This window comes from Microbacterium sp. ABR10 (assembly GCF_057812175.1).
Map to the genome: position 1 here is coordinate 3,519,959 of NZ_CM173821.1, position 86,773 is coordinate 3,606,731.

Genomic DNA, 86,773 nt, shown 5'->3' on the forward strand with positions numbered 1-86,773 from the left:
GGATGGTCCAGACTTGTCAACAACCGACCCGCTCGATCGGCGTCGTGCCTCGAAGGAGAGAACATGAGCTTCCGCGCCGTCGCGACTCGCAACACCGCCGCCCTGAGCACCACGGAGCAGAAGGTCATGACGGTGCTGCTGAGCGCCGCGACGTCATCGACGACGGCGGCCGACGTGGCCGCACAGGCCGGCACGCACGAGTCGACCGTGGTGCGTCTCGCGCAGAAGCTGGGCTATCGCGGATACCCCGACCTGCGCCGCGACCTCCGCGCCGACGAGGTGAACCCCGCACTCTCCGGGGCGCCGATGCGGCAGGAGTCCGGGGCCGACCTGGCATCCTTCGTCGCCGACGAGCGAGCCGGTCTCGAGCGGCTGTCGGAGTTCGTCCCCCAGTCCGCGATCGACGCGGCTGCCCGCGACATCGCCGGCGCCGGGGTTGTCTACATCTTCGCGAACGGCGACGCCCGCTCGCTGCAAGAGCTGCTCGCCCGCCGCTTCCGCCGGTTGGGGATGGTCGTGGTCACCCTCTCGCCCCAGGCGAAAGACCTCGCTGAGCGCTTCGTGCCGTTCGACTCCACCAGCATCCTGATCGGCTTCGCGTTGCGCGAGACCCCGCGGATGCTTCCCGCCCTCATCGCCGAGGCGCAGCGCCGACGCGGACGGAGCCTGCTCATCACCGACGTGCCCGGTGCCCAGTTCCGGCCCGCTCCCGACCACCTGATCGCGGCCCTCCGCAGCGCCGACAGCGAGTACCGCACCCTCTTCGTGCCGATGGCGATCTGCTACGCGCTCCAGCTCGCGGTCTACCACCTCGACTCCGAGCGGTACCACGCCGTCCGCGAAGACATCGACGGCCTCACTCGCATGCTCGGCGGCACCGACGAGATCCCCCTCCGGCCGTGACCGGCCCCGCCTGGCGGGCTGCGCTCAGCACGCAGGCGGCGCTGTCGCAGGCCTCGTGGGTCGGCGTCCGGTTGATGGTCGGCTACCGGGCGCTCGAGCTGGGCGGGGATCCGCTGCTGCTCGCCGCGCTCGCGGCATCCTTCGCCGTTCCGACGATCGTCGCGGCGCTTCCCGCGGGCCGGATCTGCGACCGCGTCGGCGGCAGCACCGTCGCCTTCGCCGGCCTGCTCATCGCGTCGGCCGGCGCGATCGTCGTGCTCGCCCTGCCGGCGACCGTCCTGCTGCTGTTCGCCGCGACGCTGACGATCGGGCTGGGACACCTCTGCGTGATGATCGGCCAGCAGACCTTCGTGGCGCACGCGAGTCGCGGGGGCTCGATGGACAGCGGGTTCGGCACCCTCAGCGCCGCGGCATCCATCGGTCAGCTGATCGGTCCCCCGGCCGTCACCATCGCCGCGACCCTCGCCGCGCGCGAGGAGCCCGACACGACCGCGGGGTTCGCCGTCTGCCTCGCCTTCACGGTGCTGGCCCTACCGCTGATCCTCTTCCTCCGCCGCGGCGACACGCACCGCCGCACCACCGCCGCGAAGGCCCCGCGCACTCCGCTCTCGGCAGTGATGAGGGCCCCCGAGTTGTGGCGGGCCCTCGCCGTCAGCGGAGCCGTGCTCGTGACGGTCGACCTGCTCTACACCTTCGTGCCGCTGTGGGCGGTCGAGAAGGGCATCCCCCCGGTCACCGTCGGCCTGCTGCTCGCTCTCCGCGCCATCGTCTCGGTCGTGAGCCGCCTCGGCCTCGCCCGCATCGTCGCGCGATTCGGCCGCCGCACACTGCTTGTCGTGGCGATGCTCCTGGGCGTCGCGAGTCTCGTCGCCCTGCCCTTCGCGAACCAGTGGGGCGCGATCCCCGTGATGATCGCGCTCGGCATCGCCCTCGGCCTCCCCCAGCCCCTGACCATGGCCTGGACGACCGCGATCACCCCGCCCGCGGTGCACGGCGCCGCCCTCGGCCTGCGCCTGACCGCCAACCGCGTGCTGCAGGTGCTGATCCCGGTGAGCGTGGGCCTCGTCGCCGGCCCCTTCGGACTCGTGACGATCTTCTGGTCGAACGCGGCCGTGCTCGCCGTGGGGGTGGCGATCGTCGCAACCTCGCGTACTAGTGATCGCGACGGGGAGGGTTCGGAGTAGCGACGGCCGCTACGAGACGGCTCGGTGTCGCTGCACGATGGCGCTGAGCAGAACCCCGGCGCGCGACGAGCTCGAGCCGCACCTGATCCCGGATGCCATCGAGCGGGCGTGACGTGACCATCTCGTAGGTGGCGCCGTCATGAAGTTCAGAGTCGGATCGGCGGAGGTCGGCCGACCGCTTTGTCATCGAGGTCGCCGAGGCCGTCTCGGCCGTAAACGACGGCATCGCCGACCCGTTTATTGTCGGGCGTCCGGCGATCGCCCACCCCGACCTCGTCACCCGCTGGGATAAGGGCGCGGACGAGAACGAAGCGGAGCAGGCCACCGTCTCCGGCGGCGGTGAGCGCGGGTACGAATTACCCGTTCTCACGGTCGTAACCTGTCCACATCTGGGGGGCCTAGTGCGCTTCTCTCACTAAGCCTCGCATCATTTCAGTCATCTACTCTGCATCGCACGCGGCACCGGCCCGGCCCGTCCGCTACCGCGGGTCTCTCGATCTGTGGCACCGGTTCTGATTCACGGTGCGGCACTTTGGTCGTGCACGGGGGGCTCAGCGTAGTTGAGGGAAGTTACGGGCTTTCCCCCGGTGCGCGGATCCTCGCCTGCGCTTAAACCCTTGAAGAGGGTCGTGTGGACGACCTGATGATATGTGTTGGCCAAAAGATCCTCATAACGCAATGTCACAACGACCTGGTAAGCGTTTTGACGAGGATCCTCAAAACGAGGGTTATCTCGAGGAGCTACAAAGTACGCGCGGATGACTCGCACAGACCCGTTCTTGATCAGGAAATTCATGAAACCATTCTTCTCCTCCGAGAGCATTTCACCCTTGGCATCCCGAACTACGTACTCGACCGCCCTTAGCATGGCGTGACCCAGCCCCACGTTGCCGACAATGAGCGCGTGACCGAAATGAAGGACCCCCGGATCGCTCCACCTAGCGCGGTCGAGCGAGAAAACTGGAGTCCCGGGCTCTTCCGCGAGCTGACCAACAGAATTATCGAAATGTTTCGGGTCGTAGCTGACCCTGAACTCAAATAACGGCAGCATAGATAAACGATTACGAAGGTCCTCCGCCGACTGACGGGATCGCTCCGCCGCCTGAGCGTTTCGGAGTGTCAGCAGCACACCGCCGAACGTAACAAGACCTCCGACGACACCACCGACAATCGCGCCAATAAATGCTAGCCAGTCGTAGTGGGAGGAGAGCCGGACATACTGCCGAATATCGAGCAAATCCAAGGCAACGAGGCCCGCAATCAATACAGTAAGACTCCCGAGGATACCAAGTACCCATACTCGAGTAACTCCGGTCGGTTCGGTCGCGGAGCGACTACTGGCTTGAGAGCCACTCTTCGCCGCGCTTTTGTGGAGCAGATCAAAACCTATCCGGCGGATGGCTCCAATTAGAGCCAATCGGATCGGCGGAGCTTGCGGCGGTTCGGAGCCGGGTTCTTTCAAGTATGTAATCCATCCTGCAGCTTGATCGCCCCGGAGGACAACGGGCGGCGCGGCGCGGCGCCGTCGGTCGAGCGTCCAAAGAACGACAAGACCGCCTGAACGGACGGAGGCGTCGCCCGCCCACTCCACAAAGAACGCGCCGCCCCTGTCTTCGGCGAGGACAATGTAGCGCGCAGCGTCGGATTCCAGTCGATTCGGGCCCTCAATCTGCTCCGACGATAAGAGTATTGACATTGACTCGATAGTCGCCGAGCGCGAAGAGAACAGAGAGTCGCCAGCCTTAACAATGTTCTTCTGGTCCAGCCACACAACCCCGTGCTCGGTCACACGTCTTCGACCGCCATCGCGCTCGCTCATGTGGGCGCGAAAATCGCGACCTTGTCGCTTAATTTCGACTAGCACCCCGAACTGCGCTTCGCGCTTCTCGTGGACCTCGACAATTAGCACCAGAGCGGCAAATATGCAGCATGCAGCGGCAACTGCCCCGAGCGCGACCAGGTCTTGCGGGTTCACGACCTGAGTCTGACAGAACACGTGAGTGGCATTCGCCCATTGCGATGTGACGCCTCGCCCCCTACGTATCGCGCACGGAAGACGTCGCACGCTAGGGCCAAAGGCGGTTGAACGCTCCCTGCATCAGCTTCGCTGCTCCATTGATGTCGCTCACGGACCGCTCGCGGTGTTACTCCGATAACCCCCTTGCCTGGGCCACTCGATGGCTCGCGACCTCGCGCACAAGCGATCGCGACGGCCCCGAGGGCGAAACGTCGGGTTAGCCGGATCCCCACCCGGAATACGATCCGCTCCCCGACGGTTCCCGCCCCTATGACGACCGAGCCCGCACTCGAACGCGCTCTGGCTTCGCTGGACGTGAGGCCCGGCGACACGTGCCGTCTCTCCCTGGGCGCGGGTGACGCGCTTCCCCTCGAACCGGGCAAGGCCACGCTCGTCTTCGTGCGCGCCGGAGAGATCACCGGGCGCACGTCACCGGGCTCGGCGTGTGAGGTGGATGCCGCCTCGGGCGCCGCCGAAGCCTCCCGGGGAACGCGCACGCTGCTCGCCGGCGACGCGTTCCTCACCCTCGGATGCGGCGCTCCTCAGCTGCTGTCGCAGTCGAGCGCCGAGGTGACCGTCATCCCGTTGACGATCACGCCGACCGTCGACACGCGCGCTCTGCCGCCGTTCGTGTTCATCAGCGGCTTCGCTGCCGCCGAGCCCGCCGCGGCGCACCTCGCCGCGCACCTCGGCTCACATTCTCCGGATGCCGACCAGCCCCGATCCGGAGACCAGACGATCTGCCGGCTCATGGTGACGACGGTTCTCCTGTCGGCGCTGCGTGCGTGGGCGACCGGCGACCGTTCGACGGCCTGGCCGCCGCGCGCCGACGATCCGTTCCTCGCTCGGGTCGTCGCCGCCATGGTCGACGACCCCGGGCACGAGTGGACGCTCGGCAGCCTGGCATCCCTCGGTGCCATGTCGCGCTCGGTGTTCTCGGCGCGATTCCGCGAGGCGTTCGGCAGCTCTCCCGCGTCGTTCGTGACCGAGGTGCGCATGCGGAGGGCGAAAGAGCTTCTGGATGCCGGAACTCCCGTCTCCGAAACGTCACGGGCCCTCGGATACACGTCGGACGAGGGCTTCAGTCGCGCCTTCCGTCGGCACACCGGGGTCGCGCCCTCGGCGTGGCGCTCCGACGCCCGGTCGCGGGCCACGGTCTAGAGCCGGGGGCGCCTCGGAGCGTTCAGGGCGCGGTCGTGCTCGCGGTGTCGCCGGCGGCATCCCGGCATCCACGCCAGAGTCGCGACTCGCGGTCCAGCCGGCGGCGCGTGGGAGCGTCCGAGCGGTCACGCTCACGGCTCGGCCTGCGGCATCCGGGCCTCCGCGCCCCGATAGCGCCCGCGGCCTAGCCCTCAGCCCGACCGACCGCCGCCTGCGTGCGCCGCGCGTTCAACGACAGGCCGAACAACGCGGCTCCGATCACGAGCAGCACGATGCCGATGAGGTCCACGGGCACGACGCCGATCGTGTCGACGAAGATGCCGCCCACGCCGGCCGCGATCATGATCGCGAGCTGGAACCCGGTGACGGTGAGACTGCCGCCTGCTTCGAGGCGGTCGGGCATCCGGTGTCCGACCCAGGTGTTGACGATGATGAGCCACGACGAGAAGAAGAAGCCCCACACGGCCGCGGCCCCGGCCACCGCGACGGTCGCGGGAAACAGCACGACCACCCCGATGGCGAACGCGATCACCAGCGGGCCGACGACCGCAAGCCGCCCGAACGCCCGGTCGACGATGACCCCGACGACGACGTTGCCGATCAGCCCGCCCACCCCGAACAGCGCGAGCAGCAGCACGATCGTGCCGGCGTCGACGTCGGGGATGCGTTCCAGCGAGAGGCGCACGTACGTGTAGGCGACGAAGTGCCCCAGCACGATGAGCACGTGCCCGGCCATGCCGCCGCCCACGCCGGGTCGCCGGAGAGTGTCGACGAGGAGTCGCAGGCTCGACGCCGCAGCGGGCGGGACCGGAGGCAGCGCGAGGCGGACGGCGACGCCCACGAGAGCCGTGGCGACACCGATGAGCAGGAACGCGACGCGCCAATCGAGCGCTTCGCTCAACGCCACCCCGATCGGCACCCCCGCCACGGTGGCCAGCGAGACTCCGGCCGATCCGAACATGACCGCTCGACCGATTCGGTCCGGGCTCGCCAGCCGCGCGGCGACGGTGATCGACATGGCCCAGAAAGCGCTGATGGCGGCGCCCAGCAGGAATCGCGCGATGAGGATCGCGACCAGGCTGGGAACCAGCGCGACGACGAGGTTCGACACGGTGGCGGCCGCGGCGGCCCCCATCAGCAGCGATCGGCGGTCGAGGCGAGGCAGCAGGAGCCCGACGGTCGGCGCCACCAGAAGCCCGGCGAGGGCGGTGACGGTAACTGTTTGCCCCGCCTGGCCGGGAGTGATCCCGAGCGAGAGCGCCATCTCGGTGAGCACCCCGTTCGGCAGGAACTCCGCCGTCACGAGCAGAAAGCTCAGCAGCATCACGACGATGAGCCCGCCGTATCTCATCGAGGCCGTCGGAGCGAGCGGAACGGGTGCGGTCGTGGTCATGTTCCGATCCTCGCGTCGCCGTCGCGGTCGCGCCCGACCGTTCATCCCCGGCATCCGACTCTTCGTCCGGGGACGCGCGGTCCACCGGCGCGGAGCTATAGAACGGGCCGGTACCGCGGCACCGTGGCGCGATCGAGCGCAACACTCCTCTCGCCGACGGCACCGACCCGGCCTACCCCTTGCCCCACGCCCTCGAGACCGAGGAGCTCGCGACCGGCCGCATCGAGATCGTCAAGGCTGCCCGACGAGCAGTGGATGCCGGCATCGAGCTGCACTCGGCGACGGCTACCTGCTGCACGACTTCCTCTCCCCGCCTCTAACCAGCGCACCACGCCTACGAGGGATCCCCCGAGACCCGCGCCTACTTCGGGAACTGGCTGGGGGACGTAGTGATGCATACATTCTGAGCCGTTCGCTCCCGCAACCGAACGACGAAGGGAGAGTCGCCGCGACGACGAAGCCGCAACGTCCACGTTTAGCGTCGCAGACTCATCCCGCAGTCGCGGTTGCGCCCTAGATGATCTCGGATCCCAGCAAGTCAATTTCGGTGGGGTCCTCATCGATCTGCTCAACACCTTCAGTCTGATCTGCAACGATGACCGGCTTTCCGATTACGGAAGCAATCAAGTCAACCAACGCCTGCTGACGGGCTGCCATGAAGGCATGGAAGTCGTCGGCTCTCAGAAGCTCGGGATCGACGAGGTGGGATCGCAGCCGATTGTCAAACGCAAGAGGCACCAGCTCGGGATTCTCTTTCTCAATGCGGCTCATGTAGTCGGAGGGTGCGACGCCGCCGATAATCCGATTCGTCTTCGCCGCGAGCGGTGTCTTGTTGATGATGGAGTCGTATACCCCCTTGGCAATTCCTTCCTTCTTGCACCAGTCCTGCGGGAAGATATGGTGGATGTCGACATTCTCGTCGAAGAAGATAGTCTGCGAGAACTTCTGGCCCGACCGAAAGTCCTCTGCGCCTTCATGCATCAGGAGTGCATTGACGCCTTTGTAAGCCGCAGAAAGCCGCATCCTCATCGTCTGCAAACGATCCGCACGGACAGTCGCCTCATGGACGGTCGACGGAAGCTCCCCTCCGCGCACCCACGCAACGACCTCGAGGAAGTCGCGAGCGATGCGCGTCTCGGTCGACGAGCCATACAGCTCGCCGAAGACACCGTTCCAGTACCACCGTCGGATTTTCTCCATCGCCGCAGGGGATTCGGCTTCATCACTTAACTCCGCGAGGATTGCGGCGAGCGGGACTACCTGGCTCTGATACGGCAAATCCTTCACCCGGTAGATCCCCAAACGCACGAGGAACTTCGCAGCCTCGAAGAAACCGGCTTCAACTCGGGACTGGTAGCGAAGGTATGCGGCGAGAGGGAGGTCGAGCAGCGACTGACGTGTTGCCGAGACTTTCGGCAACTCCTTCCCGCTTCTCCCTGCGTCCTGCGCACGCGACCGCTCGTCTCTCGTGTAGAAGAGCGAGATGGCTTGCAGAAAGTCCGTGTTTCCTACTCCGGCAAGCACGCCCTCGGTCGACGACGGCAGTTTGAGCGCGGAGCGGAAGCGCTCGTGCGTCCCTTCCAAACCGTCCCCGCCGTACCAGTCCTTGCGCAACTCATACCCGTCGGCGGCGTACATCGCCGTTATGAGTTCAAATGCGTCAAGGGGTTTGCCCCCTGTGTTGACCTTTTCGAATACAACGCACACTGCCTCCTTGCTCGTTGTTGCGGCAAGTTCGATGACGGGCACAAGGTACTCAGTGAAGTTCTTCACGACTCTTTCGTAAAATTCGCTGATGCGGCGAAACCGATCCTGGAAGTCCTCGAGCCTCATCGCCCAGCTGACGAAGGCCTGATTCCAGTCTGACCACCCGACCACCGCGCTGAGCGGGAACATTCCACTCTCGAACTCCCGCTCACGGGTAGAGAGGTCAATTTCTACCATGCGGCCGAAATCCGACGTAAGACGACGGTCCTCCGGGATACTCACGACTGCCTCGTCTCGATCTACCGTCTCGTCGAGACACTTCTCGATGTCGAGATAGAACCACCGCTTGACCCGCTGGCGACGCGGCGTGATGGTGTGCACCACCTCGTCGCGCATCAGGACTTGATACATGGAAGTGAGCCGCTGTTGTCCATCGAGAAGCAGCGACTCCGCCTTATGCTGCCCCGCATTCCGCGGTGCCCCCTCAAGGACGCGCGGCTTGAACTCCACGGCACCACCCGTCTTGAGTGTCATGACCGCACCAACCGGGAAGCCGCGCGATACCGAAGCAATGAGGCTGCGAATTCTCTCCTCGTCCCACACCCAGCTCCGTTGGAAGTCGGGCAACTGCAAGCGTCCGTCGTGAGCCGCCTTGAGAAGGGTTACGAGGCTGATTGAGCTAGCCGTGAAGCTCGTTGTGGATTCACTCAATTGCGTGGCCTTTCCTCGCTAGGAGTCGATGACGGGCGGGAGAGCTGCCGCCGGGAGATGTCTCGAACATGCGCGTCAACGCCGGTCATCCGCGTACCGCGACGCCATCGACTCCATCTGGTCCATCACCAGCTTGATCGCCTCCGGCTGCTTGTCCGGCGGGTACTTGTACTTCACCAGCAGCCGCTTAATCGACGAGCGCAGCTTGGCCCGGACGTCGTCGCGCACCGTCCAGTCCGTCCGTACGTCTCGACGCATCACCGCGACGAGCTCGCGAGCAATCTGGGCGAGCACATCCTCGCCCTGGACATCGACCGCGGATTCGTTGGTAGACACGGCGTCGTAGAACGCGAGCTCGTCGCTCGTCAGCGGCGGCGTGAAGGTCTCTCCACGAGCGGCCTCAGCCGCGACGTCCTTTGCCATCGCAATGAGTTCGGCGATGACCTCGGCGGCGGTGAGCTGCTGGTTCGTGTACCGGTTCATGATTTCGGCTATGCGCTCGGAGAAGGCGCGCTGGCGCACGAGGTTCCCGCGCGTCGCGGTCGCTCCGGCATCCACCAGCGAGGCGCGAAGCGCCTCTATGGCGAGATGCGGATTCGGAGCCGCCTGCGCCCGAGCGAGGAACTCTGGCCCGAGGTTGTCAAGCGACAGCCGGGGCAACCCCGCGGCGTCGTAAATGTCGAGCACTTCGCCAGGAGCTATTGCCTCCGAGACCAACCCGCTGAGCAGTCGTGAGATCTCCTCGGGAATGGGCTCGTCGCGTGCTTGCCGGTCCCTCGCGTCGAACTTCGCCATCCAGACGCGCACTTCTTCATAGAAGGCGATCTCCTGATGGAGTTCGGCGAGTCCTTCGTGACCGGATGCCAGAGCCCACGCTCGTGCCAGCTTGCCCGTCGCGCTGCGGTACTGAACCGAGAGCCGCTCGTTCTCGAGGTCGGGGGCGTTCAAGGGGTTAGCGGAGTCGCGCAGGTAGTTCGTCGTCGTCGTGGCGGCGGTTCGCCATGCGCGGGGGCCGCCGCGCGCCACAATCGCACGCCAGTCGCAGCCAGCGAGCATCTCCTGAATCTGTGCCACCAGTTCGGTCGCGATCGTCACGGCCTCTTCAATGTCGCGACCGATGGGCCGGTTCTCCTGGTCGGAGCTGGTGTACTCCGCGAGGGCGTTGGCGAGGTTCTCGGCGAGCGGCGCGTACGCCACGAGGAGCCCGTCCTCCTTGCCACGGAACGTTCGGTTTACGCGCGCCAGGGTCTGCATCAGCAGGGCGCCCTTGAGCGGGCGGTCGAGATAAAGGGTGTGCAGCGGGGGAGCGTCGAAACCCGTGAGCATCATGTCCTTGACGATCACGAGCTCGAGTTCGTCGTCGGCATCCTTCAGGCGGGCCTTGATGGCCTTGTTCTCGGACTCGCGCCGGACGTGGTCGCTCACCGGGGGCTGGTCGGTCGCCGAACCCGAGTACACGACCTTGATGCGCCCGGAGTCGAGGGCGGGCGAGTGCCACTCCGGGCGGAGCGCGACGATGGCCGAGTAGAGCCGGGCGCAGATCTCGCGCGTGCCGCCGACGATCATCGCCTTCCCCGGCGACTCGATGAACGGCTTCATCCGTTCACGGCGCTCATCCCAGTGCTGCACGATGTCGGCCGCGAGGGTGTCGATCCTTTCGGGCGCGCCGTACACGGCGTTGACGACCGCGACCGATGCCTCGAGCCGGGCGCGCTCGGTGTCATCCAGGCCGATCGTGTATTCGTCCGCGGCACGGTCGATGTCGTCCTGGCTGGCACCTTCGGCGAAAGCGACCTTCACCAGTCGGGGCTCGAAATAGACGGGAACGGTCGCGCCGTCATCGACGGCGCGGGACAGGTCGTAGATGTCGATGTAGTCACCAAACACCGCGCGTGTATCGCGCTCCGAGAACGAGATGGGCGTTCCCGTGAACGCGATGAGCGTCGCGTGCGGGAGCGCGTCACGCAGGTGGCGGGCGTAACCGTCGAGGTCGTCATAGTGACTACGGTGGGCCTCGTCGACGACCACAATCACGTTGCGGCGATCCGTCAGGAGCGGGTGCGCAGCACCCGACACCTTTTCGGCCTCGGTGAGCCCGAACTTCTGCAGCGTCGTGAAGTAGATGCCGCCTGTGTTCCGGTTGCGCAGTTCGTCGCGAAGCTGAGCACGCTCGCGCACCTGGACGGGCTTTTCGGCGAGCAGCAGGCTCTGATCGAAGGTCTGGAAGAGCTGGCCGTCGAGCTCGGTCCGGTCGGTGACGACGATGACGGTGGGATTGCGAAGCTTCCAGTGCCGTGACACCAGGTTGGCGTAGAGCTCCATCTCCATCGACTTACCCGAGCCCTGCGTGTGCCAGACGACACCTGCCTTGCCGTTCGTCTCGACCGCCTGCACCGTCCGGCCAACAGCCTTGGTCACGGCGAAGTACTGATGCGGCTTGGCGATGCGTTTGGCCAGACCGTTGGCGTTCTCATCGAACGCCGTGAAGTTCCGGACCAGCTGAAGGAACCGCTCCTGATTGAACAGTCCGTCGAGTGCGTCGTCGATCGGCTCGACCGAGACGCCGTTCTCCACCCGCGGTTGGGACAGCGGGGTGCCGTCGTCATCGACGTTCCACGGGGCGAAGTGGTTCAGCGGGGTGAAGGGGGTACCGTACTTGGCATCGAGTCCGTCGCTGGCGAGCGTGAGCACGCAGAAGCGGAAGGCCATCGGGAACTCGCGCAGGTACGTGCGCAGCTGGTCGTGCGCGTCGGCGACGCCTGCAGACTCGGCACCCGCTCGCTTCAGCTCGATGATGCTGAGCGGCATCCCGTTGACGTAAAGCACGATGTCGAAGCGGCGATGCGCGTCGCCCTGCCGCACGGTGACCTGGTTGACCGCGAGCCAGTCGTTGTCCGACGGGTCGGAGCCCAGCAGGCGGAGGCGCGGGTTCTGCTCGCGACCGTCCGTGTCGATGTAGCTGAGCGGGTACCCGCCCACCAGATACTGGTGGGTGCGGTAATTCTCCGTCAGCGCGTCCTGCGACTTCGGGGACGCGATCTCAGCAACCGCCTGACGGAGGTACTCGGCCGGGATGCCAGGGTTCAGGCGCCGCAGCGCCTCCAGAAGGCGCGGGCGAACGAGGGGATCGTCCCACGTCTCACGCTCGCCGCTTCCGGGCGCGATGTCTTCCCCGCGCACCGGCCGCCAGCCGAGCGGCTCGGAGAGCCTCTCGATGGCGTCCTGTTCCCAAGTAGATTCATCGAGGAAGCTCATGTCGTGGGCTCCCCCTGGCCGGGAGAAATTGCACTTTCGATCGACTCGGCAGTCCTGTCGCCTCGCTTCGAACGTTTGAACAGCCCGACCATCGCGTTCGCAGTTCCGGCCGCTGCTCCGCCGACAGCCTTCGCCGCCGTACCGGTGGCGTCTCCGACGGCGCGCGCCGCAGTTCCCGTGGCATCACCCACCGCTCGTGCTGCATTCTTCGTCGCGGTTACGGCGCGAGCCTCATCCGGGATGCCATCGCCGTCGATGTCTACGCTGCGGAAAACCTCGGTCGCGTCCACAACCTTGCCCCACACGTTCTCCCCGAAGTCCTTTGCGGACTCCGATGCCGCGCGCATCGCCAGCACCGCCTTGGACGGGTCGGGAACTCCGTCGCCGTCGGCGTCCGTGAGCTCAAGCCACTCGGGCCACGATTCCAACGGTTCCGAGAACCCGGTTCGACAAGACTTCACGACACTGCTGCCAAAGTAAAAGCTGGTCGCGGCGCCAGCGGCCGCGCCGATCACGGGGATCGCCTTCGAACTGATCTTGACCGTCCCCATCACGGCTCCCTTGGCGACAGCTTCTCGTGCCAGCACCATCGTGACCGGGACGAGCGCGGACTCCGGGATCTGTTCGGCGATGAGATCGCCCCACTTCGACGAAGCGCCGCTCGCGACCGCTGTCGCTGCTGTTCGGCCCGCGGCGATCGTCGCTCCGGCGGGAAGAGCGGTGAGAACGAGGCTCGTCACCTTGTTGCGCTTCTTCTCGCCGAGAAGCGAGCCGAGGACGATAGCCTTCGCTCGATCGGGGTCGTCGACCGGGATGCCGCGCAGCTCCGCCATGCAGAGGGCAAAGAGCGCGGTCGTCTCGTAGAAGAAGATGAGGTCGCCGACGCCCAGACCGATCGCGACGGGAATCCCAACACCGGGAATGGACGCCGATGCTCCGATGGCCGCGCTCGCTGCGGTCGTTGTGGCCACGTACTGGGACTCGATGGTTTTCATGACCTCAGCCGGCCTCGCTTCGGGCTTCTTCCGTCGGATTTCCTTGATGTACGCGGTCGCTGCAGGCCGCTGCACCGCGATCGCTCGAAAGACGCGATCCTGAAAATCGCTCGGGAGAGCGCTGCCCGCTGTCGGTTGAAGCACTCCGCTCGGCGCGTTCAAACTGACGCCCGTGCCGACACCGGTCGATTTTTCGCTCATTTCCTCGAGCCCTCCTGCTGACGCTTCGCGGTGGTCATGACGTGAACTCGAACTGCAGCTGAGTCGCCGGATCGATGGCGTTCACGATGCGGGTGTAGAACGTCTTTGCCCGCTCCTGGAGAACGGGACCGAACCCTTCGATGTGCTCGTTCACGACCTGGTCCGTGAGGATCTGCTCGAAGACCGCGGTCGTGTCGATCTCAGGGGTCGCCCAGCTCAAGGCGCCGTTCTTCTCGCCTGCCACGCTCAGATCGGGACTTGCGCACCCGAAGTAGATGAACTTTGGGATTGTGACGCGGTACGAGTCGTCCCCGGTCGACCGGATACCGACGTCTCTGCCGTCGATTCCGAACTTGGTGTCGTATTCGTACCGCACCAGCAGGGAGCGTTCCGTGCCCGGAAGCGTGAAGAGCCGAAGGTCACCAATGGCGAGCTTCGGGCCGTCGGCCTTCTCTTCCTCAACGTCGGTCATTCCGGCGGTGAGGAAGATCCTCGCCCATGGGGGCGTTCGGCGTGCGGGCCGTGACGGCCCGACGGCCTCCGAAGTCGCGTTGGTCGAAGCGGTCATTCGTCGAATCCCCCCAGATTCGTGCGGCGGTCCAATGGTGCGAACATATCGGTTCTCCGTCCCTCAGGCGCCGGCGTCCGCCGCGATAGCCTCCGCATCGCGTACGCGGAGCTTCCCTGACATGAGCTGAGGGAGGAGTGCATCTCGAATCGCCGCAAGGGTGCGGTTCTCAACAATCAATCGTTCAGAGTGGGCAAGGAGGGCTGCCGCCTTAGCTGCGTACTCCTGCTGATCGATGCTGCTAACAATTGAAACGACGTACTCTTCAATCGCCCCAGAAGCGAGATGCAGAACTGTCGTGCCAGTCGTGTGAGCGCGAGCGTGCGTTCGAAACCGCTCCTGTCGAAGTAGACCGAGGAGGTAAAGAGCGTCGATGTTTTCGCGGGGGCGAACAACAGCCAGGTCAAGACTTGCGACCAGTTTGTGTTTCTGGCTGCTCGGCACGCGTACCGCGCGCCCGACCACATCAGCGGCCTGCGTCAGGTCGGTCTGTGCGACGACGATATCTCCGCCGGAGATCACCTGTTGCGGTTTGTAGGGTCCGGTGAATTCTCTGAGGCCGGTGTAGGCGTAGCGGCCATCGCGCGTGATCGACTTCAGCGTGACCAGTGCCGTCGGGCTCGGCCCCAGATCGGCACTCCTGTAGGAGTTCCCCTTAGTCACCGTGACATAGTCCCCCAGGCGTGCTGACGCAGCGTCCTGCGTCACGGGAAACATGTAATCTGCGATGTTCAATTGGGTCTCAGCGAGCGCGATGTTCGCTGAGATCTTGTCGTCGAGAGCGCCCAGCACCTCGGCGATCGCTTGCTGCTCGCGGCGTGGGGGGAGCGGAATGACAAACTTGATCAGTTGGGACTTGGTTAGGGCGTTCCGCGTAGCGCCACCCGTGGCCATGACTAGCAGGCGAGATTTCACCTCGGGGGACACGAGAATTTTCTGCAGGAATAGTGAGTTGACCTCATGCGCAGGTCGAATGATTGCGACGTGCTGGTTGACCCGCGCCGGGAGTACCGAGGGATCAACGAGAGCAACTCGAGCTACGGAGTCACCCGTAATGTTCATCAGTACGTCCCCAGCCTCCACTGTTACCCCGGAGAGGGCGTCAGCAGCGTCTTGCGAAATACGCGCAATGTCATGCGTGCGCATCCCGTTGTCGAGGACATTCTGAGAACGGATCAGGGCGACACCTTCGTCGCGGTACACAGATTCGCCGCCTCGGGGGGTAGCTCCCGACCCAATCTTCGAGGTCACGGACCCGAGAGCAACCGCACTCCACTCAGACATCAATACGACCCAACTGCTCGCGCACCACGTCCGCCAGCCGCGCCGACTCCACGAACTGCGCCTCGAGCTCCGTACGCAGCCGGGCGAGCTTTTCTTCGATCGGCTCGCCGTCGTCCTCGAGTTCCGCTGCGCCGACGTAACGGCCCGGGGTCAGGGCGTAGTCGGCGGCCTTGATCTCGGCGAGCGTCGCCGAGTAGCAGAAGCCCGGAACGTTCTCGTAGTGGTCGAGAGCGGCATCCGATTCGATTCCTCGCCAGGAGTGGAAGGTGCCGGCGATTCTCGAGATGTCATCGTCGCTCAGGGCGCGCTCGGCGCGGTCGACCATGTGACCGAGGTTGCGCGCATCAATGAATAGCACCTCGCCGGCGCGCGCGCCCTTGTCCTTCGAGAAGAACCAGACGCATACCGGGATGCCGGTCGAGCGGAAGAGCTGTGTCGGCAGGGCGACCATGCACGACACCAGGTCGGCCTCGACGATCTCGGCGCGGATGCGTCCCTCGCCGCCGGAGTTCGACGACATCGAGCCGTTCGCCATCACAACGCCGGCCTGCCCTGTAGGTCGAAGTTTCGAGAGGATGTGCTGGATCCACGCGTAGTTCGCGTTGCCCGCGGGCGGCACGCCGTAGCGCCAGCGCGGGTCGTCTTCGCTCCGTGACCAGTCCTTGATGTTGAACGGCGGGTTGGCCATGACGAAGTCGGCCTCAAGGTCCGGGTGCAGATCGCGCGCGAACGTGTCACCCCAGCGGGGCCCCAGCTGACCCGTGAGTCCGTGGATCGCGAGGTTCATCTTCGCCATACGCCACGTGCGCTCGTTCAGCTCCTGCCCGTAGACCGAGATGTCGCTGCCCTCGCCATGGTGCACGTCGAGGAACTTCTCGGCCTGCACGAACATGCCACCCGAACCGCAACACGGGTCGTATACGCGACCGTGCGTCGGCTGCAGCAGCTCGACGAGCACCCGCACGACGCCGGCGGGCGTGTAAAACTCGCCGCCGCGCTTGCCCTCAGCTGCGGCGAACTTCTCGAGGAAGTACTCGTACACCTCACCTAGCAGGTCGCGTGCGCGGCGGCCATCCGACCCACCCTGGCCCTGGGCGGCGAAACGCGCCGAGTTGAAGAGGTCGACGAGTTCGCCGAGGCGTCGCTGGTCAACGCTGTCGCGGTTGAAGATGCGCGGCAGGGTGCCCTTGAGCTGCGGGTTTGCCTGCATCACGGCATCCATCGCCTCGTCGATCAACGCGCCGACAGACTTCTCAGGAGCGTTCATCAACGGCCCCGAGCCCTTGGCGCGCTCGGCGAGGAAGCCCCATCGAGCATTGGTGGGTACCCAGAACACGCCACGGCCCGTGTACTCGTCCGTGTCGTCGATCAGCCCGGCGATCTGCTCCTCGTCGTATGACTCGGCAAGGAGCTCGGCGCGGATGGCCGCCCGGCGCTCGTCGAAGGCATCCGACACGTACTTCAAGAAGACCAGGCCGAGGATGACGTCCTTGTACTGGGACGCATCCATCGATCCGCGCAATTTGTCGGCGGCTTTCCAGAGCGTGTCCTTCAGCTCCTTCATCGTCGACGGCACCTGGGGCGCGGCTTTCGGGGTGCGGGGCATGCGAGTCCAATCTTCTTCGTTCAGGCGTTCTTGTCATCCGGCGCGTCGACCAGGGCAACCGCCCCTGACGTTGCGGCGGTGACGAGGAGGGTGGCGTACTCATTGAGGCGCGCAGAGCGAGCCTCGAGATCGGCGCGGGCTTCGGTGATGGCCGCGAGAGCCCGGGCAAGGGGAGCTGCACTCCGATGGTCGATGCGACGCAAGATCCATCGCTTCCATGCCCCAGGGCCCGTCGTCTCGTCGAAGATGTCCGCGGCAACCACCTCGGATACGAGCCCTCCGGGGTCATTCTTGTTGATGCGAAAGACCCGAGCGGGATATGCGACGACCTTTGAGCCATCCCTATCGACCCACGCAGCTGCGGTCGGGCTCGTGCGAAACACGATGTCACCCGGTTGAGTGAGCGAGACCCGGGGATGCTCAGAGGCGAATGTGAGCTGATCGATTCGTGCCCCGCCAATAGCAGACGGATCATCGAGGTCAGAAACGCGCACGACCACCAGGCCATCTGGCCCGATGAGCTCGCTCTTCACACGTGTTCCCGAGACAACCCGCAGATGCCGATCGCGGATGAGGTCGGAGACCGGCGCGGGCCGCGGAACATTATGGGATGACGGGTCGATCTCGATCGGATTGAAATCAGCATGGATGGAGTTGCCGATGATATCTAAGCGCGCGGCGACCTCGGCCCCAGGCGAGGGGTTTCTCTTCACTCTCCGGGCGGAAGATGACACGAGAGACTCGCTTTGTGCCTGCAGAGACGTGGTCGGCACCAGTCCAGCAAACCGGAACTGGCGCGCTTGCACATCGCGCGCGGCACCCATCGCTGCCGCGATATCAGAGACCATATCGAAACGGGCCGCGGGAGTGAGTGACACCGCGGACAGATCCGCCGTTGCCGTGAACCTGTCGGCAATCGCGGGAGCGCCCACAGGGTTGCCCAGGACCCACAGGGAGAGCGACTCGCGTGAGGCGCTGGGCACCAGCCCCTCGCCCAGCCGCACGATGCCTCGGACCCACCCCGATCGCAGAATGTCCGCGCGTTCGCGCTCCACGGACCGCGGAAGTTTGTCGACGAGCACGCGGGAGGGCCCGATCACCACCGCTGAGTCCACAGACCGCAGCGACAGGGCGACTTCCTCCGCGGTGTGAAGCATCGAGGAGACGTCGGCACCTCGAGCCGCTGGTACACGCGCGACGATCACCGCTGGGTCTGCCGTGTCGGCGCTGAGCAGAAGTCCGTCTACACGAAGCCGACGTTTTAGCCGGCGGGCAGGTGCGTCGGGCGGGAGGGAAAGGCTTACGCCGTCGCCGAGCTTCTGGGCAAGCATCGACGAGAGGGCCGCATCATCGGGGTCCAGCCTCACAACGCTGTCTGGATGCGCAAGCAGCCGAACCATCTCAACGACCAGGGCCTTCACTTCCGGCGCGAGTGCTCCCGCCGATGCGGTCGCGCGGCCCGCTGATGCCGAGCGATCGGCGATCAACTGAATCGCCGCTGACGGCGAATAGACGGAATCGGTGAGGTTCAGGGCGTAGTCAACCCAGGGTGAACCTCGGCGCGCGTGATCTTCGATCTCGCGGCGCAGAAAATCGTCTGAAGGGTCGACTTCGCGAGCAAACCGTGTGATGTCCGCGCTCGTGCCTTCATCAAGATCGTCCGCGAGGTGGGACAGCGCAACGAGCGCTTCCAACTCAGCCACGGCCTGCGCGTCTGAGAACGAGAGACCTCGAGGTGCGGCCACGCTCGCAAGGTCAGCGGCAGCGTGCGAGTTCTTGCCGTGGTCAGTGCGCGCCAGCCACTCAGCGACGTCGAGCGCTGAGAACTGCGGACGCCCTTCCTCTTCGAAGACAGGTGTCGGAAACGCGTCGGGCCCGTCGTTGAACCGCGTTCGCCACACCGATGCCACGGGTCGCCGCACGCCTGCCAGGCGCGAGACGCCTGCCAGATCGATGAGCAGCGACGAACTTTGGGTCACGTCATCAGGCTATCGCTCGCGGCCTGCACGCTTGCTTGGGTACTGATAAGAGGTCTTATCGCACTAAATAGCGAATGGACAAGCGGGCTCCTGCACTATCGGATCGGCAGCGGGAGCCGCGGCCAAGACGACGTGGCGGTAGCACGCCACCCGACCCCAGGGAGACCCAAATGACCACCACGGCAAGCACGCCCTCGACTACGGAAATCAAGTGCCCGCACTGCGGCACCCTGTTCGCCATCGACGGCGCACAGTACGCCAGCATCATCGGACAGGTGCGCAACGCTGAGTTCGAGTCCGAACTGCATGCGCGCCTCGCTGAAGCCGAAAAGGTCAAGGCGGCCGAGATCGCCCGCGCTGTCTCGGACACAGCCCTGAAGGCGCAGCAGCAAACCACTGCGAAGGATGCGGAGATCGAGAAGCTCCGCGCCGAAGCAAAGTCGGCTGAAACGGTTCGAGACCTGGCCGTCGCCACGGCGATCTCGGAGGCTCAGCAGAACCTCGACGCCGCGAACGCCAAGCTCGCCCTTCAGAGCGCCGAACAGAAGGCGAAGGACGCGGCCCTTCGCGAATCGCACACCAAAGAGCTCGCGCTCAAGGATGAACTCATCGAGCGATACAGGGACATGAAGGCCCGACTGTCGGTGAAGCTGCTCGGCGAAACCCTTGAACAGCACTGCGAGATCGAGTTCAACCGCATCCGGTCGCTTGCCTTCCCCGACGCGCAGTTCGGCAAGGACACCGACACAGCCAGCGGAACGAAGGGCGACTACGTCTTCCGCGACTTCAGCGACGGGGTGGAGTACGTGTCCGTCATGTTCGAGATGAAGAACGAATCCGACGTCTCGGCAACCAAGAAGAAGAACGCTGACTTCCTGTCGAAGCTCGATAAGGACCGCCGCGAGAAGGGATGCGAGTACGCCGTCCTCGTCTCGATGCTCGAAGAGGACTCAGACCTCTACACGGGCATCACGGACGTCTCCCACCTGTACCCGAAGATGTTCGTCGTCCGCCCGCAGTTCTTCCTGGCGATTATTGCGCTCCTGCGCAATGCCGCGCAGGACACCATCACGGTCAAAGCTGAGCTGGAGCAGGTCAAGAAGCAGAACATCGACATCACCAACTTCGAGTCTGACCTCGAAGAGTTCAAGTCGGCGTTCGGCCGCAACTACGACCTCGCCAAGCGCAAGTTCGACGGAGCGATCAAGGAGATCGACGTTGCGATCGACCGACTCCAGAAGGTGAAAGAGGGTCTGCTCGGGTCCGAGAACAACCTTCGCCTCGCGAACGATAAAGCGACGGCGCTCTCCGTCAAGAAGCTGACCAAAGGCAACCCCACCATGGCCATCAAGTTCGACGAGGCTCGGAGTCAGGCCGACGACGAGGCTGCCTGAAAAGAGCCCGCAAGCCATCCGAAGGGAGCGATATATGGACACGGCTATCGACTCAGCAGGAAATCTGGTGTCGATCGATCAAGTGAAGGGTCTCACGACGCTACCCGACCTGTGGTGCCGGGCAGAGCTCCCCGATGGCTCCGCATGCGGCGCCACAGTGTGGACGACCGCAATGCACAGCACGAAGCGTGCTGCGGCCTTCGCAGCCCACCACCGCGACGGCTGCGACGAGGGTTCGGAGCGCTCGACCGATGCGCCTGGAGATGTGGGGCATGAGTACACCACCGGCGCCCGACCCCTGCGATGGCGGATGCGCCTCGGCGCGGCAGAGCGATCCATCGGTCCGGATGGTCGGCGGCGACTCGACGCCGGGACACCCGGGTCTTCCGCTCGACGTCATGTCACGGACAGAACGCTGCCCGACATCGATGCGGCAGCCCGGCGATCGTTCTCCACCCTGTTGGTAAATCTCTTGTCGGGCAACGTGCCCGAGGGCGTCGAGCTCGTCCTTGGCACCTGCAGTCCCGTCCTCGCAAGCCACCTGGTGGTGCACGCCACTCACGCCTCCTCTGACAAGTGGATGGGCAAAGAACTCATCATCTGGGGCAAGGTGGCCGGACTCGTCCGCACACAATGGGACGGTCTCATGCTGCGCCTGGAGGGCGCCGCAGACGACGTCGCGGTTCTGGTGGACAAGCAGAGCCTCGTCCGGCTGGAGATCGACGATGTCGACTCACTCGTCGGACGACATGTCATCGCATACGGCACCTACACGCGTGGCAGTGCGACACAACGCCCTTACATTCGCGCCCTGCACGCGTCGGTCGCGTTCAACCCACGCGTGGCTCATCGGCGCCGGTGAGCACCTCGCCCTACGACGAGGCGATTACCGTCCTGGAGGGCCGGAAGGCAGCGGTCGCTCGTTACGGCGGTAGAGCTGGTTGGTGAGGGCAGCGCACAGCGGTGCTGGGTCGTGGCGCCGCACCTTGGGGGGTCGCCGCCCTATACGCAGAGATCCCTCGGCCCCGCTACTTGCCAGAGACCAGTCCCATCAGCCTCTCGAGGCCATCCTCCGTGATGATCGGAACTCCCCAGGCACGCGCCTGCCGCGCCTTCCCCGACATCGAGTCGGGGTCGGCGGCCACGAGCACCTTCGCCTTCTTCACCATGCTGTCCTTCGGGATCAGACCGCGCTGGGTGAGGATGTCGAACCACGCCGCTCGATCTCGGCGCGTTTCACCGGTGATGACGACGGTGTCGCCCGGTGACAGGCGGAAGCCGGTGGTCAGAGTCGGTGCCGCGGCATCCGGGTTCGAAGCGGCGCCGGCGATCGTCTTCGCGTCGATCTCGAGCAGGCCACCGATCTTCTGGATATCAGCCCACTCGTCAGCGGTGAGCTGGTCATCCGCCCAGGCCGCCGAAACCAACCCGTCGAAGTAGGCGCGGTGGATGCGTCGAACTGCAGTGCTCGGAAGATCGAGCTCCGCGGCGAACCGGATGAGGTCATCGGTCTCTGTCGCGGACATGTACCGATCGAGGAGGACGCGATCGAGCAGAGCGAGGTAATCGAGATTCAATGCGCCGTCGTCGATGGCGGCATCGGTCGCTACGTTCACGTGCAACCGCTCGAGAACCGAACGCGGCGCCGTGTCGGAGTCCGTGCGCGTCAGCCAGGCTGTCGTGTCGCACGGCTCGTCCGGCCACTCCCCCGGGGTCGCGAGCCAACCATCCCACCAGGCGGGATCGTGACCCGCGCCGATGTAGGCGCGAAGGAGCGCCGCCGCGGCGAGGGCATCCGCTGAGGCGCGATGAGCGTTCTGCATCGCATATCCGATCGCAGCGCTGCAGTCGGCGAGACTCCGATTACCCGGCAGGAATGTGCCCGCGAGCTGCATCGTGCACATCCAGTACTCGTAATCGGGACACACCAGACCCGCTTGCTCCATGGAGTGGGCCAAGAATCGCGCGTCGAAACTGGCGTTGTGCGCGACGGGCACCCGCCCGCGCAAGAGCGACGCGATGGACGGGGCGAGCGCACCGAACTCCGGAGCTCGCGCGGCCGCAGCGGCGCTGATGCCGTGGATACGCTGCGCACCCATATCGCGCATCGGATTGACGAGCGTCTCCCAGGCTCCCTCGACGACGCCTGTCGGTGACACATGCACAATCGCCACTTCGACGATCCGGTCGCGTTTCTGCGGAAACAGACCTGTCGTTTCCAGATCGATGACTGCGAATCCTCGCCCCATATGGCGCCCCCCAAACGTGATCGAGGTCACTTTATCCGTCGTTTGAACTCGATCGTCGGAACTCAGAAACGCGCGAGATAGGCTCCCGACGACGCAAGCTCGATCCGTCGGGTAGCCACCGCCACCGTCAGAGCTTCGGCGAGTCGCTCGGAGATCTGGGTCGTCATTCGCTTCCCCCCGAACAGCCGCAAGGCTTCGCGTTTGATCTCGTCCTCGCGCACCCCACCGCCGAGCTGAGCGACAACGGCCATCGCGTTCGCGATCTCCTCTAGAGCGACGGACTCGAGCGGTCGGCTCTCCCCCGGAGTACTCGTGCGAACATCCCGCCAGGTGGCGACATCCACGTCGACCGGCCAGACGAACTGCTCATCGCCCGGGCGAGTGGAAGCAGCCGGGATCAAGCGGAGGATCGCCGTCGCCCGGGCGCCTGACACGCGAGACAATCCGAACGCTTCCGCCACCACTCTCGCCAAACGCGCTCGCGAGATCGGCCCCTCCGCGGCGATTGCCTCCACCACAACAGAACGAACCCGCTCAGCAGCGGATGGGCTCGGAAGCGCATCGAGCACAGCGACTCCCCCGGACGACGTGATCGGCCAGGGCACGAAGTGGCGGACGTGCGGATGCGTCACACCGACAGCTCCCTCGTCGTCCTGCCCTGCTGGCATCCCCCCACGCAGAAGCTCTGACGGCTCCTCTGCCGCGAGCGGATCGAGACCCTCGACTCGTTGCGCACCACTCTCGACCGTCGCGGCTGCCACAGACCAACCCCCGGCAACAGCGGTTTCCACTGCCGCGACGAGTCGGTCGGCCGTGGCATCCGGATCATCGAGCCATTCCGGCAGCCACACCCTTTCGATCCCTGGCCAGCGCATCAACCCGCCGAGCACATCGACCGGCAGACCATCGCGATCGGCCACCGTTCGGCGCGCGCGCCATCCTTCTCCGTCGAGCAGGACGGCGATGAGCGGCTGGGCGGGGTCGGACGGGGATGCGAGCGTGAGATCGATACGGAAGTCCGAGAGCCCGACGTCCGTCTTCGCGACAAGCCCGCGCTCGGTCAGGACTGCGGCGATCTCATCACGGTGGCGATCGATCACGGGCACGCGGGGCGTGGAGTCATCGGTCGGCGCGACGCCGCGCGCCGCGAGTTCGAGATAGGACTTCAGGTCTTTGAGTCCACGGGCCGAGGTCTGCTCGGCACGCAGCTCAGCGGGATCGAAGCTCGCGTACAGCACGACCTGTCGTCGCGCACGAGTCACCGCGACGTTCAGCCGGCGTTCTCCGCCCGCGCGGGACAGCGGTCCGAAATTCAGCGGGAGCATTCCGCGGTCGTTCTTGCTGAAGGCGACCGAGAACAGGATCGTGTCGCGCTCGTCGCCCTGCACGCTCTCGAGGTTCTTCACGAACAATCCATCGCGCTCGTCGAGCGCACGACCGATGCGTTCATCCGAAGCGTCGCGCAGCATGTTGTCGATGAGGTCGCGCTGCTGAATATTGAACGTGATGATGCCGATCGACGGTGCGGTGTCGCCCGCGGCGGCGAACCGACGAATCACCTCATCGACGATCGTCTGCGCTTCGACTCGGTTCGTCCGGAGGACTCCGCGCCCACCCGAACGCTCGAACCGACCGTCGACGCGCACGAGCGAAAGTCCGTAGTCGGGCTTCTTCGCGGCGAGCGTGTTGGATGCAGATGCGGAGAAGTCACGCAGGGGCGCCGGAAACGACGACAGGCGGCTCTCGTAGTACTGGTGGTTGCTGAACGCGATGAGCGCCTCATCCTGGCTGCGGTAGTGCCACGACAGCCACTTGCTCGGGACTCGCGCCTGGGTGCATTCCGTGAGGATGGACTCCTCATCGGCGACGAGGCCCGCCTCTGCCTCAGCCTCGTCGACGTCGGCCGTCACCTCGGCGAAGGTCGACGGAGGCATCTGCTTGGAGTCTCCGACGACCACGACAGAACGCGCTCGCCCCATCGCTCCCACGGCATCCGCGACGCGAATCTGCGAAGCCTCGTCGAACACCACGACGTCGAACATCCCGGCGCGGGCGGGGAAGAACCGAGCGACTGATTCGGGGCTCATGAGCATGCATGGCGTGATCTGGGTGATCAGATCGCCGTACTTGTCCATGAGCGTCCGCACGCTGTCCCCACCGCGCTGCCTCGAAAGCTGACGTTTGAGCGCGCCCATGTCGCCGCCGTCGAACTTCGGGTCGAATCGCCGATGAGACAGGATGTCAGCGGGCAATGCCCGCGGAAGTTCACCGCGGATGGCTGCCGAACTCGCGGCGAACCTCCCGATCGTGCGGTTGTGCGCAGCGGGATCGAAGTTGCTCAGCGCGGTGGCGTCTTCGCGTTCACCGAGGGACGCCGATGCGACGCCCTTGTCGAAGGCGAGCGCCGCGTCGTCGGCGCGGACGCGCCCGGCCAGAATCGCCTCCCGCGCTTTGTTCATCCCATGACGCCGCAGGGGTTCCACGTGCCGCAGCAGGTCGATCCAGCGGCCGAGCGTGACCGGGTCGGTCGTCGCCAGGTTGCGCGCTGTACGGGTGCGTTCCCAGGTCGAGGCGATTCCTTCATCCCCGGCCCAAACGGCGAGGTGGTCAGGTGACGTGCCACTTCCCGCCGCAGCTGCCATTGCCCGCCACGCTGCGGCGAGCGCCGCATATCGCTCGGCCGACGCCATATCCGGGGCCGTGGTCTCGTAGACACGGCGCAAGTCCGAGCGGAGATCTCCCGCAGCCGAGACATCGGACGCTAGCGTCCTCGAGAGCCAACTCACCCACGTGAGCGCGGCTCCTACCTGCTCCGCCGCGTCAGGCATGTATGGGTTGACGTCGGGGGCCGCGACCACGACGGGCTGTCGCTGCAGCTCACCACGCAACTCGTCGACCTGTGCGGCCGTCTCGGCCATGGCACCGGTCAATGTCGACAGACCGCGCAGGTCGATCGCTGTCTGCTCGACGCGCAGGTCGGCCGCGAATTGGGCCAGCACCGCACGGCGACGCTTCTTGCGACCGAAGAACGAGGACGTGTCCGCGGCCAGGGCGGCTGCGTGGATCTCGCGAACGTTCCGCGAGAGCACCCGCGGGTCGACCTGGGTGAGCCATGCGGGCGGCTGCGCGGCCACCGCTGCAAGCCGTCGAGCGAGGTCATCGATCGACTGGGGCCGGACACGGTCGAGGGCGTCGAGAGCGTGGCGCGGCGCACGAGCGACACCCGCCCACGCCTCCAGCTGCTGAGGCTCGCGCACGCGCGACACCAGCTCACTCGAACCGACAGCTGCGCGCGCCTCGTCGAAAGCGCGGGCCGCGCTATGCAGAGTGGCCGCGTCGATATCGGGATCGTCGACGAAACCCCACGGATGCGTCACTGCCGGGCGGGCGAGATCACTGACCGCGGGCAGCTCCCGCAAAATCGCGCGCAGCTGGTCGATGTGATCGCCCGACGCGACCAGGGAAGCGGGCACATCCAATGGCGGGATGTCCGCCGCCGATGCCAGCAACTGCGATCGAGCCGAGTACAGGGACAGACCTGCCGCGTTCGGTTCGTGTACCCGCTGCGCGTAGCGCGACAGCGCGCCACGACTGGACTCCGCCGCCTCGCGCTGCGCTGACAGCGCCGCTCGATCGGGCCGGGCGGTGGCGTCGAGCGCCGCTCGGAGCTGCTCGCGAACGGCATTCGGCCGCGCGCCCTTGTCATGCAGGTCGAGTGAGAAGGAACCGAGTCCGACGGCATCCAATCGCTCTTTGACGACCTCCAGCGCCGCGCGCTTCTCTGCCACGAAGAGCACTCGCTTCCCGGAGGCCAACGACCGAGCCAGCAGGTTCGTGATGGTCTGCGATTTACCGGTGCCCGGGGGGCCTTCGAGCACGAACGTGCGGCCCTCGACGGCCTCGACGACGGCCTCGAGTTGCGAAGAGTCCGCTGAGACGGGAACCTGCGCCGAGAGCGCATCGAGATCGACGTCGACCGGCGCCGGTACAGCGTCGATATACGCCTCATTCGGCGAACTGATGAGGTGGGTGACGAGCGAGTTCGTCGCAAGCTCTTCCCAGTTGTCGTCGAGGTCCTTCCACAGCCGGAACTTCGCGAACTGCAGGATGCCGAGGTGGACGGTGTCCTCCACGACGAAGGGACGCTTGGCGTCGACCATTGCCTGGCGCACCGCGTCGAACGCAGCGCCGAGGTCGATACCCGCGGCATCCGTCGCCGGATTCGCGAGCCCGGGCACCTCGATACCGAAGCTCACCTTCAGCTTCTCGAGGAGGCAGTAGTTCGGCGTGGAAGCACCTGCCTCGTCCAGGACGAGCCGGAAGGACTGGCCACGCGACACGCTTTCCAATGTCACCGGGACGAGAACGAGCGGCGATTGCAGCGGCCTGTCGTTGAACTCCCACCGCAGGGTGCCGAACGCGAGGTACAGGTTGTTCGCCCCGGTCTCTTCGGTGACGGTCTTCGCTTTCGCGGCCAGAGCGCGCAGCCTCGTCGTGTAGGCCGCCTGCGTGACGTCGGTCAGGTGCGCCTGCCTCTTGTCGGCCAGGAGCGCTTCTCGATCGGCCACGTCACGGTCGCGACCGAAGCGGATGCCACGCTCTCGCGCGATCTCGGGAACGTCATCGGACGCGAGCAGAGTGACGCCCGCTCCTCCGTTGATCATGTCCTCGAGCCGATCGAGTGCCGCGCCCGGCACGGCGAGTTGGTACCCGGCGCGACTCGTGAAGTTGATGAGGCGGTTGCGGAGACTCAGGTCGAGCAACGCATTCTTCCACTGCGCCACCCGCGGCGGAGCCAGTGCGCGGCCCTGCGCATCGCGCTGGCCGGCGACGAACGGTGCCAGCACGCGGTCCAGCGGTCGATACTCGACGACGGTCACCTCACCGTCGGGACCCGCCGTGCGGCTGGGGAGCGGGAAAATCCCGTTCTCACGGGCTGCTCGCACGTCAGTGATGCCGAGGATCTCGTCGCGGCGCGCTTCGAGGTACGCCTGGGGCGTGGCGCGAGCGAGGTCGAATGTGGCGGATGCTGCACCGCCGGTCACCTGCGTCGTCTCGAGCAACGAGATTCGGCCCAGCTTCGCGAGGTTGACCGCTTCTTCGATGTCGGTGGTCGCCGGCATCCCGAGGCTGCCGTTCTCACGCCAGTATCCGAGGAAGATGTGCCCGTCCACTGCCCACAGCGTCGAGTTGATCCCGACCTGCTCGAGCAACGCGGCGAGCGTCAACGTCGTGTCGAGACACGTTCCGAGCCGTCCCTCGAGCACCTCCTGCGGCGTGCGGACCTTCTGACCGCGCAGGCCCCAACTCGCCGGAGGCTCTGCATAGCGGATGTCGAGTTCGCGCACGGCATCCCAGATGGCCGCGACCATTGCGTCCACCCTCGCCGGGTTGTCGCTCTGGTAACCGTCGAGCTGTGTGCGGCCGCTCGACTGCCCCAGCACGTCCGAGGCACGCTGCAGGACGGGCGTCAATGCGGACGCCTGCGGCTGAGCGAATGATGCGAGGAGTTCGAGGCCGAGGTGCAGCTCCCGGGCGATCCACTGGTTCGCGGCAAGCACATTGACTGGATGCCGATGATCGGCGATCAACGCGCCGTCCGGTCCGCGCAAAGTGAGAGTGATGGAGCCTGGCTGCTCCGTATCGACCTTGAGCATCGGAGCGGGATCGAGGGACAGCAGGTCGAGCCCAGCGAGTGTCTTCAGACCGGGCGCAAGGTCGAGGATCACGACTTTGGGCGCCCCTAGGGATCCACTGGCCGTGGCGGCCTCGATCTCGAGAGATGCTCCGCGAAGCTCGGGCCCGGCATATGAGACCCGAACCTCCTGCACGGGCACGATCCGCGCGTGCGCCATGGCGTAGCTGAGTTCGCTGACCGCGTCGAGCGAAAGACGAGCGCTCGGAGCCGGAGCGGGTGGGGTCGCCGACGCGTTCATCTCGGGCTGCTCGCGCCGTTGACGGCGGGTGAGGGGCGATGCCGCCGCCGCATCCGACTCGGTGGATTGTGAGGTGGTGGCCGCCGGCGCGGTCGAGGAAGGAAGCGGGAGAGCAGATGGCACGGAAGGCCGCGCGACCGGTGGCGCGGGAAGCGGCGCGCTCGGCGGTGGTGGGAGCGGGCGGCTGGTGGCCCCGCCGCCCAGTGCCGACAGCACCGCCGGCTTGCGCGCCGCGATCCGCTGCGCTTCGTCAGTCGCGCCGACTTCGCGGAGGAGCAACTCAGCCGAATCGAGCGCCCGATACGTCTCGGCGAGACTGAATTCGACCTGGTGTGCATGCTTGTTGCGCACCTCGCGCATCTCACTCGCCCAGTTCGTCGCTTGTCGCGAAATGCGCCCGTCGAAGGGGTAGCCGAGGTTGCCCAATTTCTCGGTCATCACTCGCAACATCAGTCCGACATCATTCGCATGATGGTGTGAGGTGGGTCTGCCCGCGAGCTCGTCTTTGTGAGCAACTATCCGCACCCACGACGGCCCCTGGGGTAGACGCTCGGTGAACACCCGCTCGATGAACGGACGGAGGCCTTCTGCCAGGTCGTCGACGGACCCGCCGATGATCTGACGTGTATCGATAGTCATGACATTCCCCCCGACGCCCGTTACGACTTGGCCGTGGTATCGGAGCCTAGAGGATCGTGAGCACCCGCTTCGGGACCCAAGCTCCTCTGTGTTGCTCGCATCGTTCTGCGGCTGAATGGAGCGCGCCAGCATTGCGAACTCCCGCCCTGCACTCGTGCAGCTCGGGGGCTACGGCGCGGACCTGTGGCAGTCGGGCATACACGAGTTCGGCAGGGGCGCCGTCAGTTCGGTGTGTTCCCGCCGGCCATCGAGCCGCCGCCGGACGCGGGCGATGAGGTACGGCTCAGGTGCGCGCGGGGGCCTGCGGGTCGCCGCCCGGCCGAGGTGACAGTGCCGCCCACGACCTACGAAGTCCTCCGGTACCGCTGCACCACAACCCCCGACCCGAACTCCCGCCGCTCCACCAACTCCAACGCCACCTGCTCCCGCACCCCCTCCAACAACCGCGGCCCCCGCCCCGCGATCACCGGTTGAACGACGAACGTGAACTCGTCGATCAACCCAAGGTTCGCGAGCACCGTCGGCAGCCGCACCCCACCCACCGAAATCCCCTTCCCCGACTGCGCCTTCAACGCCGAGACAGCCGCCCCCAGATCCCCCCGAACCAGCGAAGCGTTCCAGTCCACGGCATCCAGTTCCGTCGACACGACGTGTTTCGGCATCGGGTCCACGACCTCCGAGAAGGCGACCTCGCTGGCATCCATCCAGTCGGGCCACTCCCCCGACTCGGGTCGACGCCAGGCGGACTCCATTAGCGCGTACGTGACACGGCCGTAGAGCAGCGAGTCGGAGCGGCGAAGTTCATCGGTCCAGAACGCCATCGACTCGGCATCCGGAGGCAAGCCCGCCTCATGATGTACGCACCCGTCGAGGGTGACGTTGATGCCGTAGCGAAGCGGTTGGGTCACGGCGGTCTCCCTCGACGCGGGCGGTGGTGGCGTCAGGCTAGCGCGACCGCCGAAGCACCGACAGGGCACGGACACCGACGCACACCGTCAGCCGCCGGGGGCGACGACGATGGCACCCCGGCATCCGTCAAGACGCCGGTTGCGCCGCCGCCTCAGCAGCCCACGACGCCAGCAACCGCAACCGCTCCGCAGACGGCGAGCCGGGCTCGGCCGAATAAATGAGCAGCACCTGCCCCGGCTCGGCCGTGATCGCGAGCTCCTCGTAGACGAGGGTCACCTCGCCGACGACGGGGTGGTGGAAGCGCTTCTGACCGGATCCGTGGGTGCGCACGTTGTGCGCCGCCCAGAGCGAGCGGAACACCTCGCTTCTCGTCGAGAGTTCGCCGACGAGGTCTTGGATGCCTTTGTCGTGGGGGTCGCGGCCGGCTTCGGCGCGGATGACGGCGACGCACATGTCAGCGAAAAGGTCCCAGTCGGGGTAGAAGTCGTGCGCGACCGGGTCGAGGAACTGGAAGCGTGCGAAGTTCGGCACGCGCCCCGCGTCGCCGATCAGGGGCGAGTAGAACGCCTTGCCCAGGGTGTTGAACGCGACAATGTTCTGCCGCTGGTCGCGCACCACCGCCACCGAATCGGTGATGGAGGCGAGTGCCCACTCCAGGCTGTTCCGGGGTGAGGCGGGTTTGCTGCTCCGGCGGCGGTTGCGGCCCGACGACGGGATTCCGTCGGCGTTGCGGGCGAGGTCGAGCAGGTGGGAGTGCTCGGCATCCGAGAGCTGCAGGGCGCGCGAGACCGCGTCGAGCACGGCCGCCGAGGCCCCGGAGATCGACCCTCGTTCCAGCTTCGAGTAGTACTCGACGCTGACCCCGGCGAGCGCGGCGACCTCGCTGCGTCGCAGCCCCTCGACTCGGCGATTCGGCCCGGCGGGGATGCCGGCGGCATCCGGCGACACCCGGGCGCGACGGGTCATGAGGAACTCCCGCACCTCTGATCGATTGTCCATGTGCCCCAGGGTAGGTCGCCGTGCTCGCAGGAGGGATGCCCTCGGAGAGGACCTCTCCGGGTGGGCACGCTCCGCGCGCAACAGGGGTTCCCTGGCGGTACACCTCTCATCAGAGACTCCCCGGCCGCGCGCTGAGCGAGCACCGTGGATGACATGACCGCACAGATCTCACCCTCGCGGACGGAGTTCAGCCGCATCCTGCCCACTCTGCTCCTGCTCCTGACGGTGTTCGGTCCGATCTCGATGGACCTCTACCTCCCCGCTCTCCCCGCCTTGGCCGCGGAACTCGGCGCGGCCACCTCGGTGGCCCAGCTCACCGTGACGGCCTGTCTCATCGGCCTCGCCCTCGGGCAGCTCGTCGCGGGCGCCCTGTCGGACCGGTTCGGGCGACGCGGCATCCTGCTCCTCGGCATCGTCGCGTACATCGTCACCTCGGCGCTGTGCGCGATCAGCCCTACAGTCGAGATGCTGATCATCGCGCGATTCGTGCAGGGTCTGGCCGGCGGGGTCGGGATCGTCATCGCCCAAGCAGCCGGCCGCGACATCTACACCGGCGGCGCGCTGGTGCGGTTCTACGGCCGCCTCACCGTGGTCGGCGGACTCGCCGCGATCATCGGACCGCTGCTCGGCGGGGTGCTGAACACGGTGGCCGATTGGCGGGGACTGTTCGTCTTCCTGGCCCTCATCGGCGCGGGCATCCTCGTCATCGCCCTGCGGATGTTCCCCGAGACCCTGCCCGCCGCCAGCCGCGCGACGGGCGGCCTCACGCACACCCTGCGAGACTTCCGCACGCTGCTCTTCGACCGCGTGTTCGTCGGCGCGATCCTGAACCAGGGGTTCCTGTACGGCGCGCTGTTCGCCTACCTCGCCGGATCCACGTTCGTGCTGCAGGACATCTACGGGCTGTCCCCCCTCGCGTATGCGCTCGCCTTCGGTCTCAACTCCGCGGGGTTCATGACCCTCGGCTACCTCGCCGGCCGGGCCGCAGAACGGTGGAGCGTCACCGGCACCCTGACCGTCGGCATCCTGGTCGCCGGCATCGGCGCGCTCGGATTGCTGTCGTCGGGACTCACCCGGATGCCGCTGTGGGTGGTGATCGTGTCGCTTTTCCTGCTCGCCGGTGGGGTCGCGATCTCGTCGCCACCCGCGACCACCCTCGCGCTCGTCGACTACCCGCAGATGGCCGGCACCGCCTCATCGCTGCTCGGCATGGTGCGGTTCGGGTTTGGGGGGATCGCCGCGCCCCTGGTCGGGGTGGCGGGGGCGCTCAGCATCCTTCCGCTCGGCCTGGTGACCACCGTCGCGGTGATCCTCGCCGGCACAGCCTTCCTCCTGCTCGCTCGCCGACCCCAGCCGCGTGCGTCAGCCGCTCACCTCACCGAAGACGAGTACGCCGGAACCGAGAAGGGTCGCAGCCTGTGATCGCGTCCACCGGCAGGGAGCGGGAACGCCGGCGTCGTGCGCTGCTCGCCGTCGCCGTCGGTGCGCTCACGACCGCGGCGCTCACCGCCTGCTCCCCCACCGCTGCATCGTCGGTTCCGCCCGCGGCCTCCGCCACACCGACGGTCGCCGGCGTCGAGTCATCGTCGGCACCGGCACCGACGCCCACCGATGAACCTGGGCAGATCGTGGGCACGGTGGTGCGGTTCACGTCCGACCGCACGAGCGTCGACGTCACCGTCGGCCAGGACAGCCCCGGCGTGCGCGACTTCCTCTCCCTCCTCCCGACGCAGTTGACGTTCGAGGAGTTCGCCGGCCGCGAGAAGATCTCGTACCTCCCCCGTGAGCTCGCCCACGACGGCTCGCCCGGCTCCGACCCCGAGGACGGAGACCTCATTTACTTCACTTCTTGGGGGAACCTCGGTTTTTACTACAACGCCGACGGCATCGGCTTTTCGGATGCCACCCTGCACATCGGCACGTACGTCGCGACCGAGGAGCAACTCTCGCTCCTCGAGGGCGGCCCCGTGACCGTCGAGATCGTCGACTGACAGCGTCTTTCATCGATGCACGACGTCCGACCCACCCGCCCCCCTGCACCACCCATGAAGGAGAACATCATGCGCGCAACCCTCATGTACGCCGCCGGTGACGTCCGCGTCGTCGACGTGCCCGAACCGACCATCGAGGAACCCACCGACGCGGTCATCCGCGTCACCTACGCCTGCGTCTGCGGGTCGGACCTGCACCCGTACCACGATCTCGGCGACACCCCCGAGGGTCGCCGCATGGGCCACGAGGCCATCGGCATCATCGAGCAGATCGGCGCCGACGTCACCACCCTCGCCGTCGGCGACACCGTCATCGTCCCGTTCGCCTGGTCGGACGGCACCTGCGCGTTCTGCCGCGACGGGATCACCACCTCGTGCGTGCACGGTGGATTCTTCGACGGCGCCCCCTCGGCCACGCAGGCCGAGATGCTGCGGGTTCCCTACGCCGATGGAACCGCCGTCGCGATCCCCGCCGGGACTGACGACGCGCTCATGCCCTCGCTGCTCACCCTCTCCGACGTGTACCTGACCGGCTACCACGCCGCCGTGCGCGGTGGTGTCGAGGCGGGCAAGACCGTCGCCGTGATCGGCGACGGAGCCGTCGGGCTCTCCGCCGTCCTGGCCGCACGTCAGCTCGGCGCCGAGACGATCATCCTGATGGGCCGTCACACCGCCCGCACGGATCTCGGCCGGGAGTTCGGCGCCACCCACGTCGTCGCCGAGCGCGGCGACGAGGGGATCGCGAAGGTCCTCGAACTCACCGGCGGCGAAGGGGCGCACGTCGTCCTGGAAGCGGTCGGACACATGCCCGCGTACGAGCAGGCGTACGGCATCGTCCGCCCGGGCGGCGTCATCTCGCGCGTAGGCGTTCCCCAGTACGAGGATGCCGCCGTCGGCTTCGCCTCCCTGTTCGGCAAGAACGCCACCCTCACCGGCGGCCCCGCCACCGTGCGCGCCTACCTGGAGGCCGCCATCCCCCAGGTCATCGACGGCACGATCGATCCCGGAAAGGTCTTCGATCGGGAACTCCCGCTCGACGACATCGCCGAGGCCTACCGGCTGATGGACGCGCGCGAAGCGCTGAAGGTGCTCATCCGTCCCTGACGGGGTGATCGTCCGCGCGGGGTGTCGGGGCGCCCACCCCGCGCGCGACGGGCGCAGCTTTCAGACGGCTCAAGAAGACGCGCCGATCTCGCCCTCAGCCGGCCGAGTCGCTGCCCCGCTGCGGCCCGAGCGCGTCGTAGTACTCGTCGGCGACGGGCTCGAGCCACTCGTTCGAGGTGTCCTCGCCCGGGACGGCGATGGCGACGTGACTGAACCACGAGTCGGCCTTGGCGCCGTGCCAGTGCTTCGTGCCCGCGGGGACCTCGATGACCGTGCCGGGGGTGAGGCTGACCGGCTCCTCGCCCTCTGCCTGGTACCAACCGCTGCCGGCGGTCGCGAGCAGGATCTGCCCCCCACCGGCGGTGGCGTTGTGGCGATGCCAGTTGTTGCGGCATCCCGGCTCGAAAGTGACGTTCGCGACGCTCATGCCGAGGCTCGCGAGGGGGGCGAGGTAGCTCTGCCCGATGAAGTACTGCGCGAACGCGTCGTTCTTGTCTCCGCGCGGAAAGAGGCTGTCGAAGGTCATCTCAGTTGTCCGTCTCGTCGGTGATGTCTTTCAGCACGGTCATCGCGGCCATGCCGTTGGGCCAGCCGGTGTAGAACGCGAGGTGGAGGATCGCTTCCTTCAGCTCGTCGTCGGTGACCCCGTTCTGGCGGGCGTAGTCGAGGTGGAACCGCAGCTGATCGGTCTTGCCCATCGCGGTCAGCGCCGCGACGGTGATGAGGCTCCGGTCGCGTGGGGAAAGGTCTTTGCGCTCCCACACCTCGTCGAACAGCACCTTGTCGGTGTAGTGGACGAGGCCCGGTGCGAAGTCTCCGAAGGCGCGCTGCCCTCCGGTCCATCCGTTCTGCTCTTCGGTCATGGTGTCCTCCTTGTCAGACACCACCAATGAACCGCCTCCCGCGTGGAGGAGGAAGTCTCTGGCGTTACGTGTACTGACAGGGCATCCCACGGCGCGGTGGCCCGCGCGTAACGTCGAACGCATGGACAACAGGGCAGAGGTGCGGGAGTTCCTCACCTCTCGTCGCGCGAAAGTCACCCCGGACGACGTGGGAATCCCCGGCGGCAGCAACCGGCGAGTGCCGGGCCTGCGCCGCAACGAGGTCGCGACGCTCGCCGGCGTGAGCATCGAGTACTACGCCAAGATCGAACGCGGACAGATTGCCGGCGCATCCGAATCCGTGCTGCACGCGATCGCGCAGGCCCTGCAGCTCGACGACGCCGAACGCGAGCACCTGTTCGATCTGGCCCGCGCGGCTGGACAGACGCCGCCGAGATCGCGTCGCAAGCCGGGCACCCCGGCATCCGTCCGCTCCGGAATGGAGCTGATGCTCGACGCGATCACCGGCGGCGCGGCGATGGTGCGCAACGGCCGGATGGACATCCTCGCCGTCAACGCCCTCGGACGCGCGCTGCAGACAGAAGTCTTCGAGTCACCGGGCGACGGGAACCTCGCCCGGTACACCTTCCTCGACCCGCGCGCCCGCGACTTCCACCCCAACTGGGAGAAGGCGGCGGACATCACGGTCGGCATCCTCCGCACCGAGGCCGGCCGCGACCCCTACGACCGCGCCCTGCAGGATCTCGTCGGCGAACTCTCCACGCGCAGCGACGAGTTCCGCGTCAGGTGGGGTGCTCACAACGTGCGGCAGCACGGCGCCGGGATGAAGCAGTTCACCCACCCCGTCGTCGGAGCGCTGGAGCTCAGCTACGAAGACATGCAGTTCGTCCAGCATCCGGGACTCACGTTCCTCGTCTACGTTCCGCAGACCGGTTCGGAGAGCGAGGAGCGGTTCCGGCTGCTCGCCAGTTGGCAGGCGACGAACGATGTCGCGGCGACTGCCACGTCGGGAATCGACGCACACACAGCACGGAGGAACGACTGAGAATGCACACTCGCACACTGGGGCAGGGACTACAGGTCTCGGCGGTCGGACTCGGCTGCATGGGGATGTCGCAGAGCTACGGACCCAACCCCGGAAGCCGCGACGACATGATCGGCGTGCTCCGCGCTGCGGTCGACCGGGGAGTCACGTTCTTCGACACCGCGGAGGTCTACGGCCCCTACGTCAACGAGGAGCTCGTCGGCGAGGCGCTCGAGCCCGTCCGCGATCACGTCACGATCGCGACGAAGTTCGGGTGGGACATCCAGGATGCCAAGAGCGTCGGGCTCAACAGCCGGCCGGAGCAGATCCGCGCCGTCGCGGACGCCTCGCTGAGACGACTGCGCACGGACGCGATCGACCTGCTCTATCAGCACCGTGTCGACCCCGACGTGCCGATCGAGGATGTCGCCGGCACCGTCGGGGAGTTGGTCGCCGAGGGCAAAGTGCGTCACTTCGGGCTGTCGGAAGCGTCCGCCGCGACGATCCGGCGAGCGCACGCGGTGTTCCCCGTGACGGCGCTGCAGAGCGAGTACTCGCTCTGGACCCGCGACCCGGAGGCCGAGGTGCTGCCGACGCTGGCGGAACTCGGTATCGGGTTCGTGCCGTTCAGCCCGCTCGGCAAAGGGTTCCTCACGGGCACCGTCGACCAGAGGACGTCGTTCGCCGACGGCGACGTGCGATCGACAATCCCCCGCTTCACGGAGGAGAACCGCGAAGCCAACCACGCCCTCGTGACACGCATCGCCACGGTCGCCGAAACGCGAGGAGCCACGCCCGGGCAGGTCGCACTCGCCTGGCTGCTGGCTCAGCATCCGTGGATCGTCCCGATCCCCGGTACGCGACGCGTCACCCGTATCGAAGAGAACGCGGGGTCGACGGAGGTGGCGCTGTCGGCGGATGACCTCGCCGACCTCGACACCCTCGCCCAGAGCGTGGGCGTGCACGGCGATCGCTACAACGCGGTGCACATGGGGTACGTGGGGCGCTGACCCATCGGCCACCGGTGTTGCGCACGCCTCCCGGAGTCCCAGGACAGATTGCCTCGCCGAGGAGACCATCGCCAGCGCAGTTACTCTTCGCTTGGGTGCTACCCCACCTACCGTGTAGCTGGTCCAGGATTGGACGATGGCGAAGATAGTCTGCGGGACGTGGTCCGGGTCAGGCTTGGGGCATCTATGACCGAAGTCACGCTGATGCGCGCGAAAGCTGATTGTGCGGACCCAGGTAATCCGACCTCACGTACACCCTGATATTGCGAGGCGTAGGGACTGCCGGCGGACTTAGATACTTCAGTCGCTCGGCATTCTCTCGGAGAACCTCACGCTCGTTCCCATCTCTTGACGCCCTGATCGCGCGCACTGCAAGGGTCTCGGCGGCGACTGCTCCATGAAGCTCAGCGAGAACACGGACTTCGCGAAGGAGCGGTATGTGCTCAAGCGCGCCCTTGAGAACCGACCCTCCGATAGCGATGGCCGCGAATTCGAGGTCATTTTGGGTCAGGAGACAAGTGTCACTCTGCAGAATCGCGTGCCTGAACTGGCAGAGCCGCATGACCGCTCCAGCACCCTCGGCAGGCGGCGCCTCCATGGCCTTTTCGTAATCCGTCAGATTCAGATGCCAATTTGGCTCGGACGCGCCGGTGGTTAGTACCTCGACGACGTCACATATGTCACCGCACTGTTGCGCCGCAACGAGTGCCGTACTCAGAACGTGGTCTCGGTCGAAGTCAGCCACAATCTGCCAGAGTCGACCACTGACCCGAGACTTGCGAACCGTCAGCAGCCTGCCTTCTTCGAGCCATAGCCTGATGAGTACATCTGGGGTGAGTCCGACGGCTGCGGCCAGGCCGGTATCCACCGGGACGTCGACGCCGGACAACTCCAGCCAATTCGCGATCGACCACTGCACTGCCAGCACTGACTCGAGAAGTGCGTACACCTTGTCGACATACTCGCTCAAAGTCATGCGTTCCGTGTGGGAACGGAGCTGAATGGTCACCGTCCCACCGACGACGTCGACCTCGAACGACCGCCCGTGATGACCCGCGTGCCGAAGGTACTTCGGCAGATCTTGCGCCGTCTTCGGAAGAGGTCCCTGGAGCCAGGTCGTCATTGCGGTCGAGTCATCGCGAGCCAGCCGTAGGTAGCTCTCTAGGTCAGCTTGTTCGCTCAGAAGAAGTCGCGCCCACGCAAAGATCGGCAGTGCCGCCTCATACAACTCGCCCACGGTCTTGGCCAAGCGTCGAAACATGGCGGCCGGGTCCATCTCGCTGTTGGCAAGTAGATGGAACTGATGGAGAGCCTCTAACACATCTCTCCGCGAAATGCCAAAGTCCCGGAGAGACTCGCGCATCTGGGAAACAGCGAGGACGCGGGTTCTGGGCGGGGCTACCGCGGAGATCTCAGCAAACTTCTCTGAGAGCGCCGCGGGGTCGAGGTAGGTACGCGCGACCAGCTGAACGATCAGGTAGTCCAGGGATGCCCCGGTTCCGGCTTCCTTCCCGGTCTGATCCGAGTACTCCCGTCCACCCAGTTCGACCAAGGCCGGGATGTCGAGCCCGGGGTGTCGCGAGCGCAACCCGCGGAAAACCTGCAGAGCAAGGCTTTCGCCCCGTTCGACGGTCGCGAACTCGCTCGTGGCATCCATATCAGCCGCGAGAGCGTCCAGATGTCGTGCCGAAGTGTCGATAACTGCTTGAGCTTCGATGGCTTTACGTTGTGCCTGGGCGATGTCGAGCGTTGTGAGCGCTTCTCGGTAAAGGGGCCACAGGCGCTGCAAATCGAGCCCCACCTTGAGGTAGGCGCGCGCTCGCGCGGCCGGCCTGAGGCCTGAGGCTTCACGCAGCGTCGCCACTGCCTGATTCAGGCTGCTGACGGCCCAGGAGATATCCGCGATTCCCCCAGCAGACGTTCCCGGTGCACGCAGTCTGTTTAAGCCTGACAACAGCAATTTCAGCGAAGAGGTAACGGCAGGCTCAGCATCTTCGACGTTCAGCGTATTTTTGGACGCCGACGCACGCTCAATCGCTGCGTCTACCTCACTGGTCAACTGTCGACGCCGAACGACCGGCGAGTTGACTTCGCCCTTCCTGGGGAGACTTCCACACTCCGCGCACTTCACTCCCAGCACGCGGTCCGCAGCGCAGCGTTCGCATTCGATCCGCGAGAAGTTCAAGCTGAGCTTCAGTTTCGACAATGGAGTCCGCCCGTCCTGATGTCAGATCAACTGCGTTACATCCCCGGCGCCATATCCGCGAACCGCGAATAGTGCCCCTGGAACGCCACCGTGATCGTGTCCGTGGGCCCGTTTCGGTGCTTTGCCACGATCAAGTCCGCCTCGCCCGCGCGCGGCGAGTCCTTCTCGTACGCGGCCTCGCGATGCAGCAGCACCACCATGTCGGCATCCTGCTCGATCGAGCCCGACTCACGCAGGTCGGAAAGCGCTGGCTTCTTGTCGGCGCGCTGTTCGGCGCCACGGTTCAGCTGCGAGAGGGCGATGACGGGAACCTGCAGCTCCTTCGCCATCAGCTTCAGCGCACGCGAGAACTCGCTGACCTCCTGCTGACGGGACTCGACGCGCTTACCGCTCGTGAGCAGCTGCAGGTAGTCGATGACGACCATCTTCAGACCCTCGCGCTGCTTCAACCGGCGGCACTTCGCCCGGATCTCGACCAGCGTCATGTTGGGGCTGTCGTCGATGTAGAGGGGGGCGTCGTTGATGCGACCGCGCGTGGAGGCGACGGTGGTCCAGTCGCGCGAGTCGAGCGTTCCCTTGCGCATGCTCTGGAGGGGGATCGAGCCCTCGGCGCTGAGGAGGCGCATGGCGATCTCGGAGCGACCCATCTCGAGCGAGAAGAAGATGCACGGCGCGTTCGACTTGATAGCGGCCGCGCGGGCGAAGTCGAGCGCGAGCGTCGACTTACCCATGGCGGGGCGCGCGGCGAGCACGATCATCTGGCCCGGGTGCAGACCGTTGGTGAGCTGGTCGAGACCGGCGAAGCCGGTGGGGATGCCGGTCATCGACCCGTCGCGACCGCGAGCGGCCTCGATCTCTTCGACCGCGGCATCCACCGCCATCGTCAGGGGGATGTAGTCGTCGGCGCTGTCGTCGCCCGAGACGTTGTAGATCTCGGCCTGGGCGCTGTTGACGAGATCGACCGGGTCGCCCTCGCCGGCGTAGCCCATCTGCACGATGCGCGTGCCGGCCTCGACCAAGCGACGCAGCAGCGCGCGCTCGGCGACGATCGAGGCGTAGTAGCCCGCGTTGGCGGCCGTGGGCACGATCGAGGTGAGCGTGTGGAGGTAGTCCGCTCCCCCGGCGCGCTGAAGCTCGCCGGTCTTGATGAGCTCGTCGGTCACGGCGACGACGTCGGTCGGCTCACCGTGCGAGTAGAGGGTGAGGATGGCCTCGAAGATCAACTCGTGCTTCGGCACGTAGAAGTCGCCGCCGCGGAGCGTTTCGATGACATCGGCCACCGCATCCTTCGACAGCAGCATGCCGCCCAGAGCGCTCTGCTCGGCGAGGATGTCGTGCGGGGGCGTGCGCTCGGGACGCGGTGCTTTTCCGAGACGCTCCTCGGCGATGTCAGCGATCGACACGGGCTCTCCTTCTGCTCTCGGGCCGCCCCTGCGCCCCCCTCACGCGCGCGCGAAGGATGCGATGGCGAGAGGTGGAACGACCTCGGGAGCATCTGATCACCGACGTCCGACATCGACGCGCGCGGCAGGGTGACAGGGATGCCCGAGGGGCTGCCCCCACGGTAGATACCACCCTCGACCCACGCAAATGTGCCTGTGGATAACTCTGTGGAGAGTGTGCGGGAAACGCCGCAGTCTCTGTGCACAACTCCTGTGGACAAGTCGGTGGATGACTGTGGATTCGACGTAATATATGCACCCTCACCTGGCGTTTATTTGTCCACAGGTTGTGTGGGGAAATCCCGGTTGAAGTAGCCCTTGAAGGTTCCTCGACTTGACAAACGCATGTGTACAACTCGGGGGATAACTCGGCGGCGGCGTACCGACGGACGGCATCCCATGTCAAATCTTCCGACGCCTGGGCGTGTCGCCCCGCCACCATCTCGTTACGTACCCACTACTGACAGTTCACCCGCCCTCTTTCGCCCGCGCGGATCCAGGCGTATCGTCGCCGACCTGAGTCACCGACGATTCACCTTTGGGGGGCGAATCATGGATGCCACGCTGAGGACGGGGATGCCGCGCACTCTGCGCGTGTTCCTGTGCGGCGTGCTCATGGCCCTCGCCATTGCGGTGCTCTCGCTCTTCGCCAGCGCGACGTCGGCCTCCGCTGACGACTCCGGGTCGGGTCTGCTGGGGGCCGTCGGCTCGACGGTGAACGGCGTGACCGACACCGCCGGGGACGTCGTCGAGCCGGTCGCTACTGCCGTTGTGGAGCCGGTCGCGAACACCGTCTCAGAGCCGGTGGCCAGTGACACCGCGCGGCCGGAGGCTCAGACTGCGGAGCCGGTCGCCCGCGCGGTCGAGCCGGTCACCAAGGCCGTCGATCCTGTCACCAGCGCCCTCGAGCCGGCTGCCCAGGCCGTCACCGAACCGGTCGCCACCGTCGCGAAACCAGTAGTCGCCGTCGCGGAACCGGTAGCCACAGCGGTCGTGGAACCCGTCGTCACCCAGGTCGCGGAACCCGTCGTCTCCGAGGTCGTCGAGCCCGTCGCGACCGGAGTCGTGGAGCCGGTCGCCGCCGCCGTCATCGAGCCGGTCGCCGCCAATGTCGTCACGCCGGCCGGTGGGGTCGTCGCCGAGACGGTCGCACCCGTCGCCGAGGCCGTCACGGCCCCCGTGGCGCAGCTCGTCTCCCCCGTTGCCGGAGTCGTCACCGACACAGCCCCTGCCCTCGTCGACACCGCCAACACGCTCGTGGGCGGCACGGTCGGTGTCGTGGCCGACGTCGTGACCGACGTCGCCTCCTCGGGCGTCGTGGGCGCGATCGTCGACCCGGTCGTCGACACCGCCGAATCCCTTCCCATCGTCGGTCCCGTCGTCGAGCAGACCGGCCTGGGTGGCGTCGTCACCGGCGTGGCCGGGGCCGTCGACGAAACGCTCCCGGTCGTCGTCGGTACGGCGCCCGAGATCGCTCCGGTCGTCCCGTCGCTCCCCAGCGGCGGCGGCGAGGTGCTCTCCCCTGCACCCGGCGTCACGGCTCCCCCCGTGACGCCGCCGGCAGCCCCCTCGGGCATTACGGCGCCGGCCGTAACGGAGGCGACCAAGACGGTCACCGCTCCCCCGTTGCCCGCCGTCTCCGCCCCGGCCCCGACGACACGCGTGGAGATAGCGGTTGCGGAGGTCGCGCACTACTTCGAGGCCGTGGCCCCGGCATCCATCCCCTCCACCACCGAGGCGCCCGCTGCCCCGGTCGAGTCTGAGGACGCCGCTCCCGCAGCGCTCGGAGTGAGCACCGGCGCGGGATCCTCGGCATCCGCGGGTTCGGGAATCGCAGGAACGACCGCCGCCACCGCCGACCACGACGCGTTCTCGTTCGCGCTGGCACTTCTCACTCGCGGGGGCGACGTCGACGACGACCTCCCCGGCATTCCCGTCTACGACACCGACGCTTCTCCTGACTGAGGCCGGTCGCGCCGTGCTCTGCACGGCTGACGACCCCGCGCGTTCGCGCACCCTCACTCATCTACAGGAGAAACTCTCATGCGCAAGTTCTACTCGCGTGCCCTCTGGGGCGCGCTCGTCGGGAGCGGCTTGGCCGTTCTCGGATGCGGCATTGCGAACGCCGCAGACACCTCGGGAGCAGGCGGACTGCTCTCGGGCGACCAGGCCCTCGTCTCGGTCGACCTGCCCGTCACCGTCGGCGGCAACGCCGTCTCGGTGATCGGCGACAGCCACACCTCGGACGCCACCACCTCCGGCGGATCGTCGGGCGCGGGCCACGACGGCTCGACGGAGGGCGGCTCCGGGCACGGCGGCTCCGGCCACGACAGAGGCGGCTCCAGCTCGGGTGGCGACGTGACCACTGACGGGTCGGACAGCCTGCTCGGCGGCAACCAGGCCGTCGTGCCGGTCTCGGTGCCCGTCACCGTCGGCGGCAACGCCGTCTCGGTGATCGGCGACAGCACGACCTCGGATGCCACGACCACGGGCGGATCGTCCGGGTCCGGCTCGGGCGGAGATGTCTCGACTGACGGGTCGGACAGCCTGCTCGGCGGCAACCAGGCCGTCGTACCGGTTGAGGTGCCCGTCACCATCGGCGGGAACGCCGTCTCGGTGATCGGCGACAGCCACACCTCGGATGCCACGACCACGGGCGGCACGGGCGGCTCCGGCCACCCGAGCACAGGCGACGTCTCCACGGACGGGTCCGGCAGCATCATCGGCGGCAACCAGGCCGTCCTGCCGGTGTCACTGCCCGTCACCATTGGCGGGAACGCCGTCTCGGTAATCGGCGACAGCACCTCGAAGGACGCCACCACCATCGGCGGCTCCGCCCACCCGAGCACCGGCAGCGACGTTACGACCGACGGCACCGACAGCCTGCTCGGCGGCAACCAGCTCGTCGCCCCGATCTCGCTGCCCGTCACCATCAGCGGGAACGCCGTGTCCGTGATCGGTGACAGCTCCACCGAAGGCGCCACCACCACCGGCGGAACCTCCGCTGCGGCAATCGGCGACGTGACCACCGACGGAAGCGGCAGCATCCTCGGCGGCAACCAGGCGGTCCTGCCGATCTCCGTGCCCGTCACCATCGGCGGGAACGCCGTCTCGGTGATCGGCGACAGCACCTCGAAGGATGCCACCACCACCGGCGGCACCTCGGGCGGCCTGTTGGGTGGTATCTCGACCGACGGGAGCGACAGCCTCCTCGGCGGCAACCAGCTGATCGTCCCGATCAGCCTGCCCGTCACCATCGGCGGCAACGCCGTGTCGGTGATCGGTGACAGCACCACGGACGGTTCGAGTACGGGAACGCCCGGGACCCCGGGGACGCCCGGTCACCCGGGCACGCCTGGGACGCCGGGCAACCCCGGTACGCCGGGCAACCCCGGTACGCCCGGCACCCCCGGAACGCCCGGCACCCCCGGAACGCCTGGGATGCCTGGGAACCCTGGAACGCCCGGCACGCCCGGCACGCCCGGAACACCCGGCCACCCCGGAACACCCGGAACGCCCGGTAACCCTGGAACGCCCGGTACCCCCGGCAACCCCGGAACGCCCGGCAACCCCGGTCAGCCCGGAACGCCTGGAACCCCCGGAACCCCCGGAACACCCGGAACACCCGGAACACCCGGTAACCCTGGAACGCCCGGTACCCCCGGCAACACCGGAACGCCCGACAACCCCGGAACACCGGGGACCCCCGGAACGTCCGGCACCACCACTCCGGTGATGGGCTCCACCGCGTCGGTCTCGTCCACGTCGTACTCGGTCGCGTCACCCGTCGCCTCGGGCACGAGCACACGCTCGGGCACCGGTAAGACGCTTGCGGTCACAGGAGCTGACGGATCGGCGGCCGCCGGCCTCGGCCTGGCGGGTCTGCTGGCCCTCGTGTTGGGAGGCGCGCTGCTGCTGCTGCGTCGTCACCGCGCAACCGTCTGACGCACTGACCCCGGGGAGGGGGTGACCCCTCCCCGGCAGGCGACACCGGATGCCGGCTATTGGGGGCGGCATCCGGTGTCGTGGCGCGCCCGGGGTGTCGGGACATCCACGGTGTACCGGCCCCTTCGACAAGCTCAGGGACCTTCGCGAGCACGCGGGGCAGCGACGGGTCCGGCCCCTTCGACAAGCTCAGGGACCTCTGCGGACACCCGACTCAATGACGGGTGCCGTCCCTTCGACAGCCTCAGGGACCTCCGCGAGCACGCGGGGCAGCGACGGGTCCGGCCCCTTCGACAGGCTCAGGCACCTCCGCCGCACAGAGAGCGCTGACACGTGGTGGCTGAGCCTGTCGAAGCCACCCCCGACCCGGGAGCCCGGTCCTACAGCGCGCCGCCGCGACGCTCGCGCTCGAGGAAGGCGATGGTGTCGGTATGCTGCGGGGCGTCGAGGATCTGGGCGGGCGTGCCCTGCTCGACGACGCGTCCGTTCTTCAGGAAGACGATACGGTCGGCCACCTCACGAGCGAACGACATCTCGTGCGTCGCCATGAGCATGGTCGACCCGCGGTCGCGTAGTACCCGCACCAGGTCGAGCACCTCGCCGACGAGCTGCGGATCCAGCGCTGACGTGATCTCGTCGAGCAGCAGCAGCTCGGGATCGGTCATCACCGCGCGCACGATCGCGACGCGCTGCTGCTGGCCGCCGGAGAGACGGTCGGGGAACTCCCGCGCCTTGGCCCCGAGGCCGAGCTGCTCGAGCAGTTCGGTGCCGCGGGCGTAGGCGTCGGGTTTCGGCATCCGGTGCACTTTGCGCGCGGCGAGCGTGACGTTGTCGATCACACGCAGGTGCGGGAAGAGGTTGAAGTGCTGGAAGACCACGCCGATGCGTGCACGGGCGGAGTCCTCGTCGATGGTGGGATCGGTCAGATCGTCGCCGTTCAGCAGGATCTGGCCGTCGTCGACACGCTCGATGAGATTGATGGTGCGCAACAGCGTCGACTTGCCCGACCCCGACGCGCCGATGAGCACGACGACCTCGTGCTGGTCGATCGCGAGGTCGATGCCGTCGAGCACCACGTGGTCGCCGAAGGTCTTGCGAACGCTGCGGACGTCGAGCACGCTCACACGACCCCGCCCGTCTGCTCGCGCTTCGCCAGCCGCGCCGAGACGTAGTCGGTGAGCCGGATCATCGGGAGCGCCATGGCCACGAACAGCAGCGCCGACACGACGTACGGCGTGAAGTTGTAGTACTCGGCCGCGGCGATCTGCGCTGCGCGCACGGCATCCACCGCTCCAAGGACCGAGATGAGCCCGACATCCTTCTGCATCGACACGAAGTCGTTCATCAGCGCCGGGATGACCTTGCGCACGCCCTGCGGGATGACGACGATGCGCAGCGTCTGTCCGTGCGTGAGGCCCATCGAGCGGGCGGCGACCCGCTGCGAGGGATGCACGGCCTCCATGCCCGCGCGCAGCACTTCGGCGACGTACGCCGAGTAGGTCAGCACGATCGCGATCGTTCCCCACAGCACGACCGGCACACGTCCGAAGATGCCCAGCGCGGGCAGGCCGAAGCCCACGAGGTACAGCACGATGAGCAGCGGGATGCCGCGGAACAGGTCGGTGTACACCGTGGCCAGGGCGCGCAGCGGGAAGAAGACGGGTCCCCGCAGCGACCGCAGCACCGCGAGCGTCGTTCCGAGGATCGCCACAGCGAACGCCGCGACGAACAGCACCTGGATGTTCAGCCACAGCCCGACGAGGATCGACGGGAAGCTCGCGATCGCGATGTCGATGTCGAAGAAGCTGCGGCGAACGTCCTCCCAGCCGGGGCTGGAGAGTACCGCCCACCCCACCACGACGACGAAGACAACGGAGCTGACGAACGCGATCAGCACGGACGTCATCGACTGCCGACGCCGCTCGAGACGCCGACCGAGTTCGAGCTCGCTCGGACGCCACTCGGCATCGAGGGGGGTGGATGCCACGGCTGTTACTTCAGCACGGGAGCGGCGGCCGTGCCGCCGAGCCACGTCTGCTGCAGCTCGTCGAGCGTGCCGTCCGCGCGCAGAGCGTCGACGGCCTCGCTGACCGCGGTGGTCAGCGCCGAGTCTTTGGGCAGCACGAACGCGAGCTCGTCACCGCCGACCGAGGAGTCGGGCAGCTGGCCCACGACCTTGCCGTCGTCGAGCACGGCACCGGCGAGGTAGAACGCGGTGGGGAGGTCGACGATGATCGCGTCGACCTGGCCCGCCTGGAGAGCGGCGACGGCGTCGTCGTTGGAGTTGTAGACGCTGAGGTTGGCGGTGCCGAGCTGGTCTTCGGCGACCTGGTAGCTGGTCGTGGCGCTCATCACGCCGACCGGGATGTTCTTCAGCTCGTCGACAGCAGTGGCAGACGCAGCGGGCGACGACCCGGTCGTCACAACGGCCTGCGTGGTCGTGTAGTACGGCGACGAGAAGTCGACGGCGTTCTTGCGCTCGTCGGTGATCGAGAACTGCTGCACGTTGAGGTCCCAGTCCTTCGGGCCCGGAGCGATGGCGCTGTCGAACGTGGAGCGCACCCACACGACGTCATCCTTCGAGAAGCCGAGCTGCGTGGCCACGGCGTCGGCCACGGCCGCTTCGAAGCCCTCGCCCGAGGCGGGGTCGTCGTTCTCGACCCATGGCGAGAACGCGGGCTCGCCCGTGGCGATGGTGAGCTTGCCGGCGGTGACGGTCTGCAGCGCGCCCTCGGAGGCGGGGGCGTCACCGGCGTCGGAGCCGGTCGGGGCGAAGGCGCAGGCGGTGAGCGAGACGACCGTGGCGGCGGCCACGGCGGTCAGGGCGGCGGCGCGGCGCAGGCGTGCGAAAGCGGTCACGATGTCTCCTCGTGGACGTATCGGGGGCATCCCCGGAGTGCTGTGTGGAGCACATGGTACCTACTCGGCGGGGCTGCGGCCGTCTGCGGAGAAACCCGGCGACACGCGGCGGGGTCCTCGCATGGCGGCTACCGCTCCCCCGGTTTGGGGCGGGTTCCTCGCATGACGGCCACCGCTCCCCCGGTTTGGGGCGGGTTCCGCGCTTCGGGGCGGACAAAAGACGCCCCAAAGGCACCAAACGCGCCCCAAACCCCTGAAAAGCCGCCCCAACGCAAGCCGGCACCCCCGGCGGAGACGCGGAACGGCCCCGCCCTGCCGAAGCAGGAACGGGGCCGTTCTCGAGAGTGCTGCGAATTACTTCGCGGCGACCACCTGGAGGGTGATCACGGCCGTGACGTCGTCACGCAGGCGAACGGTCGCCTCGTGCTCGCCGACCGACTTGATCGAAGAGGTGATCTGGATCTTGCGCTTGTCGAGCTCGCCGAGACCGGCAGCCTTGACGGCGTCGGCGACATCGGCGGTCTTGACCGAACCGAAGAGGCGACCCTCGTTGCCGGCCTTGACGGCCAGCTTGACGGTGTTCGACTCGAGCGAGTTCTTCAGGGCCACGGCGTCTTCGTGGTCGTGGATCGCACGGGACTCGCGGGCCGCGCGGATCGACGCGACCTGCTTCTCGCCACCGCGGCTCCAAGCCACGGCGAAGCCCTGCGGGATGAGGTAGTTGCGGGCGTACCCGCTCTTGACCTCGACAACGTCACCGGCGCTACCGAGCCCGGTGACCTCATTCGTGAGAATCAGCTTTGCCATCGGGTGCTCCTTAGCGGCCGGCGCCGGCGTAGGGCAGGAGAGCCATCTCGCGCGCGTTCTTGATGGCGCGGGCGATCAGGCGCTGCTCCTGCACGGAGACACCGGTGATACGACGGGCGCGGATCTTCCCGCGCTCCGAGATGAACTTGCGGAGGGTTGCGACGTCCTTGTAGTCGATGACGCCGACGCGGATCGCCTTCGCGGGGGCTGCGTTCTTCGCGCCCTTCCGCGGCTTGCGGCGGTCGCCAGTGGCCTTGCCAGCCATGCTTCCTTCTTTCGTGTGGTTCGGATGCCGAGCCGGTCACGCGGACCGGGGCATGGCATCCGGAATTTCAGGGGTCGTCGCGCCGTGAGGCGCAGCGAAGATCAGAACGGGGTGTCGTCTCCGTAGGAACCGGGAGTGCTCCACGCGTCGGCGCCGCTGTTGTTGTTGCCGCCGCCGTTGTCCGAGCCGGGGGTCGACCACGGCTCGTCGTTCGACTGCTGCACCTGCGGGCGCTGACCGCCACCGCCGCCACCACCGCCGCCGGAAGCGGCACGGGTGACCTGGGCGGTCGCGTAGCGGAGCGAGGGACCGATCTCATCGACTTCGAGTTCGATGGAGGTGCGGTTGTTTCCCTCACGGTCCTGGTACGAACGCTGCTTGAGGCGACCGGTCGCGATGACACGGCTGCCCTTCGTCAGCGAACCGGCGACGTGCTCGGCGAACTCGCGCCACACCGAGGCGCGCAGGAAGAGCGCCTCGCCGTCCTTCCACTCGTTCGCCTGACGGTCGAACGTGCGGGGGGTCGACGCGATCGTGAAGTTCGCCACCGGCAGACCGTTCTGCGTGTAACGCAGCTCGGGGTCGGCGGTGAGGTTGCCCACGACGGTGATGACGGTTTCGCCGGCCATCGTCGTTACTTCGCAGCCTTCTCGGCGGACTCGACCTTGCGGGGAGCGGCGGCCTTGCGGGCAGCCTTCTCCTCGGAGCGCTTGGCCTCGGCGGCGACCTGAGCGATCGCTTCTTCGGCGCGCAGGACCTTGGTGCGCATGATCTGCTCGTTCAGCTTCAGCTGACGGTCGAGCTCGTTCGTGGCCTCGCTGGTCGCGACGAAGTTGACGACGGCGTAGATGCCCTCGTTCTTCTTGCGGATCTCGTAGGCGAGACGACGGCGGCCCCAGATGTCGACCTTGTCGATGGTTCCTCCATCGGCCGTGATGACCTTGAGGAATCCGTCGAGCTTCGGAGCGACCTGGCGCTCGTCGACCTCGGGATCGAAGATGACCATGAGTTCGTACTGGTGCGTCACTAACCCACCTCCTTCGGACTAGAACGGCTGACGGGCATTTCCCGGCAGCAGGAGGGTGTGGTGCACGTCGTCACGGGCTCACACGCGCATGGGCGTCGCCGGACAACCTTCGTAGTCTAGCGGATGCCATGCGTCGGCGTTTCCCCGGCCGCAGCGACGGGGCGGGAACGCCTGCGCTCCCCCTCCCCGATGTCCGACGCTCCCGATACGGTCGAACGGGGAGGCGACACATGACGACACCTGCAGCGCTCGACACCGCGCCGCTGACCGAGCCCGTCGACAAGGCGGCGGTACGTGCGTTCACCGCGGAGCTGCGGCAGCGGGGCGCGCTGCGGGGCCGCACCGTGTCAGTGGTGATCCTCGTCATCGTGGGACTCGCGTTCGCCCTCATCGGCGTCCCGCTCTTCTTCTCCGTTGTCGTCGCAGTGTTCACCGAGAGCAGCGGCAACCCCCTCATTGCCCTGCCCTTCCTCGTGATCCTCGCCATCGTCGCGGTCGTCGCCGTGGCGATCGTGCGCGGCTTACGCGGCTCGGCCGTCCGTCGCTACCGGCTCGACCGCTTCGCGCGCGCGAACGGCATGACCTGGCATCCGGGATACACGAATCCCCCGCTCCCGGGCATGATCTTCGGCATCGGCAACGACCGGGGCACGCACGATCTCATGCGCCGGGAGCATCCGCGTTTCATCGAGGTCGCCAACTACCGCTACGAAACCGGCTCGGGTAAGAACAAGCAGACCCACCGGTGGGGTTATGCCGCGCTCCGCCTCGACACTCCGCTCCCCCACATCGTGCTGGATGCCGTGGGCAACAACGGTCTGTTCGGCGGCTCCAATCTGCCGGTCAGCTTCGGGCGTGGGCAACGTCTGAGCCTCGAGGGCGACTTCGATCAGCACTTCGCGCTGTACTGCCCCGAAGGGTACGAGCGTGACGCCCTCTACCTGTTCACGCCCGATGTCATGGCCCGTTTCATCGACAACGCCGCGCAGCTCGACGTCGAGATCGTCGACGAATGGCTGTTCCTCTACTCCCGGCGCGACCTGTCGACGCTCGACCCCGCGACCTGGCAGTGGGTGATGTCGACCGTGGGCGCGCTCGACGACAAACTCGCGCAGTGGGCGCGGTGGCGAGACGAGCGCCTGGCCGCAGCCCCCACCGCGGGCGCGGTGGCATCCGGAGTGCCGGGGGCGTCGACCGAACCGGCGGCGCTGCTCACCCCTCCCCCGGTCGGCGTCGCAGCACCAGGACGACGCCTACGACGAGGCTTCTCGTGGGTGACCGTGCTGGTCGCCGTCGCAATCGGCGCGTGGTGGCTCTTCACCATCGTGTTCGACGTGCTGGGGTCCTGACCCCGCGCACTTCGACAAGCGCGGTCCCGACCCCGCGCGACGCGTCAGTGCGCCGACCACCCGCCGTCCATCGTGTAGCTCGCGCCGGTGACCATCGCGGCATCCGGTCCCGCCAGCCAGAGCGCCAGCGACGCGACCTCGGACGGCTCGACGAGACGTTTGATCGCGGCATCCTGCAAGAGGATCGTCTCGAGCACCTCCTCCTCGGCGATGCCGTGCGCGCGGGCCTGATCGGCGATCTGCTTTTCGACAAGCGGCGAGCGCACGTATCCCGGGTCGATGCACACGCTCGTCACGCCGTGCGGGCCGCCCTCGAGCGCGGTTGTTTTCGAGAGGCCCTCAAGGCCGTGCTTCGCGGTGACATACGCCGACTTGAACGCCGACGCGCGGATGCCGTGCACGCTCGAGACGTTGAGCACGCGCCCGAAGCCGCGCTCGTACATTCCCGGCAGTGCTGCGCGAATGAGGAGGAACGGCGCCTCCAGCATGAGCCGGAGCATGAACGAGAAACGCTCGGGGTCGAACTGCTCGATGGGGCTGACGTGCTGGATGCCGGCGTTGTTGACGAGGATGTCCACGTCGAGGCTGAGCTCATGCAGCGCCGCAGTGTCGGACAGGTCGACGACCCACGGGCGACCGCCGATGTCGGCGGCCACGCGTTCGGCGCCCTCGGCGTTCAGGTCGGCGACGGTGACCTCGGCCCCGGCGCCCGCGAACGCGCGCGCGATCGCTTCGCCGATACCGCTCGCTCCCCCGGTGACGAGGGCGCGACGGCCGGTCAGGTCGGTGCTCATGCGGATCCCTTCGCTCCCACGCGGTCGGCCGTACGCGCCGCGTCGGCGGCGTCGATGTCCCGCAGCGAGATCCCGCGTGTCTCCTTCAACGACAGCACAGCGATCGAGGTGACGATGCACGCCGCGACGATGTAGAGCGCAATCGGTAGCCACGAGCCGAAATCGCGCAGCCATTGCGTCGCGAGGATCGGAGCGAGGGAACCCGCGAGGATCGCCGTCACCTGGGCGCCGAGAGAGACGCCCGAGTAGCGCATGCGCGTCGGGAACAGCTCGGCCATGACGGCGGGCTGTGGGGCGTACATGCCGGCGTGGAACACCAGGCCGATCGTCACGGCGAGCACGATCATCACGGGGTTGAGCGTGTCGAACATCGGGAAGGCGAAGAAAGCCCAGGTCGCGCTGAGGATCGCGCCCGCGAGGTACACCGGGCGGCGTCCGACGCGGTCGGCGAGCCGGCCGAGCGGCGGGATCACGGCGAAGTGCACGACGTGGGCGATGAGAAGTGCGAGCAGCAGCTGACTGGTGTCGTAGGAGTGCACGACCTTGAGGTAGACGATCGAGAAGCTGACGACGATGTAGTAGACGATGTTCTCCGCGAAGCGGACGCCCATCGCCTGCACGACGCCCTTGGGGTAGCGGCGCAGCACTTCGACGACACCGAACGAGGTCGCCTTTTCCTGCTCGACCTGCGCCTTGGCCTCGAGGAAGATCGGCGCCTCTTCGACGTGACGGCGGATCCAGAAGCCGACCAGCACGATCACGGCCGAGAGCCAGAAGGCGATGCGCCAGCCCCAGTCGAGGAACGCGGCCGGGCTGAGAACGAACGAGGTGATCAGCAGCACGAGGGTGGCCAGCAGGTTGCCGACGGGCACAGCGGCCTGCGGCCAGCTCGACCAGAACGCGCGGCGACGGTCGGGGCTCTGCTCGGCGACCAGCAGCACGGCGCCGCCCCACTCCCCTCCGACGGCGAAGCCCTGGATGAACCGCAGGGCGACGAGCATCGCGGGGGCCCAGTAGCCGACGCTCGCGAAGCCGGGAAGGCATCCCATGAGGAACGTCGCGGCACCGACGATGATGATCGTCGCCTGCAGCGTGGGCTTGCGGCCGAACCGGTCGCCGATCTGGCCGAACACGATCCCGCCCAGCGGTCGCGCAACGAAGCCGACGGCGTAGGTGACGAAGGCGGCGATGATGCCGTCGAGCTGTGAGCCCGACGACGGGAAGAAGAATGTGCCGAACACGAGGCTGGCGGCGGTGGCGTAGAGGAAGAACTCGTACCACTCCACGACCGTGCCGGCCATGGAGGCGGCGACGACCCGGCGGATCCGGTTCGTGGGGGGCTCAGCGCTCTGACGTGCGCGGGTGGGGGAATCCATGACGCTCCTTCGGTGTCGGCGGTGACATCCGCACGTCAGTCTGGGCGGGTGCACGCACTGCGGCAATGCCCAGTTGCACGACGCGAGTGTGCAGAATTGCAGAATGGATGCCGATACCGTCCGCGCCGACGACCTGCTCACTCTGCTGGCGGTCGCGCGCACCGGCCGCTACACCGCCGCCGCGCAGCTGCGCGCGGTGGACCACACGACGGTGGCGCGCCGGATCGGCGCGCTGGAGGAGGCGCTGGGCGGCCGGGTGGTCACGCAGTCCGGCCGTGGGTGGGAGCTCACCGCCCTCGGCCAGCATGCCGCCGAGACGGCCGGACGCATCGAAGCGGCCATGTCGCAGCTCGCGGCCGGGGGAGAGGAGCCCGATCCGGTGTCAGGCGTCGTCCGCATGTCGGCGACCGACGGCTTCAGCGCCTTCATCGCCGCCCCCGCGATCGCGCGTCTGCGCGAGCGGCATCCGGATCTGTCTGTCGAGATCGTCGCCGCCCAGCGGCGCGCCTCTCTGCACAGGCCGGGGCTCGACCTCGAGGTGGTGGTGGGGCAGCCGCAGACCACTCGGGGGTCGAGCGTGGAGCTCGGGCCGTACACGCTCGGCATGTACGCCTCACGCGCGTACCTGTCGACGCACGGGAGCCCCCGGGACCTGGAGGATCTGCAGCGCCACCGCCTCGTCTACTTCGTCGACGCGATGCTGCAGGTGGAGGCGCTCGACCTGCCGCGTCGCGTCGTGCCGCGGATGCGCGACGGAGTGACCTCGACGAACGTGCTCGTGCAGGTCGAGGCGACCTGCGCCGGCGCCGGGATCGGGATGCTGCCCTGTTTCGCCGCCGACCGTCACGACGACCTCGTACGGTTGCTGCCCGAGATCGTCAGCGAGCGTTTGCCGTACTGGATGGTCGTGCGCGCCGACTCGCTGCGCATCCCCGCGGTGGTCGCTCTGGCGGAGGCGCTGCGTGAGCAGACGGCGCGGTCGAAGGAGATGCTCGACGGTGTGTGAGGCGGTGGACCGGTGGCTTCGACAGGCTCAGCCACCTCGAGCCCGGTTCTCCCGCGCGGGAGGACGCTGAGCCCGCCCACCGTTCCGGACGAGACAGCACCGCACGCGCGCCGACCGCTGGCTTCGACGTGCTCAGTCACCTCGGGCCCGGCGCAGGGGCGCCACGAGGGATCAGTCGAGCTCGCGCGTGATCGCGATGGTCTCGCTCACGGTGCCGCCGGCACCCTGCACCGCGAGGGTGAACACCTGATCGGCGTCGCTGCACGCGAAGACCAGGCCGGAGAAACCGGCTGAGCTGAGGTCGACCTCGGCCGCGGGTTGCACCGAGGCGTCGCTCGTCGCGACGCCGATCCAGGCCCGCTCGGCGCCCTCGCTGGTCCACGAGAACGTCAGCGGCACGGTGCTGGCGCGGTCATCAGGACAGGCGGCCACCGTCGGTTCGACGGAGAAAGCCGAGATGACCGGGCCTTCCGTCGAAACCGACGGGGGAGTGGATGCCACCGACGCCGGCGCCGACGCCGGCGCCGACGCCGGCGACGCTCCGGCCGCGGGAGGCGACGAGGCAGTCGAGACGGTTCCCGCAGACGTCGGCTGCGCCTCCGGTGCGGTCGAACCCGTCGTGGTCACCGCCCAGATGGCCAGGGCGACGCCGCCGAGGACGAGGGCCGAACCCACGGCGAGCGCCGCTCGGCGGGGAGGACGGGGGGATGCCGGGTCGGAGGCCGTGGCATCCGGTGTCTGCGAGGGCTCTTCGAGGTGGGTCATGGGTGGAACTCCAGAGGGGGGACTCCGGGGAGGGGCGGGTGCCCCTCCCCGGAGCGGGGTCAGCGCGTCGAGGTCTTCGAGCGCGTCCGACCGATCACGATCAGCCCGACACCGATCATGCCTGCGGCGAGCGCGAGCCAGCCCAGCGATGACACGTCGGCGGCGCCGGTCTGCGCGAGCGGTCCCGAGCCGGTGCCGGGAGCCGGAGTCGCCGAGGCGGTGGGCGCGAGCGTCGGTACGGCCGTGGGGGCCGCGGTCGGCTCGGCCGTCGGTGCGACGGTCGGCTCCGGGGTGGGCTCGGGCGTCGGCGCCACGGTCGGCTCGGGCGTCGGCTCCGGGGTCGGCGCCACGGTCGGCTCCGGAGTCGGGGTCGGGGTCGGCTCGATGACCACGGGCTCATCCGCTGCCCAGAACACCGCGCGGGCGATGTCGCTGAAGGCGCCGACCGGGTGCGCGCGGAAGGTCGGCGACGTGCCGAACACGAAGGCGCGTGTTCCGGACGGACCCGTGAGCGAGACCGCCGACGCCTGGCCCGCGGCATCCTGGATCGACTGGCCGGGAGTGCTGCGCCAGTGACCCGCCACGAAGGCGTCGGTGCCGGCGTACCGCTGCTCGATCGTCACTCCGGCCGCCGGGGCGGGGAACCACGCGAACGGATACCCGAAGGCGGTGTCCTGCGGGTAGTCGCCCAGCACACCCTCAGCCGGCGTTTCGACCTGGGCGATGCCGTTCGATCCGCGGGTGCCGGTCACCGCGGTGAGCGGTGCGACGAAGGTGTTCACGAAGGCGGCACCGCCGGCGCCGCGACCCACGACGGGCTTGCCGTCCGCGATGAAGGCCGTCACCCGGTCGGCGCCGGCCTGCTCCTCCGGCGTGAAACTGAGCCCGGTTCCCACGTAGAGGACGTCGACGGCGGACAGGTCGACCTCACCCGCGGCCAGGGTGGCGGCGGTCACGGGAACGAGTCCGGTGAAGCCGAGCTTGGTCAGCGCATCGCGGTCCCCCGCGTCGCCGACGTATCCGATACGCACGCTGCGCAGCTCGGTGGCGTCGGTCGCCGCCGCCCCGCCGAGTTCGAAGTCGACACCGAACACCGAGGCAGCCAGGGCGGCCGCATCGCGTGACCGGGCGTCCGCCCCCACGACCACCGTGCCGTCCGGCAGCTGCGATAGAGCGACGCCCGCGGCGAGCAATGCGTTGATCGCCTGCCAGTCGGCCACACCCCGCGGCTCGAACGTCAGCGAGCCGGCGCCCGCGGGCACGGAACCCGTCAGCGGGGCCTCGGTGACCGCCTCGACCGCGGTGGTCGGCGCCGGGTCGGTGGTCTCGCCGATGCGCGCGACATCCGCACCCCAGAGCAGCGAGAGGCTCCACGCCGAGATGTCGTACATGTCGGGGACGCGGTCCGAGATGTCGGAGCCGTCGGCCAGGAGCACATTCGCCAGGCCACGGAGCGGCTGATGCATGTCGACGTAGAACGAGCCCGCCGGGTAGTCCACGCCGTTCAGGCGCGCGCCCGTCGTCAGACGCTCCACCTCGATGCCGTTGACCAGCAGCTGCTGCACGAGCGTCTGCGCATCGGAATCCGAACGCTGACCGCCGCCCACGGGAATGACGTACGCGCGCGGGAAGTCGGCGTTGTAGATGTCGGTCTCATCCCAGATGTCGGTCCACTCCGCGGGCACGCCCGGGGCGAGGTCCTCGGGTGCGACGTCGGCGGGGATCTCGCGGCTGGGCTCGCCGGCCTCGCCGCGGCGGAAGATCTCGATCTGGTTGTCGAGCAGCGCATCGCTGTGCTCGTCGACGTAGTCCACGACGGTGTCGATGACGACCTCCGCGACCTCGATGTTCACCTTCGCGCGGGCGGGCTGGTCGCCCGAACGCCCCAGCGGCAGCTCGACGGTGTTGGTGATGGCGCCCTGGTACGCCACGTACTGCGGCGCGAAGATCGGGGGCCAGTCGTCCCACCCCGACCGCTGGTCACGGTAGGGGATGTTGATGAAACCGGTGTTGGTCTCGGTCACGCTGTCGGTCGCCGGGTCGTAGTAGGTGTTACCGGGGATGTTCGCCGCGGTCACGGCATCCTCGATCTCCAGCGCCGTGGCGTAAGCGTGCGGCACGAAGAGGTCGTATTCGTAGTTCTCACCGTGCGGGGGGCCGCAGGGCTCGACCTGCAGCACGTCCGTGTAGCCGTGCAGGTCGATGAAGTACGTCGGCTGGATGACGCTCGCCAGGTCGCGAACGATGGATGCCTCGGCCGTGGCGCCCGTGATGAAGTCGCGGTTCGGGTCGTAGCCGTTCGCGGTTCCGCGCTGCCCGAGGGCACGGCCGTCGGGGTTGTTGGTCACCGTGAAGTAGATGCGGTGATCGTCGAGCATCTCGGTCGTGGCCGGATCGGTGGACGTGGCGAGGTCCTCGATGTAGTTGAGGGTCGCGTCGGTGCCCTCCCACTCGTTGCCGTGGATGTTGCCGTTGAACCACATCGGCACCTTGTACTCGCTCTGCAGCGTCGCATCCGCGGCGGCGGCCGTCGGGTCGGCCTTGACGAGGTCGCGCCAGTCGGACTGCTGCGCCGTCTGCGCGGTGGTCTCGGGGGTCGTGACGGTCACGAGGTAGATGTCGCGACCCAGCGCCGAGGTGCCGACGACCTGCGCCGAGACGCGGTCGCTGGTGTCCATGAGCGTGTTCAGGAACGGCGCGATCTCGTCGTAGGGACGCACGCCGCGCGCGATCGATGCGTCTTCGGGCAGGTCGGGGAACACCTTCAGCTCGGGCTGAACGGGGTAGCTGGTGGGCATGTCGATCAGCGGCGACACGGGCCGCACCACACTCAGCGAAGGGGGAACCATCGCGGCCGAAGCCGGGAGGGCGGCGAACACGGTGGTCGCGGCGAGGCCGCAGACGACAGTGCCCGCGAGGATGCGTCTCTGCACGGGGTCTCCATGGGGTTCGCGTCGCGCGACGTGGAGCTTCTCGCGCGACGAGGGGGGGGACGGATCGGTTGGCCGATCCTGAAAGAAACCTATGGATGCCGTGTTACGCCGCTATGACGAAAGTCCAACGCCGTGTTACCGCTACCGGGGGAACGCATCGTTCCGCGTCCGACATGACAGAGAGTGTCGGGGCCGACCCCTCTGTCGCGCGCAGCCGGAAGGATGGATGCCATGACCTCCCCCCAGCGCGTACGTTTCGGTTACTGGACCCCGATCTTCGGCGGGTGGCTGCGCAACGTCGACGATGAGCAGACGCCCGTCTCGTTCGCCCACATCGCAGAGATCGCCCGCGCCGCCGAGGAGGGCGGGTTCGACCTGACACTGATCCCCGAGCTGAACCTCAACGACATCAAGGGCGTTGAGGCGGCGTCCCTGGATGCGTGGGCGGTCACCGCGGCGCTGGCGGCGGTGACCTCGTCGCTGGAGCTCATGGCGGCGGTGCGTCCCGGTTTCCACAACCCCTTCCACACCGCGAAGCAGGCGGCGACCATCGACGAGATCAGCGGCGGACGGTTCACCCTCAACGTGGTCTCGGCGTGGTGGGCCGAGGAGGCGAAGCAGTACGACGGCCTGTTCAGCGCGCACGACGACCGCTACGCCCGCACGATCGAGTGGGTGGAGGTGCTGCGCGGGCTGTGGACCGAGACGCCGTTCTCATACGAGGGCGAGTACTACCGCACCGAGGGGACGTACACCGAGCCGAAGCCCCGCGTCGTCCCGCGCCTGTACGCCGGTGGCGAGAGCGAGGCCGGTCGCACGGCGATCACCCGCTTCGCCGATGCGTACCTGACCCACGGCGGCACGCTCGAGGAGCTGTCGACGAAGGTCGCCGACATGCGACGCCGTCGCGACTCGTCCGGCGGGAAGCCGTTCGAGGCGTTCGGCATGGCCGCCTACGCCGTGGTGCGCGACACCGAAGCCGAGGCGCAGGCCGAGATCGAGCGGATCACCGACGTGCGCGGGGGAGCGGCCTACGGGTCGTACCAGGACTTCGTCAGCAAGTCGAAGCTCGACACCCCGGTCGACCTGAAGGAGTACTCGGTGTCGAACCGCGGCCTGCGGCCCAACCTCGTGGGCACCCCCGACCAGGTCGCCGAGCGCATCGTGGAGTTTGCGAACGTGGGCGTCTCGACGCTGCTGCTGCAGTTCTCGCCGCACCTGCCCGAGTTGCAGCGTTTCGCCGCCGAGGTGATCCCGCGCGTGCGGCGCCTGGAGGCGTCGCGCGACGCGTGACCGCGCCCTCCCACCCCGCTTGAGTGTCCAAGACACGCCGCGTCGCGGCCGCGCGCACGGCATGTCTCGGACACTCAACTGCGCCGGCAGCCCGGCATCGCCGCCGCCGCCCGCCGCAGGCGGACCCTGCGCCCAACCTGTTGAGTGTCCAGAACATGCCGCAGCGGCCCGGCGCGCACGGCATGTCTTGGACACTCAACTAAGCCCGCCGCCCGCGGCCGTGCACCAGGACGCGAGGCGAATGCGAGGTGGCTGAGCTCGTCGAAGCCACCGCGCGCGGCCGCGTGCCCGGACCCTTCGACAAGCTCAGGGTCTGCCCGGCGTGCCGAACCCACTGCGTCGGCGGAGCACACGCCCCCGCGGCGCCGGCGGCCCTTCACCAGCCCCGGCGTCGTCCCGGGACGCGTCACACCGCCGCGCGCAGCGCCTGATCGAGGTCGGCGATCAGGTCTTCGGCATCCTCGAGCCCGATCGACAGGCGCACGAGGCCATCGGCGATCCCGAGGCGGTCGCGCGTCTCTTGCGTGAAGCCGATGTGCGTCGTCGTGGCGGGGTGCAGTGCCATCGATCGCGTGTCGCCGATGTTCGTCATGCGGCTGAACAGGCGCAGGGCGTCGAAGAAGCGTTCGGCCCCGTCGCGGCCGCCGCGCACGGTGAACGAGAACACCGAGCCCGAGAGCCCGCCATAGTCGCGCACGGCGAGGTCGTGCTGAGGATGCGAGGGGAGTCCGGCGTAGTCGACGCTCTCGACGGCGTCGTGCTGCTCGAGCCACTCCGCGATCGTCCGCGCGCTGGCGAGATGCTGCCGCATGCGCACCGACAGGGTCTCCATGCCCTGCTGCAGCAGGAATCCGTTGAGCGGCGAGAGCGCCGGCCCGGTGTCGTTGGCGATCCCGAAGCGCAGCGACAGCTCGAACGCGCGCGGTCCGAACGCCTCGACGAGCGACGGGTGGGTGGCGATCGGGGTATCGGTGAGTGCGGGGTAGGAGCGGTCGGATGCCACCCAGTCGAACGTTCCGCCGTCGACGACCGCCCCGGCGAGGTTGGCGCCGTGACCCGAGAGGAACTTCGTGGCGGAGTGCACGACGATGTCGGCACCGTGCTCGATGGGGCGGATGAGGAACGGCGTCGCGATGGTGTTGTCGACGACGAGCGGGATGCCGTGACGTTTCGCGATGCGCCCGACGAGGGCGATGTCGACGACGTCGTTCTTGGGGTTGGGCAGCGTCTCGGTGAAGATCGCCTTCGTCTCGGGGCGGATCAGGGCGTTCCACTCGGCCTCGTCGGTCGGGTCCCAGACGTACTCCACCGTGACGCCCATGCGCGCGAACGTGCGGTCGAACAGCACGCGCGTGCCGCTGTAGATGCTGGCGGTCGAGACGATGTGCTCACCGGAGCCGGCGAGCGCGAGAAGCGAAACCGTGATGGCCGCTTGGCCGGAGCCCACGACGATTGCGCCCGAACCGCCCTCGAGCGAGGCGAGTCGACGTTCGGCGACCTGGTTGGTCGGATTGGCATTGCGAGAGTAGAGGTGGCCGAGGTCAGCACCGGCGAACCGGTCGGTCGCCTCCTGAAACGATGCGAACCGGTAGGCCGCCGAGAGGTGTACGGGCGTGATGCGCGAACCGTGGGTGAGGTCTTCTTGTTCGCCGGCGTGCACCTGCCGCGTGGCGAAGCCGAAGCCGTCCCACTCGCTGTGCGGTGTCGACGGCTCAGCCACGGATGCCGACCACTTCGCGCGGCAGCAGGGAGCCGAGCCAGCGCGCGATCTCGCGCGGTCCTGAGCGGGGAGCGGATGCCTCGACGTCGGGGTTGTAGTTCGTGTTGGTGTTCACGTCGTACGTCACCGTGCGGCCGTCGAGCGTCTCGATGAATTCGACGCCGGCGATCCCTACACCCTCGGCCGCGATGAACGCGAGATAGCGGTCGATCAGCGCCGGGTCGACATCGTCGCGCAGGCGGAAGAGCGGCTCGGGCTCGACGCCGTCGGCGCCCGGGACCGCGCACGCCTCGGCGGGGCACAGCTCGAAGCTGCCGGCGCTGGTGTCGACGCGCACGGCGTAGACGAACTCGCCCGCGACGAACTCGGCCCGGGTGATGAACGGCGTCCGGGCCACGAGCAGCTCCTGCAGCAGTGTGATGCCGTCGGGGGAGTGCTCGAAGTCGGGTCCGGCGACCCACGCCGTGAAGTCGTCGATGGAGTCCCACCGCCGCACGCCCAAGCCCTTGCCGCCCTGGTTGTGCTTGCTGATGAACGGCGCGCCGAAGCGCTCCGCGGCCGCGGCGAGGTCGTCGGTGCCGAAGACGGCGACCGTGCAAGGAACGTCGATACCCGCGTGGCGCAACGCCGCGTGCTGCGCGACCTTGCTCACCTCGAGCTCGAGGACGTCGGCACCGTTGATGACCGTGCGGCCCCACGACGCGAGCCAGCGCAACACGGCGCGGCCGAACTCCTTGCTGTGCGCGTGGTCGCGCGTGTGCGCCGAGGCACTCAGTCGCGACCAGAAGACGCCGTCCGGCGGTTCGACCGCGAGGTCGATCGAGCCGTCGGTGAGCAGCCATTCTTCGAACGGCACCCCTTCGGCCTCGAACGCCGCTGCGAACGGGGGAATCCACTGGGGATTCTCGTGGATGACATAGACCTTGCCCGACATTCCGCCAGGCTAACGCGCGCCTCCGACATCGCGCCCGCCGACCCGTCACGCGGGGTCACTGGCGCCCCGGTGCGCGCTCCAGCAGGGATGCACGGCATCCTTCGGTCATGCCGCTGCGCTAAAACAATCCGCGCGGCAAAGCCGGCCTGACGAGGCGCGTCGAGACACAGGCGGGTGAAGTTCGTCACGACAGGGGTTACGATATCAATGCCCGCGAGCTGGCCGTGGCACCCTCATCCACATCGCGAAGGGGCACGCCGTGCGGGAGACAGTCGATCTGGCGGTCATCGTCGCGGTCTACGTCGCGATCATCGGCACCGGGTGGGGTCTTCTCGTCGATCCGTTGCGCCCCGCGACCAGATGGGTAGCAGTCGCGTCTGTCGTGCTGACCGGGTTCCTTGTAGCAGGCCTGGCTCCCGACGCGGTGCTGTCGGTGCCGATGCTCGTGATGACATTCACCATCACGTCGTGGGCACGCGAGAGGTGGTGGCGGGCCAGCCTCATTCGGAACGAACGCCCATCCCGAACGCCTCCGCCTCTTCCTCCGTCAGCATCCGCGACCGGATGAGGAACCGCATCCCGGTCGGGCCCTCCACCGAGAAGCCCGCGCCGCGGCCGGGAACGACGTCGATCGTCAGGTGAGTGAATTTCCAGTACTCGAACTGCGACTCCGACATGTAGACCTCGATGGAGTCGTCGAGTCCCGCGTCGATGTCGCCGAGGTGCACGTCGCTGGGGCCCGTGATGAACATTCCCACCGGGTAACACATCGGTGAGCTGCCATCACAGCAGCCGCCCGACTGATGGAACATCAGCGGGCCGTGCTTCACCGTGAGCTCGCGCAGCAGCGCGGCCGCGGCATCCGTCACGTCGACGCGTGAGGGCTGGGTGATCATGTCCCATTCCTTTCAATTCCTGTCCCAAAATGTGTCGGCTGCGGGCCCGGCCACCCGCCATAACTGGGACGAGGGTCACCGCGAGGCAGCCACAAGTGGGACACGCACGGCCCCACAGCCGCACCACCCGAACGGGTGTGACCCCCGGCGCGAACCCGGGGGTCACTGAGCGCCGACGACCCTGCGTCGCGGCGCCCTGCCGATCAGAAGAAGCCCATAGCCCCATCGGCATACGACACCAGCAGGTTCTTCGTCTGCTGGTAGTGGTCGAGCATCTTGAGGTGGTTCTCGCGGCCGATGCCGGACTGCTTGTACCCGCCGAACGCCGCGTGCGCGGGGTACTGGTGGTACGTGTTCGTCCAGACGCGCCCGGCCTCGATGGACCGTCCCGCACGGTAGGCGGTGTCGCCGCTGCGACTCCACACGCCGGCGCCGAGGCCGTAGAGGGTGTCGTTAGCGATCGAGATGGCATCGTCGAAGTCGTCGAACGAGGTGACCGACAGCACGGGACCGAAGATCTCCTCCTGGAAGATCCGCATGTCGTTCGTGCCCTCGAAAACGGTCGGCGCCATGTAGTAGCCGTCCGTCAGGTCGCCGCCGAGGTCGACGCGTTCTCCACCTGTCAGCAGCTTGGCGCCACCCGCCTTGCCGATGTCGATGTACGACAGGATCTTCTCCAGCTGGTCGTTCGAGGCCTGCGCGCCGATCATGGTCTCGGGGTCGAGCGGATTGCCCTGGCGCACCTTCTTCACGCGCTCGAGGCCGTCGCCGAGGAACTGGTCGTAGATCGACCGCTGGATCAGCGATCGCGACGGGCACGTACACACCTCGCCCTGGTTGAGGGCGAACATGGTGAAGCCCTCGAGCGCCTTGTCGTAGTAGGCATCGTCGCTGCGGAGAGCGACGTCTTCGAAGAAGACGTTAGGGCTCTTGCCCCCGAGCTCGAGGGTGACGGGGATCAGGTTCTGCGACGCGTACTGCATGATCAGGCGCCCGGTGGTGGTCTCACCGGTGAACGCGATCTTACGGATGCGCTTGTGCTGCGCCAGCGGCGCCCCCGCCTCGATACCGAAGCCGTTGACGATGTTCACGACACCCGCCGGCAGCAGGTCGCCGATGATGTCGAACAGGAAGAGCAGGGATGCCGGAGTCTGCTCGGCCGGCTTGATCACGACGCAGTTGCCCGCCGCGAGAGCGGGGGCGAGCTTCCATGCCGCCATGAGAATGGGGAAGTTCCACGGGATGATCTGGCCGACCACGCCCAGCGGCTCATTGAAGTGGTACGCGACGGTGTTCTCGTCGAGCTGGCTGAGCGAGCCCTCCTGCGCCCGCAGCACGCCGGCGAAGTAGCGGAAGTGGTCGACGGTAAGGGGAATGTCGGCCGCGAGCGTCTCGCGCACCGGCTTGCCGTTCTCCCAGGTCTCGGCGACGGCGATCTTCTCGAGGTTCTCTTCGATCCGGTCGGCGATCTTGTTCAGGATGACGCTGCGCTCGGCGGGAGTGGTCTTCTTCCACGACGCGAACGCCTTCCATCCCGCCTCCACGGCGCGATCGATGTCGTGCGCGTCGCCGCGCGCGACCTCGCAGAACGGCTTACCGGTGACAGGGGTGATGTTCTCGAAGTACTCTCCGCTGTGGGGTTCGACCCACTCGCCACCGATGTAGTGCCCGTACCGCGAACGGTATTCGGCGACGGCCCCGCGTTGTCCCGGGGCGGCGTAGACGCTCGAGACGCCTTCTTCGACGATGGTCATGCGTGTCTCCTTCGACGGTCATGAGTCGCCGCGTCTGCTTCGGGCGGCGATGCGCCGACGGTACGCCGGGGGACGTTGCATCGAGTTGCGCCCGGGGCACGGGGCGGGCAGCGGCGCGGGCTGTCTCGTCGAAGCCGCACCCGCTTGCCGAGACCGCATCCGATTGACGGCAAACGCATGCGGCCTCATCAATGCAATGCGGTTTCGAGCTACGGCCATCTCGCCGCCGCCCGGGCACGCGACGGGCGGCCGGCAACGGGCGGCAGGCGGCATACGTGGCCGGCGACGGCCTCGCGACCATCGCCGCGACATCCGCCTGCGTGCGGCCTCACCCGACCGGAAGCGCGGATGCCACGACCCGAGGCCGTGGCATCCGTCTGCGTGCGCAACCGCGTGGCGCGGGCGAACTTCGTCGCGGCGACTACACGTCGGCGTCGGCTAGCACCGATCGCAGCGGCGGCACATTGACCTCGTGCAGGTCGACGTCGTCGAGGCGCTCGATGCTCTGCACACGGGGGGCGATCACGCGGTCGTCGGCGACGATCCAACTGCCGACGAGGAGGAACCGGTCGTTGCCCGCCGTGATCGGGCCGGTGAGGGCGAAGGTCTGGTGCGTCGGCGTGAGGAATGTCACGCGCACGGGCGTGCCGTGGGGGAGGGTCGACGGGTCGACCACGTCTGCCTCGAGCGCCGGCTGCGGAGGCTCGATACCGAGATCGATGCGCTGGATCTCGGAGCTCGTCGCGAGGATCACGTCGCCGACCAGGGGCTGACCGCCCACGCCGATACGCACGGTGCCCTCGAGGGCGTAGAGGCCGTAGCGCGGCGAACGGACGATGACGCGGGCGACGTCGCCCGCCTTGACCTCGGCCAGCGCCTCGCGGATGCGCGCCACGTCGCGACGGGCACGGGCTGCCGAGAAGATGTCGAGCGCGTTTTCGTCCATAGGTTCAGAGTAACGAGGGCCTCCGACATCGGGCCCACCGAAGAGTGAACGCACACGTAAGCGTGGTCGCGTCAGCGCGGTCACTCGCGCTCCAAGCGCTCGATCCGTGCGACGAGGCCGGCACGCTTCGGCGAACGCGGGGGCAGCATCGACAGGCACAGCCGCAGCACCTCCTCGTCATCGCGCCCGTCGACGGCGTCGGCGTAGGCGAGGAGCACGTCGACACCGGCCTCGGCGATCAACGCCTCTCGCAGCGTCGAGCGCACCGATTCGCGTACCTCGACCACCCCCGGTGCGTCGGACTGAGGAAGCACCGGACCCGAGTAGGCCGCGAGAGCCACCCGGTGCGCACCGCGGTCGAGAAGCGACAGCACGTGCTGGGCGTCGGTCTCGAGTCCGTCGAGGAGTCGATACGGCCGGGATGCCGGCACGACCCGCGGAGCGAGGGGAACCAGGGCGCGGCGCAGGCGCACCATTTCGGGCCGCAGCGTCTCTACGGCGGCGTGGCCGTACACGGCCTCGCTCAGCGCCTCGGCGGAGAGGCCCTCGCGGTGCACGGCGAGCAGCAGCAGGATCTCGGCATGGCGGGCGCTGAGTTCGAGCGTCGACCCCGACACCTCGAGCAGCGCGCGATCCCGGCCGAGGGTGCGCAGGAGTGCCCGCGACGGCGCTGCACGTGTGGGAGGAGGGGCCTGCTGCGCGCGGAGCCGCGCCACGAGGATCTCGCTCTCGATTGCCCGGGCCGTGGCATCCACGAGAAGTTGAGCCTGGGGAGTCACCGCCTCGGGCCCTCCCGTGACGTCGATCACGCCGAGCAGGCGACGAGTCTCGGGGTCGTGCACCGGAGCGGCCGTGCACGACCACGGCTGCACGAGGCGGTTGAAGTGCTCGGCGCCCCGGATCTGCACGGAGCGATCGAGGGTCAGCGCGGTCCCGGGTGCGGAAGTGCCCACGGCATCCTCGGCCCAGTTCGCTCCTGCGACGAAGCCCATGTCACCGGTGAGCGTGCGGATGTGCCGGTCGCCCTCGACCCACAGCAGGCGTCCCGCGGCGTCTCCCACAGCGACGACGACACCCGACTCCTCGGCGGTGCCGGGAAGGAGCAGGGCGCGCACCATGTCCATGACCCCGGCCAGCGGATGAGCCCGGCGGTACGCCTCGAGTTCCTCCGACGCCAGCTCGAGCGCGGGGAGTCCTTCGGGCCCGACGAGGGATGCCATCGACCGCCGCCACGACTCGGTGACCAGCGGACGCACGTCGCCGAGGCGCCGATCCTCGTTGCCGGCGAGGAGTTCGTCGTGTGCGCGCGCGATCAGCAGTCCCGAGGTCTCGGGGGAGATGGCCGGTCGCGACCAGGAGGAGGGCACAGGACTCCCATCGGCGGTGACGGAGGTGGGTCTCAGTGTAGGTCGGGTGGGCACCGGGCGGGAGGGGGCGGACCCGCCCACCGCCGTTCGGAGCAGCAGCGAGGTCTCGCCCGGGGCATGCGCTCCGCCACCCGGTCGCGGGAGAGCCGTTTCGATGAGGGTGTGCGGCCGTCAACCCCCGTTGCCCTGCGCGAGCGAGAAGAGCACGGTGGAGGAACCGACGGAGAGGAACGCCATGAAGGCAGTGCAGTACCGCGAGATCGGAAAAGGACCCGAGGTCGTCGAGGTCGACGAGCCCCACGCGGGCCCCGGTGAGGTGCGCCTCAAGGTGACGGCAGCAGGCCTATGCCACTCCGACTGGTTCGTGATGGACCTTCCCGAAGACCAGTACACCTATGGTCTGCCACTCACACTCGGTCACGAGGGTGCCGGGATCGTGGACGAGCTCGGCGAGGGCGTCGAGGGTGTGGAGATCGGCGGGGCGTACGCCATTTACGGACCGTGGGGGTGCGGGCGGTGCCACGCGTGCGCGAGGGGCGCCGAGAACTACTGCCCGTACGCCGCCGAGATGGGCATCACCCCTCCGGGACTCGGCAGCCCCGGCGCTATGGCCGAGTACGTCATCGTCGATGACCCTCGCCACCTCGCCCCGCTCGGCGATCTCGATCCCGTCGAGACGGTGTCGCTCACGGACGCCGGCCTCACGCCGTACCACGCGATCGTCTCCGCCGAAACGAAGCTGTACCCGGGCGCGACGGCCGTCGTGATCGGCGTCGGCGGTCTCGGCCACGTCGGCGTGCAGATCCTCCGCGCGGTGTCGCAAGCCACGGTCATCGCCGTAGACCTCGGCGAGGACAAGCTGGCGCTGGCTCGCGAAGTCGGCGCACACCACACGGTGACTTCCGACGAACATGCCGCCGAGCGCATCCGCGAGCTGACGAACGGTCTCGGGGCGACGGCGGTTTTCGATTTCGTCGGCGTGCAGCCCACGATCGACCTGGCCCGCGCCGTCGCCGGCATCGACAGCTTCATCCACATCGTCGGAATCGGCGGCGGCATCATGCCCGCCGGCTTCTTCTCCACGCCGATGGGGGCGGCCGTTCGCGCACCGTACTGGGGCACGCGCGGCGAGCTCATCGAGGTGCTGGACCTCGCCCGCAGCGGAGCCGTCGGCGTACACGTCGAGCGTTACGGCTTCGACGGCGCGGTGGAGGCGTACGCGAAGCTGCACAGGGGAGAGATTCGCGGCCGCGCGGTCGTCGTTCCCTGAACCGAGACATGAGGGGGCGCCGTCCGATCATGCATCAGCAAGCGCCGGGTATCGCCGAGTACTCACGGAAGGCGATGTGAGTCGTCGGAGAGCGATGGAGTGCTTGCGAACCGCCCGAGAACACAGTGATGAAATCACGTGAGAGATTGCGGATTCAGGATGCGGCGTTCTTCCTCGGAAACTTCATCATCCCGCCTGGCTGAGCGTCTGAGGGTCACGACGTGGTCGCTCATCCTCGTCTTCTCAATCGTGTGGGTCCTGCAGCTCTTCTTCGTCATCTCGACAATGGGTAGACCGGGTCAGAACGCATCCGGCTTCGACGCGTCGATGATGCTGACGGGCATCGTCACCGTCGGCTTGCTTGTGGTGGCCGCCGTCGGCTGGGGTGTCGAGAGGCACCATCCCACCGCCGCCGCTGCGGTCTACGGCGTGGTGTCAGGCGCGGGTCTCGTAGCCGTCGTCGTCTCCCTCGTCATCCTGATGACATCGGCGGGGTGAGGCTGATCGCTCCAAGGCGCGGTCAGCCCCGCGCCGCCCACCACTCCCGCAGGCGCTTCTCCGCCTCGTCTTCGCCGACCACGCCCTCGTCGAGGCGCAGGTCGAGCAGGAAACGGTACGCCTCGCCCACTTCGCGCCCGGGTTTCAGCCCCAGCACCTCCTGGATGCGGTTGCCGTCGAGCTCAGGGCGGATCGAGTCGATCTCCTCCTGTTCGCGGAGCGCCGAGATGCGCGCCTCGATGTCGTCGTAGGCGGATGCCAGTCGCTGCGCCTTGCGCTTATTGCGGGTGGTCACGTCTGCCCGGGTGAGGATGTGCAGGCGCTCCAGTTCGGCCCCGGCGTCGCGGACGTACCGGCGCACTGCGGCATCCGTCCACGCCCCCTCGGCGTAGCCGAAGAACCGCAGATGCAGCTCGACGAGGCGCGTGACGACGGTGGTCGTCGCGGCGTCGAAACGCAGCGCCTGAAGGCGCTTGCGGGCGAGCCGAGCACCCTTGACGTCGTGGTGGTGGAACGTCACGCCCCCACCCGGCTCGAGGCGTCGTGTCGCGGGCTTGCCGATGTCGTGCAGAAGCGCCGCCAGGCGCAGGGGCACATCGGGGGCGGCATCCGGATGCCGACTCTTCTCGAGCGCGATCGCCTGACGCAGCACGGTGAGGGAGTGCTCGTAGACGTCTTTGTGGTGGTGGTGCTCGTCGACCTCGAGGCGCAGAGCCGGCACCTCGGGCAGGAACTCCTCGATCAGGCCGGTCTCCACGAGCACGCGGAGGCCACGAACCGGGTCATCGGTCTGCAGCAGGCGAACGAGCTCGGCCTGCACGCGTTCGGGGCTGACGATCTCGAGCGACGCCCGCAGGTCGGCGATCGCGTCGAGGGTCGCTCGGTCGACGGTGAAGTCGAGCTGGGACGAGAAGCGAGCCGCGCGCAGCATGCGCAACGGGTCGTCGCCGAAGCTCACGGCCGGGTCGATGGGGGTGCGAAGACGCCCCGCGATCAGATCCTCGACGCCGCCGGTCGGGTCGACGAGCGTGCGCGCGGGCACGCGGAGCGCCATGGCGTTGACGGTGAAGTCGCGGCGGGTGAGGTCGGCTTCGAGGGTGTCACCGAACTCCACCGTGGGCTTGCGCGTGACCCCGTCGTAGCTGTCGGCGCGATAGGTGGTGACCTCGACCTGTTCGCCCATGACGCGTGCGCCGATGGTTCCGAAAGCGCGGCCGACGTCCCATTGGACCGACGAGACGGGCTTGATCAGCGCGAGGATCTCGTCGGGGCGGGCGTCGGTGGTGAAGTCGAAGTCGTGCGTGGTGCGGCCCAGCAGCGCGTCGCGAACCGGGCCACCGACGATCGCGAGATCACGGCCGGCTTCGGCGAAGGTACGGGCGACGGTGGCGACGACGGGGTGCGCGGCGAGCTCCTCGAGGCGCGCGAGACCCTCGGCCATGTTCAGCATGTCTTCGAGCCTATCCGGGGCCGGCGACAGCGATCGTGCGTCTGCCCACGGCCTCATCGAGCGTCCAGAACACCCGGATGCCACGGCATCCACGTCCGCGTTTCGTGGACTTTCGCGTGGCCCGCGACCCCGACCGCGCGGCTCAGTCGGCGAACGAGACGAACCCCGTCACCAGCAACTCGCGCACGCGTGGAAGCAGATCGTCGCGGAGGTGCGCGGCATCCACCTCCATCAACTGCGCGATGGCGTCGATCAGGACACCGACGGCGAGATCGCCGTCGCACGCCCCGACCAGCGCGGCGAGAGCCGGGTCGACCTCGGTCCGCCGCGCGAAGCCACCGCCCTGGTGCAGCTCGATGACCGACGGATCACCCTCACCCGGGCGGTAGTGGCGCGCCTCGGTGACGTCGGGCGCCACCTGCAGCACGCTCGCCGCGAGGTCGTCGTCGTCCAGCAGCGCCGCACGGTCGTGCGCGGCGAGGCACGCTGCGAGGTGCGGTCCGAACGCGGATTCCCCGCCCCCCACGACGCGCTCGTACCGCGCCAGGGTGGGGCCTCCGGCCAGGGGCTTGCGCAGCAGCAGGTATCCGAAGCCGACGCCCGTGACTCCGCGGCGGGCGAAGTCGTCGAGCCACGCGTCGATGAGACGTCCGTGCGCCGCCGTCCCCGGAACCGTGCCACCATCGCGCACCCACAGCTCCGCGTACGCGAGCGGGTCGAGCACCTCGCGCTCGATCACCCAGCCATCCATCTCCTCGCCCACCCACGAGCGGACGCGGTCGAGTCCCGCTTCACCCTCGCGGTACTCCCAATTGCCCAGCAACTGTGCGACACCGCCGGGGGAGAGGTGCGAACCCACACCCGCGACGACGGCCGCCACCAGCGAATCGCCCTCCATCCCGCCGTCGCGGTACTCGTACGCCGGAACCCCCTCGACACGGGGCGTGATGACGAACGGGGGATTGGATGCCACCCGGTCGAACGTCTCGCCGGCGACGGGGTCGAACAGCGAGCCGTGCCGTGTCTCGATGCCCTCGACGCTGTTCAGGAGCGCGTTCAGCCGGGTGAACCGCAGCGCCCGCTCGGAGACGTCGGTGGCGACGACGTGGTCCACGAGGCGGCGCAGGCGAAGAGCCTGGATGCCGCACCCCGTCCCGACGTCCAGTGCGGTCCGCGCGCCGCGGGTCAGTTGCAGGCGGGCCAGGGTCTGCGAGGCTCCGCCCACACCCAGGACGTGGTCCTCGGGGAGAGGCCCCTCGAGCGCCGCCTCGTCGAGGTCGCTCGCGATCCACCACTCGACCTCCCCCTCGTCGTCCGAGAACGCCTGCGGCCGCACGATGACCTCGGGATGCACGTCGTCGCCCTCGACGCGCACGAGGCCCAGCGCGGCCGCACCGTCGACACCCAACGACGGCAGCGCCGAAACCACCTGCTCGCGATCCACGGTGAGACCGAGCCCCCACAGGCGCCCCAGCACGGCGAGGGCGTCGTCGCGGGCGCCGAGCGCCCGCTCGGCCGGGCGGCGCAGGCCGCGTGCCACGGCGTCATCCGCTTGCTCGCCCCAGGCCCCGCGGAGCGTCGAGCTCGCGAAGTCGGCGGCACGGAGATCGGCGGCGAGCGCCTGACAGAGGCGGGGGTCGGGTTCGGGAAGCACCGGTCCATTCAAGCGTCTGCGCGAGGCTATCGGGGGGCTTCATGGAACGCGGGCCTAGACTCATCGCGGTGCAAGGCCCCCTCGTGCCACCGACGCTCGTATGACCGTGACTTCCCCGCCTTCGGGCTCCCCCGTGCTGCGGCGCCCCTTCGCGCGCCGGCTGCTGGCGACCCTCGCCGCCGGTGCCCTGGCCCTCGGCGTGGCGCTGCCGTCGGCCGCCGCGTTCGCCGCGACCCCCGATCCTTCGTCGACGACCGCGGCCGTCGCCTCCGCACTGTCGGCCGCTCCCGCGGCGAACGGGATCCTGCGCCCCGGCGACCCGCTGGCGGTCGTCGTCACGCTGTCGGCGGGGTCCGCGGCCGCCACCGCGACCCCCGTCGCCCTCTCGATCGGCACGGCATCCCTCGGTGACGACGCCTCCCTCGACCGCTGGCTCGGTGGCGACGCGTCGGGACAGACCCTGCAGCAGGTGGCGACGGGAACGGTGGATGCCACCGCCTCCGGCGCCCAGAGCTCGATCACGCTGACCGTCCCCGCGACCGATCCGACCCTTGCCGGCCGCGGTGCCGGCGTCTACCCGGTGCTCGTGTCGGCGGCCGGTCTGACGGCACCGAGCGTGGTCGTCGTGCCGTCCGACGGTCCGACCACCCCGATCGCCCTCGTGGTGCCCATCACCGCGGCCCCCCTGACGCGCGGTCTGCTGACCGGCAACGAGCTGGCGGAGTTGACGGCGGTCGATGGAGCACTGTCGGCCCAACTCGACGCCGTCGACGGCACCTCCGCCACCCTGGCCGTCGACCCGGCGATACCGGCCGCGATCCGCGTTCTCGGCTCCGCTGCGCCGCCCACCGCTGTCGCCTGGCTACAGCGTCTGCTCGCGCTGCCGAACGACAGGTTCGCGCTGCAGTTCGGCGATGCCGACGTGGCCGCCCAGCTGCAGGCCGGACTGACGGCCCCGTTGGGCCCGACGTCGCTGCAGTCGTACATGAACGAGGACGATTTCACCGGACCGGCGCCCGCCGCTTCCGCGGTCTCGACTCCGGAGCCGGTCCCTTCCGCGAGCCCGGGGCAGCCGAGCTATCCGACGTTGACGACGCTGCTCGACATCGGCTCGGCGACGTCGAACGTCTTCTGGCCGGCAACGGGGTCGGCCGGGCCCGAGACGGTGGCCTCGCTCGGCGCCCTGGGAACGCCCGAGGAGCCCGCTCGCGTGCTGACGGCTTCGACGAGCGTCTCCGGCGGTTCTCGCGTTGCGTCCGCCGCCGTCGCGGGCGTCTCGACCCCGGTGTACGACGCCGAGGTGTCACGGGTGCTCGCGGCCGCCGCCGGCCAGAACGATGCCACGCGCCGCAGTGCGTCCCTGTCCGCCGCGCAGGCGTATCTCGCTATCGCGCGGAGCTCCGCCGGCGATCAGCCGGTCCTCGCCGTGCTCGACCGCGGCACCGACCGCTCCCGCGTGAGCCTGCGCGCCACGCTCGGCCTGATCTCCTCCGCGCCGGGGTTCGCGACATCGACTCTCGCCGAGGTTTCGGGCCGGCCGGCATCCGAGGTCTCCCTCGCGGCGCCCGCGGTCGACCCGACACGGGCGACCGAGGTGGGCGATCTGCTCTCCGACGAGCAGTCGGTCGACCGCTTCGCCACGATCCTCGATCAACCCGAGTTGCTCACCGGCCGCGAACGCGCCGAGATGCTGCAGGTCATCAGCGTCTCGTGGACGGGCGACGCCGCCCGTCGGGCCGTCGCCGACCTCCGTGCCGGTACGCAGACCACGCTGGATTCCGTCGGCATCCTCTCCTCCGACTTCCGCCTGGTCAGCTCCAGCGCCCCGCTGCGACCCTGGGTGCGCAACGACCTGCCGTGGCCCGTCACGGTGGTGCTCGACGTGAGCCCGAACGACGCGCGTCTGCGTGTGCAGGACCGCACCACGGTCGAGGCGCAGGCCGCGGCCAACACCCGCGTCGAGGTGCCCGTCGAAGCACGCATCGCCAACGGCGAGGTCAGCGTCGACCTACAGCTCTACAGCCCCACCGACCAGCCGGTCGGGGCCCCGCAAAGGGTCGACGTCGAGGTGCGCGCCGAGTGGGAGAGCATCGGGCTGATCGTCATCGTCGTGCTCGTGGTGGCCTTCCTCGGCCTCGGCGTCGTCCGGACGATCGCGCGTCGCCGTCGCACGCGAGCGGAAGAGGAGTCGACCCCCACTCAGGATGCCGACACCCCCGTCGACGGCATCGGCGTGAAGGGTCCGGATGACGACGGGCGCAGCCCCGCCGAGTCCGCGGACGACACCGCACCCGACGAAGAGGAGATCCGCCCGTGAGCAGTATCGGACGGGCGAGTGTGCTCATCGGGGCGGGGACGATCGTCTCCCGCGTGAGCGGGCTGCTGCGCATCGTCGTGCTCGTCGCGATCGTCGGCTCGGTGGGCAGCGCCGCGGGTGACGCGTTCGGTCTCGCCAACCAGCTGCCGAACAACATCTACACGGTGATCTCGACCGGTGTACTCACGGCGGTGATCGTCCCGCAGATCGTGAAGGCCGCCGCGCACGCCGACGGCGGCCGGGCGTTCGTCTCGAAGCTCTTCACGCTGGGAACGGTGATCCTGCTGGGGGCGACCGCCCTTGCGATGATCGCCGCTCCGTTGATCGTCACCGTCTACATCGACCCGGCGAAGGTCGAGCCCGACCAGATCGCGCTGGCCACCGCATTCGCCTATTGGTGCCTGCCGCAGATCTTCTTCTACGGCCTCTATGCGCTTCTGGGGGAGATCCTCAACGCGCGCAAGGTGTTCGGCCCGTACACGTGGGCACCCATCGTCAACAACGTCGTCTCCATCGTCGGTTTCGGCATCTTCCTGCTGCTGTTCGGGGGGCCGAGCCCCGACGTCCTGCTGTGGACACCCACGATGATCGCTCTGCTCGGTGGTGTCGCCACCGGCGGGATCGTGTTGCAGACCGTCGTGCTGCTGGTGTTCTGGCGCCGAGCCGGTCTGCAGCTGCGTCCCGACTTCCACTGGCGCGGCGTGGGCCTGCGCCACATCGGACGACTGGCCGGTTGGACGTTCCTCATGGTCATCGTGGGACAGCTGGCCGGAATCGTCCAGACACGGGTGCTGTCCGGCGCTTCGGGGACCGGACCCGCGATCATCGCCACGCAGAACGCGTGGCTGGTGTTCATGCTGCCCTACTCGATCATCGTGCTGTCGATCGGGACGCCGTACTTCACGCAGCTCAGCGAGCACGCCGCAGCCGGGCGTCACGACGAGGTGAAGTCCGACATCGTCCGCAGCATCCGCGTCCTCGGGCTGTTCATCGTCGTCGCCACCGCCGCGCTGGCCGTCGCTGCCGTGCCGGCGACCCGCGTCTTCACGAACAGCTCCGACGAGGCTCTCGCCGCGGCCCCCGTCCTGCTGTGCTTCCTCGTCTGTCTGCTGCCGCTGGCCGTGCTCTTCGTCATCCAACGCACCTTCTACGCCTACAACGACACACGGACGCCGTTCTTCTTCACCCTCGCGCAGGGCGTGCTGGTCGCCGTGACGGCCCTGATCGCCGGAGCCGCGGTCGGCGCCGGGGCTCTTCCCCTGGCCCAGCTGGCGGCGGGGGTCGCACTGGGTCAGTCCCTTGCGAGCGTCGTGCAGGTGGTGGTCGCCACGGTGATCCTGCACCGACGCCTCGGGGGCATCGGTGTCCGCGCCTGGCTGAGCCCGCTCGGGCGTTTCGTTCTCGTCGCTGTGCCCGCTGCCGCGGCGGGCTGGGGCGTCGTGCTGCTGTGCGGCGGCCCCGAGGGCTGGCTGTCGGCATCCGTGGTGTCGGGCGCTCTGGGAGCCGCACTGGTCGGATCGGTCGTCCTCGCGGTGTACATCGGCATCCTGGCACTTCTGCGAACGCCGGAGCTCGAACCGGCGATCGCGCTGGGCCGACGGTTCCTCCCCAAGCGCTAGCCCCGCAGCCGTGGAATACCCCGCGGCTAGCATGGGTTTCATCCGACGGAATCAACGAGAGGAAGGCGCAACCGTGCGTCACGTCATCATCATCGGATCGGGCCCGGCCGGGTACACCGCTGCCATCTACGCCGCCCGAGCCAATCTAGAACCCCTCGTCGTCGCGAGCTCCGTCGAAGCCGGCGGAGACCTCATGAACACCACCGAGGTCGAGAACTTCCCCGGGTTCCCCGACGGCATTCAGGGCCCCGACCTCATGGCCAAGATGCAGGCGCAAGCCGAGCGTTTCGGTGCCGACGTCCTGTACGACGACGTCGTCTCGCTTCAGCTCGACGGCCCCGTCAAGACGATCACGCTCGGTAGCGGCAGGGTCGAAGAGGCCGTCTCGGTCATCTACGCCACCGGATCCGCTTACCGCAAGTTGGGTCTCGAGGGCGAAGAGCGTCTCTCGGGCCGCGGTGTTTCGTGGTGTGCCACGTGCGACGGCTTCTTCTTCCGTGACCGCACCATCGCCGTCGTCGGCGGCGGTGACTCGGCGATGGAAGAGGCGAACTTCCTCACCAAGTTCGCGTCGAAGGTCTACGTCATCCACCGCAAGGACTCGCTGCGCGCCTCCAAGATCATGCAGGAGCGCGCCTTCGCCAACCCCAAGATCGAGTTCATCTGGAATAGCGCGGTCGACGAGATCCTCGGTGACGAAGCCGTCAACGGCGTGCGTCTTCGCTCGACCGTCGACGACTCGACGAGTGAGCTGCCCCTCGACGGCCTGTTCGTCGCGATCGGCAACGATCCGCGCACGCACCTGGTCCATGACAAGCTGCAGCTGACCGACCAGGGCACCATCTGGGTCGACGGACGCTCCTCGCGCACGTCGGTCGAGGGTGTCTTCGCCGCAGGTGACGTGATCGACCCGACGTACCGCCAGGCCATCACCGCCGCGGGCAGCGGCACCGTCGCTGCCCTCGACGTAGAGCACTACCTCGCCGCGCGCGGCGAAGCCGGTGAGCCCGCCGTCTCGGAGAGCCCCCTCGAGGGTCTCCCTGACGCTGCGGTCGTCTGAGGAACAAATCCGCGCCAACCGGCGTTTCGACTCACTGAAGCTTCCATCTAAGGAGATATGCAATGACTGCCAAGGCGACGACCTCCGCCACGTTCGAGCAGGACGTCCTGCAGGCTGACGGACCCGTGCTCGTGGACTTCTGGGCCGAGTGGTGCGGACCGTGTCGCATGGTCGCTCCCGTCCTCGATGAGATCCAGAACGAGAACGCGGGCAAGATCACGGTCCTCAAGCTCAACGTCGATGAGAACCCCGATCTGGCGATGAAGTACCAGATCACCTCGATCCCCGCGATGAAGGTGTTCCAGGGCGGCGAGGTGAAGACCACGATCATCGGCGCGAAGCCGAAGTTCGCGCTGGAGCAGGATCTCGCACCGTTCCTCGGCTGAGACGTTGCTGACGAAGGCCCCGATTCCTCACGGACTCGGGGCCTTCGCCGTACCCGGGACTCGCCGCACGGCCCGGGCGCCGACCGTCCCGTCGTATCGACGGTGTGACCGCCTTCCGGATGCCGAGGACTCGGCCGGAACGACCTGGCACACCGAACCGACTTGCGGTCGAACCCTCGCATCGAGCGTTCACGTGCGTCGAACGTTCGATCGCGCTATGCGATCATGCGCGTTGCGTTCATGCGCGTCACGCGTTCATGCGCGCTACGCGTTCGAGCGCGCTATGCGTTCGAGCGCGTTGGGCGCTGAAACGCGCCGAGCGCCCTCAGGACGCGTCGAGACGTGCGCTGGCGTCCCAGCGGCGGTGCGGCTCTTCATCGCCCAGAATGCGCCACACAGCGCGTGTCAGCGGTGGGTAATCAAGAGAGATCTGCCGGAGCACGCGGTAGTTGCGCGACCGGCTCGGACGCTGGCCCCCGTTCTCCGCGATGTTCTCCGCGCGCAGAGTGAGCACGACGAGTTCGTCGACGCTCGGCAGATCTTCCATGAAGTCCCACGGGTCTTCACCGCCGCGCAGACGCTCGTGAATGAGCACGGCCAGCTCGTCGGACGCCTCCGCGCGCAGCAGCTCGAGGCTGGCGCGGCGGCGCAGGGTGTCGTCGTTCGCTGTCACCATTCCAGCGTACGACGGGCCGCCGACACCGGGGCCCGCGATCACCTCGCCACGACGGTACTAACCGCGGCCCCGGACGATTTAGCCGGTGTAGCCGTCTTCACCGAGAGTGGAGAGAATGCGATTCAGATCCTGAATGGACGCAAAATCTATGCTGATCTGGCCTTTTTTAGCACTGAGAGACACTCGGACCTTCGTGTCGAACCGGTCGCCGAGTCGGTCGGCGATCTGGTCGAGTCCTGCCTGACGGGCACCGGATCTCGGCTTCTGGCGGACCGGCACCACACCGGGCATCTTGGCGGCCGCCTCGGCGGCGCGCACCGACAGGTCCTCATTCACGATCTTGTTCGCGAGTTTCTGCATCTCGCGCGGGTCGTCGAGCGACAGAATGGCGCGAGCGTGGCCCGCGCTCAGGACACCCGCGGCGACGCGCTGCTGCACGGGGACAGGCAACTTCAGAAGACGAATGGTGTTGCTGATCTGAGGACGCGAACGCCCGATCCGCGTCGCCAGTTCCTCCTGAGTGATACCGAAATCCTCGAGCAGCTGCTGATACGCCGATGCCTCTTCGAGGGGGTTGAGCTGAGACCGGTGCAGGTTCTCGAGGAGTGCGTCACGAAGCAGGTACTCGTCATCGGTCTCACGAACGACCGCTGGAATCGTGGCGAGACCCGCTTCACGCGACGCACGCGTTCGCCTCTCACCCATGATGAGCTCGTACGTCCCGTCGCCCTTGTCACGCACGACGACGGGCTGCAACACGCCGAACTCGCGGACGGAGTGCACCAGCTCAGCGAGGTCGTCCGAATCGAAATGGGTTCGAGGCTGACGGGGATTCGGAACGATCGACGCCGGGTCGACGTGGATGAGGCGCGCGCCCGGAACCGAGACGAGCTGCGCATCAGCGCCCGCCGCGGGGTCAATCGTTCCGGACGACGTCTTCTCTTTCTCGGATGTCGACGCACCCGGGAAGAACACATCGACGGGACGAGCCTCCGACGGTTCGGCGGTGGGGATCAGCGCACCGATGCCACGACCCAGTCCGGTCCTCTTAGCCATCAGGAATCCTTTTCGATGGTGTCGCGAGCGACGATTTCTACCGCGGCTTCGCGATAAGCGATGGCGCCCGCCGACTGGCCATCGTACGCGATGACCGTCTGCCCGAAGCTCGGTGCCTCTGAGACGCGAACGGAGCGGGGAATGACCGTGTTGAGCACCTCGTGCGAGAAGTGCGAGCGAACCTCTTCCGCGACCTGCTGTGCAAGCCGTGTGCGCCCGTCGTACATCGTCAGCAGGATGGTCGAGACGTGAAGCTTCGGATTGAGGTGCTTCTGAATCATCTGCACACTGCCGAGCAGCTGGCTCAGCCCCTCTAGCGCGTAGTACTCGCACTGGATGGGGATCATCACCTCGTCAGCCGCTGTGAACGCGTTGATCGTCAGAAGTCCGAGTGACGGCGGGCAGTCGATGATCACGAAGTCGAGGTGATTGTTTTCGATCTCCAGGTACTCGCGAAGCGCCCCCCGCAGGCGATGCTCGCGTGCGACCTGTGAGACGAGCTCGATTTCTGCGCCGGCGAGATGGATGGTGCTCGGTGCGCAGAGCAGATCAGGGGACTCCGGGCTCGTCTGAATAATGTCGACGAGCGGCACATCGTTGATGAGAACGTCGTAGACGCTCGGGGTCTCGGCGTTGTGGGCGACACCGAGAGCCGTCGACGCGTTGCCCTGGGGGTCGAGGTCGATAACGAGAACGCGGGCACCCACCGACGCGAGAGCTGCGCCCATGTTAACAGCGGTGGTGGTCTTCCCGACCCCGCCTTTCTGATTCGACACCGTGAACACGCGGGTGCGCCCCGTCAGTTTGACGTCGGCCACTTCGAGCGCACGTCGTCGTGCCGATAGGTCAGCGATCTCACGAGCGATGGGGGAGTCATCGAGCGAAAAGGACGAAGACGCCTCACCGGATTGTTTCACGTGAAACACCTCTCACCTTCGCGAACTCGCTCAGTCTACCTGTGGCCCCTGACATCGCCTCCCGTCGGGCTCGCTACTGCGAGAGTGGCCATCGAAAATGCTGCCGCGTGGAGTGACAGTGTGGCGCTAGACGTGGGCCCGCGTCGTGCACAGTGCGGTGTGCTGCGCCCGTCGAGCACTGCGCCCTCTGCTCGCTGGCGGGCGTGTCGGGTCGTCGTGACGAATCATGGTGGCGTTCGGAAGTTTCGGGTCGCCCCTGACTGCTGATACGTGTGGAGCGTGCGTCTGAGATCCCGACGTTGCTGCGGATCCATTTGGATCCCGTCGAAGCCCAAACCTCGTTGTTTCACGTGAAACATGGGCGGTATCGCTGCTTGAAAGCGGAGAACGGATGTCGTGAGCAGGTCTCACGGACGCTGGTGGACTGAACTCACAGGAGAGCTGACCCCTGTCACCACCCCTCCCGCACGCGGGCTCCCTCATACCGATCGCCGTCGTTCCAAAAAATGCCCAGCGGCCGAGCGTCTATCGAACGCCCGCCACGCGTGGCACCCCGTTCCTGAGCTGAGCTGCGTTCGCATCCGGTCATGGGCGGAGACGTACCCCGTACGGCCCGGTCGCTTAGGCACCAAAGCACACTCCGCGAGGCGGTCGATGTCAGCGAGGGAAGCATACGTCTCACAGACAAAGCCTCGCGTCTTTAGGTTCGCGGCCAGATTCGCAGGCTCGAGAGCGTGTTGGGTCCGGACGCGGAACGTCGCGGCATCGGGTTTCTCACTGCGAATGTGTGACTGACCGCCCACCTGCGTGACTGGCTGACGAAGACAAATGAGCGCTCGACCCGCAATGCCGCGTTCTCGGGTGACACGCCTCCTGCCATAGTGCGTCGGTCATGGACGAGCCGGACGCGTGCGTTCGTCGGAAAGTGTTTCACGTGAAACATGAGCCTTCACATGCGTGTCGGCGCCGGAGGCAGACATGAAGCGACGTTCACCGGGGTCGTGACGGGATTCGAGGGTTGGGTCGAAGGCTAGGAAGCTCCCCCAGGACGCACTGGCCGACCGTGGTTCGGACGCTCGGTGTCGAGACGAACTCATACACGCCAGGCCGACCGCCATCACGCGACCGAGAGCGCGCGACCCCGGTTTAGCCAACTCACCGCAGGGGTCGCGTGCGGGCTGCACTGCGTCAAGCCAGTACCTGCCGCCGGGTGTTTCACGTGAAACGTCTGTCATGCAACCGCCTACGTCTGTGACCCCGGCGGCGACAGACTGAGATGACGTCGGGGACGGTCTCAGCGCGGTGAAATCGAGACCGTCGACGAGTAGGAGTGCGTTCCTTTCTGCTCGCGCCGCACCAGCTGACGACTATGAGCTCTCCGGATAGTGAGGCGCCCCCCTGCCGCCTGTCAATCGTCACCGTCTCGAGTGGTAGCGAGTCGCCCCCGATGGTCCCGACGTATCGCCCCGCAACAAGGACCGCGTGCGATCTCGTATGTCCGACGGGCGCGTCAAGAGTGCGGCGTCGGCGGAGCTGCGCCAGAGTCGTGGCCATCCGCTCGTGCAGATCTCAACCTCGACTCGGGGCGGACCTCGCTGATGAACGAGCAGGCGGAAATGTCAGTTGTATCCCCCGCGCATCCGCTGTGCCGGCCAAGACTCCGCCGCCACCGAAGAGGGAAGGGGCCGTCCGTGGGCGACGTGGTCGGGCCGAAGCAGCCGCGGCAGCCGACGGGGAGCCAGGCGTCCTCTCGACGCCACGCACCCACAGCACTCGTGTTGCACCGCCAAAGACCCCGCTGGGTCCTGTCGAACTACGTTTCACGTGAAACGTCGCGCGCAACGCTTTGCGACCCTCGCAAGAGTAGCGAAGCATGTACGGGGCTCATCAACTGGGGCCCGGTAGCGGTGCGGCCGGTTCGCAACCCAGCTGCACGACAAGACTGACGGGGGAGCGGTCGCAGGACGCAGGATCCGCCGATTCATGGACGGCGCGGAGCCGCGACTGGACCGACTTGCAATTATCAGGCGCGACGGCATCATCACCAGCTGGCGCGAGGGCGATCCTCTTGTCGCACGAGCTAGCTGCTGGCTCAACCCCGGTGAGAGGGGCACTCCATCGAAAGGCGCTGGGCTATGGCGGGGAGCACTGAACGCGTCTCGTCTCGAACTTTCCCTAGTGCTCGGGCGTCGTCGACATTTTCTAGCTCTTCCTACCGTCGTCGTCCCGGCAGCCGACATCGACGCTGCGAGTGAGCTCGGCCTCAGCAGCCTCTCTCCCATTCCGAACCCGTCGCGTGTGCGTGCCCCACACCAAATGACCGTGAGCTTCGCAGGACCGCATGTCTCTTCGGCACCTGGCAAGTGCCGCCGAGCGCAAGTTCAAGAACTCCCTCATCCACATACTCCGCGAGTGAGCCCCACAGGACAACCGCATTCCCGTAAGCTCCGAAACGCCTACCGACGTGCCGTGGAGTGCCACGGCTCTTGCGGAACTGATGTTGACCGGACAGGCATTGCAGCGGGCTCGACCAGAGCGGTTCTCTGTGCGCCACGACGTGTACGAAGTCGCAGCCTCTCGAAGTTCTTCACAGCAACGCTCATCTGGTGGATCGATGTTGACTTTGGGGCGGCGCGGCTCCCTCAGGCCGAACCTCGCGGCCGTTTTTCACGTGAAACATTACCCAGATGCTGCGCTAGCGGGCGACCTGACGTGACACATCAACGGCGGCTCCGCCGTTCCGGTCCTGACACTCGGAACGCCACGGCGCCGAAACCACCACTTCACGCCACTCTTGTCGACGCCTAGCCGCGTAACGGGACGCCGCGGCACACGGGGGAGTGCGAGCGAGCCCGCTCGGGGCAATGGTCCCACGGGCCGCCCACGGGGCAGGGGAGCGGAAGCGATGACAGCCCGCGCAGCGGCGCTTCACCGCCTCGGTCCCGTAGATCGAATTTCGCGAAATGTTCCACGTGAAACACCCGCCGATCCGAGGCAGTGCCTCATCCCGCGCGGGCTGACACACGTCACAGGTTCAGCAGGCCGGTGGTCCTCGGTGATGCGGTGTCGCGGCAGCAGGCCAGGCCACACGAACCGCCCCTCCACGCATCTGCCTACGTGTGCCGACATTCCTGGCTCCGGGGATGAGGAGCACCGCTCATATTCCGCGAACGTAGTACCTCGCGAGCTAACGTGTCGGGAACACGACCAAACGCAAACGTTCACGGCACGCCAAGGCCCCTACCCGCCGCTCGCCTGTTCCCGGGCCCCGGGTTCACCGGAACACCGGCATCCACCGCATCACACCCACCCTGAGCGGCACGAGGAGATCATCCGGCCCAGCTCACGCTTGTGTCGCCGCCACGCACCGCGTGAGTTGACAGTGCCTCACCACCGTAGCGTTGGGCGAGCCCACATCACCTCACACCGGGCGTAGTGCGGTGCCGGCCGCCACGATCCTGACCCGTAAGCCGGCGCAGCTATCCGGGCTGCACGGCTCGCAAATCGAGCCCGATCCTGGGACAGAGCGATCCTGGCACAGAGACCGCAGAAACTTATCGGCACGGCATTCACGAACCGCTTCGGGACTTGCATCGGAGGAGAACGATGGAGCCTCCGACTCGCGATAACAGTGAAGCGCCGAAGTGTGAGCGGCTCGGAACCCTCATCGGATGGGAGGGGACGTCATCGATCACCTCGACGGACGTCTACTCCGGCAACGAGCTCATCACCGGGTCAACACATGTCTACATGTGACCGACTCAGCGAGTGACAGTAGCCAGAAATACCCGAGTGGGCTCGTCCAAGACGCCCTCTCCGACGATCTCCACCGACACGTCCTGCAGACCGTACTGTCTGATCTGCTTAGCTGCGGCGTCGATCTCGCGCCCCACGTTCGCGCCCTTGAGGAATACAAGCCGACCACCGGGTCGCACCAGGGGAGCGGTGTAGGGGAGAAGGGTGCGCAACGCACTGACTGCCCGCGCCGTCGCGATGTCGAAGACGCGCCCTCGCGCCCACTCCTCACCGCGCATGCGCTCCACGCTGACATTCTCGAGCTCGAGATCGGCAACCTGCTCCGACAGCCATGCCGTGCGGCGCTCCATCGGCTCGATGAGGGTCCACTCCACGTCGGGTCGCGCGATGGCCAGCACAAGCCCCGGCAGCCCTGCTCCCGATCCAACGTCGACGGCAGCCCCCGCGAAGAACGGAGCCGCGATCGCACTGTTGAGGATGTGTCGCGTCCACAGACGCGGCACCTCCAACGGACCGATCAGTCCCCGTTCCTCGCCGTACGCAGCAAGATTAGCGGTGAACCTGCGCGCGGTGTCGATGCGGTCACCGAAGATGTCCGCGGCCGCGACGGGCTCCGCCTCAAGCTGTTCCGGCATCCGCGGATCAGCCCCGACGCAAGACGGTGTGCCTGTCCGCACCCTCGCCGAACGACTCGGAGTCGTAGCCGCGATCAGCAGCGATGTCATGCACGAGCTTGCGCTCATAGCTCGACATCGCCGGCAGGGAGGCCTGGGAAGCGCCCTCGACGAGACGCTCGATGGCGCGGTCGACGAGCATCTCGAGCTGACGCTGGCGGGCATCACGCGATCCGCCGATGTCGAGGATGAGCCGTGAGAACCGACCCGTCGCGCTCTGCACAGCCAGGCGGGTGAGCTCCTGCAGTGCCTGCACCGTGTCGGGATGCGCGAGACTCGACAGCGACTCGGCGTCATCGGCTTCGACCGAGACGTACGCGCGGCCGGCGCGCACATCCATGGCGAGGTCTCCGTCGATGTCCGCGATGTCGAGCAAACCCTCGAGGTAGTCGGCGGCGATGTCGCCTTCCTGCTCGAGCTGCTCTTCGGTGGCGGCGGTCTGCTCGGGGGCAATCTGATCGGACGTCGTCATCATGATCTCCGGAGGTCAGGAAGCGGGTGCGGATCCAGAACCGCCGGCGGCTCCGCCCCCAGCACCGGTGTTCTTGGTGGACTGTTGCTTCTTGGCGCGCTGCTTGCCCACGGGCTGCTGACGCTTCGGGGCTGCCGCGCGTACGCGCTCGGCTTCCTCGAGCAGACGCTGCTGCTCGGCCTGGTACTTCTCCATCGGCACGACCTTGCCCGCGGCGTCGATGGCTTTGCCCTTGCGCGCCAGGCGCTCTTCGCGTGCCTTCGCCGCGTCGGAACCGGGAGTCGGCATCTCGCGGATGACGATGAACTGCTGAACCATCGTCCACAGGTTGCTGACGAACCAGTAGATGACGACGCCGAGCGGGAAGAAGACGCCCGAGAAGATGAAGGCCAGCGGCAGGATGTACAGCATGATCTTCTGCATCTGGTACGCCTGACCGGTCTTGGCCTCGGGCGACAGGTTCTTCGAGATGATCTGCAGCTGCGTGAAGAACTGCGACGCGATCATCAGCACGACGAGCGTCAGCAGAATCGCGACGGTGATCTGACCGTCGGCCTGGCCCCATGCCGTGACCAGGTTCACGTGCATCGATGCCACGTCGAACAGGCGGGCGTCGTAGAACTCTCGGGTCAGCTCGGGCGTCAGCAGTCCGACGCCACCCTGGTTGTTGGTCGCGTGCTTCGCAACATCGTTCAGCACGCTGAAGAGGGCGAAGAAGATCGGCATCTGCACGAGCAGCGGCAGACAGCTGGAGACAGGTGTGGTGCCGTGCTTCTTGTACAGCGCCATGGTCTCGCGGCTCATGGCCTCGCGGGAGAGCTGGTCCTTCTTCCCGCGGTACTTCTCCTGGACCTTGCGCAGCTCCGGAGCGATCTCCATCATCTTGCGCTGGCTCTTGATCTGCTTGACGAAGAGGGGGATCAGCGCCGCCCGCACGATGAGGACGAGGCCGACGATCGAGAGCACCCACGTCAGACCGGCCGCGGGCGCCATGCCGAATGCGGTGAAGAGCGAGTGCCAGCCGACGAGCACGAGCTCGACCGCCCATTTCAGCGGCCACAGAATGGTCCCAATGAGATCGAATTGCACGATCAGTCCTTTCGGGCGGGCACGACGAATCCGTGCCGAGTGAGTTCGTGACGGAAGGCCCGATGAGGACGGACGTCGTCGATGCCACCCTGAGCCCAGGGATGACACCGTGCGAGACGGGCGGCGGTGAACGCGACGCCCTTCACGAGTCCGTGCTGCTGCACGGCGCCCACCGAGTAGGCGGAGCACGAGGGGTAGTACTTGCACACGTCGCCGTAGACATGCGAGATCGTAGACCGGTACGCGTGCAGCAGGGCGAGACCGGCGTTCCGGGGGAGGAGCGGAACGGATGCCAGCGCTGCCGCGGCCGTGAGCCGGCCGGACCCCGTGGCTGATGTGGGAAGAGTCGAGGCGCTCATGCCGACGCTTTCCGTTCCAGGCACCGCACCACGTCGGCGCGGAGCGTCGCGTAGTCGGTCGCCGCCGCTGAGGGGAGGACGCGGATGACGATCGAGGCGCCCCCGCGGATGGACGGGAGCGCCTCAGCGCACACCGCTTTGAGGCGGCGGCGAATGGTGTTGCGTGTGACCGCGGAGCCGACCTGCCGGCTCACGATGAAGCCGAAACGAGGTGCATCGGTCTCAGCCGAGGTTCCGACATAGGTGACGGTGTGCGCTCCGGCACAACGAGAGCCCCGTCGGACTGTGGCTTTGTAGTCCGATCCGCGGGTGAGTCGGTTCGGCTTCGCGAGCACCGGGTCTGTCAGGCCGAGAGCTCGGTGCGGCCCTTGGCGCGACGCGCCGAAAGGATGCCGCGGCCGGCACGCGTGCGCATGCGGGCACGGAAGCCGTGCTTCTTGGCGCGGCGGCGGTTGTTGGGCTGGAAGGTGCGCTTGCTCATGGGTCACTCCGGAGGTGGTGTCGCCCGATGCTCTTCTGCCGGGGACGGGGTCGGGACTGCCTGATAGGCATAAGTCAACCGACTAAGGCTACGTCGTGAGGGGCGTTAACTCAAACCCAGAACGCGACCGCCCATTATCCCCAGGCGTTGTCCACAACCGTGGCAAAGACACGCGGCCGGGTCCTACAGTGGATTTTGCTCCGCGTGAGCCGCGAACTAGCGTGGCCCCGGAAGTTATCCACAGGTTCGGCGCGACTCGTCGATCGCCCGTCGCGTCTAGGTCCCGGAGGGGAT

At 67.5% G+C, this 86,773-nt stretch carries 67 protein-coding genes; 22 read left to right on the top strand and 45 right to left on the bottom strand.

Annotated elements, in window-relative coordinates:
• The first annotated feature begins 63 nt into the window (after nt 1-63).
• On the top strand, nt 64-903 hold the full coding sequence (locus tag ACXKZF_RS16300) for a MurR/RpiR family transcriptional regulator (RefSeq protein ID WP_055952498.1): 840 nt from the start codon (nt 64-66) through the stop codon (nt 901-903).
• Nucleotides 900-2,087: an MFS transporter gene (locus tag ACXKZF_RS16305; RefSeq protein ID WP_488984921.1), complete on the top strand. Its 1,188-nt coding sequence runs from the start codon at nt 900-902 to the stop codon at nt 2,085-2,087. The genes ACXKZF_RS16300 and ACXKZF_RS16305 overlap by 4 nt, the downstream gene beginning before the upstream one ends.
• Before the next feature lie 517 nt (nt 2,088-2,604).
• Here the strand turns inward: ACXKZF_RS16305 and ACXKZF_RS16310 are convergent.
• The gene (locus ACXKZF_RS16310) at nt 2,605-4,062 is read right to left on the bottom strand and encodes a hypothetical protein (RefSeq protein WP_488984922.1); all 1,458 of its coding nucleotides are present in this window, start codon (nt 4,060-4,062) and stop codon (nt 2,605-2,607) included.
• Nucleotides 4,063-4,374: 312 nt separating this feature from the next.
• Here ACXKZF_RS16310 and ACXKZF_RS16315 point away from each other — a divergent pair, with 312 nt between their 5' ends.
• On the top strand, nt 4,375-5,265 hold the full coding sequence (locus ACXKZF_RS16315; protein ID WP_488984923.1) for a helix-turn-helix domain-containing protein: 891 nt from the start codon (nt 4,375-4,377) through the stop codon (nt 5,263-5,265).
• Nucleotides 5,266-5,449: 184 nt separating this feature from the next.
• On the opposite strand, the gene ACXKZF_RS16320 is transcribed toward ACXKZF_RS16315, so the two are convergent.
• The gene (locus tag ACXKZF_RS16320) at nt 5,450-6,658 is read right to left on the bottom strand and encodes an MFS transporter (protein ID WP_488984924.1); all 1,209 of its coding nucleotides are present in this window, start codon (nt 6,656-6,658) and stop codon (nt 5,450-5,452) included.
• Nucleotides 6,659-6,837: 179 nt separating this feature from the next.
• Here ACXKZF_RS16320 and ACXKZF_RS16325 point away from each other — a divergent pair, with 179 nt between their 5' ends.
• Nucleotides 6,838-6,978: a hypothetical protein gene (locus ACXKZF_RS16325; protein WP_488984925.1), complete on the top strand. Its 141-nt coding sequence runs from the start codon at nt 6,838-6,840 to the stop codon at nt 6,976-6,978.
• A gap of 193 nt (nt 6,979-7,171) precedes the next feature.
• Here ACXKZF_RS16325 and ACXKZF_RS16330 read toward each other — a convergent pair whose 3' ends face one another.
• The 7 genes from ACXKZF_RS16330 to ACXKZF_RS16360 all read right to left on the bottom strand — a co-directional run bounded on the left by ACXKZF_RS16330 (nt 7,172) and on the right by ACXKZF_RS16360 (nt 18,964).
• Nucleotides 7,172-9,076: a GmrSD restriction endonuclease domain-containing protein gene (locus ACXKZF_RS16330; protein WP_488984926.1), complete on the bottom strand. Its 1,905-nt coding sequence runs from the start codon at nt 9,074-9,076 to the stop codon at nt 7,172-7,174.
• A gap of 75 nt (nt 9,077-9,151) precedes the next feature.
• A complete protein-coding gene (locus ACXKZF_RS16335) occupies nt 9,152-12,331 on the bottom strand; it encodes a type I restriction endonuclease subunit R (RefSeq protein ID WP_488984927.1) in 3,180 nt (1,059 codons plus the stop codon).
• On the bottom strand, nt 12,328-13,527 hold the full coding sequence (locus ACXKZF_RS16340; RefSeq protein ID WP_488984928.1) for a hypothetical protein: 1,200 nt from the start codon (nt 13,525-13,527) through the stop codon (nt 12,328-12,330). Before ACXKZF_RS16340 ends, ACXKZF_RS16335 begins: the two co-directional genes overlap by 4 nt.
• A 34-nt stretch (nt 13,528-13,561) precedes the next feature.
• A complete protein-coding gene (locus tag ACXKZF_RS16345; protein WP_488984929.1) occupies nt 13,562-13,999 on the bottom strand; it encodes a hypothetical protein in 438 nt (145 codons plus the stop codon).
• 159 nt (nt 14,000-14,158) lie between these two features.
• Complete coding sequence (locus ACXKZF_RS16350; RefSeq protein WP_488984930.1) at nt 14,159-15,379, bottom strand: restriction endonuclease subunit S; 1,221 nt, start codon at nt 15,377-15,379, stop codon at nt 14,159-14,161.
• A complete protein-coding gene (locus ACXKZF_RS16355; protein WP_488984931.1) occupies nt 15,372-16,985 on the bottom strand; it encodes a class I SAM-dependent DNA methyltransferase in 1,614 nt (537 codons plus the stop codon). Before ACXKZF_RS16355 ends, ACXKZF_RS16350 begins: the two co-directional genes overlap by 8 nt.
• Nucleotides 16,986-17,005: 20 nt before the next feature.
• Nucleotides 17,006-18,964 (bottom strand): hypothetical protein, encoded by a 1,959-nt coding sequence (locus ACXKZF_RS16360; RefSeq protein WP_488984932.1) that lies wholly within the window; start codon nt 18,962-18,964, stop codon nt 17,006-17,008.
• 170 nt (nt 18,965-19,134) lie between these two features.
• On the opposite strand from ACXKZF_RS16360, the gene ACXKZF_RS16365 reads away from it, so the two are divergent.
• Nucleotides 19,135-20,358, top strand: coding sequence for a DUF2130 domain-containing protein (locus tag ACXKZF_RS16365; RefSeq protein WP_488984933.1), 1,224 nt, complete (start codon nt 19,135-19,137; stop codon nt 20,356-20,358).
• A gap of 34 nt (nt 20,359-20,392) precedes the next feature.
• On the top strand, nt 20,393-21,220 hold the full coding sequence (locus ACXKZF_RS16370) for a hypothetical protein (protein WP_488984934.1): 828 nt from the start codon (nt 20,393-20,395) through the stop codon (nt 21,218-21,220).
• 166 nt (nt 21,221-21,386) lie between these two features.
• Here ACXKZF_RS16370 and ACXKZF_RS16375 read toward each other — a convergent pair whose 3' ends face one another.
• From ACXKZF_RS16375 to ACXKZF_RS16390, 4 genes are all read right to left on the bottom strand, one after another.
• Nucleotides 21,387-22,607, bottom strand: a complete 1,221-nt coding sequence (locus ACXKZF_RS16375; RefSeq protein WP_488984935.1) for an exonuclease domain-containing protein — start codon at nt 22,605-22,607, stop codon at nt 21,387-21,389.
• A 62-nt stretch (nt 22,608-22,669) separates the two neighbouring features.
• Nucleotides 22,670-29,182 (bottom strand): anti-phage protein ProA, encoded by a 6,513-nt coding sequence (gene proA / locus ACXKZF_RS16380; RefSeq protein WP_488984936.1) that lies wholly within the window; start codon nt 29,180-29,182, stop codon nt 22,670-22,672.
• Nucleotides 29,183-29,526: 344 nt separating this feature from the next.
• Nucleotides 29,527-30,090, bottom strand: coding sequence for a dihydrofolate reductase family protein (locus tag ACXKZF_RS16385; protein ID WP_488984937.1), 564 nt, complete (start codon nt 30,088-30,090; stop codon nt 29,527-29,529).
• A 127-nt stretch (nt 30,091-30,217) separates the two neighbouring features.
• The gene (locus ACXKZF_RS16390) at nt 30,218-31,090 is read right to left on the bottom strand and encodes a helix-turn-helix domain-containing protein (protein WP_488984938.1); all 873 of its coding nucleotides are present in this window, start codon (nt 31,088-31,090) and stop codon (nt 30,218-30,220) included.
• Between the two features lie 153 nt (nt 31,091-31,243).
• On the opposite strand from ACXKZF_RS16390, the gene ACXKZF_RS16395 reads away from it, so the two are divergent.
• From ACXKZF_RS16395 to ACXKZF_RS16405, 3 genes are all read left to right on the top strand, one after another.
• Nucleotides 31,244-32,512, top strand: a complete 1,269-nt coding sequence (locus ACXKZF_RS16395; protein ID WP_488984939.1) for a multidrug effflux MFS transporter — start codon at nt 31,244-31,246, stop codon at nt 32,510-32,512.
• Nucleotides 32,509-33,081 (top strand): cyclophilin-like fold protein, encoded by a 573-nt coding sequence (locus tag ACXKZF_RS16400; RefSeq protein WP_488984940.1) that lies wholly within the window; start codon nt 32,509-32,511, stop codon nt 33,079-33,081. The genes ACXKZF_RS16395 and ACXKZF_RS16400 overlap by 4 nt, the downstream gene beginning before the upstream one ends.
• Nucleotides 33,082-33,150: 69 nt before the next feature.
• On the top strand, nt 33,151-34,185 hold the full coding sequence (locus ACXKZF_RS16405) for a zinc-binding dehydrogenase (protein WP_488984941.1): 1,035 nt from the start codon (nt 33,151-33,153) through the stop codon (nt 34,183-34,185).
• Between the two features lie 94 nt (nt 34,186-34,279).
• Here ACXKZF_RS16405 and ACXKZF_RS16410 read toward each other — a convergent pair whose 3' ends face one another.
• Both ACXKZF_RS16410 and ACXKZF_RS16415 read right to left on the bottom strand, forming a co-directional pair.
• The gene (locus tag ACXKZF_RS16410; protein WP_488984942.1) at nt 34,280-34,711 is read right to left on the bottom strand and encodes a cupin domain-containing protein; all 432 of its coding nucleotides are present in this window, start codon (nt 34,709-34,711) and stop codon (nt 34,280-34,282) included.
• A 1-nt stretch (nt 34,712) separates the two neighbouring features.
• Nucleotides 34,713-35,048 (bottom strand): carboxymuconolactone decarboxylase family protein, encoded by a 336-nt coding sequence (locus ACXKZF_RS16415; protein ID WP_488984943.1) that lies wholly within the window; start codon nt 35,046-35,048, stop codon nt 34,713-34,715.
• A gap of 121 nt (nt 35,049-35,169) precedes the next feature.
• Between ACXKZF_RS16415 and ACXKZF_RS16420 the strand changes: the two genes are divergently transcribed.
• Entirely contained in the window at nt 35,170-36,072 is a 903-nt protein-coding gene (locus ACXKZF_RS16420) for a helix-turn-helix transcriptional regulator (protein WP_488984944.1), read from the top strand.
• Between the two features lie 2 nt (nt 36,073-36,074).
• Nucleotides 36,075-37,061 carry an aldo/keto reductase gene (locus ACXKZF_RS16425; RefSeq protein WP_488984945.1) on the top strand — a complete coding sequence of 329 codons (987 nt, stop codon included), beginning with the start codon at nt 36,075-36,077 and terminating at the stop codon, nt 37,059-37,061.
• Between the two features lie 196 nt (nt 37,062-37,257).
• On the opposite strand, the gene ACXKZF_RS16430 is transcribed toward ACXKZF_RS16425, so the two are convergent.
• Both ACXKZF_RS16430 and dnaB read right to left on the bottom strand, forming a co-directional pair.
• A complete protein-coding gene (locus tag ACXKZF_RS16430) occupies nt 37,258-39,267 on the bottom strand; it encodes a hypothetical protein (RefSeq protein ID WP_488984946.1) in 2,010 nt (669 codons plus the stop codon).
• Nucleotides 39,268-39,302: 35 nt separating this feature from the next.
• Entirely contained in the window at nt 39,303-40,670 is a 1,368-nt protein-coding gene (gene dnaB, locus ACXKZF_RS16435) for a replicative DNA helicase (RefSeq protein WP_055952596.1), read from the bottom strand.
• 615 nt (nt 40,671-41,285) lie between these two features.
• Here dnaB and ACXKZF_RS16440 point away from each other — a divergent pair.
• Entirely contained in the window at nt 41,286-42,674 is a 1,389-nt protein-coding gene (locus tag ACXKZF_RS16440; RefSeq protein ID WP_488984947.1) for a hypothetical protein, read from the top strand.
• A 78-nt stretch (nt 42,675-42,752) separates the two neighbouring features.
• On the top strand, nt 42,753-44,654 hold the full coding sequence (locus ACXKZF_RS16445; RefSeq protein ID WP_488984948.1) for a chaplin family protein: 1,902 nt from the start codon (nt 42,753-42,755) through the stop codon (nt 44,652-44,654).
• Nucleotides 44,655-45,034: 380 nt separating this feature from the next.
• On the opposite strand, the gene ACXKZF_RS16450 is transcribed toward ACXKZF_RS16445, so the two are convergent.
• The 7 genes from ACXKZF_RS16450 to rpsF form a co-directional block, all read right to left on the bottom strand.
• Nucleotides 45,035-45,778, bottom strand: a complete 744-nt coding sequence (locus ACXKZF_RS16450) for an amino acid ABC transporter ATP-binding protein (protein ID WP_488984949.1) — start codon at nt 45,776-45,778, stop codon at nt 45,035-45,037.
• Nucleotides 45,775-46,641, bottom strand: a complete 867-nt coding sequence (locus ACXKZF_RS16455; RefSeq protein ID WP_488984950.1) for an amino acid ABC transporter permease — start codon at nt 46,639-46,641, stop codon at nt 45,775-45,777. The genes ACXKZF_RS16450 and ACXKZF_RS16455 overlap by 4 nt, the downstream gene beginning before the upstream one ends.
• A 5-nt stretch (nt 46,642-46,646) precedes the next feature.
• A complete protein-coding gene (locus tag ACXKZF_RS16460) occupies nt 46,647-47,513 on the bottom strand; it encodes an ABC transporter substrate-binding protein (protein ID WP_488984951.1) in 867 nt (288 codons plus the stop codon).
• A gap of 354 nt (nt 47,514-47,867) precedes the next feature.
• Nucleotides 47,868-48,320 (bottom strand): 50S ribosomal protein L9, encoded by a 453-nt coding sequence (gene rplI, locus ACXKZF_RS16465; RefSeq protein WP_055952614.1) that lies wholly within the window; start codon nt 48,318-48,320, stop codon nt 47,868-47,870.
• Between the two features lie 10 nt (nt 48,321-48,330).
• Complete coding sequence (gene rpsR, locus ACXKZF_RS16470; RefSeq protein WP_013584646.1) at nt 48,331-48,585, bottom strand: 30S ribosomal protein S18; 255 nt, start codon at nt 48,583-48,585, stop codon at nt 48,331-48,333.
• Between the two features lie 101 nt (nt 48,586-48,686).
• Nucleotides 48,687-49,214, bottom strand: a complete 528-nt coding sequence (locus tag ACXKZF_RS16475; protein WP_488984952.1) for a single-stranded DNA-binding protein — start codon at nt 49,212-49,214, stop codon at nt 48,687-48,689.
• Nucleotides 49,215-49,219: 5 nt separating this feature from the next.
• Nucleotides 49,220-49,612 carry a 30S ribosomal protein S6 gene (gene rpsF / locus ACXKZF_RS16480; protein ID WP_013584644.1) on the bottom strand — a complete coding sequence of 131 codons (393 nt, stop codon included), beginning with the start codon at nt 49,610-49,612 and terminating at the stop codon, nt 49,220-49,222.
• Between the two features lie 230 nt (nt 49,613-49,842).
• Between rpsF and ACXKZF_RS16485 the strand changes: the two genes are divergently transcribed.
• Complete coding sequence (locus ACXKZF_RS16485) at nt 49,843-50,961, top strand: hypothetical protein (protein WP_488984953.1); 1,119 nt, start codon at nt 49,843-49,845, stop codon at nt 50,959-50,961.
• Between the two features lie 44 nt (nt 50,962-51,005).
• Here ACXKZF_RS16485 and ACXKZF_RS16490 read toward each other — a convergent pair whose 3' ends face one another.
• Nucleotides 51,006-51,755: a 3-hydroxybutyrate dehydrogenase gene (locus ACXKZF_RS16490; RefSeq protein ID WP_488984954.1), complete on the bottom strand. Its 750-nt coding sequence runs from the start codon at nt 51,753-51,755 to the stop codon at nt 51,006-51,008.
• Complete coding sequence (locus ACXKZF_RS16495) at nt 51,752-53,131, bottom strand: MFS transporter (protein ID WP_488984955.1); 1,380 nt, start codon at nt 53,129-53,131, stop codon at nt 51,752-51,754. The genes ACXKZF_RS16490 and ACXKZF_RS16495 overlap by 4 nt, the downstream gene beginning before the upstream one ends.
• Before the next feature lie 103 nt (nt 53,132-53,234).
• Between ACXKZF_RS16495 and ACXKZF_RS16500 the strand changes: the two genes are divergently transcribed.
• Nucleotides 53,235-54,137 carry a LysR family transcriptional regulator gene (locus ACXKZF_RS16500; protein WP_488984956.1) on the top strand — a complete coding sequence of 301 codons (903 nt, stop codon included), beginning with the start codon at nt 53,235-53,237 and terminating at the stop codon, nt 54,135-54,137.
• A 171-nt stretch (nt 54,138-54,308) separates the two neighbouring features.
• Here ACXKZF_RS16500 and ACXKZF_RS16505 read toward each other — a convergent pair whose 3' ends face one another.
• Both ACXKZF_RS16505 and ACXKZF_RS16510 read right to left on the bottom strand, forming a co-directional pair.
• Complete coding sequence (locus ACXKZF_RS16505; protein WP_488984957.1) at nt 54,309-54,902, bottom strand: hypothetical protein; 594 nt, start codon at nt 54,900-54,902, stop codon at nt 54,309-54,311.
• A 59-nt stretch (nt 54,903-54,961) separates the two neighbouring features.
• Nucleotides 54,962-57,835, bottom strand: a complete 2,874-nt coding sequence (locus ACXKZF_RS16510) for a M14 family zinc carboxypeptidase (RefSeq protein ID WP_488984958.1) — start codon at nt 57,833-57,835, stop codon at nt 54,962-54,964.
• A gap of 231 nt (nt 57,836-58,066) precedes the next feature.
• Between ACXKZF_RS16510 and ACXKZF_RS16515 the strand changes: the two genes are divergently transcribed.
• Nucleotides 58,067-59,128, top strand: a complete 1,062-nt coding sequence (locus tag ACXKZF_RS16515) for an LLM class flavin-dependent oxidoreductase (protein WP_488984959.1) — start codon at nt 58,067-58,069, stop codon at nt 59,126-59,128.
• A 406-nt stretch (nt 59,129-59,534) separates the two neighbouring features.
• On the opposite strand, the gene ACXKZF_RS16520 is transcribed toward ACXKZF_RS16515, so the two are convergent.
• From ACXKZF_RS16520 to ACXKZF_RS16545, 6 genes are all read right to left on the bottom strand, one after another.
• The gene (locus ACXKZF_RS16520) at nt 59,535-60,848 is read right to left on the bottom strand and encodes an O-acetylhomoserine aminocarboxypropyltransferase/cysteine synthase family protein (RefSeq protein ID WP_055952642.1); all 1,314 of its coding nucleotides are present in this window, start codon (nt 60,846-60,848) and stop codon (nt 59,535-59,537) included.
• Nucleotides 60,841-61,782 (bottom strand): ATP-grasp domain-containing protein, encoded by a 942-nt coding sequence (locus ACXKZF_RS16525; RefSeq protein ID WP_488984960.1) that lies wholly within the window; start codon nt 61,780-61,782, stop codon nt 60,841-60,843. Before ACXKZF_RS16525 ends, ACXKZF_RS16520 begins: the two co-directional genes overlap by 8 nt.
• Nucleotides 61,783-62,282: 500 nt before the next feature.
• Nucleotides 62,283-62,678 carry a DUF779 domain-containing protein gene (locus ACXKZF_RS16530; protein WP_488984961.1) on the bottom strand — a complete coding sequence of 132 codons (396 nt, stop codon included), beginning with the start codon at nt 62,676-62,678 and terminating at the stop codon, nt 62,283-62,285.
• A gap of 203 nt (nt 62,679-62,881) precedes the next feature.
• On the bottom strand, nt 62,882-64,432 hold the full coding sequence (exaC, locus tag ACXKZF_RS16535) for an acetaldehyde dehydrogenase ExaC (RefSeq protein ID WP_488984962.1): 1,551 nt from the start codon (nt 64,430-64,432) through the stop codon (nt 62,882-62,884).
• 421 nt (nt 64,433-64,853) lie between these two features.
• Nucleotides 64,854-65,378: a hypothetical protein gene (locus ACXKZF_RS16540; RefSeq protein WP_243223034.1), complete on the bottom strand. Its 525-nt coding sequence runs from the start codon at nt 65,376-65,378 to the stop codon at nt 64,854-64,856.
• A gap of 80 nt (nt 65,379-65,458) precedes the next feature.
• Entirely contained in the window at nt 65,459-66,745 is a 1,287-nt protein-coding gene (locus ACXKZF_RS16545) for a GAF domain-containing protein (protein WP_488984963.1), read from the bottom strand.
• 235 nt (nt 66,746-66,980) lie between these two features.
• Between ACXKZF_RS16545 and ACXKZF_RS16550 the strand changes: the two genes are divergently transcribed.
• Both ACXKZF_RS16550 and ACXKZF_RS16555 read left to right on the top strand, forming a co-directional pair.
• On the top strand, nt 66,981-68,015 hold the full coding sequence (locus ACXKZF_RS16550) for an NAD(P)-dependent alcohol dehydrogenase (protein WP_488984964.1): 1,035 nt from the start codon (nt 66,981-66,983) through the stop codon (nt 68,013-68,015).
• A gap of 159 nt (nt 68,016-68,174) precedes the next feature.
• Nucleotides 68,175-68,513, top strand: a complete 339-nt coding sequence (locus ACXKZF_RS16555) for a hypothetical protein (RefSeq protein ID WP_488984965.1) — start codon at nt 68,175-68,177, stop codon at nt 68,511-68,513.
• A 22-nt stretch (nt 68,514-68,535) separates the two neighbouring features.
• Here ACXKZF_RS16555 and ACXKZF_RS16560 read toward each other — a convergent pair whose 3' ends face one another.
• Together ACXKZF_RS16560 and ACXKZF_RS16565 are read right to left on the bottom strand one after the other, a co-directional pair.
• Entirely contained in the window at nt 68,536-69,963 is a 1,428-nt protein-coding gene (locus ACXKZF_RS16560) for a CCA tRNA nucleotidyltransferase (protein ID WP_488984966.1), read from the bottom strand.
• A 142-nt stretch (nt 69,964-70,105) separates the two neighbouring features.
• Nucleotides 70,106-71,617 (bottom strand): DUF7059 domain-containing protein, encoded by a 1,512-nt coding sequence (locus tag ACXKZF_RS16565; RefSeq protein WP_488984967.1) that lies wholly within the window; start codon nt 71,615-71,617, stop codon nt 70,106-70,108.
• A 106-nt stretch (nt 71,618-71,723) separates the two neighbouring features.
• Here ACXKZF_RS16565 and ACXKZF_RS16570 point away from each other — a divergent pair, with 106 nt between their 5' ends.
• The 4 genes from ACXKZF_RS16570 to trxA all read left to right on the top strand — a co-directional run bounded on the left by ACXKZF_RS16570 (nt 71,724) and on the right by trxA (nt 76,999).
• Nucleotides 71,724-73,934, top strand: coding sequence for a DUF6049 family protein (locus tag ACXKZF_RS16570; RefSeq protein WP_488984968.1), 2,211 nt, complete (start codon nt 71,724-71,726; stop codon nt 73,932-73,934).
• The gene (murJ, locus tag ACXKZF_RS16575) at nt 73,931-75,553 is read left to right on the top strand and encodes a murein biosynthesis integral membrane protein MurJ (protein WP_488984969.1); all 1,623 of its coding nucleotides are present in this window, start codon (nt 73,931-73,933) and stop codon (nt 75,551-75,553) included. Before ACXKZF_RS16570 ends, murJ begins: the two co-directional genes overlap by 4 nt.
• Nucleotides 75,554-75,626: 73 nt before the next feature.
• Nucleotides 75,627-76,613 carry a thioredoxin-disulfide reductase gene (trxB, locus tag ACXKZF_RS16580; protein ID WP_243223027.1) on the top strand — a complete coding sequence of 329 codons (987 nt, stop codon included), beginning with the start codon at nt 75,627-75,629 and terminating at the stop codon, nt 76,611-76,613.
• 62 nt (nt 76,614-76,675) lie between these two features.
• Nucleotides 76,676-76,999 (top strand): thioredoxin, encoded by a 324-nt coding sequence (gene trxA / locus ACXKZF_RS16585; RefSeq protein WP_055952687.1) that lies wholly within the window; start codon nt 76,676-76,678, stop codon nt 76,997-76,999.
• Between the two features lie 325 nt (nt 77,000-77,324).
• On the opposite strand, the gene ACXKZF_RS16590 is transcribed toward trxA, so the two are convergent.
• The 9 genes from ACXKZF_RS16590 to rpmH form a co-directional block, all read right to left on the bottom strand.
• A complete protein-coding gene (locus tag ACXKZF_RS16590; RefSeq protein WP_055952691.1) occupies nt 77,325-77,675 on the bottom strand; it encodes a hypothetical protein in 351 nt (116 codons plus the stop codon).
• Between the two features lie 78 nt (nt 77,676-77,753).
• Nucleotides 77,754-78,731: a ParB/RepB/Spo0J family partition protein gene (locus ACXKZF_RS16595; protein WP_488984970.1), complete on the bottom strand. Its 978-nt coding sequence runs from the start codon at nt 78,729-78,731 to the stop codon at nt 77,754-77,756.
• A complete protein-coding gene (locus tag ACXKZF_RS16600; protein WP_308220479.1) occupies nt 78,731-79,657 on the bottom strand; it encodes a ParA family protein in 927 nt (308 codons plus the stop codon). The genes ACXKZF_RS16595 and ACXKZF_RS16600 overlap by 1 nt, the downstream gene beginning before the upstream one ends.
• 3,752 nt (nt 79,658-83,409) lie before the next feature.
• Nucleotides 83,410-84,039, bottom strand: coding sequence for a 16S rRNA (guanine(527)-N(7))-methyltransferase RsmG (gene rsmG, locus ACXKZF_RS16605; RefSeq protein ID WP_055952699.1), 630 nt, complete (start codon nt 84,037-84,039; stop codon nt 83,410-83,412).
• A 7-nt stretch (nt 84,040-84,046) separates the two neighbouring features.
• The gene (locus tag ACXKZF_RS16610) at nt 84,047-84,553 is read right to left on the bottom strand and encodes a Jag family protein (protein ID WP_055952702.1); all 507 of its coding nucleotides are present in this window, start codon (nt 84,551-84,553) and stop codon (nt 84,047-84,049) included.
• Nucleotides 84,554-84,565: 12 nt separating this feature from the next.
• Nucleotides 84,566-85,639, bottom strand: coding sequence for a membrane protein insertase YidC (gene yidC / locus ACXKZF_RS16615; protein WP_200936070.1), 1,074 nt, complete (start codon nt 85,637-85,639; stop codon nt 84,566-84,568).
• A 2-nt stretch (nt 85,640-85,641) separates the two neighbouring features.
• Nucleotides 85,642-85,998: a membrane protein insertion efficiency factor YidD gene (gene yidD / locus ACXKZF_RS16620; protein ID WP_055952705.1), complete on the bottom strand. Its 357-nt coding sequence runs from the start codon at nt 85,996-85,998 to the stop codon at nt 85,642-85,644.
• Entirely contained in the window at nt 85,995-86,333 is a 339-nt protein-coding gene (rnpA, locus tag ACXKZF_RS16625; protein WP_055952708.1) for a ribonuclease P protein component, read from the bottom strand. Before rnpA ends, yidD begins: the two co-directional genes overlap by 4 nt.
• Before the next feature lie 8 nt (nt 86,334-86,341).
• Entirely contained in the window at nt 86,342-86,479 is a 138-nt protein-coding gene (gene rpmH / locus ACXKZF_RS16630; protein WP_055952712.1) for a 50S ribosomal protein L34, read from the bottom strand.
• Nucleotides 86,480-86,773: the final 294 nt, after the last annotated feature.

Coding starts and splice junctions, on each gene's coding strand:
- ACXKZF_RS16300 (WP_055952498.1), top strand. CDS start 64: ATGAGCTTCCGCGCCGTCGCGACTCGCAACACCGCCGCCCTGAGCACC.
- ACXKZF_RS16315 (WP_488984923.1), top strand. CDS start 4,375: ATGACGACCGAGCCCGCACTCGAACGCGCTCTGGCTTCGCTGGACGTG.
- ACXKZF_RS16320 (WP_488984924.1), bottom strand. CDS start 6,658: ATGACCACGACCGCACCCGTTCCGCTCGCTCCGACGGCCTCGATGAGA.
- ACXKZF_RS16335 (WP_488984927.1), bottom strand. CDS start 12,331: ATGAGCTTCCTCGATGAATCTACTTGGGAACAGGACGCCATCGAGAGG.
- ACXKZF_RS16340 (WP_488984928.1), bottom strand. CDS start 13,527: ATGAGCGAAAAATCGACCGGTGTCGGCACGGGCGTCAGTTTGAACGCG.
- ACXKZF_RS16345 (WP_488984929.1), bottom strand. CDS start 13,999: ATGACCGACGTTGAGGAAGAGAAGGCCGACGGCCCGAAGCTCGCCATT.
- ACXKZF_RS16350 (WP_488984930.1), bottom strand. CDS start 15,379: ATGTCTGAGTGGAGTGCGGTTGCTCTCGGGTCCGTGACCTCGAAGATT.
- ACXKZF_RS16355 (WP_488984931.1), bottom strand. CDS start 16,985: ATGCCCCGCACCCCGAAAGCCGCGCCCCAGGTGCCGTCGACGATGAAG.
- ACXKZF_RS16365 (WP_488984933.1), top strand. CDS start 19,135: ATGACCACCACGGCAAGCACGCCCTCGACTACGGAAATCAAGTGCCCG.
- ACXKZF_RS16370 (WP_488984934.1), top strand. CDS start 20,393: ATGGACACGGCTATCGACTCAGCAGGAAATCTGGTGTCGATCGATCAA.
- ACXKZF_RS16375 (WP_488984935.1), bottom strand. CDS start 22,607: ATGGGGCGAGGATTCGCAGTCATCGATCTGGAAACGACAGGTCTGTTT.
- proA (WP_488984936.1), bottom strand. CDS start 29,182: ATGACTATCGATACACGTCAGATCATCGGCGGGTCCGTCGACGACCTG.
- ACXKZF_RS16390 (WP_488984938.1), bottom strand. CDS start 31,090: ATGGACAATCGATCAGAGGTGCGGGAGTTCCTCATGACCCGTCGCGCC.
- ACXKZF_RS16395 (WP_488984939.1), top strand. CDS start 31,244: ATGACCGCACAGATCTCACCCTCGCGGACGGAGTTCAGCCGCATCCTG.
- ACXKZF_RS16405 (WP_488984941.1), top strand. CDS start 33,151: ATGCGCGCAACCCTCATGTACGCCGCCGGTGACGTCCGCGTCGTCGAC.
- ACXKZF_RS16410 (WP_488984942.1), bottom strand. CDS start 34,711: ATGACCTTCGACAGCCTCTTTCCGCGCGGAGACAAGAACGACGCGTTC.
- ACXKZF_RS16415 (WP_488984943.1), bottom strand. CDS start 35,048: ATGACCGAAGAGCAGAACGGATGGACCGGAGGGCAGCGCGCCTTCGGA.
- ACXKZF_RS16420 (WP_488984944.1), top strand. CDS start 35,170: ATGGACAACAGGGCAGAGGTGCGGGAGTTCCTCACCTCTCGTCGCGCG.
- ACXKZF_RS16425 (WP_488984945.1), top strand. CDS start 36,075: ATGCACACTCGCACACTGGGGCAGGGACTACAGGTCTCGGCGGTCGGA.
- ACXKZF_RS16440 (WP_488984947.1), top strand. CDS start 41,286: ATGCCGCGCACTCTGCGCGTGTTCCTGTGCGGCGTGCTCATGGCCCTC.
- ACXKZF_RS16445 (WP_488984948.1), top strand. CDS start 42,753: ATGCGCAAGTTCTACTCGCGTGCCCTCTGGGGCGCGCTCGTCGGGAGC.
- rplI (WP_055952614.1), bottom strand. CDS start 48,320: ATGGCAAAGCTGATTCTCACGAATGAGGTCACCGGGCTCGGTAGCGCC.
- rpsR (WP_013584646.1), bottom strand. CDS start 48,585: ATGGCTGGCAAGGCCACTGGCGACCGCCGCAAGCCGCGGAAGGGCGCG.
- ACXKZF_RS16475 (WP_488984952.1), bottom strand. CDS start 49,214: ATGGCCGGCGAAACCGTCATCACCGTCGTGGGCAACCTCACCGCCGAC.
- ACXKZF_RS16485 (WP_488984953.1), top strand. CDS start 49,843: ATGACGACACCTGCAGCGCTCGACACCGCGCCGCTGACCGAGCCCGTC.
- ACXKZF_RS16490 (WP_488984954.1), bottom strand. CDS start 51,755: ATGAGCACCGACCTGACCGGCCGTCGCGCCCTCGTCACCGGGGGAGCG.
- ACXKZF_RS16495 (WP_488984955.1), bottom strand. CDS start 53,131: ATGGATTCCCCCACCCGCGCACGTCAGAGCGCTGAGCCCCCCACGAAC.
- ACXKZF_RS16500 (WP_488984956.1), top strand. CDS start 53,235: ATGGATGCCGATACCGTCCGCGCCGACGACCTGCTCACTCTGCTGGCG.
- ACXKZF_RS16505 (WP_488984957.1), bottom strand. CDS start 54,902: ATGACCCACCTCGAAGAGCCCTCGCAGACACCGGATGCCACGGCCTCC.
- ACXKZF_RS16515 (WP_488984959.1), top strand. CDS start 58,067: ATGACCTCCCCCCAGCGCGTACGTTTCGGTTACTGGACCCCGATCTTC.
- ACXKZF_RS16525 (WP_488984960.1), bottom strand. CDS start 61,782: ATGTCGGGCAAGGTCTATGTCATCCACGAGAATCCCCAGTGGATTCCC.
- ACXKZF_RS16530 (WP_488984961.1), bottom strand. CDS start 62,678: ATGATCACCCAGCCCTCACGCGTCGACGTGACGGATGCCGCGGCCGCG.
- exaC (WP_488984962.1), bottom strand. CDS start 64,432: ATGACCATCGTCGAAGAAGGCGTCTCGAGCGTCTACGCCGCCCCGGGA.
- ACXKZF_RS16540 (WP_243223034.1), bottom strand. CDS start 65,378: ATGGACGAAAACGCGCTCGACATCTTCTCGGCAGCCCGTGCCCGTCGC.
- ACXKZF_RS16550 (WP_488984964.1), top strand. CDS start 66,981: ATGAAGGCAGTGCAGTACCGCGAGATCGGAAAAGGACCCGAGGTCGTC.
- ACXKZF_RS16555 (WP_488984965.1), top strand. CDS start 68,175: ATGCGGCGTTCTTCCTCGGAAACTTCATCATCCCGCCTGGCTGAGCGT.
- ACXKZF_RS16560 (WP_488984966.1), bottom strand. CDS start 69,963: ATGCTGAACATGGCCGAGGGTCTCGCGCGCCTCGAGGAGCTCGCCGCG.
- trxA (WP_055952687.1), top strand. CDS start 76,676: ATGACTGCCAAGGCGACGACCTCCGCCACGTTCGAGCAGGACGTCCTG.
- ACXKZF_RS16590 (WP_055952691.1), bottom strand. CDS start 77,675: ATGGTGACAGCGAACGACGACACCCTGCGCCGCCGCGCCAGCCTCGAG.
- ACXKZF_RS16595 (WP_488984970.1), bottom strand. CDS start 78,731: ATGGCTAAGAGGACCGGACTGGGTCGTGGCATCGGTGCGCTGATCCCC.
- rsmG (WP_055952699.1), bottom strand. CDS start 84,039: ATGCCGGAACAGCTTGAGGCGGAGCCCGTCGCGGCCGCGGACATCTTC.
- ACXKZF_RS16610 (WP_055952702.1), bottom strand. CDS start 84,553: ATGATGACGACGTCCGATCAGATTGCCCCCGAGCAGACCGCCGCCACC.
- yidD (WP_055952705.1), bottom strand. CDS start 85,998: ATGAGCGCCTCGACTCTTCCCACATCAGCCACGGGGTCCGGCCGGCTC.
- rpmH (WP_055952712.1), bottom strand. CDS start 86,479: ATGAGCAAGCGCACCTTCCAGCCCAACAACCGCCGCCGCGCCAAGAAG.